The organism is Brevundimonas sp. NPDC055812 (genome assembly GCF_053616535.1).
On sequence record NZ_JBSHDX010000005.1, the window covers coordinates 55834 to 166890 of the forward strand.

Sequence of the window (111057 nt, forward strand, 5' to 3'; positions counted from 1 at the left end):
TGACCGACGCGCCTCTGGTCTTCGTCGGCTATGGCGTCGACGCGCCCGAGCGTGGGTGGGACGACTACAAGGGCGTCGACCTGACCGGCAAAATCATGCTGGTGCTGGTCAACGACCCCGACTTCGCCGCGCCCGAAGGCCATCCCGTCAACGGCAAGTTCGACGGTCAGGCCATGACCTTCTATGGCCGCTGGACCTATAAGTTCCAGGTGGCGGCGGCGCACGGCGCGGCGGGCGTCCTGGTCATCCACGATACGCCGGGCGCGGGCTATCCCTGGTCGACGCTGGAGAATTCCTCGACCGCGCCCAAGTTCGACATCGTCCGCGCCGACCCGAACAAGGAGCGCGTCGCGGCGCAGGGCTGGATTCAGGGCGCTGTAGCCGAACAGTTGTTCCGGGACGCAGGCCTCGACTTTGCCGCCCTGAAGGATCAGGCGCGCACGCCCGACTTCCAGCCCGTGGCGCTGGACGGCGTGACCATGTCCATCGACTTCGGCCAGAAGGCCGACCGGGTCGAGACGCGCAACGTCATCGGCCGCCTGCCCGGAACCAAATACCCGAACGAGACGGTGATGTTCGGCGCCCACTGGGACGCCTATGGCCGCGCCACGCCCAAGAACGGCGACGACATCTATAACGGCGCCGTCGACAATGCGACGGGCGTCGCCGGCGTCATGGAGATCGCCCGCCTGTTCGCAGAGGGGCCGCGCCCCGAACGCTCGACCGTCTTCATCAGCTGGGCGGCGGAAGAGACGGGCCTGCTGGGCGCCGAATACTATGCCGCCAATCCGGTCTGGCCGCTGGAGACGACCGTCGCCAACATCAATATGGACAGCCTCCTGCCGGGGACCGAGATCGATCCGAACATCGTCGTCATCGGCGCGGGCAAGAACGATCTGGACGACCGGCTGGCGGTGCTGGCCGCGCGCGAGGGTCGTCGCCTGATCCCCGACCCTGCGCCGCACGCGGGGGCCTTCTATCGCTCGGACCACTTCCCGCTGGCGAGGAAGGGCGTGCCCGCCCTGTTCGCCGCCGCGGGCTTCACCGGCCACAACGAAGCCAGCCGGGACTATGTCGCCAACCGCTATCATCAGCCGACAGACGAATGGACGCCGGAGTGGAAAATGGACGCCGCCGCCGCCGACGTTCAGCTGCTGTATGAAGTCGGCCGCGACCTGGCCAATTCGCGCGACTGGCCCGCATGGAAGCCGGGCGACGAGTTCGAAGGCGCGCGCAACGCCTCGGCGTCGGCGCGCCAGTAATCGGCCGCAAGTGACGTGAAGCCGTCAAGGCGCTAGACCGCATCCATGACCAGCCTCCCCGAACTCCACGGCGTCTGCCCGCCGCGTTTCAATGCGGTGAAGGACGCCTTCGCCGCCAACTTCACCGACGCGCCTGAAGGGCTGAACGAGCTGGCCGCGCGTTTCAGCGTGACCATCGACGGCGAGGTGGTCGCGGACCTGTGGGCCGGGTCAGCTGATCTGGCGGGGACCAAGCCGTTCGCCGAGGATACGCTGGTCCCGGTCTTCTCGACCGGCAAGGCGGTGATGGCCCTGATGATCGCGCGCTGCGTGGACAAGGGACTGTTGTCCTATGAGGACCGGGTCTGCGACCACTGGCCCGCCTTCGGCGCCGCGGGCAAGGATCAACTGACCGTCGGCCAGTTGATGAGCCACCAGTCCGGCCTGCCGGGCTTCGACGGCGGGGCCGAGCCCGAGATCTGGTTCGACCGTCAGGCGGTGCTGGACAAGCTGGCGGCCCAGACGCCGCTGTGGGAGCCGGGGACGGCGTCCGGCTATCACCCCATCACCATCGGCTATCTGGCGGGCGAACTGTTCCGCCTCGTCGACGGGCGGACGATGGGAACGGCCCTGCGCGAAGACTTCGCCCAGCCGTTCGATCTGGACCTGTGGATCGGCCTGCCCGAGGCCGAACATGACCGCGTGGCTCAACTGCGCAAGCCCGCCGCCGCTCCGGACCTCGGCCCCATCGACGCGATCAAGAAGGCCGCCTTCCTGGATCGCGGCTCGGCCCCCGGCGGGCGCGGCTCGGCTGAATGGCGGATGGCGGAGATTCCGTCGGCCAATCTGCACGCCACGGCCAAGGATCTGGCGCGAATCATGTCCATCGTCGCCACCGGCGGGACTCTGGACCACCTGGCCGTGCTGTCGGAAGAGACCCTGGCCCAGGCCACGCGCGAGCGCATCCACGGACCGGACCGGGTGCTGCCCTTCGACATGAGCTGGGCGGCGGGCTTCACCCGCAATCAGGGCCAGAACATCTTCGGCCCCAATCCCGAGGCGGTCGGCCACTGCGGCTGGGGCGGGTCGATGGTCTTCGCGGATCAGGCGGCGGGCGTCTCGGCCGCCTACGTCATGACGCGCCAGTCGCCGCACCTGATCGGCGATCCGCGCGCCTTGAGGTTGATCGACGCGCTTTACGAGGCGCTTTAGGCTTCCGGTCCCCAGGCCAGCTGATCGTGGACGATCAGCCAGCCGTCGGCCGTGCGACGCAGAATGCGGGTGAACAGGCCGCGATGGGTCTTGCCGTCGCGCGTCATCACCGCCCGCCCCGAGACCACCGCCGTATTGACGTCGAACTGCAGGGTTTCGAACCACTCATAGGACAGGGCGCCCAGGCCGCCGGGCTCGGCGGCGCGGGCGTCCAGGGCCGCGCGCACGCTGTCCGGCCCCTTCAGGGGCGTGTCGCCCAGGAAGACCAGCAACGGCTCGTCGTGGACATAGGTGGCCATGACCGCGTCCACCTGACCCGAGGTCCAGGCGGCGGCGGCGGCGTCCAGGGCGTCGCTGACCGCATCAAAGGTTTCGGCCGTGGTCGGCGGCGCGGCGACGGGCGCCGGCGCGCCCTCGACGGGAGCCGGGGCGGCGTCTCGCGAGGCGCCCACGCGCGCGGTGCGGATCACTTCATCGCCGCCGCCCATGACGCTGCTGCTTTGAGCGCAGGCCGAGGTCCCCCCCGCGATCAAGGCGGATACGGCGAGGGCGGAGAGCAGGCGGGAGCGGATCATCATCGCCTTCTCTTTAGGACGGGACGGCCTTCGACCTCAACGCGAAGTCGAAGGTTTCTCGCCGATGGCGTCCATTCGATCCTCGGCGGGATCGTCCAGCAGGCCTGGTTCGGGCGCGACGATGGTCTCGGCCGTATGCGCCGCGCGACGCACCTTGAGCACGGCGCCGACGGCGAAGACGGCCACGGCGACCCAGATGAAGACGAAGGAGGCGATGCGCAGCGGCCCCAGGGCCTCGCCCTGCAAGGCGCCGATGATGAAGACGATGGTCGGCGCCAGGAACTGCAGAAAGCCCATGCTCGACAGGGGCATCCGCCGCGCCGCCCAGGCGAACAGAGCCAGGGGAATGACCGTGGCCGGTCCGGCGAACAACAGCCACAGCGTCGCCGAGGACGAGGCGGTGAAATGGCCCGCGCCCGTGCTTTCGATGTGGATCAGCCAGATCAGGCCCGGCAGGGCCAGCAGCAGACACTCCAGGAACAGCCCCGTCTGGGCGTCGACCGAGACGCGCTTCCTGATGATGCCGTAGGCCGCAAAGGTCAGGGCCAGGATGATCGAGACCCAGGGCGCGTGTCCGAGGGCTATGGTCTGCAGCAGCACTCCGACCGCCGCCAGCGCCATGGCGATCTTTCCGGCCCAGTCGATCTTCTCACGGAACAGCCACGCCCCCGCCGCCATGTTAAGCAGCGGATTGAGGTAGTAGCCGAGCGAGGCGTCGAGGGTCCGCCCGTCGTTCACGGCGATGATGTAGGTGGTCCAGTTCCCCGCGATCAACACCGCGGACAGGGCCAGCCAGCCCAGCACCCTGGGCTGGCGCAGCACGGCCATGACCTGCGTCCACTGGCGCGACAGCATGACCAGCAGCGCGGCCCAGACCAAGCCCCAGACGGCCCGGTGCCCCATGATCTCCCAGGCGTCCGCCCCCTGATGGCCCATCTGCTGGAACACCAGGGGCACGAACCCCCAGATCAGGTAGCAGAACACGCCCGCCGCCAGGGCGGCGCGGGCTTCGGAGGCGGGAGCAGGGGAGGCGCTCACTCTGGTACCTTTCGACCCCCGCCCGCATCGCCGACGCGGCGGAGGTTCAACACATATGACGCCCCTCAAGCAGCCGCGCGCCGCGCGCGAGGCGTGAGGGACCTCTTCTTACACAGTCAAAGTGCGATAGCCGCTCTTGGGCGAGATGACGCCGGTCTCGTCCAGCAGCTGGGCGATCTGCACGGCGTTCAGGGCCGCGCCCTTGCGCAGGTTGTCCGACACCACCCAGAAGGACAGACCGTGCTCGACCGTCGGGTCCTTGCGGATGCGGCTGACATAGACGGCGTGCTCGCCCGCGGCGTCGACCGGGGTGATGTAGCCGTCGTGTTCCTGCTTATCGACGACCAGGATCCCCGGCGCCTCGCGCAGGATTTCGCGCGCCTCGTCCGGGGCGATAGGGCGATCGAACTCGACCGTCACGGCTTCGGAGTGGCCGACGAAGACCGGCACGCGCACGCAGGTGACGGTCAGCTTGATCGACGGGTCGATCATCTTGTGCGTCTCGTCCCACATCTTGGCTTCTTCGTCGGTGTAGCCGTCCTCGTTGAAGGCGCCGATGTAGGGGATGACGTTGAAGGCGATCTGCTTGGGGAATTTCTTCGGCGTGGCGTCGCCCAGGCCGTAGATGGCCTTGGTCTGGTTCCACAGCTCGTCCATGCCTTCCTTCCCGGCGCCCGAGACGGACTGATAGGTCGAGACGACGACGCGCTTGATCTTGGCCGCGTCATGCAGCGGCTTCAGCGCCACCACCAGCTGGGCGGTCGAGCAATTGGGGTTGGCGACGATGTTCTTCCTGGTCGCCAGCTTGGCGGCGTCCGGGTTCACCTCCGGCACGATCAGCGGCACGTCCGGGTCCATGCGGAAGGCCGAGGAGTTGTCGATGACGATCGGACCGGCCTTGCCGATCTTCTCGGACCATTCGCGCGACACCCCGCCGCCGGCGCTCATCAGCACCAGGTCGACGCTCGAGAAGTCGAACTGCTCGATGTCCTCGCACTTGATGGTGCTGTCGCCGAAGGAGACCTCGACGCCTTTGGATTTTCGAGAGGCGATCGCGTGCATTTTCTCGACGGGGAAGTTCACTTCCTCGAGGATGGCCAGGATTTCCCGGCCGACATTGCCTGTGGCGCCTACGACGGCGACGCGATAGCCCATGATGAAATCATCCTTTGTTCGGGGGCGTTTGGGAGAAACGCTTCTGCATTTGGGTCCTTCGCAGCCGCGAAGCAACCAGAATCCTCCAATTCGGCGCCGGAATCCGCGAACGCCTTCCCCCGGCCCCATCGGGGAGCTATCTGCTGGCCATGACCTCCCGCATCCGCAACGCCTACGACATCCGCGTGGAAGAGGGCGTGATCACGCCCGAACCGGCCCAGGCCGCCCTGATCGGCGCGCTTGAGCGGCTTGAGACCGATCTGGCCAAAAAGGGCCTGTTCGGCGCCCAGCCCGCCGTGCGCGGCATCTACATCTGGGGCCCGCCCGGACGCGGCAAGTCCATGCTGATGGACCTCTTCTATTCCTCGACGCCCGAGCAGAGGAAGGTCCGCGCCCACTTCCACGCCTTCATGGCGCGTATCCACGACCTGGTGAAACAGTGGCGCGACGGAACCCCGCGCAGCCGCAAGGCCGTGTTCGGAACCGCCAAGGGGGACGATCCCATCCCGCCGATCGCCGCCCTGATCGCCTCTGAGGCGCGTCTGCTGTGCTTCGACGAGCTGCAGGTGACGGACATCGCCGACGCCATGATCCTGGGTCGACTGTTCGAGGCCCTGTTCGAAAAGAAGGTGGTGCTGGCCGTCACCTCGAACCGCGCGCCCGAAGACCTCTACAAGAACGGCATCAACCGCCAGCTCTTCCTGCCCTTCATCGACATCATCCGCCAACGTTGCGACGTGGTCGAGACGGCGGGCGCCCGGGACTTCCGCCTGGACCGCATGGCCGGGGCCAGGGTCTGGTTTTCGCCGCTGGACGCCGAGGCGCGGCAGGGCTTCGAGACCCTGTGGTCCGACCTCAAGGGCGGCGAGCCGGAGGAGCCCATCGCCCTGCCGGTGCTGGGCCGTGAGGTGAAGCTGGAGCGCACGGTCGGCGCCATGGCGCGCGCGACCTTCAACGAGCTGTGCGGCCGTCCGCTGGGACCGCAGGACTATCTCGCCGTCGCGCGGCGCTTCCACACCCTGTTCCTGGCCGACGTGCCCCTGCTCAGCCCGGCCAACCACCACGAGGCGCGCCGCCTTGTGACGCTGGTCGACGCGCTTTACGAGGCGAAGACCCGCCTGGTCGTCCTGGCTGAGGCCGCGCCCGAGGCGCTCTACACCGAGGGCGTCGGCGCCTTCGAGTTCGAGCGGACGGTGTCGCGCTTCAACGAGATGCAGAGCGAAGCCTGGCTGGAGCAGCGCGAGGAAGCCGAGGCGGCCTGAGCCTTTCCACCCACAAGGTCATCCCAGCCGTAGCGCCGCCCCACCCTCCGTCATCCTCGGGAGGGCCCGCGTCTGTCCCGGCGCCCTCCCGCCCGCTGACCGCTCTATCCTCGGGTCAAGCCCGAGGATGACGGCGAAAGAGAGAGACGCCACGAAAAAGGGCCGCACCCGAAGATGCGGCCCTTTCCAATTTTAGACGCCTGAGCGCTCAAGCAGCGCAGCTCCGCGAGCCGCGCGTTAGCGCCCGCTGGCCTTAGGCCAGCGAGGGTTCAATGTCCTTACAGGCCTGAATCAGGCCCTGGACCGAGGCGACCGACTTGGCGAACATCGCCTTTTCATCGTCGTTGGTGGTGAACTCGATGACCTTCTCGACACCGGCGGCGCCGATCAGGGCCGGGACGCCGACGTAGAGGTCCGACAGGCCGTATTCGCCCGACAGCCACACGGCGCACGGCAGGACGCGCTTCTGGTCCAGCAGGTAGGACTTGGCCATCGCAATCGCGCTCTCAGCCGGGGCGTAGAAGGCCGAGCCGGTCTTCAGCAGGGCCACGATCTCGCCGCCGCCCTTGCGGGTGCGCTCGACGATGGCGTCCAGATCGGCCTGCGACAGGAAGCCCGCGGCGACCGCGTCCGGCAGCGGCAGGCCGCCGACGGTCGAGTGGCGCACCATCGGCACCATGTCGTCGCCGTGACCGCCCAGGGTCCAGGCGTGGATGTCCTGCACCGACACGCCGGTCTTTTCAGCCAGGAAGTAGGCGAAGCGGGCCGAGTCCAGCACGCCGGCCATGCCGATGACCTTCTCCTTGGGCAGGCCCGAGAATTTCTGCAGGGCCCAGACCATGGCGTCGAGCGGGTTGGTGATGCAGATGACGAAGGCGTTGGGGGCGTGCTGCTTGATGCCCTCGCCGACGGCCTTCATGACTTTGAGGTTGATGCCGATCAGGTCGTCGCGGCTCATGCCCGGCTTGCGCGGCACGCCGGCGGTGACGATGCAGACGTCGGCGCCCGCGATGTCGGCGTAGTCGTTGGCGCCCTTCAGGGCCACGTCCTGACCGAAGACGGCCGAGGCTTCGGCGATGTCCAGAGCCTTGCCCTGGGGGGTGCCTTCGGCGATGTCGAACAGGATGACGTCGCCCAGCGCTTCGCGCGCGGCCACGTGGGCCAGGGTTCCGCCGATCATTCCGGCGCCGATGAGGGCGATCTTCGCGCGAGCCATTCAGGTCTCTCCAGTCGATATTGCGTGTGCGAAACGGTAGTCGCTGGAACGGCGGTCTAGACCTGTCGGCGGATCGCGGCAAGCGTTCCGCGTTGCGCCTTTCGTCGGGGCCTGCGAGGCTGCGGCCATGGCCAAACCCACGGACGCTCCCCCGATGACGGACGCCGCCTATGAGGCGCGCGCCCTGGCCGAGGCCCTGGCCTGGCGCGACCGCCAGCTGAAACGGCCCGGCCTGTGGGACAAGACCACCCGCGCGACCCAGGACCGCATCAACCGCGTCATTCCCGAGCGCGTGCACGAGATCGTGACCGGCGCCGTGCAGCAGATGACGCGCGGCCTGCTGGCCGGATCGGAGTGGACCACCGCCCGCCCCCTGACCGAAGGCGCCCTGCAGGAGCGCGAGGCCAGGGTTCGCACGCGCGTCGAGCTGTATCGCACCACCGCCAGCGTCGAGGGCGGGGTGGCGGGCGCCGGGGGCTTCCTGATGGCGGCGGCGGACTTTCCCGCCCTGATGGCGATCAAGGTCAAGATGCTGTTCGAGATCGCCGCCCTGTACGGCTATTCCGGCCGCGACCTGAAGGAGCGGGTGATCGTCCTGCGCATCTTCCAGCTGGCCTTCTCCAGCGCCCGGCATCGCCCCGAGGCCCTGGCTGCGCTGGAGGCCGCCATGCGCGCGCCGAATGATCCCGACGCCCTGAAGGCCTTCGACTGGCGCAAGTTCCAGCTGGAGTACCGCGACTACATCGACGTGGCGAAGCTGGCCCAGCTGCTGCCCCTGGTCGGCGCGCCGATTGGGGCCGTGGTCAACTGGCGCCTGACCCAGCGTCTGGCCGACACGGCGATGAACGCCTATCGCCTGCGCCTTCTCGCCGATCAGGACGCCGCATGAGCTTCACCGCCGATCCCGCCTTCGAGGCCGCCTCCGTCTTCGCCGCCGACTGGCCCCTGTGCCAGGTGCGGTTCCAGGACGACGCCCGCTTTCCCTGGCTGATCCTGCTGCCCCGCGTCCCCGGCGCGGTCGAGCTGGAAGACCTGTCGCCCGAGCAGCGCGCCCTTCTGAGCGAGGAGATCGTCCGCGCCGGCGCCCTGGTGCGCGAACTGGGCGCCCTGCGCGAGGCTCCCGTCGACAAGCTGAACGTCGCCGCCCTGGGCAATGTCACAGCCCAGCTTCATATCCATGTCGTCGGCCGTCGGCGCGACGACCCCCTGTGGCCGGACCCCGTCTGGGGGCGTACTGGGGCGGTTCCTTGCACAACCGAAACGCGCGATCCCGCCCTGGCGCACATCGCGGCCTTTTGACTCAAGGACGGAGGGCCGACTTTCGTCGGAATCGGCCCCCTTCGTTGACACCCCCCCGTCTGCGTCACTAAAGCCTGTTGCACTGCAATCCGGCCCTGAAATTCCTCGGGTTTTTTGAGAATCATTCGCATGTCGAACACTCCCACGGCTGCGGGCGAAACTGGCGACCGGACGGGCCGCTACGTCCGTCACCCCAACGGGCACGTCGCACCGATGTCGCCCTTCACCGATATCTGGCGCTGGCACATGACCATGGTCGCGTCGATCCTGTTCCGCGTCACCATCGGCGCGGCCAGCGTGGGCGCGATCCTGCTGCTGGGCTGGGTCGCCGCCACGGCTTCCGGCCCGGACGCCTTCGCCTCGGTCGCCGCCTTCTCGGGCTCGCCGTTCGGCCTGTTCATCTGGTTCGGCCTGACCTGGGTGCTGTTCTCCTTCCTGCTGAACGGCGCGCGCCACCTGATCAACGACACCGGTCGTGGGCTGACCATCAAGTCGGCCAATCTGCTGGCGCAGATCGCCGTCTGGGGCCCGATCGTCCTGGCCGTCCTGTTCTGGGTCGTGCTGTTCGCTGCTGGAAAGGTTTCGCTGTGAGCGCCGCGCCGAAGTTCAAGAACAATGTGAAAATCTCCGAGCGTCACGGCGCCGGGGAATGGAAACTCGAGAAGCTGGCCCTTCTGGCCCTGATGCCGCTGGGCCTGTGGGTCCTGTCGTCGGGCTTCACCCTGGCCGGCGCCGACTACGGCGCGGTCATCGCCTGGTTCGGCAGCACGCTGAACGCCGGCCTTCTGGCCGTGACGGCGGTGGTCTTCTGCCTGTTCGCCAGCCTGGCCTGGAAGGTGATCATCGAGGACTACGTCCCCGCCTCTTCCCGCTCTGGACTGGTTCTGGTCTCGAACCTGGTCTTCCTCGTGCTGGCGGCCGCCAGCGTCTTCTTCATCGTGCGTCTGGCGCTGGGCTCGGCCCCGCTGCCGGCCGGAGTCTGACCCCGCCATGGCTGCATACGAGCTTATCGATCACGAATACGACGTCGTCGTCGTCGGCGCCGGCGGTTCGGGCCTGCGCGCCGCCCTCGGCGCCGCCCAGCAGGGCCTGAAGGTCGCCTGCGTCACCAAGGTCTTCCCGACCCGCTCCCACACCGTGGCGGCGCAAGGCGGCATCTCCGCCTCGCTAGGCAACATGGGCGAGGACTCCTGGCAGTGGCACATGTACGACACCGTCAAGGGGTCGGACTGGCTGGGCGACCAAGACGCCATCGAATACCTGGTGCGCAACGCGCCGCAGGCCGTCTATGAGCTGGAACACTGGGGCGTGCCCTTCAGCCGCACCGATGAAGGCAAGATCTATCAGCGCGCCTTCGGCGGCATGACCCGCAATTTCGGCGAAGGCCCGGTGCAGCGCACCTGCGCCGCCGCCGACCGCACCGGCCACGCTATCCTGCACACCCTGTACGGCCAGTCGGTCCGTCGCGAGGTGAAGTTCTTCGTCGAATATTTCGCCCTGGACCTGATCATGCAGGACGGCGCCTGCACGGGCGTCACCGCGCTGCAGCTCGACACCGGCCAACTTCACCAGTTCCGCGCCAAGATGGTGGTGCTGGCCACCGGCGGTTACGGCCGCGCCTATTTCTCGGCCACCTCGGCCCACACCTGCACCGGCGACGGCAACGCCATGGTGCTGCGCGCCGGCCTGCCGCTGCAGGACATGGAGTTCGTGCAGTTCCACCCGACCGGCATCTACGGCGCCGGCTGCCTGATCACTGAAGGCGCCCGCGGTGAAGGCGGCTACCTGACCAACTCCGAAGGCGAGCGCTTCATGGAGCGCTATGCGCCGACCGTGAAGGATCTGGCTCCGCGCGACATGGTCTCGCGCTCCATGACCATCGAAATCCGCGAAGGCCGCGGCGTGGGTCCGAACAAGGACCACATCTTCCTGCACCTGGATCACCTCGATCCGGCCGTGCTGCACGCGCGCCTGCCGGGCATCTCGGAAAGCGCCAAGATCTTCGCCGGCGTCGATGTGACCAAGGAGCCGATCCCAGTCATTCCGACCGTCCACTACAACATGGGCGGCATCCCGACGAACTATCACGGCGAGGTCCTGACCCTGCGCGACGGCAACCCCGACAGCGTGGTGCCGGGCCTGATGGCCGTGGGCGAGGCGGGCTGCGTCTCGGTGCACGGCGCCAACCGTCTGGGCTCCAACTCCCTGACCGACCTGGTGGTGTTCGGCCGCGCCGTCGGCCTGCGCTGCGGCGAGGTCGTGGACAAGAACTCGGCCGTCCCGTCGGCTTCCAAGGCCCAGACCGACGAACACATCGCCCGCCTGGACCGCTTCCGCAACGCCTCGGGTTCGACGCCCACGGCGCACCTGCGTCTGGACATGCAGCGCGCCATGCAGGCTGACGCCGCCGTGTTCCGCACCGGCAAGACCCTTGAAGAGGGCGTGCAGAAGCTGCGCTCGATCGAGGCCGCCGGCGCCGACATCAAGACCACGGATCGCGGCCTGATCTGGAACACCGACCTGGTCGAGACGCTGGAATACGACAACCTGATCTCGCAGGCCCTGGTCACTATCGAAGGCGCGCTCAACCGCACGGAATCGCGCGGCGCCCACGCCCGCGAGGACTTCCCCGACCGCGACGACGAGAACTGGATGAAGCACACCCTGGCGTGGAAGCGTCCGGGCGAAGGCGTCCAGATCGATTACCGCCCGGTGCACAAATACACGATGACCGACGAGGTCTCCTACATCGAGCCCCGGGCTCGGGTGTACTAAGGAGGATTGCAGATGGTTCAGCTCAACCTCCCGCGCGGCTCCAAGCCGACCACCGGCAAGGTGCACAAGGCCCCGGCCGGCGCGCAGAACGTCAAGACCTACAAGGTCTATCGCTATGACCCCGAAGTGGACGCCGATCCGCGCTGGGACGTCTATGAGGTCTCGACCGACGATCACGGCCCGATGCTTCTGGACGCCCTGCTCCACATCAAGAACGAGATCGACCCCACCCTGTCGTTCCGTCGCTCGTGCCGCGAAGGCATCTGCGGCTCGTGCTCGATGAACATCGACGGCCGCAACGCCCTGGCCTGCACCAAGGGCTGGGCCGAGTGCTCGTCGCACAACATCACCATCGCCCCCCTGCCGCACCAGCCGGTGGTCAAGGACCTGGTGACGGACCTGTCGCTGTTCTACGCCCAGTACGACTCCATCCAGCCCTACCTCCAGTCCGACCTGCCGGACCCGGAGAAGGAGCGCCTGCAGTCACCGGAAGACCGCGAAAAGCTGGACGGCCTGTACGAGTGCATCCTGTGCGCCTGCTGCTCGACCTCGTGCCCGAGCTACTGGTGGAACCAGGAAGAATATCTCGGCCCGGCGGCCCTGCTGCAGTCCTACCGCTGGATCGCCGACAGCCGCGACGACGCCACCCAGAAGCGTCTCGACGACCTTGAAGACCCGTTCAAGCTGTATCGCTGCCACACGATCATGAACTGCGCCCAGGTCTGCCCCAAGGGGCTGAACCCGGCCAAGGCGATCGCCGAGACCAAGAAGCTGATGGTCTCGCCGTCGCGCAAGAAGACGGCCGCCTGATCCAACCGATCAGGACGAAAAGAAGGGCCCCCGGAACCGCTTGGTTCCGGGGGTTTTCCTTGGCCGTCGCGTAGCAAGGCTTGCCAAGCCTGCATCCAGAGTTAAGACCGCTTCCATGCCCAAGATCACCTACATTGAACACGACGGAACCGAGCACACGGTCGAGGTCAAGAAAGGCCTGTCCGTCATGGAAGGCGCGATCCGCAACAATGTACCGGGCATCGACGCCGATTGCGGCGGCGCCTGCGCCTGCGCCACCTGCCATGTCTATGTCGACGAGAACTTCGCCGCCGAGACGGGCCGCGCCTCGGCCATGGAGGAGTCCATGCTGGACTTCGCCGAGAACGTCGAGCCGAACAGCCGCCTGTCCTGCCAGATCCGCGTCACCGACGACCTGGACGGCCTGATCGTGCGCCTGCCGGAAAGCCAGCACTGAGATGATCGACGCCCGGCTGCTGGACGCGGTCGGGTCCCTGGCGGCGGCCGAGGGTTCAAGTCAGCATCGACCTCGTGGACGCCGACCGACGCCTCAGTCCGCCGGCATCCGGCCGTAGTTGACGGCGATGCGGCCGATCAGGCCCTTGACGATCAAGTCGACGGGCGAGCCTTCACGATAGTCGCCCGCCGCGACGAAGTTGACCCGGTCCTCCGAGATCAGGCGGTGGATCTTGTCGTGGTCGCGCGGGGTGCTGTCGGGGTCGTAGACGGCGATGGAGAAGCCGCCCTTGGTGTGCATCATCTTCATGGTCGGCACGTCGGTGTCGCCGTCGCCCAGGAAGATCATGCGGTCGAAGGGGATGGGGCGCTCCTCGTCCGGGATGAAGCGGTTGATGCGCTCATCCTCCCAGTGGTTGTGCACCCCCTTGTTGATGCGGAACAGATACTGGGTCTTGGTCGTGTAGTTGACGCCCACGGCGGGCCAGACCGCCACGTCCTCATCGTCATAAGCGTATTTCGAGGCGAAGACGTGGGTGAAGGCCTCGGCGATGGGGCAGCCCTCGATCATCTCGGTCAGGCCCGCCGAGATGATGTAGTGCTCGATCTCCAGCCCGAACTGGGCGCCGAAGGCGTTCATCCGGTCGAACCAGGAGCGGTCGCGCAGGCCCTCGAACAGGGCCACGTCGCGGCCGTGATCGCGCAGCGTCTGGCGCGTAACCGGCGCGCCCTGTTCGCGCGCGGCCAGCAGCATCATCTGCATGTACATCAGGATGCCGTCGCCGTCCGAGGCGATGGTCCGTGGACGGACGGTCTCGTTCCAGAACTGGGCCGGCGTCATCCCGATCGAGGGGATGAAGCTGACCTCCTGCATGTTTCCCCGAGCCAGGGTGCCGTCGAAATCATAGATGACGGCGGTCTTGAGCAGGGGGCGGGTCGTGTCGGCCATGAGGACGTCCTGGAAGGCTTGGACACGCCCTCTAGCACGACTGGACGGCCAAGATCAGCCCAGCAGCAGTTCCGGCGCAGCCGTCGGCGCCGTCGCCTCGACCGGCAGGTGCAGGATGAAGGCCGCGCCCTTGCCCGGCTCCGACTGAACCTCGGCCCAGCCGCCGTGCAGTTCGACCAGCGCCTTGACCAGGGCCAGGGCCACGCCCGGCCCGCCGCGCTCGCGCCGCACGAAGCGGTCGAAGACGTGGGCCTGCAGGTGATAGGGGATGCCCCGGCCGGTGTCCTCTACGCGGATGCGGACCTCGCCCGGCCCGGCCTCGGCGATCAGGCTGACCGCGCCGCCTTCGGACACGGCGCGGCAGGCGTTCTCCAGCAGGTGATCGACCGCCTGGGCGATGCGGCGGGCGTCGGCGCGGATCGGCTTCAGCCCGGTCGGGCAGGCCAGGTGCAGCGTGGCGCCGCGGCCCTCGACCTTGGCCCTGATCTTTTCCGCCGCCTCGTCCAGCAGGTCGCAGACCCGCACGTCGCCCAGGGTCAGCTCCATCTCGCCTGCGTCGATCTGGGCCATGTCCAGCACGTCGTCGATGGAGCGGGCCAGATGGCTGGCCGCCACACGGATGGCGCCCGCGTGCTGGCGGCTGCGTTCGGGCAGGTCGCCCATCGCCTCCAGCAGCTCAGAATAGCCGACGATGGTCGTCAGAGGCGTGCGCAGTTCATAGGAGACGCTGCCGACGAACTCGCGCTTCAGGGCCTGACTCTCGGCCAGGGCGGCCTCCTTGGCGGCCAGGGCCTGCTCCAGTTCACGGCGGGCCGTCACGTCGAAGAAGGCGACCAGGGTGGCGCCGTCGGGCAGGGGGCGGGTCTGCCAGGCGGCGATGCGGCCGTCCTCGGTGCGGCCCTCGCCGGAGATGGCCACGCGGCTTTCCGGATCGGGGTCGGCCACCCGCGCCTTCAGCCCCAGCCACAGGGCGGCGTCGGGCAGGACCGGACGGCACAAGGCGGCCACGGCGTCGAAGTCGCCCGCCTCCATCAGTCGCTCGCCGGGAACGCCCCAGAAACTCTCGAAGGCTTCGTTGTGCAGCCGCAGCCGCCCGTCCGAGCCGAACACGGCCACGGCGTCGTTCAGCTTGTCCAGCGTCGCGCGCTGGACCTGAATCTGGGCGTTGTAGCGGCTGCGAAGCTGCAGCTCGCCGGTGATGTCCGAGAAGATCAGCAGGATGCCGCCCAGCGGGTGCGGCTGGCGCACCACCCGCAGCGTCCGCCCGTCGGGCAGGGACCAGCTGTCGTCCGGCGAGGCCTGGGCGGCGCCGTAGAAGTCCAGCTCCTCGGCCTTCCAGGCGGCGTAGTCGACGACCTCGGGCAGCAGGCGCTTCTGGCGCAGCCGATCCAGCAGTTCGGCGTGGGTCGGGCGCTCGTCCAGCCAAGCCGGATCGACCCCGAACAGCGACTGGAAGGCGGTGTTGTGGAAAGCCAGCCGCTTGGACGGGCCGAAGATGGCCACGGCGTCCGCCAGGTGGTTCAGCGTCTCGTCATGGGCCTCGACGTGACGGCGCAGAGTGTCGCGCGTCTCCTCGGCCTCGGTCATCTCGATGGCGAAGGCGATGACGGCGCCGCGCCCGCCGGCCAGCGGCTCGGCCAGGATCTTCCACGCCCGGCGCCGCCCGCCCGCCGTGGTCCAGCGGAAGCCTTCCTGACGCGCGTTCAGGCGCAGGGCCTCGGCCACCACGGCGTCGGCGCCCCGGTCGAAGCTGAGGGTCCGGCTGCGCGCCTCATCCAGCGTCTCGGCGCCCGTCTCCAACAGCCAGGCGCTGTTGGCCCAGATCAGATGGCCCGCCCCGTCCACCACCCAGGTCGGGGCCGGGGACTGCTCGGCCAGGGCGCCGGGTCCGGCCTCTCCGCCCTTGTCCGGTCCGCCCAGGCGCGACAGCCGCAACCAGGTCCCGCCGCCGTGCGCCCGCCCTTCGACGGCCCAGGCGCCGTCCGGGGTCTCCAGCAGGGTCTCGAACGCCTCGCCCGCGTTGACGAGCGCCTCCATGCGGCCGGTGTGGGATTGCCTCAGGGTCGACAGGACAGCGTCGGCGGCCCCCGCCGCATCCCGGCCCGGCGCCAGGGCCGTCAGCATGTCCGGAGCGCCGAAGACGCTCTCTATCTCGCCGTCCGGGTCGAGGCCCAGGCGCACGTCGTCAAACGCCATCAACGCCGTGGCGCCCGTGGTCGCCTGGACCTGGGCGCTGGCGAGGCTCTCCTCGACCTCCATCTCGCGCGCGACCAGCCGGGCGCGCAGGCGCCAGGCCCAGACGCTGACCGCCAGCGCCAGCCCCGCCGCCCCCGCCGTGGCCGCAAAGGCGATGTCGGCCGCGAGATCCGCCTCGGCCATGCCTTCCCCAGAAATTCCGATCCAAGCGTCAGCCGCCCGTCAGGACAGGCCGATTCGGCGTTTACCATACTCTGATTGGGCGAATTGCGATGCGGCCCATGCACGCGCGGCTCCGTCCCTGATTGCGACCGGCCCCGACGCGGGCGATATCCCTTGCCATGACCACGCCCTGGACCGACCAACTCGCCCCCTCGCTCGACGATTTCGCCCGCCTGGCCGAGGAGGCCTTCGCCGGATTGCCCGACCTGTTTCGCCAGGCGGCCGGGGAGGTCGTCATCCGCATCGACGACTTCGCCGACGAGGAGACCCTGCGCGATCTGGAGATCGAGGACCCGTTCGAACTGACCGGCCTCTATTCAGGCGTCCACATCGGCGAACGTGACGCCATGGGTCCGGCGCCGGAGCCGTCGCGCGTCTTCCTCTATCGCCGTCCGATCCTCGACGAATGGTGCGAGCGCGGCGACGTCGGCCTGGCCGAGATCATCGCCCACGTCCTGATCCACGAGATCGGCCACCACCTCGGCCTGGACGACGACCAGATTCACGCCATCGAAGATGACGATGACTGAAGCGGCCGAGACCTCCATCCCGCCGCTGCTGCACATCGAGAACGCCAGCGTCGTGCGCGCCGAGCGCCGCATTCTGGACGACGTCAGCCTGACCCTCGCGGCGGGCGAACACACGGCCATTCTGGGCCGCAACGGCTCGGGCAAGTCGACGCTGGTCAAGTTGATCCTGCACCAGCTCTATCCGGTGCATGGCGCGCGGGTCGAGGTGTTCGGCCAGAGCCCCTGGGACGTCTTTTCCCTGCGCCGCCGCCTCGGCTTCGTCTCGCCCGCCGCCCAGGCGGACCTGACCGGCGAGGATGCGCTGGAGGTGATGGACGCGGTCGTCTCAGGCTTCTTCGCCTCGCGCGGGGTCTGGCGGCGCGAAACGATCACGCCGGCCATGCGCGACGCCGCCGCCGAGGCCCTGCACCGCATGGGGGTCGAGCATCTGGTCGGCCGCTCCATGGCCACCCTGTCGTCCGGCGAGGCGCGGCGTGTGCTGATCGCCCGCGCCCTGGCCCACCGGCCGGACGCCGTCCTGCTGGACGAACCGTGCGGCGGGCTGGACCCGGCGACGCGCCGCCTGTTTCTGGACAGCCTCAGGCCGCTGGCGCAGGGCGGCGCCACCCTGATCCTGGTGACGCACCACATCGAAGAGATCCTGCCCGAGATCGACCGCGTCATCATGATGAAGGACGGCCGCGTCGCCCGCGACGGCGCCAAGGCCGACATGCTGACCGACGCCGCCCTGACCGACCTGTTCGGCCTGCCGATGACGGTCTCGGACCGCGACGGCTGGTTCGGTCTTCAGCTCAGCTAGGCGATCCGTTCCAGCTTCGCCGCGAAGAAGCCGTCCAGACCGCCCTTTTCCGCCCATTGCGACGGCAGGATGCGCAGCCAGCCTTCGGGGGTCAGGGCCTCTTCCGGGGCGCCGACCTCGGCGGGAACGGCGGCGACGGTGCGGAAGGCCGGGTTGCGACGCAGGAAGGCGATCACCTGCGTCTCGCCCTCTTCGCGCTCCAGCGAGCAGACGCAATAGACCAGACGGCCGCCCGGCTTCACCTTCTCGGCGGCGGCGTCCAGCAGGCGGTGCTGCACGTCGGCCAGCTTGGCGACATCGGCGGGGCGGGTGGCGCGCAGAACCTCGGGATTGCGGCGATAGGTGCCGGTGGCCGTGCAGGGCGCGTCCAGCAGGACGGCGTCAAAGGCGCGGTCGTCTTCCCAGTCTTCGGCCGGGACGGCGACGACCTCGGCCTTGAGGTTCATGCGCTCGAAATTCTGGCGCAGGCGCTTAAGGCGCGCCTCGGAACGGTCCAGCGCTGTCACCTCGGCTCCGGCGGCGGCCAGTTGCAGCGTTTTGCCGCCCGGCGCGGCGCACAGGTCCAGCGCCGTCTCGCCCGCCTTGACCGCCAGCAGGCGCGCCGGGACGGCGGCCGCTGCGTCCTGCACCCACCAGTCGCCCGCCTCGAAGCCGGGCCAGGATGCGACGTCGCCCCGCTTGCCGGTGCGGACCGTGCCGCCGGGCAGGGCCTCCCCCTCGACCGACGCCGCCAGTTCGGCCGGGTCCACGCCGGGCTTGGCCGTCAGGTCGGTGGCGGGCTCCTCGCGCGTGGCCAGGGCCAGGCCGATCAGGGCCGCCTCGCCATAGGTGGCCTTCCAGCGCTGGGCCAGCCAGTCGGGCAGATTGGCTTCCGCCGTCGTCAGGCCCGGACCGTCGCGGCCGACGCCGCGCAGCACGGCGTTGACCAGATTCTTGTAGGGGCGCGTCTTTGGATCGCGCTCGGCCAGCTTCACCGCCGTCGACACCGCGGCGAAGGCGGGCGTCTCCAGCACCAGGGTCTGGGCCAGGGCGATGCGCAATATGGTCATCACCGCCAGCGGCGGCGCCTTCTGCAGGCGACGCTCGAGGATCTGGTCGATCTCGCCCAGACGGCGCAGGGCCGCCATCGCCACGGCGCGGGCGAAGGCCCGGTCCTGCGGCGGCAGATCGCGCGCGGGCGACTGCGACAGGGCCTCGTCCAGACCCGTGCGCTTCTCCAGCGCCGCGTTCAGCAGCAGGCCGGCGACCAGGCGCGCTTCGACGCCGATGTCGGCGTGGGGGTCGTCAGCAACCGGACGCGGCGCGGGTTCACGACGCGGACCGCGCGCCTTTTCGGCGATGCGACGGCCGCGCGCAGCGGAGCTCTTGCCCTTGGGCGTTCCCCCGCTCACACCGACACCTGAGTGCCAAGCTCGACCACGCGGCCGGGCGGAATGCGGAAGAAGTCGGTCGGGTTGGCGGCGTTACGCATCAGGAAGATAAACAGCTTGTCCTGCCAAAGAGGCATGCCCTGGCGGGCGGTGGGAACGACGGAGCGGCGTCCGAGGAAGAAGCTGGTCGACATGATGTCGAACTTCAGCCCCTGCTTGCGACACAGGCCAAGCGCGCGCGGCACGTTCGGCGTCTCCATATAGCCGAAGGTCAGCGTCAGGCGCTTGAAATCATCGCTGATCGGTTCGACCGCCACCCTTTGCAGGTCCGGCACGCGCGGCCGGTCGGACGTATGCACCGTCAGGATGATGTTCTTCTCGTGCAGCACCTTGTTGTGCTTGAGGTTGTGCATCAGGGCCACCGGCGCGACATCGGCGTCCGAGGTCAGGAAGATGGCCGTGCCCGGCGCGCGGTGCGGCGGACGGGCGCGCAACATCTCGATCAGATCGGTCAGCGGCAGACTGTCCTTGCGCGTCTTGTCGGTCAGGATCTGCGTGCCGCGCACCCAGGTCCACATCAGCATGACCAGACCGCCGCCCAGCACCAGCGGCATCCACGCCCCGGCGGGAATCTTCAGCAGGTTCGACGTCAGGAAGACCGCGTCGATGAAGCCGAACGGCACCAGGGTCAGCAGCACGGCCCACATCGGCCACTTCCACTTGTGCCGCACCACGGTGAAGGACATCAGGGTGTTGACCATCATGGTGCCGGTCACCGCCACCCCATAGGCCGCCGTCAGATTGTGCGAGGACTGGAAGGTCACCAGCACGAACAGCACCCCGACCATCAGCAGGCTGTTGATCGCAGGCACATAGATCTGGCCCGCCTGGGTCTCGGACGTGTTGCGGATGTCCAGTCGCGGCAGAAGGCCGAGCTGGACCGCCTGCTGCGTCACCGAGAAGGCCCCTGTGATGACCGCCTGGCTGGCGATCACCGTGGCCGCCGTGGCCAAGATCAGCATGGGCCAATAGACCAGCTGCGGCACCATGTTCCAGAAGGGGTTGTCAGCCGCGCCGGGGTGCGACAGCAGGAAGGCGCCCTGACCCAGGTAGTTCAGGGTCAGACAGGGCAGGACGATGAACAGCCAGCCCTGGCGGATCGGCGACTTGCCGAAATGGCCCATGTCCGCATACAGCGCCTCGGCGCCGGTGACGGCCAGGAAGACGCTGCCCAGGATGACGAAGCCGAGGAAGCCGTCGGCGATCAGAAGCTTGATGCCGTAATAGGGCGACAGGGCCTTCAGGATCGACAGGTCGTCGAAGATGTGCGCCACCCCCATCAGGCCCAGAGACAGGAACCAGACCAGGGTGATGGGGCCGAAGAACCTGGCCAATCCGGCCGTGCCGCGCGACTGCACCAGGAATAGGGCGATGAGAATGCCCGCCGCCAGAGGCACGATGAAGGGGTCGAGGCGTCCGTTCAGGCCCGGCGCCTCCTGCAGGCCCTCGATGGCCGACAGCACGGAAATGGCCGGGGTGATGACGCCGTCGCTGTAGAAGAGGGCCGCGCCGCAGACGCCCAGGATGAACAGCCAGGCGCTGCGTCGCCCGATGGCGTGCTGGGCCAGGGCCATCAGCGACAGGGTGCCGCCTTCGCCCTTGTTGTCGGCCCGCATCAGGAACATGACGTATTTGAACGTCACCACCACCATCAGCGCCCAGAAGGCCAGCGACACCACGCCGATAATGGCCAGGTCGCCCTCGACGCCCTTCTGGGCGTGGCCGATGGCCTCGCGCAGGGCGTAGATGGGGCTGGTGCCGATGTCGCCGAACACCACGCCGATGGCGCCCAGGATCAGGGCGCGACGGCCGGCCTTGCCGCCCTGACCCCGGGATCCGCCGTCAGGCGGAATCTGGGCGTTCGCGGGAGAGGAGGCGTTGGCGGTTGGCGCGGCGTCGCCGCGGGGCGTGTCCCCGACCATGCAATGTTTTCTCCGGGTCGCGCGAGGAGGCGCGCGCCCATCAAGAGCGGCGGGCCTTTAGACCTTTTCCGTCAGCGGTTCAATCGCGCCCCGGTTCCGGGCGAGCGGCGGACGACAGGATGCGACGGTCGTCCTTGGCCTGAAGCAGCACCACCACCCCTTCATCGATCCCCGTGTCCTGAGGCAGGGGGAACAGCACCGGTCGCCCATTCCAGTCGCCCAGACGGCGCACCTCGCGCACCACATTGACGTGGGTCACGGCTCGGCCGCGATTGTCGCCGCCCTTGACCTCGACCGTCTGCTGCCCCGGTTGATAGACGACGGCGACGACCTCGGCGCCGCCTTCCGGCGGACGCCCCGAACCCACGCCGACGCGATCGCCCGTCTCGCGGAATTCGATCTCGGGCGGCCAGCCCCGGTCACGCGCCTCGGCCTCGACAGCGGCCTTCAACTCGGGCGGACGGGCGCCGGAGACATGACGCCGCCCGTCGATCACCACCTGAGGCGTCGAGACGTTCCGCAGCTTCAACGCCTGGCGATAGGCGCGCTGGCGCTCGGCGAACTCGGGCCGGGCGAAGGTGTCGGACCAGCCCAGATAGTCCCAGTAGTCGACGCCGTAGGTCAGGACGATCACGCCCGGATTCTCGGCCACCGTCTCGACCGTGCGGTTGGCGTCGGGACAGCCGGCGCAGCCCTGGGCGGTGAACAGTTCGACCACGACCGGCTGGACCGGAGCGTCGCGCTCGCGCGACGGCGCGGCGGCGGCGGCCAGCAAGCCCAAGCCTGCGGCCGCCGCCGTCATCCCGTACCTGAACAGGCCCCGTGCCATCATGGCGGCGATCCTATCCCTTCGACCCGATAACGCCGCTCATAAATGCGTGAGCGGCGCGTCGGGCGCGACGAGCGCTGCTTCAGTCCATCAACTGCTGGCTGAGGTAGACGTAGTGGCGGGCCCAGCGGCGGGCGTTGGCGACCGGATCGGCGTCATTGGAATGACCGCCCGCCGTGTCCTCGAAATAGAGGTGGTCGTGGCCCTGGTCGCCCAGACGCGCCGCGAACTTGCGGGCGTGGCCGGGGTGGACCCGGTCGTCGCGCGTGTTCGTCGTGATGTAGACGCGCGGGTATTTCACCTCGGGCCTCAACTGCTGATAGGCCGAGTAGCGGGCGATGAATTCGGCGTCGCCCGGAATGCGCGGATCGCCGTATTCGCCCATCCACGATGCGCCCGCCGGCAGCTCCTGATAACGCAGCATGTCGATCAGGGGGCTCTCGATGACCGCCGCGTTGAACAGTTCCGGATGCTGGGTGATGGACACCGAGGTCAGCACCCCACCGTTGGAGCGGCCGTAGATGCCCAGATGGCGCGGGCTGGTGATGCGCCGCTGCTCCAGGTCACGGGCCACGGCGGCGAAGTCGTCGAAGGCGCGCTGGCGGTTCTCGCGCAGGGCCGCCTGGTGCCACTGCGGACCGAATTCGCCGCCGCCGCGGATGTTGGCCTGGACGAAGACGCCGCCGTTCTCGAGCCACAGCTTGCCCATCTCGGGCTTGTAGGCGGGCGGGAAGCTGGCCTGGAAGCCGCCGTAGCCGAACAGGATGGTCGGGCCGGTCCCGTCCATCGCCAGGTCCTTCGGCCGGGTGACGAAATAGGGGATCTTGGTCCCGTCGGTCGAGGTCGCCTCGAACTGCTCGACCACATGGGTCGAGGCGTCGAACTTGGCCGGGGCCGACTTCAGCTCGGTCAGGGCGGCGGTCGAGACGTCCGCCAGGCTGAGAGTCGGCGGGGTCAGGAAGCCCTGGGTCGAAACGAAGACCTGACCTTTGGCCTTGGAGCTGTCGCCCAGACCCACGGCGCTGTTGGCCGGCACCGCGAGTTCGGTCGCAGTCCAGCCCTCGGCGGTCGGGGCGAAGCGCTTCAGCGTGCCGACGACGTTATCGGCGATCACGGCGACGATGCTGTCTTCGAACACGCGGACGTTTTGTAGCGACTGACGCGGGCCGGGCGCGAAGATGGTCGCGGACTTCGCGTCGATGCGGATGCTCTGGCGTACGTCGCCCAGCACGCCCAGCGGCAGGGCGACCAACGAACCGGCGGCGTAATCCTGACCGTCGAAGCTCCAGGCCTGTTCCGGCGAGAAGACCAGTTTCCCGCCCAGGACGCCCTGGACGCCCACGCGCTCGGGCAGGTTCAACCTATACGGCTTGCCGTCGGCTCCGAGGGCCCAGATTTCCGAACGGAAAGTATCCAGCGGGCGGCTGAACAGCACGGCCTCGACCGCGCCCGCCTTGTCGCGGAAGACCATGGGCGAGACGCCGTAGCCGCCGTCGCCCTGCTGGCCGCGATAGACTTCGGTCGCGTGCTCCAGCGGATGGCCGCGCGTCAGGGATTTGACGATGTAGGGATAGCCCGACTCCGTCAGGCTGCCGGGACCGAAGTCGGTGGCGATCAACAGGGTGTCGCGATCCAGCCAGCTGATGCGATGCTTGCCCTCGGGAATGACGAAGCCGCCGTCCACGAAGGTCTTGGTGGTCAGGTCGAACTCGCGCACCGTCACGGCGTCCATGCCGCCGTCCGACAGGTTGATCAGGCAGCGGGTCTCGTCCGGCGCCAGGCAGTCAGCGCCCTTGAACACCCAGTCCTTGCCCTCGGCCTTGGCCAGGGCGTCGATGTCCAGCAGGGTCTCCCACTGCGGCTGGGCGGTGCGATAGGAGTCCAGCGTCGTGCGACGCCAGACGCCCTTCGGATTGGCGGCGTCCTGCCAGAAATTGCCGAGGCCTTCGCCCAGGAAGCTGACGCCGGGGATGCGGTCGGTGGCCGTCAGAATGGCTTCGGCCTGCTGACGGAACGGCTCATAGCGGCGGTCGCCGGTCAGGACGGCCAGCGACTTTTCATTCTCAGCGGCGACGAAGGCGCGCGCCTCGGCGCCGTCCACCTCTTCCAGCGCCAGATGGTCGTCGGCGGCCTTGACCCCCTCGGGCGACAGGTCGCGCGGGAAGTGCGGCGGCGGGGTGGTCGCGGACGCGGCGACCGGATCGGCCGCCGCCCCCTCGGCCAGGGCGGGCGCGGCGGCCAGCACCAGGGCGGGCAGGGCGACGGACAAGAACAGGGACTTCATCATGCTCTCAGGCTCCATGCGATCAGGGCTGCGCCGGCTGATCCATCAGCCGCCGGGTCAGATAGGTGTATTCCAGCGCGATGCGTCGGGCCGTCTCGCGCAGGTTGGCGCCGGCCGCGTGGCCGCCGTCGGTGTTTTCATAGAAGAGCACCGGATAGCCCAGTTCCTCCATCCGCGCGGCCGCCTTGCGGGCGTGGCCGGGGTGCACGCGGTCGTCCTTGGTCGAGGTGTGGATGAAGACCTCGGGGTAGGGCTGGCCCGCCGCCAGACGCTGATAGGGTGAATACTGCTCGATCCAGGCGCGCTGTTCGGGGATGTCCGGGTCGCCGTATTCGCCCATCCAGCTGGCGCCGGCCAGCAACTTGTGGAAGCGCAGCATGTCGAACAGCGGCACCTGGATGACCGCCGCGTTGATCAGGTCCGGGCGCTGGGTCAGCATGGCCCCCATGAACAGTCCGCCCTGCGAGCCGCCCATGATCCCCAGGTGAGGCTGCGAGGTGATCCCGCGCGTGATCAGGTCCTGGGCCACGGCCTGGAAGTCTTCATGCGCGCGCTGGCGGTTCTCCTGCTGGGCCGCCTGGTGCCATTTCGGTCCGAACTCGCCGCCGCCGCGGGTGTTGGCGATGACATAGACGCCGCCCCGCTCCAGCCACAGCTTGCCCACCGTCGGCGAATAGCCGGGCAGCAGCGACGACTGGAAACCGCCGTAGCCGTACAGAAGAGTCGGGTTCGAGCCGTCCATCGCCATGGCGTCCTTGTGGACGACGAAATAGGGGATCATCGTCCCGTCGGCGCTGCGCGCCTCGAACTGATCGACGCGCATGCCGCTGGCGTCGAACTTGTCCGGCAGGGCCTTGGTCAGGGCGACCGCGCCGGTCGCCGCATCGGCCAGATAGAGGCTGGACGGATTCAGATAGCCGGTGACGCTGACGAAGACCTTGTCGTCCTGTTCCGAGGCCGAGCCGACGCCGACCGAAACGTTCTGCGGCAGGTCCAGGCGCGTGCGGCTCCAGTCGGCCGGGTCATAGACATAGACCGAGCCGCGCACGTTCTCGTAAAGGGCCACGACCAGCTTGTTGCGGGTGGCGTTGAGCCCCTCGATGGCTTCGCGCTCGCCGGGGCGGATCACCTGTTGGGCCGGGGTCTTCGGATCAGCCAGCCAGGCCTGCAGCGGCCAAGCGATGACGTCGCCGGTCTTGAATTCCTGACCCGAGGGCGCGGTCCAGTCCTGATCCGTCGTCACCACCAGCTGGCCGGCGACCAGGGCGTTGATGTTGGACTTGAGCGGCAGCTCCAGCTTCGTCGTCGAACCGTCGGCGTTCAGGCGCCAGGTCTCGCTTTCGTAGAAGTTGATCCCCCGGTTCAGCAGCACCGCCTGAACCACGCCGTCGGCGTCGCGCAGCGTGTAGCCCGAAACCGAGACGTCCGTCTGTTGACCGGCGAAGACCTCGACCGCCTGATCGACGCTCTGGCCGCGCTTCATCAGGCGCACGGTGCGCGGATAGCCCGAGTCCGTCAGCGACCCTTCGCCGAAGTCGCGCGAGATCAGCAGCGTATCCTTGTCGATCCAGCTGGCGCCGCCCTTGGATTCCGGCAGCGAAATCCCGCCTTCGACGAAGGTTTTCGTGACGCTGTCGAACTCGCGGATCGTCACCGCATCCTTGCCGCCGTTCGACAGGGAGATCAGGCAGTAACGCTCCTCCGGCGCCAGGCAGGTCGCGCCCTTGTAGACCCAGTTGGCGTCCTCGGCCGCCGACAGGGCGTCGATGTCCAGGATGGTCTCCCACTGCGGCGCATCGGCGCGATAGGACGCCAGCGTCGTGCGCCGCCAGATGCCGCGCACATGGTCGGCGTCCTGCCAGAAGTTGTCGACGTGGCCGTCGTGAGTGAAACCGGGCGAGGGGATGCGGTCGCGCGACTGCACCAGGTCCAGCGCCTGCTGGTGCAGGGTCTCATAGCGTGGGTCGCCCTGCAGCGTTCCCAGGGAGGTCTCGTTGTGCGCCTTGACCCATTCCATGGCGCGGTCGCCCTCGACCTCCTCCAGCCACAGATAGGGGTCGGTCGCATCGCTGGTCGCGAAGCCCGGAGCCGTCGAGGCGGCGCTTGTGGAAACGGTGGTCTGGGCCATGGCGACGGGTGCGGCTCCGGCGGCGAGAAGAAGGGCGGCGACGGACGCCAACGAGCGGATGGTCATGGATGTCCCCCAACGGACGAATGTTTCGCGCGGCACCTTGGCGAGGGCGGCGGCGAGGGGCAAGCGCCTGTAATCTTACGGGCTTGTAATCTTTCGCCGCAGGCTGCGGCTCAATCGCCATCGTCCGGGATGCACAGAATCTGGCCGCAGGCCTTGCAGTGCACGGCGTCGGGGTCGTGCTTCTGCAGCCCGCAGGTGGGACAGGGGAACTTCACCTTGTGCGGCCGGATCAGCGTCTGGGCCAGGCGGATGAAAAGGGTGATGCCCACCAGCATGACGACGATGGAGATGACCCTCCCCCAGTTGCCCGGCAGGGTGATGTCCCCGAAGCCCGTCGTCGTCAGGGTGGCGACAGTGAAGTACAGGGCGTCCAGATAGCCGTTGATGTGCTCGGCCTTGCCCCGGAAATAGGCGTAGACGAAGCCGGTCGTCACAAAGACGAAGGTGACCAGGGCGGCCAAGGCGCGGGTGATCTCCTCGACGCGGGTGTCGTCGAACCGGCGACCGATGGTGCGCCAGAACAGGTCGCTGTTCAGCAGGCTCCAGAACCGCAGCAGCCGCAGGAAGCCGAAATTCGCCAGCCAGGCCGGGAACAGCAGGGTCGCCAGCACGAACAGGTCGACCCAGACGATGGGCTTCTTCAGCCAGTCGCGGACGTCGGAATAGGCATAGGCCCGCGCCGCCAGGTCCAGGCCCAGAATGGCGGCGATGAAGTAGTCGGCGACATAGAAGACCCAGCCCGCCTCCTTCAGGATCGGCGCGGCCAGGAAGAAGCCGATGATGATCAGGTCGACGATGATGACCATCAGGCGGAACTTCACCGCCGCCGGCTGGGCGCCGTGATAGAGGTAGCGCAGGCGCGCCCTCAGCCGCAGCCCGTCGGGTTTGGCGGTTTCGCTATGATCAGACGTCATCGTCGTCAGCGATACATGAACCGGCGAAAAATCCTATATGAAGGGCGTCATGAGCCAACCCGCCCGACCCTACATCCGCATGAACGGCGCCGGAAACGCCTTCATCGTCGTCCAGGCCTTCGAAGAGCCCTTTCACCCGACCGCGGACCAGGTGCGCGCCCTGGCCGATCCGGCGGCGGGCCTGGGCGGCTTCGACCAGTTGATCGGCATCGAGCCGTCCGAAACGGCCGACGCCTTCATGCGGGTATGGAACGCCGACGGCTCCATGGTCGAGACCTGCGGCAACGCCCTGCGCTGCGTCGGCTGGCTGATGCTGGAGGCGACCGACAAGGAAGAGGTGGTCATCGACACCCTCGGCGGCCCCACCACCGCGCGCCGCGCCTCACCCTCTGTTCCAGGCCGCGCCGGGTCGGGAGATCCCGAAGGGTCGACGACCGCGGCCATCCACGAAGTGACGGTCGATATGGGGGCGCCGCGTCTCGACTGGTCCGAAGTGCCGCTGGCCGAAGCGATGGACACGCGCGGGATCGAGCTTCAGGTCGGACCGATCGACGCGCCCGTGCTGCATACGCCGGGCGCGGTGTCGATGGGCAACCCCCACGTCGTCTTCTTCACCGACCAGCAGGACGACGCCTTCGTGCGCGGCTCCGGCTCCCTGGTCGAACGCCACCCTCTGTTCCCCGAGGGGGTCAACGTCGGCTTCGCCGACGTCCTGGATCGTGACCGCATCCGGTTGCGGGTGTGGGAGCGCGGGGCGGGCCTGACCCTGGCGTGCGGCACCGGCGCCTGCGCCGCCCTGGTGGCCACGGCGCGGCGCGGACTGACCGATCGCCGAGCGACGGTGATCGTCGACGGCGGCGAACTGACCATCAACTGGGACGAAGCGTCGAACCACGTCTTCATGACGGGTCCTGTCGAGATCGAAGGAACCGGATTCCTGCCCGTGGCGTGACGGAGAAACCACGCAATCGCCCTTGACCCGGCGTCAGCGGTTGTCGGCGAAGGTCCCACGATCTAGGAACGAAATGCGCCTGCCTCTTCCCGAGATCGAAATGCCCGAATTGACCGATAAACAGACCTTCTCCGACGACGACGCTCTGGAGTTCCACAGCGATCCGACTCCGGGCAAGATCTCCATGGCCCCGACCAAGCCGATGGCGACCCAGCGCGATCTGTCGCTGGCCTATTCGCCGGGCGTGGCCGTGCCGGTCCTGGCCATCGCGGAGGACCCGGACAAGGCCTACGACTACACCTCCAAGGGGAACATGGTCGCCGTCATCTCGAACGGCACCGCCATCCTGGGCCTGGGTCACCTGGGCCACATGGCCTCCAAGCCGGTGATGGAAGGCAAGTCGGTCCTGTTCAAGCGCTTCGCCGACGTCGACAGCTTCGACGTCGAGGTGAAGACCATCGACCCGGACGAGTTCGTCACCGTGGTCAAGAACATCGGCGACACCTGGGGCGGCATCAACCTGGAGGACATCAAGTCCCCTGAATGCTTCGAGATCGAAGCCCAGCTGCAGGACCTGCTGGACATTCCCGTCTTCCATGACGACCAGCACGGCACGGCCATCATCTCGACCGCCGGCCTGATCAACGCGGCCCACATCGTCGGCAAGAAGCTGGAAGACCTCAAGGTCGTCCTGTCGGGCGCCGGGGCGGCGGGCCTGTCGTCCATCGCCCTGATGAAGGCCGCCGGCGTCAAGGCCGAGAACACGGTCATCTGCGATCGCCAGGGCGTCATCTACAAGGGCCGCGACAACGTCTCCCAATGGCAGGCCGCGCACGCCACCGACACGCCTCTGCGCACCCTGGCCGAGGCCATGGTCGGCGCCGACGTCGTGCTGGGCCTGTCGGCCAAGGGCGCGATCACCAAGGAGATGGTCGCCTCCATGGCGCCCAATCCGATCATCTTCGCCATGGCCAACCCCGACCCGGAAATCACCCCGGAAGACGTCAAGTCGGTCCGTTCGGACGCCATCATGGCGACGGGCCGCTCGGACTATGTGAACCAGATCAACAACGTCCTGGCCTTCCCCTATCTGTTCCGGGGCGCGCTGGACGTGCGCGCACGCCAGATCAACCACGAGATGAAGATCGCCTGCGCCCACGCCCTGGCGGCGCTGGCCCGCGAGGACGTGCCGGACGAGGTCGCCGCCGCCTATCGCGGCCGCAAGCTGAAGTTCGGCCCGGAATACATCATTCCGACCCCGTTCGACCCGCGCCTGATCTGGTACATCCCGCCCTTCATCGCCCAGACGGCGATGGAGACCGGCGTGGCGCGCAAGCCGATCGAGGACATGGACGCCTATCGCATCAGCCTGCGCCAGCGGGTCGATCCGTCGGCCGCCCTGATGCAGAAGATCCAGGCCAGCGTGCGCTCGGGTCCGAAACAGCGCGTCGTCTTCGCCGAGGGCGAGGAGCAGTCGGTCATCCGCGCCGCCTGGGCCTTCAAGCAGGCCGATCTCGGCACGCCCATCCTGGTCGGCCGCGAGGAGCTGATCCGCCAGAACGCCGCCGAGGCCGGTCTGAGCTTCGATGAGCTGGGAATCCAGATCATGAACGCCCGCGTGTCGGACCGAAACGCCGAATACGTCGACTGGCTCTACGCCCGCCTGCAGCGTCGCGGCTATCTGCGTCGCGACGTCCAGCGCATGATCAATCAGGACCGCAACTATTTCGCCGCCGCCATGGTCGCGCGCGGCGAGGCGGACTGCATGGTCACCGGCGTGACCCGCAACTTCAACATGGCCCTGAAGGAAGTCCGCCGAGTCCTCGACGTCACGGACCGCATGATCGGCCTGTCGATCCTGCTGGCCAAGGGGCGCACCCTGTTCGTGGCCGACACCTCGATCCACGAACTGCCCGACGCGGCCGAACTGGCCGAGATCGCGGTCAAGGCCGCCGCCACGGTCAAGACCCTGGGCCGCAAGCCGCGCGTCGCCTTCCTCAGCTATTCGACCTTCGGCGATCCGCCGGGCAACCGCGGCGAGAAGGTGCGCGAAGCCATCCGCATCCTCGACGGCATGGATCTCGATTTCGAATATGAAGGCGAGATGCCGCCGGCCCTGGCGCTCAACTCCGACGCTCGCGCCAACTACCCCTTCATGCGCCTGACCGGCGACGCCAACGTCCTGGTCATGCCGGCCATCCACTCCGCCGCCATCTCGACCCGACTGGTCCAGGCTCTTGGCGGCGCCACGGTGATCGGTCCGCTGCTGGTGGGTCTGGAGAAGTCGGTCCAGATCGTGCCCCTGGGCGCCTCGGTCAGCGAGATCATGACGGCGGCCACCTTCGCCGCCTACGCCGAAGGGGTGGAGGTCGAGGACTGACCACCGACCCATCGCAACAACGTCGAGAGGCGGCCTTCGGGCCGCCTCTTTGCGTTTCGGCCTCTAGACCTCGAGCCCGAGACGCCGGCGCTCCATCACCTGACGCACCCATTCCATCGCGCAGAAGACCACCGCCACCACGCCGAGCCAGGCGGCGATGACGAACATGGCCGCATAGCCCTGACGCTCAATCAGTTCGCCCAAGGCGCCACGCCCCAAGGTGCCGATCAGCAGCGCTAGGGAGGTGAAGACGGCGAACTGCACCGCACCGAACATCTTGTTCGACAGCGCCGACAGATAGGCCACGAAGGCCGCGCCCGCGAAGCCGCCGGCGATGTTCTCGCCCGCGATCGCCAGCATCAGTCGCGCCAGAGGTTCGCTCACCCCGAAGGCGCCGAACAGCTTGTACAGGCCGGTCGCGCTCATGAAGCCGCCGATCACCGGCGCGCCGAGCGCCAGGTCCATCATCAACAGATTGGTCGCGGCAGACAGGGCCGCGCCCAGTAGAAGACTGGCCATCCGGCCGATGACCAGCAATGCCCATCCGCCCAGGGCGATGCCGATGATAGTCATCACCACGCCGAAGGTCTTGGACGCCAGAGCGATCTCGGTCTTGGAGTGGCCCAGCGCCCCGCCTGTGTCCCCCATGTAGAAGGGGAAGGCGAACGGACCCCAGACGCCGTCGGTAATGCGATAGGTCAGGATCAGCCCCAGCACGATCACCGCACCCCAGCCCAAACGGCCCATCAGTTCGACCAGAGGCGCCAGGATGGCGTCGTAGAGGGTATCAGCGAAACCCGTCTCCCTGGCCCCCGAAGATGTCGACGATGAGGGAGCCGCCTTGCCGCCCCGCCAAACGATGATCCCCGCAAGGACGGCGGGCAGGATCACCGCCATGCCGACGATCCACGGCCCCCAGACGGCGGTGAACTCTCCGGCGCTGGGCGCGGGCTTGACGGTCAAAGCCGTGACCATGAAGCGCACCAGCATGAAGGCGGCCCAGGCCCAGGCAGCCAGGGTGACGGCCAAGGCGGTCATCCGCAGGCGCGGTGACCCGATGCGTTCGCGTGCGATGGCGGCGCGCGGCGCGGCCTTGGGTTCGGGCGCGATCAGCGTGCCCAGAACGCCCAGCCCCATCAGCCCGGCGCCGATGACGAAGGTCGCCGACCAACCCAGCTGATCAGCCAGCACGAGGGCGCCCGCCCCACCGACGAGGGCCGCCGTGCGGAAGCCTAGTTGATAGACGGTCGACAACAGATCTACCGGCGTCCTCTCGTCAGCCACCTCGATGCGCCAGGTGTCGATGACGATGTCCTGCGTCGCCGAAGCGAAGGCGCCCAGGGCGGCGGCGCCCGCCAACACCACGATCGCCCCCGTGCCCGGATGCGACAGGGCGATGGCCAGAAGCGCGCCCGCCAGCACGATCTGGCACAAGATCAGCCATGACCGACGCCGGCCCATCCGGCCGACAACAGGCGGTGTCAGCCCGACCGCAGGCGACCACAGAAACTTGAATGCGCCGAACAGTCCAACCCAGGACAGCACGCCGATCGTCGCCACCGACACGCCCGCATCTGACAACCACGCGTTCAGCGTGCCGAACAGCATGGCGAAGGGCAGGCCCGCCGAGAAGCCGAGCAGCAGCATGGCCAGGGTGCGCCGTTCGCGAAACGCCGCCTTGAGCACGCCCAGTCCCTTAGGAGACGGCTGCAACGCCGCGACCTCGGAAGCGGGCGTCTTGGAATCAGTCATGCATGGCTCCGGCGGAGGCGCCGCCGGGCGTTACGGACGACGGACTACTGGCGGTTAGGACACCGCGACCTTGGCGCGGTTGGCGGCGTTCGTCCAGCGCGCCAAGGCGACGCGCAGGGCGTCCGCCTCCAGCGGCTTGGCCAGGTGATCGTCCATCCCGGCCTCGAGACAGGCCGCGCGGTCCTCCGCGAAGGCGTTGGCGGTCAGGGCGATGATCGGCGTCTGGTCCCCGCGCGCCCGCAGCGCGCGCGCCGCGCTCGGCCCGTCCAGGCGCGGCATCCGCATGTCCATGAAAACCAGGTCGAAGCGCGCCGCCTTCAGGGCGTCCAGCGCCTCCTGGCCGTCGGCGGCGGTCTGGACCACGCAACCCTCGCGCCGCAGCAGCGTCCTCGCCAGAAGGGCGCCGACCGGATTGTCCTCGACCAACAGGACGCGCACGCCCTTGAAGGCCACATGGGCCACCCGGTCGTCGTCGCCCGGCCGGACCGGCGGCGCGGGCAGGCCCCGGCGCGGCGCGGCCGCCGCCAGGGCGCGCTCCGCCAGGGACGCCCGGCGCAGCGGCTTGATCAGATAGCCGCAGAAACCCGCCGCCCGATAGCGGCTGATAAGATCCCGTTCAGACGGGCGCAGCAGGATGATGGCCTGACCCTGGCTGGGCCGGACCGCCAGCGCCCCGTCTTCGGCGCCCGCATGATCGATGAGGGTCACCCCGGCCTGGCGCGCGACCCGACCGCCCGACGCCTCGATCTGATCGGCGGCCGCACGACGCACGAAGGGATCTGGCGTGCGGATGGCCACGGCCAGCCCCGCCAGGGGCCGCGCACGCGCTTCAGCCTCGTCCGCCACGGGAAACTCGGCCTCGAAACGGAAGCGGGCGCCGGCGCCGTCCGGGCGATCCTCGACCACCGCGGTTCCGCCCATGGCGCGCGCCAGCCGCCGCACGACCGCCAGGCCCAGTCCGGCGCCGTCGAACCGGGCGGCGTCGGAGGCGTCGGCGTGGCCGAACTCCTCGAAGATGCGCCCCCGCGCCTCCTCCGGCACGCCGGGGCCGGTGTCGTCGACGATGAAGGCCAGACGCGTGCGCGATCCAAGGCGTTCGCCGATGGGCTCGACCGCCAGGCGGACCCCGCCCCGGTCGGTGAATTTCACGGCGTTTCCCGCCAGATTGAACAGGATCTGGCGCAGACGGCCCTCGTCGGCGATGATGTCCGGAGCCTCGGCCGCCACCGACCAGACGATCTCCAATCCCTTGTCGTGGGCGCGCGGGCTCAGCAGTTCGGCCACGCCCCGCACCAGCCCCTCCAGGTCGACAGGGGCCGGGTCGAACTCCAGCGTCTCGGCTTCGAGCCGGGCGTAATCCAGCAGATCATTGACCAGGCCCAGCAGATGCTCCGCCGACTTCTGCGCCGCCTCGGCATAGGCGCGCTGTGCCCCATCCAGACGCGTTCGCGACAGCAGGCCCAACATGCCGATCACCCCGTTCAGGGGCGTGCGCATCTCGTGACTCATCAGCCGCAGGAACTGCTGTTCGGGCGAGCTTCCATCCACGGCGGCGACGGGCGCGGCCGGGAAAAGCTCGGTCTGCGACGAAGGTCTGCGGCGCGTCTGTCCCATAGCGGCAGCCTAGGGCCGAGGTGTTAATTCCAAACGAACGGCGTTTGTCCCGGCCCTGTCTCGCGAACAGGAAACAGAATCCGCCGGCTGGCCTGACGGTCGAAATCCTCATGGGCACCGACCGTGCTGCGCCGGTACATCAAGGCTTCGGCCACATGGCGGCGCAGCACGCCGTCGGCCCCGTCCAGATCGGCGATGGTGCGGGCCAGACGCAGGGTCCGCGTCCAGCCGCGGGCGGTCAGGTCCCCAGCCTCTCCGGCCTTCATCAGCAGGGCGCGCCCCGCCTGATCGGGCGCGGCGAACCGCTCCAGCGCCTCGCCCGAGGCGCGGGCGTTGAGCGCCTGCATTCCCGTCAACCCGGCCTCTGCCATGCGATTCTCCTGCATCTGCATGGCGGCGGCCACGCGGGCGGCGGCCTCGGCCGTGCCTTCGGCCGGAGCGGGCAGGATCATGTCGGCTGCCGTCACCGCCGGCGTCTCCACCGTCAGGTCGATGCGATCGAACATCGGGCCGGAGATGCGGTTCTGATAATCCTTCTGGCAGCGGGGAGCCTTGCCGCAGGCGCCGCGCCCCGGCCCGCCCACGCCGCAACGGCAGGGATTCATCGCCGCCACCAGCTGGAACCGCGCCGGATAGCGCACATGGGCGTTGGCGCGCGCCACCACGATCTCGCCCGTCTCCAGCGGCTGGCGCAGGCTGTCCAGCGCCTGGGGCGAGTATTCGGGCAGTTCATCAAGGAAGAGGACGCCGTTGTGCGCCAGAGAGGCCTCGCCCGGCTTGGCCTTCAGTCCGCCGCCCGTCAGGGCGGCCATGGAGGCTGAATGATGGGGCGCTCGAAACGGCCGCTCGCGCGTCAGGGCCCCGCGCTCGATCAATCCGGCCACCGACCAGACCATCGACGTCTCAAGCCGCTCCATCGGCGTCAGCGGCGGCAGCAGGCCCGGCAGGCGCGCCGCCATCATCGACTTGCCCGAGCCGGGCGGGCCGACGAACAACAGATTGTGGCCCCCGGCGGCGGCGATCTCCAGCGCCCGCTTGGCGCCCTCCTGTCCCTTGACCTCGCGCAGGTCGGGCACGGCGCGCCCTTCCAGCACCGGCCCCGGCTGGGGTGGGCGCAGCACCTGGGTTCCGCGAAAATGGTTGATCAGGCCGATCAGGGAGCGCGGCGCCAGCAGTCGCGCCTCGCCCGCCCAGGCCGCCTCGGGCCCGTTGGCCTCGGGGCAGATCAGACCCAGCCCCATGGCGTTCACCGCCATGGCGGCGGGCAGGGTTCCGCCGACCGCCGCGATCTGTCCGTCCAAACCCAGTTCGCCCACCGCCGCCCAGCCGTCCAGGGCGTCCGGCCCGATCACCCCCATGGAGGCCAGCAGGGCCAGGGCGATGGGCAGGTCGAAATGACTGCCTTCCTTGGGCAGATCGGCGGGGGCCAGGTTGGCGATCACCTTCTTGGCCGGCAGCGCCAGGCCGATGCCCGCAAAGGCGCCGCGCACCCGTTCACGGCTTTCGGCCACCGCCTTGTCCGGCAGGCCGACGATGGCGAAGGCGCCGGCGGGCGAACCGACCTGCTGCACCTCCACATCGACCCGACGCGCATCGACGCCGTCGAAAGCCACCGTCACCACTCGCGCGACCATGCCGTTCCCTCCCGCATTTGAGAGAACAAATCACGAACTCACAGCAACTACAAGAGCGCCGTTCGGTCAGCTCGTCGGCAGGTCGGCTTCCGGCGCGATCGTATGAATCACCTGACCCTCGGCGTTCAGGAACTGGATGGCGCCGAAGCCTTCCTCGGTGACGGTCAGGCGCACGCGCGGCTTGTCGTTCTTGTCGGACAGGGCGACAGCAGGCGTGCCGTCGGGCGCCACTGACAGACGCATACGCGTCGGCGTCTCCACGCCGGGCACCAGGGCCCCGCCCAGCTTCGGTTCGCGCACCGGCGGCGGCGCCTGGTTGATGATGAAGCTGACCTCGCCGTCCGGCGCCACGCGCCAACCGATCGCATCCATGGCGGGATGGTCCAGCGCCAGGATGGCCATGCCGCCCTCGACGTCCGCCGTGCCGAAGCCGCCGCGCTCGCTGCCCTTGTCATCATAGAGGATGAGCCCGGCCACGTTGATGGAGCGTCGATACTCGACGCCGTCTATGATCGCCGAAGGGTTGTCGCCCGCCAGGGTCATGCGGATAACGCCATCAGCATCGACGATGTCGATACGGCGTGCGCTTATGCGCTCGTGGTCAGGCGCTTCAACGCGCGTTTCCGGCGTTCGGCTCGTGATAAGCCGCTCCAGCGCTTCGATGGGCGGCCCTTTGGGCGTCTCCTCGGCGACAGTCGGACAGGCGAAAGCCATAGCCAGAGCGGCCAGCGCCCCGGTCCGGATGATGGTCGTCATGATTTTCCCTCCCTTAGAGATCGGCCAGGATCAGGCCGCTGCGGTCTTTCTTTGCTCGATGACTTCCCACATGCGCTCGGTCGCATCGATCCCGGCGAACTTCAGCAGCTGCTGGGCGCCGGTCGGGGAGGTGACGTTGATCTCGGTCAGATAGTCGCCGATCACGTCAATGCCGACGAAGATCAGGCCGCGTTCCTTCAGATAGGGGCCGATGGCGGCGCAGATCTCCAGATCGCGCGGGGTCAGTTCGACCGGCGCCGCCGTGCCGCCGACGCGCAGGTTGGAGCGCACCTGATCCTTGGCGGGGATGCGGTTGATGGCGCCCACCGGCTCGCCATCGACCAGGATGATGCGCTTGTCGCCCGCCGAGACCGCCGGGATGAATTTCTGGATCACCAGAGGATCGCGCGAGGCCTCGGCGTGAATCTCGATCAGGGCCTCCAGGTTGGGATCGTCGGCCTTCAGCCGCACCACGCCCGAACCGGCCGCGCCGTGCAGGGGCTTGAGCACCACATCGCCGTGGCGGCGATGGAAATCGACCAGGGCCTCGGGGTCGGACGACACCAGGGTCGGCGGCTGCAGACCGGGGAAGAGGGTGGCGATCAGCTTCTCCGGCGCCGAGCGCACCTCGGCCGGGTTGTTGACCACCAGGGTCTGCGGATGCACCCGCTCCAGCAGATAGGTGGCGGTGACATAGGCCATGTCGAAGGGCGGGTCCTGACGCATCAGGATGACGTCGACGTCCTCGGCCAGGTCCAGGCGCTGCTCGGGACCGAAGTCGGCGTGGTCGCCTTGCTTGCGCTGCACCGTCACCGGGCGGGCGCGGCAGAACAAGCGGCCGTCCTCCAGCGCAAGGGTGCGGAAATCATAGACCCACAGCTTGTGGCCGCGCGCCTGTCCGGTCAGGGCCATCAGGAAGGTGGTGTCCGACTCGACGTTGACCGCCTCGAGCGGATCCATCTGGATGGCGACCTTGAGCATGGGGAGTCCTTCTTTTGTGGCGCTATCGCTCGCGCCGCGGGCGCTCGCTGCTTGAGCTGGTTTTAGTGGCGCTGACGCTCGCCGCGCATGCGCGTGCTGCTTGAACGCCGAAGCGCCGTCAGTGCCTACTTGAGGCTCGGACCTGCCCGCCGCAAGGCCGCGCTTCAGTTCAACCGCATCCGCACCCGGTCCAGGCGGGCGTCGCAGGCGGCGATCGGCTCGCCCAGGGTGCGGGCGCGCGACAGGGCCTGCATGGCGCCGGTCAGGGCGCCCTGCTTCTCGCGGGCGGCGGCGACGTCCAGCCACGGGCGGTGATCCTCGGGGTCCAGCAGGGCGCGGCGCAGGGCCGAACGTTCGGCCCCCTCATAGTCGCGGGCCTGAAGAGCCCGGGTGAACAGGATGTTCTGCAGGCGGATCAAGGTCTGGCGCTCGCTGACCGGGGCCATCAACAGGTCGAGCCGGTCGGCCACGTGCGGCGTCAGCCCGGCCAGCAGGGCTCGGCGCGTCAGCTCCGACGGCAGGACCAGCCGCCCCTGGCTGAACGGGTCCAGCGCCACCGGCCCCTCGGGCGTCTCGACCCGCAGCAGGACGTGGCCCGGAAAATCAACCGGCGCCGCCGTCAGCCCGGCTCGCCGCGCCGCATCCAGATAGAAGATGACCAGAACCGCCGACAGGCCGCGCCGCCGTTCGGCCACGTCGATGACGTCGGTGTTGGCCGGATGGTCGTAGTTCAGCAGGTCGCCGTTCAACCGCAGGTCGCCGGCCAGGGCCTCGGTCAGGGCGTCGTCGGGGCTTTCATTGGCCGCGCGCTCCTTGAGCCGTTGGGCGGCGTGATCGGCCAGAATGCGCACGCCGTCGGCGTCGCGGAACGGATAGTCGTGGATGGCGCAGGCGATGGCGCAATCCAGCAAGGGAAAGGCCTCGTCCGGCCCCTGTCCCGCCTGCGCCAGCACCGCTTCTGCTTCCTCGCGCGTCAAGACCGGTCCGCTCCCGTGGAGATCACGCCGCGAAGATGACGCGGAAAGCGTCCGGGGGCCAGCGCCACCATGTCGATTCTCAGGTCCAGACCCGCCAGGGCCGGCCGTCCGCGCGCCGCCGCCTCGGCCGCGCGGATCAGGCGCTGGTGCTGATCCGCCCCCAGGGCCAGCGTCGCGGCCTCGAGCGTCGCACGGCGCTTGACCTCAACAGCGGCCAGAACGCGCCCGCGCCGCGCCAGGATGTCGATCTCGCCGCCCCGACCTCTCAGGCGGAAGGCCAGCACCTGATAGCCCTTGAGCATCAGCCACAGGGCCGCGATCCATTCGGCGTCATGCCCCTGGCGATGCGACCGTCCGCCCAGCTGTCGGCGCCAGCCGGCCTTGGGCTTCCTCGGCGGCGGAGGCGGCCGCAGGGCCGGGCTCACCGCCCCTTCAGCTCCAGCGCGCGCTTGTAGAGCGGCTTCCTGGGCAGGTTCAGCGCCTTGGACACCTCGGCCGCCGCCTCGCCGGGCGGCAGGCGGGTCAGAGCCTCGGACAGGGCGGCGTCGGCGTCGGCGGCGCTGGCCGTCTCGGCCTCGCCGGGGCCGACCACCACCACGATCTCGCCCTTGGGCGCGTCCAGGCGCGGATCGGCGGCGAGCTCCGCCAGCGTGCCCCGCACGCATTCCTCATAGAGCTTGGTCAGTTCACGGGCGACGGCGGCCGGGCGCGGCCCCAGCACCTCGGCCATGTCGGTCAGGCTATCGCGCAGGCGCGGCCCGCTCTCAAAGAAGACCAGGGTCTGACGACCGGGCCGCAGCTCCTCCAGCGCCGTGCGGCGCGCCGCCGACCTGGGCGGCAGGAAGCCCGCGAACAGCACCCGGTCGGCAGGCAGCCCGGCGATGCATAGCGCCGCCAGCAGACTGGACGGGCCGGGCACGGGATGGATCGGCAGGCCCTCGGCCGCCGCCGCGCGCGCCACCACATAGCCGGGATCGGACACCAGGGGCGTGCCCGCGTCGGACACCAGGGCCACCACCTCGCCCGCCTTCAGCCGTTCGAGCGCGATCTCGGCCGCGCGGGCCGAGGCGTGGTCGTCGCAGCGCTCAAGCCTGGCCTTCAGCCCATAGGCGGTCAGCAGCTTGGCCGTCACCCGCGTGTCCTCCGCCAGGACCAGATCGGCCGCCGCCAGCACGTCCAGCGCCCTCAGCGTCATGTCACGCAGATTTCCGATCGGCGTCGCCACCAGATAGAGGCCCGGCGAAACGAGGCGCGCGGGCGGGGCGGTCGGCGGAAAAAGCGGGGCGTCTGACATCGACCGAACCCTGCCAGTCCGGCGCGGCGCGGTCTAGGTCAGCAGGGTCTTGAGCACGGCGTCCAGCAGCGGTCGCCCCGTCGCCGTGGCGGCGATGCGGTCGTCCTTCAGACTGACGAAGCCGTCCGCCAGCAGATCGGCCAACCTTCCAGCATCCGCCGACAGGCCCAGCCGCTGCAGCAGGGTCAGGGGCACGCCCTCGACGGTGCGCAGGCCCAGAAGAACGCGCTCCTCGTCAGCGTCGCGCGGGTCGAGAACCTCGCGCTCGGCCCAAGGCGATCCAGCGGCGACGCCCTGCACATAGTCCCCGATACGACGCTTGGCGACGGTGGCGACCCGACCCTCGGCCAGGGTCATCCGGCCGTGGGCGCCGGGGCCGAGGCCGAGGTAATCCCCGCCGCGCCAGACATGCAGATTGTGGCTGGAACGCGCGGCGAGGTCCCGGGCGTGGTTGGACACTTCATAGGCCTCGAACCCGGCCGCCTCGAGCGTCGCCTGCGTCGCTTCATAGAGTTCGGCGGCCAGGTCCTCGTCGGGCGGCGACCAGGCCCCGCGCGCCACGGCCCGCCCGAACGCCGTCGTCCCCTCTATCGTCAGCTGATAGGGGGAGACGTGCTCGAACCCCAGGTCGAGGGCGGTCGCCAGTTCGGCGGTCCAGTCGGCTACGCTCTGACCCGGCCGGGCGTAGATCAGGTCGATCGACAGGCGCGGAAAGACGCGGCCCGCCAGGCCGATGGCGCGTCGCGCCTCGGCGGCCGAATGATCGCGGCCGAGGAATTCGAGCGCCGCGTCGTCGAACGACTGCACGCCCATGGACAGGCGGTTGATCCCGGCCTGGGCCAGGGCGGCGTAGCGCCCGGCCTCGGCGTCGGTCGGATTGGCCTCCAGACTGATCTCGATATCGCCCGTCGGCGGGAACAGGGCGCGCGCGCACTCGACCACCGCCGCCACGGCCTCGGGCGGCATCAGGGAGGGCGTGCCGCCGCCGAAGAAGATGGAGGCCAGGGCGCGCGGCCCGACCAGGGCCGCCTGGGCCTCCAGGTCGTTCAGGATCGCCCGCGCCAGCCCGGCCTGTTCCTCGACCCGGCCCCGGTCCCGCACGACGTTGAAGTCGCAATAGGGGCAGATGCGCGCGCAATAGGGCCAGTGGACATAGAGGGCGATGGCGCCCTTCTCCCCTCGGGGGAGAAGCTGGGCGGCGGAGCCGCTCGGATGAGGGGGCGGGTTGAGCATGGGGGCCTTCGTAGAATCTGGAGCCGACAGCCCCCTCATCCGTCTGCCTTCGGCAGCCGCCTTCTCCCACAAGGGGGAGAAGGACCACGATCAATCCATCAGCGCCGCCTTGAGTTTGTCGAAGGCCCGGCCGCGATGGCTGACGGCGTCCTTTTCGGCGGCGTCCATCTCGGCGAAGGTCTTGTCCGAGCCCTCGGGTTGGAAGACGGGATCGTAACCGTGACCGCCGTCGCCGCGCGGCGGGAAGACCAGCTGGCCGTCCACCCGACCCTCGACCACCACGCAGGGACCGTCCGGCCAGGCCACCGCCAGGGCCGAGGTGAACCAGGCCGACCGATCGCGCGAACCGGTTTCCTCCAGCCGCTCCTCGACCTTCTTCATGGCCAGGGCGAAATCCTTGTCCGGGCCCGCCCAGCGCGCGGAATAGATCCCCGGCGCCCCGTCCAGCGCGGCTGCCGACAGACCGGAATCGTCGGCCAGGGCGACCTCTCCCGAAACCTGGGCCGCATGGCGCGCCTTCAGCATGGCGTTGCCGGCGAAGGTGCTCTCCGTTTCCTCCGGCTCGGGCAGATTCAGCTCTCCCGCCGTGACGATCCGGTAATGTCCATCCAGCAGCGCTTCGATCTCGCGCGCCTTGCCCGGATTGTGGGTGGCGGCGACGAGCCGCATCCCCTTGATCAGCTTGAGATTCATGACGCGACCTTACTCCCGTCGGATCCATTGCGAAATGGTAACATCGTTAAACGATATGTAAGTTGGCTTTCTGCAGGGCATGACCTATCTTCATTCTCAAGAACGGAGGCCGCACCGTTCAAGCGGGAGAAACATCCCGCAACAATGACCCAGCGGTACAACAAATATGCACAAAAAACGTGCATTGACGGAGAGACTGATATGCAAGCCATGCGAAAGACCAACCTTATGGACCGTCTGGCCCACAGCCTGGGCAACGCCTTCCTGCTGGCCGCCCTGCCGGTCGCGGCGATCGCCCTGATCATCCAGGGTTTCTGATCCTGCGGGATCGGAGGGGGACTTTGACGATCGCCATGAACGCCGCAAAGAATAGAGCCGCGCGCGGGTCGGCCGGACCCGCCGCGGCGACGGCGCCTCCCTTCCCGGCCTGAGACGCCCGATGACGCGCTTGCGGAAACCGAACCGGCTGCCCGCCCAGACCCCGCTTCGCGCCTCCTCCCTGCGGACGCCGAACCTGAGAACCATCGGTCCCGGCTCCGTCGCCAGCCTGCTGAAGATCGCGCTGGACGCCGCCTATGTGGTGATGATCCTCGTCACCGGCCTGCTGCTTCTTCTTTGGGTCGCCTCCATCTTCATCCCGATCGACAATCTGAACGTGACCGTCTCGGACGGCGCCGACGGCCGCGAGATGCCTCTGACGCGTCCGCTGCTGCTGTTCGCCCTGGGCGCCCTGACCGCCTATTTCGGCGGCTTCCTGATCATCCTGCGCCATCTGCGCAAGATCTTCCGCACCTTGACCCTGGGCGATCCGTTCCAGCCCGACAACGTGCGCCGCCTGCGCCATGTGGGCCTGATCCTGGCCGTCGTGACCGGGGGCGTCTGGGTGGTGCAGGGGCTGGTCGCCTCGCGTCTGGCGCCGGGCGTCATGGAGCCGCAGGGGATCAGCGACCTGCTCACCCCCGTCTTTTCCGTCCTGGTCGTCTTCGTCCTGGCCGAGGTCTTCCGCGAAGGCGCGCGCCTTCGCCGCGAATCCGAACTGACGATCTGAACGAGAAACGCTAAAGCTCAACCCATGGCCATCCGCGTCCAGCTCGACCGCATCCTCGCCCAGCGCCGCATGTCGCTGACGGAACTCGCCGACCGCGTCGGCGTGACCGTCGCCAACCTGTCCATCCTCAAGACGGGCAAGGCGCGCGCCGTGCGCTTCACCACCCTGGACGCCCTGTGTCGCGAGCTGGACTGCCAGCCCGGCGATCTGCTGGCCCATGAGCCCGGCCCGTCGGCCGCCTTCGACGACGAGGACTGAGCGTGGCCCGCCCCCCTTCCGGAAAGGGGCCGAAAGCCGCATCAGCGACAACCGATGACGACAGGCGCATCTGGGGCAGGGTGACCGCCACGGTGACGCCGCCCGCCCATCGCAAGGCCGCCCGCGTGACGCCCGGCGCCGTTCTGCCCCAAGCCGATGAGGCGCTCGCTCTCACGGCGCCGCCTCAACGCGGCGCGGCGGGCAAGAAACGCGCGACGGCCCTGACCCCCGCCTCGGCCGGGCGCGTCGCCGCATCGCCCCCGCTCTCGCCAAAGACTGTCGCGCCCCGTCCTCGCCCCGCGCCGGAAGAATTGGAGCCGCGCCGCCAGCGCCGCCTGTCGCGCGAGCGCGATCCCATCGAGGCGCGCATCGACCTGCACGGCTTCGGCCGCTTCGAGGCCGAGGATCAGTTGCGCGGCTTCCTGATCGGCTGCCAGATGCGCGGCCTGCGCTCGGTGCTGGTCATCACCGGACAGGGCCGGCGAGGCGGCGGCGTCATCCGCGCCTCGGTCCACGAATGGCTGACCGGACCGCATCTGCGCGGCGTGGTCTCGGGCTTCGCCCCCGCCCACCGCCGTCACGGCGGGGACGGCGCGCTGTATGTGACGCTGAAGGGGCGCTAACCCTGCGCGTTCCTGACGGCCGCAGCCCCGGCTACGGGCGCGATCACCAGGGCGAACAGGACATAGGCGCCCAGCAGGGCCAGGGCCGAGGCCGGGCTCTGGCCAGCGGCGGCGCGGGTCAGGGCGCCGGCGCCGAACACCACCGGCGGAATGAACAGCGGCAGCACGACCACGGCGATCAGCAGGCCGCCGCGCCGAGCGCCCAGGGCCAGGGCGGCGCCCAGGGCTCCGGTAAGGGCGAAGCCCAGACCGCCCAGCGCCGCCGAGGCGCCCGTCAGGCCGATCAGCTCCGGCGGCTGACCCAGCGCCAAAGCCGCGACCGGCGCGGCGACCGCCAGCGGCAGCCCCGTCGCCAGCCACTGCGCCAGGGCCTTGATCCCGACCACCGCCTCCAGCGGCAGGGGACCGGTCGCCAGCAGATCCAGCGCTCCGTCCTCCAGATCGCGCTCGAACATCCGCTCCAGCGACAGCAGCGAAGCCAGCGCCAGCGCCATCCAGCTGGCCCCCGAAGCCGCGGGGGCGAGGACGCGCGGGTCGCCGCCCGCCGCCAGCGGCAGGATGGCCGTCAGGCACAACAGGAAGCCGCAGGCCAGCAACGGCCCGCCGCCGCCGCCCCAGGCCAGGGACAGCTCGCGCGCGAACAGGACGCGGACACCCCTCATCGCGCGTCTCCCAAATCCAGCGACCGCGCCGGGACGGGCAGAGGGTCATGCACCGCCGCCAGGATCATGCCGCCGCCCGCCAGATGTTCCGCCATCAGCTCGGCGGCGACGCTGCGCCAGGCCTCGTCGAGCGGCGCCAGCGGTTCGTCCAGCAGCCACAGGGCGCGCGGGGCCGCAACCAGACGCGCCAGCGACAGACGCCGCCTCTGCCCCGCCGACAGCTTGCGCGTCTCCAGGTCCAGCAGGGGCGCCAGCTTCAACCGGGCGACCGCCGCATCGAGGGCGGCGGTCGAACCGCCCAGCCATTCGACCTGAAAGCCCAGCTCCTGTCGCGCGGTGCGCTGCGGCTTCAAACCCTCGTGATGGCCCAGCAGATGCAGCGCCGAGCGGCGCGCCGTCTCCGCCTCGACCCGGCCGGTCGCGTCGTGAAAAACCACCGCCCCGACGTCCGGCCGGATGAAGCCCGCCACGGCGCGCAGCAGGCTGGTCTTGCCCGCCCCGTTGGCCCCTGTCAGGGCCGCCGCCTCGCCCGCCGCCAGGGCGAAGGACAGGCCGGCGAACAGCCGCCGCTCGCCGCGCGACAGGGTCAGGCCCTCGATGTCAAGCCGGGTCAGCACTTGCGAGTCTCTCTCAATGTCCACGTCACGGGTGTGGATACATGGACGGCCCTCGCGCGCGGGACTATATGCGCAAGCGCCGCAGCAGGCTTTCGCCGCGCGCGCCGGGGACCTGTGCGCCCCGACGTCCAGCGCGCGAAGGCGCAACCGAATTGTCGGGCGGCGTTTGTCAGAGGACTCTTCTCCATGCCGTCGATTGACAGCCTCAAGACCCGCCAGGACCTCGCGGTCGGGCGCAAGAAATACGCCTATTACAGCCTTCCCGCCGCCGAGGAAGCCGGTCTGGCCGGGATTTCCCGCCTGCCGCGCTCGATGAAGGTGCTGCTGGAGAACCTGCTGCGCAACGAAGACGGGGTTTCCGTCACCGAGGACGACCTGAAGGCCGTCGCCGCCTGGATCGAGAACAAGGGCGCCGTCGAGCACGAGATCGCCTTCCGTCCGGCCCGCGTGCTGATGCAGGATTTCACCGGCGTTCCGGCCGTGGTCGACCTGGCCGCCATGCGCGACGCCATGGACAAGCTCGGCGCCGACGCCAAGAAGATCAACCCGCTGGTCCCGGTCGACCTGGTCATCGACCACTCGGTCATGGTCGACCACTTCGGCAACGCCGCCGCCTTCGGCCAGAACGTCGAGCGCGAGTATGAGCGCAACATCGAGCGCTACAACTTCCTGCGCTGGGGCTCGTCGGCCTTCAACAACTTCCGCGTCGTGCCGCCCGGCACCGGCATCTGCCACCAGGTCAACCTGGAGCACCTGGCCCAGACCGTCTGGACCGCCGAGGAAGGCCGCAAGACCGTCGTCTATCCCGACACCGTCGTCGGCACCGACAGCCACACCACCATGATCAACGGCCTGGCCGTCCTGGGCTGGGGCGTCGGCGGCATCGAGGCCGAGGCCGCCATGCTGGGCCAGCCGATCCCGATGCTGATCCCCGAAGTCGTCGGCTTCAAGCTGACCGGCAAGCTGCCGGAAGGCGCTACGGCCACCGACCTGGTGCTGACCGTCACCCAGATGCTGCGCAAGAAGGGCGTGGTCGGCAAGTTCGTGGAATTCTTCGGCGACGCCATCGCCGGCATGACCATCGAGGACCAGGCCACCATCGCCAACATGGCCCCGGAATACGGCGCCACCTGCGGCTTCTTCCCGGTGTCTCAGGCCACCATCGACTATCTGACCGCCACCGGCCGTGAAAAGCCGCGCGTCGCCCTGGTCGAAGCCTATGCCAAGGCGCAAGGGTTGTGGATCGACGAAACCTCGGAAGATCCGATCTTCACCGACGTCCTGGAGCTGGACATCTCGACGGTCGTGCCGTCGCTGGCCGGTCCCAAGCGCCCGCAGGACCGCGTCGAGCTGACCACCGCCGCCCCGGCCTTCGAGACCGCCCTGGCCGACGTCTTCTCGCGCCCGACCGACGCCGCCCGCGTCGCCGTCGAGGGTGAGAAATTCGACCTAGGCGACGGCGACGTCGTCATCGCCGCCATCACCTCGTGCACCAACACCTCCAACCCGAGCGTGCTGATCGCCGCCGGCCTGGTGGCGCGCAAGGCCCACGCCCTCGGCCTGAAGCCCAAGCCGTGGGTCAAGACCTCCCTGGCCCCCGGTTCGCAGGTCGTCACCGACTATCTGACCGACGCCGGCTTGCAGAAGGACCTGGACGCCCTGGGCTTCAACCTGGTCGGCTACGGCTGCACCACCTGCATCGGCAACTCGGGCCCGCTGGACCCGGCGGTCTCCAAGTCGATCAACGACAACGGAATCGTCGCCGCCTCGGTCCTGTCGGGCAACCGCAACTTCGAAGGGCGCGTGAACCCCGACGTCCAGGCCAACTACCTGGCCTCGCCGCCGCTGGTGGTCGCCTACGCCCTGGCCGGTTCGATGCGCATCGACATCACCAAGGAGCCGATCGGCCAGGACAAGAAGGGCAATGACGTCTTCCTGAAGGACGTGTGGCCGACCTCGCAGGAGATCGCCGCCATCCAGAAGAAGTCGGTCACGCCCAAGATGTTCGCCAAGCGCTACGCCGACGTCTTCAAGGGCGACGAGCACTGGCAGGCGATCGCCGTCACCGGCGGTCAGACCTATGAGTGGGAAGACACCTCGACCTACGTCCAGAACCCGCCCTACTTCGAGGGCCTGACCATGGAGCCCGCTCCGGTCACGGACATCGTCGAGGCGCGCATCCTGGGCATCTTCGGCGACTCGATCACCACCGACCACATCAGCCCGGCCGGTTCGATCAAGAAGGCCTCGCCTGCCGGTCAGTACCTGACCAACCACGGCGTCGACGCCCTGGACTTCAACAGCTACGGCGCCCGCCGCGGCAACCACGAAGTCATGATGCGCGGCACCTTCGCCAACATCCGCATCCGCAACCGCATCACCCCCGACATCGAGGGCGGCGTCACCAAGCACTTCCCCTCGGAAGAGACGATGTCGATCTACGACGCGGCCATGCGTTACCAGTCGGAAGGCCGTCCGCTGGTCGTCTTCGCGGGCAAGGAATACGGCACCGGCTCGTCGCGCGACTGGGCGGCCAAGGGCACCCGCCTGCTGGGCGTGCGCGCCGTCATCGCCGAGAGCTATGAGCGCATCCACCGCTCGAACCTGGTCGGCATGGGCGTCGTCCCGCTACAGTTCAAGGAAGACGGCTGGCAGAAGCTGGGCCTGACGGGCGAAGAGATCGTCACCATCCGCGGCCTGACCGACGCCAACATCGGCAAGCTGAAGCCGCGTCAGGACCTGTGGGTCGAGCTGTTCCGCCCGTCGGACGGCAAGATGGCCCGCTTCCCGGTCCGCTGCCGCATCGATAACCAGACCGAGCTGGACTACTTCAAGGCCGGCGGCGTCATGCCCTACGTCCTGCGCAACCTGGCGCGCGGCGACGAGAAGTAAGAGGTCTCAAGCAGCGCGAAAGCGCGTTAGACCAACTAGAATGAAGGCCGGCGGAGCGATCCGCCGGCCTTTTTTCTTGGAGGCCGAGATGAGCGGGAGGCGAAGCTCTTGCCGCCTCGCCGTTTGACGCCCATATTGCCGTCATATGACGAAAGCCGCCGCCATGACCGCCCTCGACCTCTACGCCTCGCCCGAGACCCTGCCCGCCAGCGACGCGGCGCGGATCGGCAAGCTGCTGGGCCTGAACGACAATGAGGCGCTGGACGACGTGGCCCTGGCCGAGCGGGTGTCCCAAGGGCTGAAGCCCGCCGCCGCCGCCGCCCTGGGCCAGGTCATCGGCATGCCGCGCGTGGTCGGCCAGATCATTCCGGAGGCCACGCTGCGGCGCGCCCGCACCAGCCGCAAGCCCCTGTCGCGCGAGATGAGCGAGCGTCTGTACGAGGTCGGCCGCGTGGTCGACGCCGTAGGCCGCGCCTATCGCGGCGACAGCGCCGCCGTGGTCCGCTTCCTGAACCGCCCGCACCAGCTGCTGAACGGCCGCACCCCCCTGGCCATGGCCCAGTCCAGTTCAGCGGGAGCCGAGGCGGTGATCAATCTGGTGCGCCGCGCCGACGCCGGCTTCGCGGTCTAGGTCCGGCATGCACCGTCGGCTGGACGACGCGCTCAAGGGATTCCGCATCGGCGATCCGCGCGGGGAGCACCCTATCTGGAGCGACGGCGGCTCGCGCCTGGCCTCGGGCCGGTGGCACGAGGCGGGTCAGAGGGTGATTTACGCCGCCGAACACTATTCGACCGCCATGCTGGAGAAGCTGGTCCACTTCGGCGGCGAACTGCCGCTGGGCCAGCATCATGTGGAGATCCACATTCCGGCGGGCGTCTCCTACGAGGTCGTCAACCCGGACCTGGTTCCCGGCTGGGCCGAGCCGGGCGGGGCGGTGGCCCGCGCCTTCGGCCGCGCCTGGCACGCGGAAGGCCGCTCAGCCCTGTTGATCACGCCCTCAGTCGTGGCGCGGATGGAGCGCAACTTCGTCTTCAACACCGCTCACCCTGACTTCGCCCGCATCAAGCCGGGGCTGGAGACGCCGGTCTGGTGGGACAGCCGCCTGTTCGGCTGATCCGGCTCGCTCAGTCCAGCTTCAACGCCTCTGCCAGCAGGCGCGCCTCGGCGGCGCGGCTGGATCCCGCGCGCCAGGCGACGACGATCTCGCGGCGCGGGGCGTCTTCGGAAATAGGCCGCACCACCACCCCGGGATGATCGGCCAGACCCGCCCGCACCGCCATCTGCGGCAGGAAGCTGACCCCAAGGCCCGAGGAGACCATCTGCACCAGAGTCGGCAGGGTGGTGGCGGCGAAGACATCCTCGCCGCGCGGCGCGTCGATCTTGACTGCGGCCAGGGCCTGATCGCGCAGGCAGTGGCCGTCTTCGAGCAGGATCAGGTCCTCAGCCTTCAGAGCCCCTTCGGGAATCGGCCCGGACCCCGCCAGGGCGTGACCGGCCGGCGCCGCCGCCAGAATCTCATCGTCGCCGATGCGGGCGTGATCGATGCCCGGCGCGTCATAGGGCAGGGCGATGACGGCGGCGTCCAGCTGACCCGCCTTCAGCCCGGCGATCAGGCGCGGCGTCAGATCCTCGCGCAGGAACAGCCGCAGGCCGGGATAGAGGTCCCGTACGCCCGGCAGGGCCTGGGGCAGCAGGAACGGGGCCACCGTGGGAATGATGCCCAGGCGGAACCGGCCCGACAGGGGCTTGCCCGCGTTCTGGGCGGCCTCGACCAGATCCTCGGCGCGGGCCAGAACATCCTCGGCCCGCCGCACCGCCTCGGCGCCGACGGCCGTCAGGATCACCGCCCCGCGCGTCCGCTCGACCACGGCGGCGCCCAGCACCCGTTCCAGCTCCTGCACCCCGGACGACAGGGCGGGCTGGCTGACGTGAGCAGCCTCGGCCGCTCGGCTGAAGGAGCCGTGCTCGGCCAGAAGTTTCAGATACTGGAGCTGACGCAGGGTCGGCAGAACGGACATGTTTCGCGCATTCGAGAGAGGAGGCGACATAGGCGCCGCCTATGTCTGATGCAGACGCTATCGGCCGTTCTTATAACTCGCCCAGCACGATAAGTTAAATCTATTTGTGAAAGCAAAATGATCGATTTGACTTAAGCAGCGCCAAGGCCCATCTCATGGCCTCGACGGTTCGCACTCCCCGCGTTCCGGCGGTCCATTTTTTCTGCATCTAGGAGAAGCGCGATGCTCGGCGTCGGTCAAAAACTGCCTGATTTCAAAATTATCGGCGTGAAGCCGGGCTTCAACAGCCACGAGGAAAACGGCGCCTCGGCCTTCGAGCCGGTCACGCAGGACAGCTTCGAGGGCAAGTGGAAGGTCATCTTCTTCTACCCGAAGGACTTCACCTTCGTCTGCCCGACCGAAATCGCCGCCTTCGCCAAGCTGGGCAAGGACTTCGAGGACCGCGACACCGTGGTTCTGGGCGGTTCGACCGACAACGAGTTCACTAAGCTGGCCTGGCGTCGTGACCACGCCGACCTGAACAAGCTGCCGATCTGGCAGTTCGCCGACAACGGCGGCAAGCTGGCCCGCGCCCTGGGCGTGCTGGACGAAGAAGAAGGCGTGGCCCTGCGCGCGACCTTCGTCGTCGACCCGCACAACGTCATCCAGCACGTCTACGTCACCAACCTGAACGTCGGCCGTTCGCCGGAAGACACCCTGCGTGTCGTCGACGCTCTGCAGACCGACGAGCTGTGCGCTTGCAACCGCCCGGTCGGCGGCGACACTCTGGCCGCGTAAGTATTGGCCCAGACAGGCCCGGACCGCGTGAGTAGGGTCCGGGCCGCCCCTCGAAAGAGGCGGCGGCGGGCGACTGTCGCCGCCTTTTTCATGCCTGATGATTTTATTTGGGCGCTATGCTCGGCTCGCGGAGCCTCGCGGCTTGAGCGTCCATCACGCAATGCGGCTCAAGAAGTAAGCGACCGCGTCGCGAACGATAGCCGCTTCTTTGAAGCGTCGCTTCCTGAAAGGAACACGAAAATGTCCATCGACGCCCTTCGCGATCTGATCCCGGCCTATGGCAAGGACATCTCGCTGAACCTGTCCTCGCTCGCCAATGAGACCGTGCTGAACGATCAGCAGAAGTGGGGCTGCTTCCTGGCCTCGGCCCACGCCATCGGCGTCGCCGCCGTGGTCAAGCTGATCGAGGCCCAGGCCGCGACGGTCCTGTCGCCCGAAGCGATGACCGCCGCCAAGGCCGCCGCCTCCATCATGGGCATGAACAACATCTACTACCGCTCGCTGCACCTGATGAAGAACCCGGAGTACACGACGCTGCCGGCCAAGCTGCGGATGAACATCATCGCCAATCCGGGCGTCGAGAAGCTGGACTTCGAGCTGTGGTCCACCGCCGTCTCGGCCATCAACGGCTGCGGCGCCTGCCTGGACGCCCACGAGGGCGAACTGCGCAAGCACGCCGTCCCGGCCCTGCAGATCCAGGCCGCCCTGCGCATCGGCGCCGTGGTCCACGCCGCCAGCCGCATCGTCGCTTCGGAGACGGCGCTGACCGCCTGATCTCGAACGAGCTCCAAGACAGGAAAAGGCGCGGAGCGATCCGCGCCTTTTTCTTTGTCCCGGTTTCGTCAGCCTCGGCTCAGGCGGCGGGTTCGGCTTCGCCTTCCTCAACCAGTTCTCGCATCAGGTCGACCACCAGCTTCTGCTGGCGTGACGACAGGCGCGGCGCCAGGCGGCCGATCTCGATGGTCTGGCGGGTGGCGGGGAAGTCGTGAACGAAGGGCTCGGCCTCGCCCTCGGCCATGCCGGGCTGCGCCGTCCCGGTCAGACCCTCGAAGAAGTAGCCGATGTCGACGCGGAAGAAGCGGGCGATGTCCCACAGCTTGGACGCGGAGATCCGGTTGGCGCCCTTCTCGTACTTCTGCACCTGCTGGAAGGTGACTCCCAGCGCCTGGCCCAGATCGGTCTGGTTGTAGCCCAGGGCGATGCGTTTCTCGCACACGCGCCGCCCCACATGTCGATCCACCAGATGGGGACCTTCTGTCCCGGAACCCCTGACCATGTCCTGCCCTCTTCCCCGTTTTTCTTGTCGACATGCCGCCGTCGCCGGGCCGATGTCATGTCAATTCGCGTCTCAGGGGCGCCGCGGGAACGACGCCCCCCGATAGGCTTAACGACCCAGCCTCGCTTTTCCAGCGCGGCCTCGCCCCGCGATCAGCATTATAACCAACAGGACGGCGAACCCCAGATCGCCCCAGCGGCCGTAAACGGTCGGCGGAGCCGGTTGCGGCAGACGCACGTCGATGACGCCCGCCTGGCCGGGGTCCAGCCGCTTGCCCTCGACGATGCGGCCCCACGGATCGATCATGGCCGAGACGCCCGTAGGCGTCGCCCGCGCCACCGGCAGGCCCGTCTCCAGCGCGCGATAGGAGGCCAGGTTCAGATGCTGGCGCGGACCTGACGTCCGGCCGAACCAGGCGTCGTTGGAGACGTTGACGACCCACGCCGGGCGCGTTGCCGCCGTCGCGGGCGTGAAGCCGGGATAGAGGGCTTCGTAGCAGATCAGCGGCTGCACCGGCGGAGCGTTGACCAGGCTGATCGGCGCAGGGGTCGGTCCGGCGCTGAAGTCGGCGGGGACGTGCACCAGGCTGCGCACGCCGATCCGACTCATCAGGTCGCCCATCGGCAGGTATTCGCCGAACGGCACCAGCCGGTGCTTGTCGTAGATCTGACCGATACGCAGGCCCGCCGCGCCTTCATCATGCAGGGCGAACAGGCTGTTGTAATAGCGGGCGCCCGTCTCGGCGCTCGGGTCCGGCTTGCCACGGCTCAATCCCGCGAGCAGGGTCTGGCCCGTCTGCAGGGCCCCCGCCACCGCCTGGGCGTCCGAGGAGGCGAACAGGTCGTTGGCCGTCGTCGGCAGGGCGCCTTCAGGCCAGATCACCACGTCAGGCAGAGCATCGCCCGGACGCGCCGTCAGCTCCAGATAGCGGCCCAGAATGGCCTGATAGGCCTCGGGGCTCCATTTGTAGTCCTGCGGGATATCGGCCTGGACCAGGCGCACCAGGGTCGGCGTCTCCACCAGCCGCGCCGAGGACAGACGCGCCGTCCCGAAGGCGAACAGACCGGCCAGCGCCAGCGTCCCCAGCCCCGCCGCGATCAGGCGCGGGCGTCGCGGCCCGGCATCGGCCAGAGGCGCGAAGGCGCTGACCGCCGCCACCGTGATCAGGCCCAGCCCATAGACCCCGACGACCGAGGCGAACTGCGACATGGCCGATCCGGCCGCCCAGCCTGCGCCCGCCGGATTCCACGGAAAGCCGGTCAGCACATGGCCGCGCGTCCACTCCAGCAAGGCGAACAGGGCGGCGAACAGCAGGACGCGCCGCGCGCCGGTCGGCCGGAGCCAGCGATAGGCCATGGTCGCCAGCCCCCAGAACAGCCCCATGCCCGCCGGCAGCAGACTGGCCGCAAACGGCGCCATCCACGCCTGAGCCGGATTGACCAGAAAGGCCTCGGCCACCCACCAGCAGCCGATGAAAAAATAGGCGAAGCCCGCCAGCCAGCCGACCCAGAAACCACCCTTCAGCGTCCCTGCGCGATCCGCCAGCAACAGCAGCAACGGATAGCCCAGCAGTCCCGGCAGGAAGCCGAACGGCGGATGGACCAGGGCGGCGCCCGCCCCGGCCAGCAGCGCCAAGCCGATCCGGCCCCAGCGATGGTTCAGCAGGCCCGGGAAACGGGCGGCGAGCGCCCCGCTCACGCGGCGCCCTCATGCTCGGCTGCATAGGGATCGGCGACACCCAATTCGCCCAGGATCTCGCGCTCCTCGGCCTCCATCTCCTCGGCCTCGGCGTCGTCCTCGTGGTCGCGGCCCAGCAGGTGCAGGACGCCGTGGACGACCAGATGGCTCAGATGATCCGACAGGGTCTTGCCCTGCGCCTGCGCCTCCGCCGCGCAATAGGCGTAGCCCAGCACCACGTCCCCCAGATGCGGAAAGGCGCTCTCGGCGGCCGGAAAGGACAGCACGTTCGTCGGCCGGTCCTTGTCGCGGAAACGCGCGTTCAGGTCCTGCACCGCCGCGTCGTCAGCCAACAGCACGACCACATCGCCCTCGACCGTTCCCAGGGCCGCGAGGGCGGCGCGCTCGGCGATCGCCGCCGCCTCGGGCAGGGCCTCAGTCCAGGCCTCGCTGTCGATCTCGACCTCGATCATCAGGCGTCGTCCTCAAGGTCGGGGAAGGGGCGGCTGCGCGCGGCGTCGCTGTCATAGGCGCGCACGATGCGCTCGACCATGGCGTGCCGCACGACGTCCTCGGACTTGAACTGCTGCACGCCGACGCCCTCCACGTCCTTGAGGATGCGCAGGGCGTGGGCTAGGCCGGAATCGCGCGGGTTCAGCAGATCGACCTGCGACGGGTCGCCCGTCACCACCATACGCGCGCCCTCGCCCAGACGGGTCAGCACCATCTTCATCTGCATCCGCGAGGTGTTCTGCGCCTCATCGACGATGATGAAGGCGTGGCTGAGGGTGCGGCCGCGCATGAAGGCGATGGGGGCGGCCTCGATCTCGCCCTTCTCGCGGCGGCGGCGCACGTCGTCGACGCCGAGGATGTCGTTCAGCGACTCCCAGATCGGCGCCAGATAGGGGTCGACCTTCTCGTTCAGGTCGCCGGGCAGGAAGCCCAGCTTCTCGCCCGCCTCGACGGCCGGGCGGGTGATGACCAGCCGATCCACCTGCCCCCGCTTCAGCAGGGAGGCGCCGTAGGCCGCCGCCAGGAAGGTCTTGCCCGTGCCCGCCGGGCCGACGCCGAAGGTCAGTTCGCAGCGGCCCAGCATTTCCAGATAGCGCGCCTGCGACGCCGTCTTGGGCGCGATGGCGCCGCGACGGCCGACGGGCAGGGCGGCGCCCTCCGGCACGCTGCGGCCCGTGGTGCGACCTGCGGGCTCAGCGCGCGGCTGGGTGACGGCGGCGCCCAGGGCGGTGCGGACGTCGGCCTCGGTGATCTCGGCGCCCGCCTCGGCCCGGTTCGACAGGGCCTCGATGACGCGGCGCGCCTGCGCCCGATCCCGCGTGGAGCCGTTGATCGACACCCCGCCGCCCGGCGTCTCGACCAGCACCTTGAAGGCGTCCTCGATCAGGGCCAGGTGACGGCTCTGCGGCCCGATGACCGCGCGCAACGCCGCATCGCTGAGGGACAGGAACTCGGACTCTCGCGCCATGAGGTCTCCTTGTTGGTCCCCTAACGCCTCGCGCGCGGCGCGAGGCTGCTTGAGGGGGATTGTAAGCATTCCTGGCCTCACGCACGGCGCGTGGCGGAACAGGCGTCAGTTCGTCTGGATCAGGCGGCCGGTCAGGCTGTTCTGCTGGCCGCTGATGATCTCGACCGGAACGATCCGGCCGATCAGTTGATCCGCGTCCTCGACGTGGACCGATTGCAGATAGGGGGAGCGGCCGATGGCCTGGGCGCCGTGGCGGCCCTTCTTCTCGAACAGCACCGGCAGGACGCGCCCGGCCAGAGACTGGTTGAAGGCGACCTGGTGCTCGGTCAGCAGGGCCTGAAGGGCATGCAGGCGCGCCTTGGCGATTTCGTCCGGCACCTGAGCCGCCATCGTCGCCGCAGGCGTGCCGGGGCGCGGCGAATACATGAAGGAGAAGGCGCTGGCGTAATTCACCTGCCGCACCAGATCCATCGTGTCCTCGAAATCGCGATCGGTCTCGCCAGGGAAGCCGACGATGAAGTCGCCAGACAGCGCCATGTCCGGCCGCGCCGCGCGGATGCGGTCGATCAGGTCGAAATACTTCTGACGCCCGTGCTTGCGGTTCATCAGCCGCAGGACGCGATCCGAGCCCGACTGAACCGGCAGGTGCAGATAGGGCATCAGGGCGTCCAGATCGCCGTGCGCCGAAATCAGGTCGTCCGACATGTCGTTCGGGTGGCTGGTCGTATAGCGGATGCGCTCGATGCCGGGGATGTCGGCCAGGGCGTAGGCCAGCTTCGCCAGGGTGAAGGGCTTTCCGTCCGGCCCCTCGCCGTCATAGGCGTTGACGTTCTGGCCCAGCAAGGTGACCTCGCGCACGCCCCGGTCGGCCAGGGCGCGGGCCTCGTCCAGCACCGCCGCGACCGGGCGCGACCACTCGGCGCCGCGCGTATAGGGCACGACGCAGAAGGTGCAGAACTTGTCGCAGCCTTCCTGCACCGTCAGGAAGGCGGTGACGCCCTCGGTCCCGCGCGTGGCGGGCAGGGCGTCGAACTTCTCATTGGGGGCGAAGTCGGCGCCGATGCGCTCGCCGCGCGCCCGCGCGGTGCGGGTCAGCAACTCCGGCAGCTGGTGATAGGCCTGTGGCCCGACCACCAGATCGACCGCCGGCTGGCGCTTCATGATCTCCTCGCCCTCGGCCTGGGCGACGCAGCCGGCCACGGCGATGGTCATGCCGCCATCGCCCGCCGCTGCTTTTTCTTCCTTCATCTGCCGCAGCTTGCCGAGTTCGGAATAGACCTTCTCGGCCGCCTTCTCGCGGATATGGCAGGTGTTCAGAATGACGAAGTCGGCGCCTTCGGGCGTGTCCGTCGGCGCATAGCCCAGCGGCCGCAGGACGTCGGCCATGCGTTCGGAATCGTAGACGTTCATCTGGCACCCGTAGGTCTTGATGAACAGGCGCTTGGGCGTCGCCTCGCCTTCGGGCGCGACGCCGTGGCCCAGGACAGGGGCCGGGACAGGCTTTTCGAGCGTATCGGTCATGTCCGGCTTATGATCGCCGAAACCGACGACGGCAAGCGTCGGCAGGGTCTGGGGCCGACGGCCGAGGTCAGTCTTCGGCCTCTTCGCGGGGGCGGCGCTTGTAGATCAGCCCCTCCCGCTCCACCGGCTCGGCGCCGGGGATGACGTGACCGTACAGCTCCAGCTTGTGACCGACCAGCTCATAGCCGAGCTTGCGGGCGATCTCAGTCTTGAGGCGCTCGATCTCAGCGTCGAAGAATTCGATGACTTCGCCCGTCTTGGTGTCGATCAGGTGGTCGTGGTGGTCGTCGCCGGCCTCTTCATAACGGCTGCGGCCGTCGCCGAAGTCGTGCTTCTCGACCACGCCCGCCTCTTCGAACAGGCGCACGGTGCGATAGACGGTGGCGATGGAGATGTGCGGATCGATCGCCGAAGCGCGGCGATACAGCTCCTCCACATCGGGGTGGTCCTCGGCATTCGACAGGACGCGGGCGATCACCCGACGTTGCTCGGTCATGCGCATGCCGCGCTCGGCGCAGAGTTTTTCGATCCGGTCCATGGCGGCGAAGATAGGATGGACCGTCGCCTTATGGAAGCTATCGAGAAAAGTTCAGGACCAACGTCAGCGCATCCTCTCGGCGTCCGTCCGCATGCGAATAATAGCCGCGTCGCCGCCCCATCTCGACGAAGCCGCTTCGGGCGTACAGGGCGCGGGCGGCGCCGTTGCCCTCGGCGACTTCCAGGAACATCCGTTCGGCGCCCAGGGCGGCGGCGCGCACCACCGCCGCCTCGACCAGTCGCGCGCCCAGCCCCGCGCGCTGCGCCGAGGGCCGCACCGCCAGGGTCAGAATCTCGGCTTCGTCGACCACGACGCGGATCAGGATGAAGCCGCCCTCCTCGGCCACGGCGAATACGCCCGGCGAGGCCAGGAGTTCGGCCAGCACCGCCCGGTCCCAGGCCGCCGCGAACGCCTCGGCGTGGATCGCGGCGAGGCGAGCAGGATCGACCGCCGGGAAGATCGGGTCGCTCACGCGGCGGGCTGACGCGGCTGGCCCGGCAGACGGCTGGGCGGCGTGGCGTCGGGCGCGCGCAGATAGAGCGGCTGCGGCGGGGCGGTCGTCGGATCGGCGGCCAGGGCGACGGCCGCCAGCGCCTCGGGCGCGGGAGCGGGCAGGGGATGTAGGGCGGCGCTCGCCAGTTCAGGGAAGGCCTCGGCCAGCACCTCGGTCCCGCTTCCGACCAGGACCGGCCGCGCGTCCCCGGTTTCAGCCTGAATGCGGTCGCGCGCCGCCTCGAGGGACAGCGCCTCCGCTTCGCCGAGCGCCACGCCGTCGCGGAACAGACGCGCATAGACCTGTCCCCGGCGGGCGTCGATGACAGCGGCGACCAGGCCCTCGGACGGGACCGAGGCCGCCAGGGCGTCCAGGGTGGAGATTCCGACCACCGGCCGATCCAGCGCCGCGCCCAGCCCCAGGGCGAAGGCCAGGCCGACACGCAGGCCGGTGAAGGAGCCCGGCCCCACCGTCACCCCGATGCGCGCCATCCCGTCGAAACCGCCCGCCTCCGCCGCCGCATCGCGCGCCAGTCCGCCCAGTCGCTCCTGATGGCCCTTGGTCATCAGCTCGGCGCGCAGGCCCAGGGGCCGGGGCTGGGGCTGGGGCTGGAGCAGGGCGTCGCCGGCTTCGCCCTCGAACACTCCGACGGCGCAGGCGCCCAGCGCCGTGTCGATGACCATGATCTTCATGGCCCTGTCCCTAATGCGAAACCGGCGCGGATGCGACCGCTTCAACGCCGAAGACCGTCAGGCCGCCGCCATGGCCTGGGCGACGCGGGTCAGGGCGCGACGCGCGCCGGCGTCGGGAATCCGCGCGAAGGCCTCGGCCAGACCTCGCCCTTCGGCGCTGGTCAGAACCGGGTGCAGCAGCTCCGCCTCGCCCTCGGTCTCAGGTCGCGCTGGGAAGAAGTCGCCCACCGAACAGCCCATGGCCATCGCCGCCTGATGCAGACGCGAGGCGGAGACGCGATTGACGCCGGTCTCATACTTCTGGACCTGCTGGAAGCTGACTCCCAGTTCTCGCGCCAGGACGGACTGGGACCAGCCGAGGGCGGAGCGCCGGGCGGCGATGCGCAGGCCGACGGCCTGATCGATATGATGGCTGCGACGCGACATGATCCCTCCGCTTTCAACCAGAGAGTTTCATGAACGACCGCATCATGCAACTATTTTGTTTCATTCGTCGTCAAAGCGGCCGGTCACAGCCGACATCGACTGGATGCGTGAACGCGCGATCCGCTCCGTGCGGTCCAGACCGCCTGCGCCGAGAACCACGACTTCGGCGTCGTCGGCGCGATCATAGAGGCGAACCCTCTGGGCGCCGTCGTCGATCTGGATGACGCAGCCCTGGCCCCGCCGGGGCCAACGCCCCGGCACATACTCCAGCACCGTTCCGGCCGACGCCCAGGGCGCCAGCTCGTCCGTCTCCAGCCGCAGCCGACGGGTCTGAACGGGCGCGCCGTCGAAGACGCGGCCGCGGGCTGAAAGTCCAGTGGCGGGAAGGGCTTCAGTCGAAGCCGGCTCGCCGCCCATCTGCAGGACCAGCGCCTCGGGCGTTGCATCCAGAGCGCCGGTCAGGCGGCGCTGGACGTCGGGACGGAACAGGCTGGAGCGTTTGCCCGCCTCATACAGGCCCCAGCCCTGGCTGGTCATGCCGATCCTTGCGCCCGCCTCGGCCTGGCTCAACCCGCGTTCACGCCGCAGCGTCGCCAGGGCCTCGCCCAGGGCGCGAGCCTGGGATGTCTCGTCCGAACCGCTCATGACGCCATCATGCCCGAGGGCGCGCCGTCCGACGAGTGTTTCATGTGAAACAGGGCGGCGCTTACAGCACCTGTTCGACGCTGGTCACTTCGGGAACGTAATGGCGCATCATCTGCTCGACCCCGGCCTTCAGGGTCGCGGAGGAGGAGGGGCAGCCCGCGCAGGCGCCGCGCATCCGCAGACGCAGCACGCCGGTTTCCTCGTCGAAATGGTCGAACAGGATGTCGCCGCCGTCCTGGGCCACCGCCGGACGGATGCGGCTGTCGAGCAGGCCCTTGATCTCCGCGACGATCTCCGTGTCCTCGCCGGCGTCCTCGCTCACGGCTTCACCGGCTCGAACCAGGGGCGCGCCAGAGACGAAATGATCCATGATGACCGACAGGATCGGCGCCTTCATCTCGCTCCAGTCGGGTCCCTGCGCCGCGCGGGTGACCGAGACGTAGTCGGCGCCGAAGAAGACCCCCTCGACCCCTTCCAGTTCGAAAAGGGCCTCGGCCAGAGGCGAGGCGGCCGCCTCGTCGATGGTGCGATACTCCAACACGGCCTGCGGGGCGACGTCGCGGCCCGGCAGGAATTTGAGCGCGTTGGGATTGGGCGTGGCTTCGGTCTGGATGAACATGAGCCTCAGATGCGCCCTGCCGCGGCCCGGTTCAAGTGGGCGCTCAAGCAGCGAGCCGCCGCGCGGCGAGCGATAGCGCCCCTTGGATCAAGCCAGATCCAGAATCTCGTCCTCGGTCAGTTCGCCGGGAACGATGGTGACGGGCAGCTTGCGGCCGGTCAGGGCGGCGCCCTGTTTCAACACCGCCGACACCAGGGGGCCCGGGCCGCGTCCGTTGGCTCCGGCCGCCAGGATCAGGATCTTGATGTCGGGATCGTCGCCCACGGCCTTGCGGATAGCGGCCTGGGGGTCGCCTTCCTCGATCAGATAGACGGGCGGCGCGCCCGAGGTCTCGGCGACCTTCTCGCCCAGCCGGGCCAGCAGGCCTTCCGCCTCCTCGCGCTGCTGGCGGCGGATTTCGTCGCGAACGCCGGACCAGTGCTCGTCCGATCCGCCGGGCAGGGCGCGCAACAGGACCACATGGCCTCCGGTCGAACGGGCGCGGCGCGAGGCGTAAGCCAGGGCGGCGCCCAGCTCGGGACTGTCGTCGACGACGACGAGGAACTTCCTGGGCATGGGCCCTCCGGTTCACTGAACAGCAGGCGCCACCTAAACCGACCCCGCCCCAAACGCCAAGGCCCGCCCGCCTCGCCAGACGACGAAACGGACGGGCCCTGATCCTCTCGCGACGAATGATCGCGCTCCAAGAAGCGCTCAAGCAGCGAGCGACGGCGTCGCGAGCGTAACGCGTGACGCCGGGCTCTCGTCCGGCGTCACCTCGCTTAGGAAGCTGAAGCCAGCACCTCGCGGATCGCGCCGTTGGCGATGGTCAGCTTGGCGAAGGTCCAGCCGGAGCCCGAGGTCTCGATCTCGTCGACCGAGCCGCGCAGGGCCTCCACCTGATCCATGCGGGCGCCGATCCAGGCGTCGACCGCCTGTTCCGCACTGTCCTCGCCGGCGCCGGCCGCCTCGGCCGAGGCCTTGGCCACGGCGCGGGTCAGCTGCTGCTGCTCGGTCATCAGGTCCTGGATCAGGCGACGCACGGCCAGGCGGTCGAAGTGATCGCCCGACGGCACCGACCCGGCCGCCACGCGCAGGCGGTCGAAGTCGAAGGCGGCGCCGACCTGGTGATAGACGCGGGCCATGGCCGGAGCGTCCCAGCCCAGTTCGCCGGCCAGGTCGCCGATGTCGGCCGTGGCCACCATCGGACGCAGCATGGCGATGTCGCGCGCCAATTCTTCCGGCGCGCCCAGACCGATGAAGGTCTGGACCCGGCCTTCGTAGCGGGCGTGCTCATAACGCGACAGCACCTGCGGACCGGCGGCGCGCAGGGCGTCGGCGGCGGGCTGGTAGGCGGCGATCATGCCGCCGACTGTCGTCTCGGTGCGAGCCGCGCGACGCGCCAGCCAGAAGGTCTGGCGACGCAGGACCAGGGCGATCTCCTGATACAGGGCCGTCTGGGCCTCGGCCGGGATCTTCAGGTCCAGGGCCGACACCGCCTTCCAGGCCTCGTCGAGGCGGAAGACGTGACGCGCGGTCTCGAAGGCCGTGACCATGGCGGCGGTGTCGCACTCGGCCGCCGCGCGCAGGCGGTCGGCGAAGGTCGGTCCGGCCATGTTGACGATCTCGTTCGACAGCACGGTGGCGATGATGTCGCGACGCAGGCGGTGCCCCTTCATGTCGCTCTCGAACTGGGCGAGCGGCGTCGGGAAGTAGTCGACCAGCATCCGCTCGAAGAAGGCGTCGTCCGGCGCGGCCGAGGCGACGATCTCGTCGAACAGTTCGAGCTTGGAATAGGCGGTCAGCACCGCCAGCTCCGGCCGCGACAGGGCCTGGCCCTGCAGCTTCATCTCGGCCATGCGGGCGTCGTCGGGCAGGTATTCGACCGCCCGGTTCAGCTTACCGATCGAAACCAGGTGCTGCATGAAGGCCTGCTGGGCGTCCAGGGCGTTCGCCCCTTCGGCCTGTTGCAGGGTCAGGGCCAGCGTCTGGTCGTAGTTGTGACGCAGGACGTTATGCGCCACCTCGTCCGTCATCGACTTCAGCAGGGCGTTGCGATCCTCGGCCTTCAGATGGCCCGAGGCGATGGCGCCGCCCAGCAGGATCTTGATGTTCACCTCCTGGTCGGAGGAGTCCACGCCGGCCGAGTTGTCGATGGCGTCGGTGTTCAGCCGCACGCCGACGCGCGCCGCCTCGATGCGGCCCAGCTGGGTCATGCCCAGGTTGGCGCCTTCGCCGATGATCTGGGCGCGAACCTCGCCGCCGTTGATGCGGATGGCGTCGTTGGCCTTGTCGCCGACCTGCAGGTTGGTCTCGCCCGAACCCTTGATGTAGGTGCCGATGCCGCCGAAGTAGAGCAGTTCGGCGCGGGCCTTGAGGATGGCCTGCATCAGGGTGACCGGGTCGACGCTGTCGGCCTCGATGTCCAGCAGTTTCTTGATCTGGGGCGTCAGGGCGATCGACTTGGCTGAGCGCGAGAAGACGCCGCCGCCTTCCGAGATCAGGCTCTTGTCATAGTCCTGCCAGCTGGTGCGCGGCGTCTCGAACAGGCGCTTGCGCTCGGCCCACGACTTCGCCACGTCCGGGTTCGGGTCGATGAAGATGTCGCGGTGATCGAAGGCGGCCACCACCTTGGTCGCCTGCGACAGCAGCATGCCGTTGCCGAAGACGTCGCCGGACATGTCGCCGACGCCGACCACGGTGAAGGGCTCCGTCTGGATGTCCTTGCCGACTTCGCGGAAGTGGCGCTTGACCGCCTCCCAGGCGCCGCGCGCGGTGATGCCCATCTCCTTGTGGTCGTAACCGGCCGAACCGCCCGAGGCGAAGGCGTCGTCCAGCCAGAAGCCGTAGGACTGGCTCACGCCGTTGGCGATGTCCGAGAAGGTCGCCGTACCCTTGTCGGCGGCCACGACCAGATAGGGGTCGTCGCCCTCCCAGGCCACGACATTCGCCGGACGCACCGGCGCGCCGTCGCCGACGATGTTGTCGGTGATGTCCAGCATCCCGGACAGGAAGGTCTTGTAGGCGCGGATGGCCTCGGCCTGCGTCTCCTCGCGCGTGCCGCCGACCGGCAGTTGCTTGGGATAGAAGCCGCCCTTGGAGCCGACCGGCACGATGACCGAGTTCTTGACCTGCTGGGCCTTCACCAGACCCAGGACCTCGGTGCGGAAATCGTCACGACGGTCCGACCAGCGCAGACCGCCGCGCGCCACCGGGCCGAAGCGCAGGTGCGTGCCTTCGACATACGGCGCCCAGACGAAGATTTCGCGGAAGGGCTTGGGCAGGGGCAGATCGGCCAGTTCCTGGGCCGCGATCTTGATCGAGATGTGGGCCTTCGGATTCCCCTCGGCGTCGACCTGATAGAAGTTGGTGCGCTTGATCCCGTCGATCAGGGCCGAGATCCGGCGCAGGGCTCGGTCGTGATCCAGGCTCTTCACGTCCTGCAGCAGGGTTTCGATCTTCGCGTCCAGTTCAGCCACGGCCGCTTCGCGCTCGGCGACCGAACCGCCATGGGCCGGGTCGAACTTGGCCTTGAACAGGGCCAGGATGGCGCGTGCTGCGTCAGGGTATTCGCGCAGGGCCGCTTCCTGAACCGACTGGGAGGGGTCCAGACCCGTCTGCTGGCGGTAACGCGCCAGGGTGCGGATCAGGGCCGCTTCGCGCCAGTCGACGCCCAGTTCCAGCACCAGGCGGTTGAAGCCGTCGCTCTCGGTACGGCCGTTCCACACGGCCTTGAAAGCCTCCTCGAACGGGGTCTTGAGGTCGGCGAAGACCAGGTCGGCGCCGCGCGGGTCTTCCAGCAGGAAGTCGTGGATGTAGATCGGCTCCTGGCCGATCGTCCGCACGACGTGGTCGGATTCCTCGAGCGTCTTCAGACCCATGTCGGCCAGGATCGGCAGCACGTCGGACAGCGGCACGGCCGACCCGCGGCGATACAGCTTGAAGCGGAACTGCAGGTTGGTCTCGTCGGCCGTGCGGAAGGCGCGCACCGCCACCGGCTCGGCATGGACGCCGTCGGCCGCCGAGCCGTCGTTCAGGCGATCGAACTGCTCCAGGTCAGCCACTGCCTCGGCCGCGTCGTAACGGTCGCGGAAGGCGACGCCGAAACCCTCGGCCCAGCGGGCGCTGGTCGGGCCGACGGCGGCTTCGTCCACCCCGGCCAGGCGCAGGGCGCGCTCGAAGCGGTCGATCCAGCTGCGTCCGGCCTCGGCCACCTCGGCCTCCAGGGCCTTCAGGTCGGGCACGGGGTGCTCGCCCGGCGTCACGCCGATGATGTAGTGGACGCGCGTCAGCGGCTGGTCGCTCAGCTGCGGATACCAGGCCGAGACGCGGCCGCCCCAGGCCTTGGCCAGAATGCCGCCGATGCGCTGGCGCAGGCCCGCGTCGAAACGCTCGCGCGGGATGAAGCACAGCACAGAGACGAAGCGGTCGAACGGATCGCGGCGCGTGAACAGGCGGATGCGCGGACGATCATACAGGTGCAGGACGCCCAGCGCCGTATCCAGCAGCTCGTCCTCGCCGATCTGGAACAGCTCGTCGCGGGGGTAGTTCTCGAGAATGTTCTTCAGGCGTTTGTGATTATGGCTGCCCGGCGTCTTGCCCGCGCGTTCCAGCGCATTGGCCACCTTACGCCGGACCAGCGGCACCTCCTTGGCCATCTTGTCATAGGCCTCGGCGGTGAACAGGCCGACGAAGCGCGTCTCTCCGGTCGGCTTGCCGTCGGCGTCGTAGCGTTTGACCCCGACATAATCCATGTAGGCCCGCCGGTGGACCCGCGAGCGCATATTGGCCTTGGCCACGGTGACCGGATCGCTCTCGTCCAGCTGGCGCTGCATGGCGGCGGTCAGGACGGCCGGTTCGGAGGCGCGGCGCAGCACGCGGCGTTCGGGATCACTGAGAACGCCCAGACCGTCGCTGGACTGGTTCAGCGGCGCCTCGGCCTCATACGAACCGGACGCGTCGCGCGGATAGTCGTAGTCGCGGGCGCCCAGGAAGACGAAATGGTCGCTCTTGGCCCAGCGCAGGAACTCGAGATTCTCCTTCAGCACCTCGGGGTCCACGCCCTTCGGCGGCGCGGCCTCCAGACGCTGGACGGCCTCGCGCATGGCCTGAACCATGGCGCCGTGATCGCGCACGGCGGCGCGGACATCGGCCATGGCGGTCGCCAGACCCTCGCCCAGGGCGTCACGACGCTCCTGCGGCAGGGGATCGATGACGACGATGATCAGGGAGTCGCGACGGCCCGCCTCGATCTCGACGATCGGGTGGAACAGGGCCCGAACGGTGACCCCCGCCTCGGCCAGGGCGACCAGGACGCTGTCGACCAGGAACGGCCCGTCGTCCTGCAGGATCAGGATCTGGTCGTAGCCGGTGTTGACGCCGGCGGCGTCGGCCAGCGGGCCGACGGTGATGCGGGCGGGCTCGCCCGCCTTGCGCGCCTCCGCGCCGCGCCAGGCGCCGGCCAGCAGGACGGCCAGGTCGTCGCCGCCGAGTTCAGGCGTCTCATCGGCGGAATAGTCGTCGAAGGCCTGAGCCAGCAGAGTCTTCTCCGCCGCGCCCGGCGGCGCCGCAATCCGCGCATAGGCCGCCTCCAGCGCTCCCAGGTCGGCGGGAACGGCGGGAACGATGCGCGAAGCAGCGGACATGACTCAGGTCTCGAACGGCGCGGTGGAAAACCGCTGGGGAAAACAGCCGCACCTTAGCGCTCCCGGCGAGAACGGCTAGGCCGTCGAGGCCCTGAAACACAGGGAATTTCGGTGTGCAGCGCACCATGTTGCGCCAGAGGCCCAGTTGTGGACGGTTTTGGCCCTGGTCGCCGTCGAACAGAGAAACAAAAGCCCCAATTCCGCCGTGATCGGACAGAAGCGGCTTAAGCTTCAATCCGAAAACAGGCTCTGAAACGAACAAGGCCGTCGAACGGAGTCCGACGGCCTGCTCGGTCCGGCGCTCAGGAGGGGGAGGGGAAGCGCCGGCCTGGGACGTCGCGGTCCGGGAGGGGGAGGGGAGGACCGCGTCGTCGTGTGAGGGTGAAATAGGCGTCGATTGCGGCAGTTCAAGGACAAGAAGAGAAAATTTTCGAGTTCTATGTCTGCGGCGGGACGTCGCGGCCCCGGATACGGCGAAGCCAGGATGATCGTCCCCAGACGGAACGTTTCTGGGCGGCGTCTTCTTCCGTCCCCTTGTCCTTGACCTTGCCCGGCCGCTTGGCGGCGTAGGGTTCGCCGTCGCCCGACAGCAGGACCGCGATCCAGCGCGACCCTTTGAACTCGGCCAGGATGGCCATGGCCATCACCGCCAGCGGCGTCGACAGGAACATCCCCGCCACGCCCCACAGCTTGCCCCAGAAGGCCAGGGCCAACAGCACCACGATGGGGTCGATGTTCTGATTGTCGCCCTGCATCCGCGGCTGGACCAGGTTGCCGACCAGGAACAGCAGGGTCTGAAGGCCCACGAACAGGATCAGGGCGGGCCAGTAGCTCTCGAACTGGACCAGGGCGAACAGGGGCGGGGCGCAACCGGCCACGGCCCCGCCGAGCACTGGGATGAAGCCGACGATGAAGATGACGAAGGTCCAGAACTCAGCGTTCTGAAGCCCCACCGCCCGCATCAGCACCCAGGCCACGGCGCAGATCATGGCCCCGGTCACAGCCTGGACCCACAGATAGCCCTCGACCCCGCCGCGCACGCGCTCGAACACCTCCAGCGCCTCCTGGCGCGGGCCGCGCTCAGGGAACATGCCGACCATCTTCTTACGGAAGCCCGCCTGGGAGGCCAGCAGGAAGCCCAGGTAGATCATGACGAAGAAGGCGCCGGTGGCGGCCCCCTGCACCTGGAAGGCCGTCGTGGTCAGCCAGCCGCGCACGTCGATGCCGGCGATCATGTCCTGCAGGGTGGGCGGGTCGCTGACCCCGACCAGGGCCGAGACGTCCCGGCTGATCTGGTCGATGCGCGGGCCGATGCTGCCCGCCACGCCCGAGGCGTCGGTGAAGAAGCCCGCCGCCCCGTCGACGATGATCCAGATCGACAGCAGGAAGCCCAGCACCACCACGATCAGGGCGGCCGCCCCCGCGAAACGCGGCGGAACGGGGGTGCGACGCTCGATGGCGCGCTTCACCCCGTCGATCATGATCATCAGGAACAGGGCCATGGCCAGAGGCGTCAGGATGTCCCTGAGCCAATAGAGGGCGGCCCCCGCCGCCACGACGGCGATCAGCACCACCGCATTCGTGGCCGGGGAGGAATGACTGACGGTGATCGGAAGCTTCATGGCGGAACTGTCGTCGTGGCCGGGAACCGCGTCAATCGCTGTAAACCGCCGAGGTTCCGCCTTGCGGCGACGGCGTGGTGGATTAAGCATGGCGGGGCACGCAGGAGACCCGCTTCATGACCGACGCCCCCGCCCTGTTTCTCGGCCAGTCCTTCGAGGGCGCGCCCGAGCGCCTCTTGCTGAACCGCGCCAATCGCCACGGCGTCGTCGCCGGCGCCACCGGAACGGGCAAGACCGTGACCCTTCAGATCATGGCCCAGGGCTTTTCCGAGGCGGGCGTCCCCGTCTTCTGCGCCGATGTGAAGGGCGACCTGTCCGGCATCAGTCAGGATGGCGGCGTCGAGAAGTTCGCCGAGCGCGCGGGCAAGATGGGCCTGACCCTGAACGGCAAGTCGGCGCCCGTCGTCTTCTGGGACCTGTACGGCCAGAAGGGGCACCCGATCCGGGCCACGGTCTCCGATGTCGGTCCGGTCCTGCTGGCCCGGATGCTGGAGTTGAACGACGTGCAGGAAGGGGTGCTGACCGTCGCCTTCCACGTCGCCGACAAGGAAGGCCTGCTGCTGCTGGACCTGGAGGATCTGCGCGCCCTGCTGGCCTATGTCGGCGAGAACGCCCAGACCATCGGCCGCGAGGTCGGCAACGTCTCGCCCACCTCCATCGCCGCCATCCAGCGGGCCCTGCTTCAGCTGGAGCAGCAGGGCGGCAAGGCCTTCTTCGGCGAACCGGCCCTGCGTCTGGAGGACATGATGCGCACCGCCCTGGACGGCCGGGGCCAGGTAAACGTGCTGGACGCCACGCGACTGATGAACAGCCCGCGGCTCTACGCCGCCTTCCTGCTGTGGCTGCTGTCCGAGCTGTTCGAGCAACTGCCCGAGATCGGCGACCCGGAGAAGCCGCGCCTGGTCTTCTTCTTCGACGAGGCCCACCTGCTGTTCAACGACGCGCCCAGGGGCCTGCTGGAGAAGGTCGAGCAGGTGGTGCGCCTGATCCGCTCCAAGGGCGTCGGCGTCTATTTCGTCACCCAGAACCCGGCCGACATTCCCGACAGCGTCCTGGCCCAGCTGGGCAATCGGGTGCAGCACGCGCTGCGCGCCTACACCCCCGCCGAGCAGAAAGGATTGCGCGCCGCCGCCCAGAGTTTCCGCGCCAATCCCGCCTTCGACACGGCCGAGGCCATCCAGGCCCTGGGCGTGGGCGAGGCCCTGGTGTCGACCCTGGACGAGAAGGGCGCGCCGACCGTGGTGGCCCAGACCAAGATCCGTCCGCCCGACTCGCGCCTCGGCCCGGCCACCGAGGCCGAACGCGCCGCCACCATGGCCGCCAGCCCGGTGCGCGGAGTCTATGACACGGCGGTCAACCGCGAGTCGGCCGAAGAGGTGCTGAAGGCCCGCCGCGCCCAGGCCGACCGCATCGAAGCCGAGACCGCCACGGCGGCGGCTGAGGCCAAGGCGGCGGAAAAGGCCGCCCGTTCGACCGCTGCGTCCCGCGCGCCGGCCGCGCCGCGCCCGCGCGCCTCGTCCAACCGGCAGACGCCGATTGAGGCTCTGACCAAGTCGGTGCTGCGAACCGCCGGCTCGACCATCACCCGCGAACTGCTGCGCGGCGTGCTGGGCAGTCTGAAAAAACGATAGGCCGGGCGCCATCAGGTCCAGCCTCCGGGAACCCGGTCAAGCTTCAGCGCATTTGAGCTCGGCCTTCAACCTGACCGTCTGGATTCCCGCCCATGCTGATTTCGCCTGTCGCCTCCATCGTCGTTACGGCTCTCGCCTTCCTGCCGACCCAGATCGGCGCGGTAGACATCGGTCCTGAGCTCATAGAGGTCGCGGGCATGGGCCACATCCGGACCATCCCCTGCGAAGGTCGACGCGTCGAGGTTCAGGGCACGGGCCACGCCCTGACCTTCACCGGCGTCTGTTCGGGTCTGGAACTGTCCGGCGCGAACAACTTCGTCACCATCACCCTGTCGCCGAACGCCGTGCTGGACGTCTCGGGCAGCGGTCAGGCCGTGCGCTGGCGTTCGTCCGGCGAGCCCCGCCAGAGCCTGAGCGGCGCCAACAACAGCGTCGTCCGCGTCCGAGACTGATCAGTCAGCCGCGCGGGACAAGGCGCCACATCCGCAAGGGGTGGCGCACCGCCCCCGCCTCATGCCCCGCTGCGTCGCCTCGGCCGATGTAGAGATCGGCGCGCACGGGGCCGCGGATCGCCGAGCCGGTGTCGAGCGTCATGACCAGACCGCGATAGCTGGCGCGTGCGCCGCGCAGATTGCCGCCGTCCGCCTCGATCCAGGCCGCCTCGCCGTAGGTCCAGCGCGACGGGTCCACCGCGACCGACCGGCGCGCAGGCAGAGGCACCCCCGCCGCCCCCGTCGCCTCGTTTCCGTCGTCGGCGCTGGTGGTGAAGAAGATGTAGCGGGGGTTCAGCGCCATCACCCGACGCGCCTCGGCCCCGCGATGGGCGGACAGCCAGCCGCGGATGGCCTCGCCCGAGGTCCCGTCGCGCGGCAGCAGACCCTGTTCCGCCATCGGCCGGGCGATGCCGACGAATTTGGCGCCGTTGTCGGCGGCGTAGGCGGCCCTCAGACGGGCGCCGTCCGGGAAGGTCAGGGTTCCCGAACCTTGAATCTGCAGGAAGAAGAGGTCCTCGGCCTTCATCCAGGCCAGAACGGAGGACTGAGCCGAGCCCGCCTCGATGGCGGCGCGATCGCCGACGTCGGCCAGATTGGCCGGGCGGCTGAGGACCGGGGCGTCGAACTCCGCGTCCGGAACGCGACGGGCCGGATACTCGGGCGCGAAATAGGCGGTCAGCAGGCCGCGCCCGCCGTCGTCGGTGCGGACTTCGGTCGCAGTGAAACGGCTTTCAAGGAAGGCGCGCGCATCGCTGGGATTGGCCCGGGCGGCCAGGGCGCGCGCGTCGCGACAGGTTTCGACGGCGATGCGCGACGGGCCGCAGCCGGCGGCGTAGGCGCGCAGGGCGGCCAGGTGATCCTCTTCGGACCAGCCGGGCAGGGCGGCTAGGCTGAGCTCGCCGACTGCGGGCGGAGATACAGGCGGGGACACCGGCGGCGGGAGGGTCGGCGCAGGTCCGGGGCCCGGCGTGGGAACCGGGCGCGGGGTCGAGGCGCAGGCCGCAGCCAGCAGGGAGAGGGCCAGGACGCCGGACAGACCGCCCAGTCGTCCAAGCGGAGCCGTAAGGAGACGGGCCGCGCCCGTCTGATCGAGGGGCGCGGACCGAGCCGTCATCAGGCGGTCGCCGGCTCGACGCGGGCCAGGGCCCAGTTGGGGTCGGACGCGCCCAGACGGCGCTCGAAGGTCCAGATCTCGGCGGTGCGCCGCTCCTCGGTCACCGTCTCGCCGCCCGAAGGCGTGAGCGAGCCGCGCACCTCGGCCAGGAAGCGCACCTTGGCCAGGGCGCGGTCGCCCTCGGCCGTCGCCGACTCAAGATCGGCGCGCGGCGGATGGACCAATTCGGCGCCCTCCGTGTCGCCCCGGGCTTCGCGCGCCGCGATCCCGGCCTCGAACGAGCCCATGACCTTGTCGGTCAACAAGGGGCGCAAGGCGTCGCGGTCGCCCTTGGCGTAGGCGCGCACGATGGTCTCATAGGCCTGGCGCGCGCCCTCCAGGAAGCGGTGCGGGTCGAAGTTCGGCTCGCGCGCCTTCAGCCCGGCGATCGCCGCCGTCAGGGCGGGATCGACGACAGGTCCGCGCGGGGCCTCGGGCGCCCCTGCCGGAGCGGCCGGAACCGGAGCGGGCTTGGGGTTGTCCTCGGGCTGACGGCCGACCTTCTTGCCCAGCACATTATAGAGCTGGAACAGCAGCACCGCCGCGATGACGGCGAAGATCACGATCTGAAAGGTCACCGGCACGGTGGGTTCCTCGGCTAGTCAGGCCTCATCTTCCCGGACGGGAAGCGCCTCAGGGTTCCCCCGTGAGGCGAAAAGGCAGGTCGTACAACGTGATTAGGGGTCGATCCGGGCGGACGCAAGGCGAAGCGAGGGACGAACGCCGGTCTCGACGTTGCGACACAGGGTCCCGCCATGCTACCGCCGCCCTTCACGCCCGCCTCCGGAGGGAGCGGGACGCCTCCATTTCTGCAAGACGGTTTCCAGACTCATGACCGACGCCACGCCGCCCGCCGACGCCAACGGCCAGACGCCCGACCAAGCCCAGCCGCAAGGCCCCGGCTTCCGTATCCTGGCCCAGTACGTCCGCGACCTGTCGTTCGAGAACCCCAAGGCGCCGGACAGCCTGCGCATCGACGGCAAGCCGGCCATCGACATGGGCGTCGAAATGAACGCCCAGGGCCGCCCCGACGGTCTGTTCGAAGTCGATCTGAAGCTGTCGATCAAGGCCACGGCCGACGACAAGACTCCGGTGTTTCACGTGGAACTGCTCTACGGCGGCCTCTTCGCCCTGCAGGGCGTCCAGCCTCAGGACATCGAGCCCCTGCTGCTGATCGAATGCCCGCGCTACCTCTTCCCCTTCGCGCGCCAGATCATCGCCCAGGCCACCGCCGACGGCGGCTTCTACCCGCCCTTCATGGTCGACCCGATCGACTTCGCCGCCATCTACGTCGCCCGTCAGCAGCAGATCGCGGGCGCCCCGGCCGAGACCGGCCAGGCATAAAAAAGGGTCGCTAACGCGAGGCGCGCGGCGCCTCGCTGCTTGAGCGACTATCTATGAGAGAGGGGCGTCTAGTCGGACGCCCCTTTTTCTTGCGCTGGAGGGTCCGTGCTCAAGGTCATCGCCGAGGACTTCATCAAGCCCGAACATGTCGAGACGGTGCGGCCTCTCTACGCCGAACTGGTGCGGCTGACGCGGCGGGAACCGCTGTGCCGCGCCTATGATCTGTTCGAGGATCACAAACAGCCCGGCCATTTCATCTTCATCGAGGAATGGCCCGACCAGGCGGCGCTCGACGCCCATTGCGCCAGCGAGCACTTCCGGCGCCTGGTCCCCCAGATCGACGCCCATCAAGCCAGGGCGGGGACCTATATCCTGATGAAGCCCGTCCTGGCGGGCCCCGCCGATCAGGCGGCTTCTTCAGCCTCGATCTCGACCGTCACCCCATAGCCCGCCCACAGGCTGAAGTCCTTGAGCGTCGCCTTGAGGAAGGCCAGGTGCGCAGCCTCTTCCTCTGCCGTGACCAGGGCGGGGAGGGGGCGGGGCCGGGCGCCGTAGGCCGCGCGCTCCGCCGTCTCCGTCGCACCGCTGCGCGTCGAGGTCAGGTCCAGCGCCCGCTCCTTGCCGCCGCGCAGCTCCAGATAGACTTCGGCCAGCAGACGGGCGTCGATCAGGGCGCCGTGCAGGGTGCGCTCGACCAGGCTGATCTTGTAGCGTTTGCACAGGGCGTCCAGCGAGTTGGCCATGCCCGGAAACCGCTTCTGGGCCAGGGCCAGGGTGTCGATCCAGCGGTCCTGCGGCGGCGGCTTGCGGCCGATGCGGCCGATCTCGAAGTCGATGAAGTTGCGGTCGAAGTTGGCGTTGTGCGCGATCAGGGGCGCGTCCCCCAGGAACTCCATCAGGTCATCGACGACCTCATGGAATTTGGGCGCGTCCTTCACCTTGTCGTCGGTGATGCCGTGCACTTTGATCGCGTCCGGGGGGATCAGCCGCTCGGGGTTGATGAAGCGATGGAAGGTCCGCCCCGTCGGCAGCAGGTCCTCGATCTCGATGCAGCCCACCTCGATCAGCCGGTCGCCGGTCTTGGGATCGAAGCCGGTGGTTTCAGTGTCGAGAACGATTTCGCGGGCCATGTCCCTTAATGCCGGGGTTCGGCCCTGAACGAAAGCCTCAGACCTCCAAGGTCCGACGGATGGCCTGAGCGACCTCCAGACTGCGCGCCGCCTCCTCGCGGTTCTCATCCTCCAGATGCCAGGCGGCGGAGAGGCAGGCGTGACAGAATCCCCAGGCCAGGATCGCCTGTGCCGGCCGTCCGACCGCCGGCGCCAGGGTCCGGGCCAGACGCTGCGCCCGCTCGGGATCGGTTCGAAGATCCTGCCGCTCCACAGGATTGTAGAGCAGATTGGCCGCATCATAGGCCGGATCGCCCAGGACACCGTGCGGATCGATCGCCAGCCAGCCGCGTGGGCCGTGCAGGATGTTGTCGTGATGAAGATCGCCGTGCAGCGGCCGGATCGACACGCCTTCCGACATCAGGCTCGCTGTCAGGCCTGCGGCCTCGCTGAACAAGCCGCCCTGATTGTCGGCCTCAAGCCTCAACGCCGCGAAACGGTCCTCCATGGTCTGGAGGCCCCCGGCCGGGCGATCCGAAGGCGCGTGAAGCGCGCCCAGCACATCGGCGGCGATTCGGGTCGCGGCGGCGTCGCCCTCGACGTCCAGCACCGAGGTCAGGGTGCGGCGGCCGGCGTCCTCAAGCCATTGCCAATCCCCCTCCGCGCCCAGAAGGCGGATCGCGCCGGCTCCGTCACGCCAACGCAGCCAGGCCAGAGCCTGCGGCGCGTCCGACGCCGCCTGCGGGCTCAGACGTTTGACCACGCTCGTGCGGCCTTCGCTGTCCACGGCTCGCCAGACCGAGCCGCCAATCCCCTCGGCCAGGAGGGTCAGCTTCGTCAGCTTCCAGACGGAAGGGACCGCGGGCGGCGTCATGCTCCGGCGGCGCTCGTTGGCGATCGCCAGTCCGGCGCCAGAACGGTCTTCACGACCGCGCGCACCTGATCGCGCGCGACGTCCAGCCCGTGACCCGTGTCGATCAGAAAATCGGCGCGCGCGCGCTTTTCGGCGTCCGGCGTCTGGCGCGCCAGGATGGCTTCGAACCGTTCGCGCGTCATGCCGGGACGGGCCAGGACGCGCTGCGCCTGAACCTCGACGTCCGCCGTGACCACGACCACGGCGTCGACGAAAGCCTCGCCGCCGGTCTCGAACAACAGGGGGATGTCCACGACCGCCAGCCGGGCGCCCTGCGCGGCCGCCGTCTTCAAGGTCTCGGCCCGGTCAGCCGCGACCAGCGGATGGACGATGGCCTCCAGCCGCTCGAAGGCGGCCTCGTCGCGCCCCAGGGCTTCGGCCAGACGCGACCGATCCACAGCGCCGTCCACGACCACGCCGGAAAAGGCCTGCGCCAACGGGGCGACCGCCGCGCCGCCGGGAGCGTAGAGGCGATGAACGGCGGCGTCGGCGTCCCACACCACGGCGCCTTCGTCAGCGAACATTCGCGCCGTGGTCGACTTGCCCATGCCGATGGAGCCGGTCAGGCCGAGGACGATCAAACCGCTTCTCCGAGATGCGCCAGAAGCAGGGCGCGCAGGTCCAGCGGCGGCGGCGGGCGGCGGAAGATGGCCTCGAACGATGGCGTCGCCTGGCCGATCAGCATGGCCAGACCGTCCACGGCGGTCAGGCCGCGCGCCCGCGCCGCCGCCAGCAGGGGCGTGACGACGGGCTTGTAGGTCATGTCCATGACCACCGCCGACGGCTTGAGCGTTTCCAGCGCGATGTCCGGCGCCACGCTCAAGGCGTTGATGACCAGATCGGCGTCTTTCAGGACGCCGGCGTCCGGGGCGACCGAAACGGCCGGGCCCAGGTCGACGGCCAGGGCCTCGGCCCGCTCGCGCGTGCGGTTCAGGATGGAAAGGGCGGCGCCCGCCTCGATCAGGGCGCCCGCGCCCGCGCGCGCCGCGCCGCCCGCGCCCAGGATGACGACCGAGGCGCCGTTCAACGTCAGCCCCGGCGCCTGTTCCGCCAGGGCGTAGAGCACGCCCGCGCCGTCGGCGCTCTCGGCCCGCACCCGGCCCTCTTCGAAGACCAGGATGTTGGCCGAGCCGGTCAGGCGCGCCGCCGCCCCAGCTTCATCGGCCAGGGCGAAGGCCTGTTCCTTGAACGGCGCCGTGACGTTGACGCCGGCGATCAGCCCCGCGCGGCCCGCCGCCACCAAAGCCTCGAACCCCGCCGCATCCCGGGGCGCGAAAGCGGCGTAGGCGGCGTCGATTCCGCCCGCCTCCAGCCAGGCGTTGTGGATCACCGGGCTGAGCGAATGGCTGACCGGATATCCGACGATGCCGCCCAGCAGGGCGGCGCCGGTGATGCGGCTGACAGGCTTGCCGTTCATGATGCGATCACCCCCGCGCGACGCAGTTCGGCCAGGATCGGCCACAGCGGCAGGCCCAGGACTGTGAAATAGTCGCCTTCCACCGCCTCGAACAGCTGCGCGCCCAGCCCCTCGAGCCGGTAGGAGCCGACGCAGGACAGCAGCCCCTCTCCCTCCGCCGCCAGATAGGCGTCGAGGAAGGCGTCGGAGAAGTCGCGCATCTTCATCTCGACCGTATCGACCCCGGACCAGACGACCTGGCCGTTGCGGGCCAGGGCGGCGCCCGAATGAAGCTGATGCGTGCGGCCGCGCATGGCCGACAACCGTTCGCGCGCGGCGTCCAGCGTCGCCGCCTTGGACACCAGACCGCCGTCGAAGGCCAGGGTCTGGTCGGCGCCCAACACCCAGGCGTCGACGTCATGGCGCGATACGGCCAGGGCCTTGGCCCGCGCCAGCTCGACCGCCAGCTCGACCGGATCGACGCCCGGCGTCTTCAGCGCGTCCTCGTCCACGTCGGCGACCTGGACGACGAAGGGCACGCCCGCATCGCTCAGCATGGCGCGACGCGCGGCGCTCTTGGAGGCCAGGATCAGGCGTTCGCCGTCGGTCGTCGTCACATCGGGGCTCCCAGCTTGCGGCTGCGCCGCTCGCTCAACAGGTTGATGATGGCGGCCGCCGTCTCTTCGACCGAGCGACGCGTCACATCGATGGTCGGCCAGCCCCGCCGCTCGAAGGCGCGTCGGGCCTTGATGGTCTCTTCGCGCACGGCGTCATGATCGACATAGGCCGAGGCATGGCCCGCATTGAGCCCGTCCAGCCGGTTGCGGCGGATCTGCACCAGACGGTCGGGCGACACGGTCAGGCCGACGACGAGGGGATTCTTCAGTCCGGTCAGCCGCTCGCCGTCCTCCTGGCCGGGCACCAGGGGCACATTGGCCGCGCGAATGCCTCGATGCGCCAGATAGATGCAGGTCGGCGTCTTGGAGGTGCGGCTGACGCCGCACAGCACCACGTCCGCCGCCTCCAGCTGCTCCAGCGTGCCCTGGCCGTCGTCATGGGCGATAGCGTAGTCGAGCGCGCTCATGCGGTTGAAATAGCCCGTATCCAGGGCGTGCTGCGCCCCGACCCGGGCCGAAACGTCCGCCCCCAGATAACGCGACAAGGCCCCCACCAGCGGGTCCAGCGCCCCGATCTGCGGCATCTGCAGCCGACGGCAGCCTTCCTCCAGCTGCTCGCGCAGGTCCCGATCGACGAGGGTGTGCAGCACCACGCCGGGGGCTGCGGCCACCTCTTCAAGCACGCGATCCATCTGCTTGGTCGACCGCACCAGGGCGTAGATGTGCTCGATCGGAATGACGCCATCGAAGCGGGCGATCACCGCCTTGGCCATGGCGTTCAGCGTCTCGCCGGTCGAGTCCGACACCAGGTGGACGTGAAAATAGGTGGCCAGGCGCGAGGCGCCGGGAGGGCGGGCGGGGCTCATGAGGACGGCGTCTCCTTCTCCGAACCGGTCAGACCATCCCCGCGCCCTGTTGAAAAGCCGGGGCGCCGTTCGTGAAAGACCGGGCGCCGAATCCTCTAGCAAGCCCCGACGCCGGTCGCGAGCGGGGATCGCGGGCGCCGTCGCCCCGATCGGCGCCGGAGTCGTCCGCCTGGGCGCCGGAGATTCATCCCGTTCTGGGGGTCGGACAATTTGTCCAACAACGGCGCCCGTGGATTCACCCACAACGGCGCCCAGAGAGGAAGCCGAGTCCCGCGGGTGTTTCACGGCTTATCCCCACGACTCACACCCCGCCTTGTAAACGCCCGGATTTCTCCGTCGCCGACAGGGGACAAAAGGGAGTCGAACCGGGACTGTCGACACTTATCCCCGCGCTCCCCGGCTCTGCTTCCAACCTCTAATTCTTTCAATTCTTAAATCTGAATAGGGATTGAGGCTTGAGGGTGTGCATCCTAAAGGCCGAGACATGAGCACGCCCCTTCTGATCCAGGCTCTCCAGGGCCGAACCCTTTCTCGCCCGCCCGTGTGGTTCATGCGTCAGGCCGGGCGCTACCTGCCGGAATACCGCGAGCTGCGAGCCAAGGCGCCGGACTTCATCGCCTTCTGTCTGAACCCTGAGATGGCGGCCGAGGCGACGCTGCAGCCGATGCGCCGTTTCGGCTTCGACGCCGCCATCGTCTTCGCCGACATCCTGCTGATCCCCGGCGCCCTGGGCCAGAAGGTGTGGTTCGAGGCGGGGGAGGGGCCGCGCCTGGGCGCTCTGCCGTCCGTGCAGTCGATGGCCGACAAGGCTCAGCAGGCTGGAGAAGCGCTCAAGGCCGTGGGCCAGACGCTCAGCCTGGTGCGCGCGGAACTCGAGCCGGAACGGGCCCTGATCGGTTTCGCCGGGGCGCCGTGGACCGTGGCCACCTATATGCTGGACGGCGAACACCGCACCATGGGCAAGGGCGAGCGCGGTCTGGCGCGCACCTACGCCTACACCCAGCCCGAGATCGTCTACGGCCTGCTGGACGTGCTGGTGGAAGCCACTGCCCGCTATCTGAAGATGCAGCAGGACGCCGGCGCCCAGGTCCTGAAGATCTTCGAGAGCTGGGCCGAGGGCCTGCCCGACGATCTGTTCGAGACCCTGGTGCTGAAGCCGCATCAGAAGCTGGTCGCCCGCGCCCGCGAACTGGGGGTCACCGTGCCTCTGATCGGCTTCCCGAGGGGCTCGGCGGCCCTGGCTGAACGCTATGCGCGCGAATGCGACGTGCAGGGCGTGGCGCTGGACACCGCCTGTCCCCTGGAGGTCGGCCAGCGCGTCCAGGCGATCAAGCCCATCCAGGGCGCGCTGGACCCCCTGCTGCTGCGCGCGGGCGGCGACGCCTTGGACCGCCGCGTCGACCAACTGATGGAGGCCTGGGGCCAGGGGCCGTGGATCTTCAACCTGGGCCACGGCATCCTGCCGGACGTGCCGATCGCCCATGTCGAACAGGTGCTGAAGCGGATCAGCGCCCAATGAACAAGGCCGCCACAAACCCCGAGGGACGACCCAACCGGCGCGTGGCGGTTGTTCTGACCAATCTGGGCGGTCCTGATCGCCCCGAAGCGGTCAAACCCTTCCTGTTCAACCTGTTCAACGACCCGGCCATCATCGGCTTGCCGGGGATCGTGCGTACGCCGCTGGCGAAGCTGATCTCCAGCCGTCGCGAGACCTCGGCCCAGGCCAACTACGCCCTGATGGGCGGCGGCTCTCCCCTGCTGCCCGAGACGCAGAAGCAGGCTGAAGCTCTGTCGCGCGCCCTGGCCGACGCCGCGCCGGGCGACGACAGCCGCGTCTTCATCGCCATGCGGTACTGGCATCCGCTGACGGAAGAGGCGGCGGCGGCGGTCAAGGCTTTCCAGCCGGACAAGATCGTCCTTCTGCCCCTCTATCCGCAGTTCTCGACCACCACGACGGCCTCCTCGCTGAAGAAGTGGACCGAGTGCTACGACGGCCCCGGCGAGACCCACGTCGTCTGCTGCTATCCGGACGCTGAGGGGCTGATCGAGGCCCAGGCGCGTCTGATAAGGCAAACACTTGATAAGGCCGAAGGAAAGCCGGTTCGGGTACTGTTCTCGGCCCACGGCATCCCTGAGAAGCTGGTCGCCGCCGGCGATCCTTATCAGGCTCAGGTCGAGGCCACCGTGGCCGCCGTGGTCGAGCACATGAGCCTGACCGATTGGGCCATCTGCTATCAGAGCCGGGTCGGGCCGCTGAAATGGCTGGGACCGGCCACGCCGGACGCCATCGAGCAGGCGGGCCGGGACGGCGTGGGCGCCGTCGTCGTGCCCATCGCCTTCGTCTCAGAACACATCGAGACCCTGGTCGAACTGGACATGGAATACGGCGAACTGGCGCACAAGGTCGGTTGCGCCCCTTATTTACGCGCCCCGACGGTCAGCGCGGACCCGGTCTTCATCACCGCCCTGGCCCAAGCGGTCGAGCGGGCGCTGGAGACGCCGGGGATCGCGCCGCAGGGGGCTTCTCAGGGCGGACCATGCGCCCACTTGAAAGCCTGTCCGTCTGGCTGTTCAAAGGTCTCCAGGGCGGCCTGAGGGGAGCGACATGGACTATTACAACCTGGCCCGCGGGCTGCACATTCTGGCGGTGATCGCCTGGATGGCCGGAATGCTCTTCCTCCCGCGTCTGTTCGCCTATGACGCCGAGCAGAACGCCAAGCCCGAACCCCTGCGCGGCGAGATGCAGGCCCTGTTGCGGGTCTGGCAGACGCGTCTGCTGCGCATCATCATCAATCCGGCGATGATCCTGGCCTTCGTCTTCGGCGGCTGGCTGCTGTGGCTGCGCAGCGGCGACGGCGCCGACTGGTCCTTCGCCCATCAGCCGTGGATGGTGACCAAGCTGATCGGCGTCTTCTTGTTGGCGGCTTGGCACGGCTTCCTGGCTGGGCAGCGCAAGAAGATCGCGGCCGGCACGTCGAAATATTCGGGGCGTTTCTGGCGGATGACCAATGAGATTCCCTTCGTCCTGGCCATCATCATGGTGTTGTCGGTGACGATGGAGTGGACATTCTAGAAGTCCTGACGCGAGCGACGGGGGCGCGCGCTGCTTGAGGGCCCTTGACCCGCGCGGGTCTTTCGTGGTTCCGCTACGGTGAACCGTGCGGCCGATCCGTGCAGTGCGGTCCCTCTCTTTTCGCGACGCCTGCCGGTTCGAACCTGCGGGAGACCGTCGCCCTCCCTCGCAGCCCCTGCGGCTGAAGCCATCGACGACCTTCTGCTCCTGGGCGCCCTGCGGCGTTCGGGTGCGCGAACGAGCACGCCATCATGACCGATACGCCTGAGACGCCGGAAACCGAAGTCCCTGAAAATACGGCGGAAACGCCTGTCGAGCGGCCGCGCCGCACCCTGAGCCTAGGCGGCAGCCGCGCTGCTGCGCCGGTCGAGGAAGCCGCGCCGGAAGAAACCGTCGTCGCGCCCGTCGCTGAAGACGACGATCACGGCGTCGACACCACGGCCGAGGACGACGATGAGGACGACGACGGTGAACCCATCGTCCCCAACGGCCGCATCACGCTTCAGGAACTGAACGAGAAGACGCCGGAAGACCTGGTCGCCTTCGCCGAGGGTCTGGACATCGAGAACGCCGGCAATCTGCGCAAGCAGGACCTGCTGTTCGCCATCCTGAAGACCCTGGCTGACGAAGAGGTCGAGATCATCGCCTCCGGCGTGCTGGAGATCCTGCCGGACGGCTTCGGCTTCCTGCGCAGCCCCGACGCCAACTATCTGCCGGGTCCGGACGACGTCTATGTCTCGCCGTCGCAGATCCGCCGCTTCGGCCTGCGCTCGGGCGACACGGTGCACGGCGCCGTGCGCGGCCCGCGTGAGGGCGAGCGCTATTTCGCCCTGCTCAAGGTCGACACGATCAACTTCGAAGATCCGGAGATGGTCAAGACCAAGGTCCTGTTCGACAACCTGACGCCGCTCTATCCCGAAGAGCGCCTGCACATGGAAATCCAGGACCCGACGCTGAAGGACCGCTCGGGTCGGGTCATCGACATCGTCGCCCCGCTCGGCAAGGGCCAGCGCTGCCTGATCGTCGCCCCGCCGCGCGTCGGTAAGACGGTCATGCTGCAGAACATCGCCAAGTCGATCGAGCGCAACCACCCGGAAGTCTTCCTGATCGTCCTGCTGATCGACGAACGCCCCGAAGAAGTCACCGACATGCAGCGCACGGTGAAGGGCGAGGTCGTCGCCTCGACCTTCGACGAGCCCGCCTCGCGCCACGTCGCCGTCGCCGAAATGGTGATTGAAAAGGCCAAGCGCCTGGTCGAGCACAAGAAGGACGTGGTGATCCTGCTGGACTCCATCACCCGCCTGGGCCGCGCCTACAACGCCACCGTTCCGTCGTCGGGCAAGGTGCTGACCGGCGGCGTCGACGCCAACGCCCTGCAACGGCCCAAGCGCTTCTTCGGCGCGGCGCGCAACGTGGAGCAGGGCGGCTCGCTGACCATTATCGCCACGGCCCTGATCGACACCGGCAGCCGCATGGACGAGGTGATCTTCGAAGAGTTCAAGGGCACCGGCAACTCGGAAATCGTGCTGGACCGCAAGGTCGCCGACAAGCGCATCTTCCCGGCCATCGACGTGCTCAAGTCGGGCACCCGCAAGGAAGACCTCATCACGCCGAAGGATCAATTGGCCAAGACCTATGTCCTGCGCCGCATCCTCAACCCGATGGGTCCGCAGGACGCGATCGAGTTCCTGCTCGACAAGCTGCGCCAGTCGAAGAACAACGGCGATTTCTTCCAGTCGATGAACACATAATTCCTGCCCTAGCGCCGCCCGCCGGGCGGGCGGCTGCTTGAGGGCGTGTTTCACGTGAAACAAGTGAGGGCGTTATGAAGCTGAACATCGAGATCGATTGCACCCCGGCAGAGGCCCGCGCCTTTCTGGGCCTGCCGGACGTGACGCCGCTCAACGATCATCTGGTCGCTGAGATGCAGAAGCGGATGGACGCCAACATGGCCGCCATGCAGCCCGACGAACTGATGAAGACCTGGAGCAGCTTCGGCGTTCAGGCCCAGGACCAGTTCCGCCGCCTGATGGAAGCCGCCGTCACGGGCGCGGCCAAGCCCTGAATCTGACGATGTGGGCCTGACGACGTGAGCGACACCATCTTCGCCCTCGCCACCCCGCCGGGGCGGGGAGCCATCGCGGTGCTGCGCCTGTCCGGGCCGGCCACGGAGACGGCGCTGACGGCGCTGGGGGCAGGGGGGCTGACCCCGCGCCTGGCCTCGGTGCGCAGCCTGCGCCACGAAGGCCGTCTGATCGACGAGGCCCTGGTGCTGCGCTTCGTCGCCCCGCGCTCCTACACGGGCGAGGATTCGGCCGAACTGCATCTGCATGGCGGTCGCGCCGTGGTGGAGGCGGCCAGCACCGCCCTGATCGCTCTGGGTCTGCGTCCGGCCGAGCCCGGCGAGTTCACCCGACGGGCCTTCCAGAACGGCCGCATGGACCTGGCCCAGGCCGAGGCCGTCGCCGATCTGATCGACGCCGAAACGGAAGCCCAGAAGTCTCAAGCCCTGGGTCAGCTCGACGGCGCCCTGTCCGCCGCCTACGCCGGATTTCGTCGCGACCTGCTGAAGGCCCTGTCCCTGGTCGAGGCCGAGATCGACTTTCCCGACGAGGAGGTGCCCGACAATCTGGGGCGCACCGCCGGGCCGGTGCTGGACGCTCTAGCCGGAGACCTGCGCGCGGCCCTGGCCGATTCCGATCGCGGGCGACGTGTGCGCGAAGGCTATCGCATCGTCCTGATTGGCGAGACGAATGCGGGCAAGTCTTCCCTGTTCAACGCCTTGGTCGCGCGTGAAGCCGCCATCGTCACGCCGATCGCAGGGACGACGCGCGACGTGTTGGACGCCGACATCATGATCGGCGGCTACGCCGTCACCTTGTCGGACACGGCGGGCCTGCGCGACAGCGACGATCCGGTCGAAGCCGAGGGCATTCGCCGCGCCCGCCTGCGCGCGGAGGGCGCAGACCTGCGCCTGTGGGTCCGCTCCCCTTCGACCGAGGGGGCTGAGGACCCGGCCTCTGTCTTCGTCCGCCCGTCCGATCTTCAGGTGCTGAACAAGGCCGACCTCGGCGCCGTGGCGGGCGCGCCCGCTCTCGAGGCCTTGAGGGTCAGCACGACGACAGGGCAGGGGCTGGCCGAACTGCACGACTGGATCGCGGCCCGCCTGGCGCGCGACCTGTCGGGCGCCGACTTCCCGGCTGTGACGCGCGAGCGGCATCGTCGTCGCCTGGCAGAGGCATTGGCTGCTGTCGAGGCGGGACGCCGCGCGCTCGATCTGGCGCCGGAGATGGCGGGCGACGACCTGCGCCGCGCCGCCGACGCCCTGGCCCGCGTCACCGGAGCCATCGGGGTGGAGGACATTCTGGGCGAGGTCTTCTCTTCCTTCTGCATCGGCAAATAGGCCCGGCTTTCGCCCGTTTCACGTGAAACAACCGTTCTGGGGCCGGTGGCGATTCCGGCTCGAATGGACTATGTGGACGCCATGAGTTTGACCCCCGACCACACCTTCGACGTCGTCGTCATCGGCGGCGGTCACGCCGGTTGCGAGGCGGCGACCGCCGCAGCGCGCGCAGGCGCGCGCACCCTGCTTCTGACCCAGAAGCTGGAGACCATCGGCGAGATGAGCTGCAACCCGGCCATCGGCGGCCTGGGCAAGGGGCATCTTGTGCGCGAGATCGACGCGCTCGATGGCCTCATGGGCCGGCTGGCGGATGTGTCGGGCATCCAATTCCGCATGTTGAACCGCTCCAAGGGCGCCGCCGTGCGCGGCCCGCGCAGCCAGATCGACCGGCGCCTGTATCGCGAGGCCATGCAGGCCGAACTGGCGGACTATGCCAACCTGACCCTGATGGCGGGCACGGCCGAGGGCTTGATCCTCAACGGCGACCGCGTGGTCGGCGTGGCGACAGGGGCAGGGGAGACGATCCGCGCGGGCGCCGTGGTGCTGACGACCGGCACCTTCCTTAACGGGGTCATCCATCGCGGCGATCTGCGGATTCCGGCGGGGCGCTATGGCGAAGACCCTTCGACCGGACTGGCCGGCGATCTGCACGCCGCCGACCTGATGATGGGCCGGCTGAAGACCGGCACGCCCGCCCGTCTGGACGGACGCACCATCGCCTGGGAGCGGCTAGAGATGCAGGCGGCGGACGACCAGCCCGTACCCTTCAGCTTCCTGACCGATCGCATCGACGTGCCGCAAATCGCCTGCGGCGTCACCCACACGACGGAAGAGACGCACCGCATCATCGCCGACAACCTCGGCGAAAGCGCTGTCTATGGCGGACGGCTGTCGGGCCGGGGGCCGCGCTATTGCCCCTCAATCGAGGACAAGGTGGTGCGCTTCGCCGACAAGACCAGCCACCAGGTCTTCCTGGAGCCGGAAGGTTTGGATGATCCTAGCGTCTATCCGAACGGCATCTCGACCTCGGTATCCGACGCCACCCAGATGGCCTTCCTCAAGACCATGCCGGGGCTGGAAGCGGTCGAGGTGTTCCGCTTCGGCTACGCCATCGAGTACGACTATGTCGACCCGCGCGAACTGACACCCGCGCTGGAGGTCAAGAAACGGCCCGGTCTGTACTTGGCGGGCCAGATCAACGGCACGACCGGCTATGAAGAGGCCGGGGCGCAAGGCCTGATTGCAGGGCTCAACGCCGCCCGCGCGGCGGCGGGGTCGGACCCGCTGATCTTCGGCAGGGATCAGGCCTATATCGGGGTGATGATCGATGATCTGGTGACGCGGGGCGTTACCGAACCCTATCGCATGTTCACCAGCCGGGCCGAGTATCGGCTGACCCTGCGCGCCGACAATGCGGATCAGCGCCTGACGCCCATCGGCATCGAGGCGGGCATCGTGGGCGCAGACCGCGCCAAGGTATGGCTGGACAAGGCCGATCGGTTGGACCGGGCGAACCGTGTTTCACGTGAAACACAGTTCACGCCCAAGGAGGCGGGGGCGCTCGGCATTACCGTCAACGCTGACGGGCAGCGTCGTTCGATCCGCGACCTGCTCGCCTTCCCCGATGTCTCCTTGGATCACTTCGTCGCCATCCGCCCCGAGATCGTCGACTGGCCGGCCGCCGTGCGCGAACAGGTCGAGATCGACGCCGTCTACGCCGGCTATCTGGACCGCCAGGCCCAGGACGCGGAGGCCCTGCGCCGGGAGGAGGGGCTGGCCTTGCCGGCTGACCTCGACTACGCGGCCATCGGCGCCCTGTCGAACGAGGTGCGCGAGAAGCTGGCCATGATCCGCCCGCTGACTCTGGGCCAGGCGGGGCGGATTGAAGGCATGACGCCGGGCGCCCTGACGGCGCTTCTGGCGCATGTGAAGAAGGTCAAGGGCGTGGCGGCCGACCTGTCGGCGGTCGTCGCCTGATGTCGGACGCCATTCAGACTTTCCGCGCCCAGACCGGCGCCAACGACGCCAACATCGCCGACCTGAAGACCTTTCTGGCCACGCTGACCGAGGCCAATGCGGTGATGAACCTGGTCGGTCCCGACACGCTTTCAGATTTCTGGAATCGTCATGCCTGGGACAGCGCCCAGTTGCTGGACCTTGCGCCGGAGGCGAAGACCTGGGCCGATCTGGGGGCTGGGGCGGGGTTTCCCGGCGTCGTTCTGGCTATCCTTCTGAAGGGCCGGCCCGGCGCCCATGTCTGGCTGGTCGACAGCCTGGGCAAGCGCTGCCGTTTTCTTCAGACCATCGTCGATGCGCTGGATCTGCCCGCCACGGTCGTCAATGGGCGGGCCGAGGAGCAGGCGATCACGGTCGATATCGTCACGGCGCGTGCGGTAGCGGCGATGGAGAAGCTTCTGGGTTATGCACAGCCCTACTTCCAACGCGGTGCAAAAGGCCTGTTCCTCAAGGGAGAGAAGGCCGAGGCTGAGTTGAAAGAGGCCCGTCGGGTCTGGCAGTTTGAGGCCGAGCTTACGGTCTCGCGCAGCGATCCGCGCGGCCGCATCGTTTCACTGGGGAGCCTTCGCCGTGTCCGTTGAGTCCGTAAAGCCGCCCCGCGCCCATGAAACCCGCGTCCTGGCGGTCTCGAACCAGAAGGGCGGCGTGGGCAAGACCACGACCGCCATCAACCTGGGCACGGCCCTGGCGGCGATCGGCGAAAAGGTGCTGATCGTCGATATGGACCCGCAGGGCAACGCCTCCACGGGGCTGGGTGTTCCACGTGAAACACGGCGGGTGACCATCTATGACGTCATCGTCGACGGCCGCCCGGTAGACGAGGCGGCGATCGAGACCGCCGTGCCCGGCCTGTTTATCGTGGCCGCCGATCCTGACATGTCAGGGGTCGAGATTGAGCTGAGCCAGTCGGATCGCCGTTCCTATCGTCTGCGCGACGCCCTGGCGAAGCAGGGCGGCAACGGTCATTCCCGGTATGACTATGTGCTGATCGACTGCCCGCCGTCGCTGAACCTGCTGACGCTGAACGCCATGGCGGCGGCGGACGCGGTTCTGGTGCCGCTGCAGTGCGAATTCTTCGCCCTGGAAGGCCTGACCCAGCTGATGCGGACGATCGAGATGGTGCGCCAGAGCCTGAATCCGGCGCTGGATATTCAGGGCCTGGTGCTGACCATGTACGACCGTCGCAACGCCCTGTCGGGCCAGGTGGCGGCCGACGTGCGGGCCCACTTCGGGGACAAGGTCTATGACAGCGTCATCCCCCGGAATGTGCGTGTGTCCGAGGCGCCGTCATTCGGCAAGCCGGCCCTGATTTATGATCTGAAATGTGCGGGCAGCCAGGCCTATCTGAAGCTGGCCCGGGAACTGGTGGCGCGCGAGCGCCAGCGTCGTCAGGCCCTGGCCGCCTGATCCAACTTGTAAAGCAGCGGAAACAGCATCTTGTCTGAACGTCAGCGTGGTCTGGGCCGGGGTCTCTCGGCGCTTCTGGGAGAAAACGCGCAGGATCCCGTCGCTGTCGATGCGACCGGTCCCGCGCCGGCCGGCGTTCAGCGCGCCCCGATCGAGGCGCTGAAGCCCAATCCGGACCAGCCGCGCAAGATCTTCGCCCAGACCGATCTGGACGAACTGACGGCGTCGATCCGCGACAAGGGGGTGCTGCAGCCCATTCTGGTCCGCACCCAGCCGGGCCAGCCGGGGCAATGGCAGATCATCGCCGGCGAGCGTCGCTGGCGCGCGGCCCAGGCGGCCCGCCTGACCCAGGTGCCGATCGTCGTGCGCGAGATGGACGACATCGAGGTGCTGGAGGTCGGCGTCATTGAGAACGTCCAGCGCGCCGACCTGAATCCGATGGAAGAGGCCAACGCCTACGCCGTCCTGATGGAGCGCTTCGGCCGCACCCAGGACGCCCTGGCCGGGGTGGTGGGCAAGAGCCGCAGCCATGTCGCCAACACCCTTCGCCTGCTGCAACTGCCCGAGGCGGTACGCGAGCATGTGGTGCGCGGCGAATTGTCGGCAGGTCATGCCCGCGCCCTGATCACAGCGCCGAATGCCGAGCAGTTGGCGCAGGAGGTGATCTCAAAGGGCCTGAACGTACGTCAGACCGAGGCTCTGGCCCGTCGCGCCGCCGAGGGACCGAAGGCGCCCAGGGTTAGGGCAGGAGCGGGGGGCGAAGGCGCTGCCGACATCGCCGCTCTGGAGCAGGACCTGTCGGACGCCTTGGGCTTGAAAGTGTCGCTGGCCGACAAGGGCGGAAAGGGCGAGATCACCGTTCGATACGGCACGCTGGAGCAACTCGACGACCTGTGCCGCCGCCTGATGAGGGGCTGAAACGAAAAAGCCCGTCCAGGACCGAACCGGGACGGGCAAGTCGGGGATGAGAGCGGGGCCGACGCGCCAGCAGGTGGGAGCGCGCCGGACGACCCGATCGATGATCGAGGACCGATCCTCGCCATAGAAAACCTCTATATACGTTTCTGTCAATACTGCGTGTTTGGCGTGATCGTCAGCCCATACGGACCCCAGAGGCGACGGACTGATCCAGGCGTTTGAGGCCCCTTTCCTGGCGCTTCCTGCTAGGATGCGGCCCATGACCGAGAAATCTGAGAAGGCGAGCGCGTCTGAAGCGCTCAAGCGCGCCCTGGCGGCGAAGCAGGCGAAGAGCTCGAACGGCGCCGGGTTCGGCGGCGCCGTCGGAGGACGTACGACCGAAACCTCGATGCAGCGTCAGGCCGCCGCCCTGAACAAGCCTGCCTTTCGTCGCGCATCCAAGCGGGGATGAGCGTAGGCGAGCGGCCGCGTCAAAGCCCCATCCGTTTGGCGCGGGCGGCGATCTCCAGCAGCAGGCGTTCGGCGATCAGGGCCTCGGGCATGCCCGTGGTCTTGGTCATGACGTCGGCGGTGTTGACGCTGTCCTGCACCTCGTCGAGCAGCTCCAGCCGCCACCCGCGCGCCTGACGCAGCATTTCGACCTCCTGCTTCCAGAAGACGCCGGCGGCCTTGGCGGCCTCCTTGGCGCCCGCGCCATTGGCCTGCAGGACATTGATTCGGCGCAGCTTTCCAAGGTGAAGTGAGGCCATGCGGACCGCCATGACGGCGCTCTCGCCCTCGGCCAGGGCGCGGCGCAGGCCCGCCTGAGCGGGGCCGGGGCGGCCGCCGAACGCCTGTAGCGCGGCGTCGGACAGGGAGGCGTCGGGCTCGACTCCCAGATGGGCGTCCAGTTCCTCGACGTCGATGGTTCGGCCGGATCCGGGGCCGATGTAGAGGATCAGCCGCTCGATCTCCTGACGCATCAGGCCGCGTTCGCGGGGCAGGCGGGCGACGAACCGGTCCAGGGCGTCCGAGCTCAGGCCCACCTTGTCGGCGCCCAGGGCCTCGCGCGTCATGCGGGCGACGTCGCCGACCTCATCCTCATAGCAGGCGATGGCGACCGCGCCCTGGGCCTTTTCCGCAGCCTTGCGCAGGGCGGATTCACGGCCGAGCGCCCCGGCCTCGACGACCAGCATGGCGTCGGGGTTGTAGGCGCCCTCGGCGTGCGCCGTCAGGGCGGCGGCCACGGTCTTGTCCACGCCTGCCTTGCCGTCTGACATCCGGATGCGCACCAGGCGTCGCCCGCCGATCATGCTGAGCGCCGTCAAAGCCTCTTCCAGCCGCACGGCGTCGCCGTCGATGTCGGCTTCGGTCAGCAGGGTGACGTTGAAGGGATCGTTCAGGTCCGGCGTGATCGTTCGGCACAGCGTCAGGGCGCGCTCGGTCACGCCAGAACGGTCCTTGCCGTGGATGACGGCGGCGCGGACGGCGGGGTCCGGCGCCTTCAGGAAGCGGTCGACGTCGGGCCGCTTGGACAGGATCATGCGGCGGCCTTCAGCGTCCCGCCAGGACGCGCATCATGTCCAGGCGGATCAGGCGGGCCAGGTCGGCGGCGGCGCGGTCCTCGCCGTCCTGCTGGGCGGCGATGGCGGCGTAGGGCTGGTCCGCAGAGGCGTAGGTCACCGTGGTCGTCTGGACGCCCTTGAGGGGTTCGCCGCCCGCCACCGGGGTCAGCGACCAGGCGGCCCTGACCGTCAGCTCATAGCGGCTGGCCGTGTCGTCGATTCGGCGGCCCAGGGGGCGGCGCTTGTGCTCGACTTCGGTCGTCAGGCGATAGAGCGGCGCCTGCGCGCCGTCGCGGCCGAAGGCGTCCTCGAGCTGCTCGCGCAGGCGATAGCCGAGGCGATCGTCGGGCGTCGTCACGGCGATGCGCGACAGGCCGCTGCTGACCCCGCTGTCGCCATACATGGGCGTGAAGCCGCAGGCGGACAGCAGGCTTGCGCCCGCCAGGACGCCGAGCAGGGCCAGCCGACGCATCAGCCGGCCACCAGATTGACGATACGGTCGGGCACCACGATCACCTTGCGGATGCTGAGGTTGTTGGCGGCAAGGTAGGCCTGAACCGTCGGATTGGCGAGGGCGGCGGCCTCGACCGTCGCATTGTCCGACCCGCGCGGCAGGACGACCTCGCCGCGACGCTTGCCGCCGATCTGGACGGGCAGGGTGACCTGGTCGTCGGCGGCCAGGGCGGCGTCAAAGACGGGCCAGGGCGCATCCAGCACCATTCCGGCCTCGCCCAGTTGGGTCCAGCATTCCTCGGCCAGGTGCGGGGTGAAGGGCGCCATCAGCCGCGCCAGGGCGGCCAGGGCGGTCTTCTTCGCCTCGGCGCCCGCCTTGTCGTGCTGACGGATGGTCGCCAGGAAGGCGTAGAGCTTGGCCACGGCCGAGTTGAAGCGGAAATGCTCGACGCCCTCGCTGACCGCCTTGATGGCCTTGTGCGTCTCGCGGATCAGGGCGGCGTCGGCATCGGCGTTGGCGGGCGCGGCGGCGTCGAAGGCGGCGTATTCGCCCCAGACGCGCTGGACGAAGCGGGCGGCGCCCTCGACCCCGCCGGTCGACCACTGAATGTCACGCTCGGGCGGGCTGTCGGACAGGATGAACAGGCGTCCGGCGTCCACGCCATAGGCGGCGATGATGTCCTGGGGCGCGACCACGTTCTTCTTGGACTTGGACATCTTTTCGATGTCGCCGATCGTGACGGCGGCGCCGGTGGACAGGCGGGTGGCGACGCGCTGGCCGTTCACGGTCTCGATGCGCACGTCGGACGGTTCGACCCAGCGGGGCTTACCGCTGTCTTCATGGCCGTCGAAATAGGTCTCATGGACCACCATGCCTTGGGTGAACAGGCCCGCGAAGGGCTCCTTCACGTCCATCAGGCCGGCGTCCGACAGGGCGCGGGTGATGAAGCGGGCGTAGAGCAGGTGCAGGACCGCGTGCTCGACGCCGCCGATATACTGATCGACCGGCAGCCATTTGGCGGCGGCGGCCTTGTTGATCGGCTCGGCGGCCTTGGGGTCGGCGAAGCGGGCGAAATACCAGCTGGAGTCGACGAAGGTGTCGAGCGTGTCCGTCTCGCGTCGGGCGGCGGCGCCGCACGACGGGCAGTTGACGTGCTTCCAGGTCGGGTGCCGATCCAGCGGGTTGCCGGGGACGTCGAAGGTCACGTCCTTGGGCAGTTCGACCGGCAGCTGGTCGGCCGGGACCGGAACGACGCCGCAGGCCTCGCAGTGGATGACCGGGATGGGGCAGCCCCAGTAGCGCTGACGGCTGACGCCCCAGTCACGCAGACGATAGATGGTCGCGCCTTCGCCCGTTCCGGCGGCCTCGATGCGGCGGATGGCCTCGGCCTTGGCGGTCTCGATGTCCAGACCGTTCAGGAAGTCGGAATGGAAGATGGAGCCGGGGCCGGTATAGGCCTCGTCCGTCACGGCGAAGTCGTCGCCTGCGCCTTCGGGGCGGACGACCGGGATCACCGGCAGATCGTATTTGCGGGCGAAGTCCAGATCGCGCTGGTCATGCGCGGGGCAGGCGAAGATGGCGCCCGTTCCGTAGTCGGACAGGATGAAGTTGGCGATCCACACCGAAACCTCGGCGCCGGTGAAGGGGTGGATGACCTTCAGGCCCGTGTCCCAGCCGATCTTCTCGGCCTGTTCGATGTCGGCCTGGCTGGCGCCGCCCTTGCGGCATTCGGCGACGAAGGCGGCGACCTTGGGGTCAGCCTCGGCCAGTTGCTTCGAGATCGGATGATCGGGGGCCAGACCCATGAAGCTGGCGCCGAACAGGGTGTCCGGGCGGGTGGTGTAGATCTCCAGCCCGTCATTGAAACCAGCCGGGGCGGCGGCCGCCCAGGCCCATTTCATCTGCAGACCCTTGGACCGGCCGATCCAGTTTTCCTGCATCAGGCGGACCTTCTCGGGCCAGCGGCCTTCCAGCTCGGCCAGGCCGTCGATCAGATCGTCGGCATACTGAGTAATGCGCAGGAACCACTGGTTCAGCTTGCGCTTCTCGACCACGGCGCCCGAGCGCCAGCCGCGCCCGTCGATAACCTGCTCATTGGCCAGGACGGTGTTGTCGACCGGGTCCCAGTTGACCACGCCGTCCTTGCGATAGACCAGGCCGCGCTTGAACAGCTCCAGGAACCAAGCTTGCTGCTTGCCATAGTATTCGGGGTCGCAGGTGGCGAACTCGCGGCTCCAGTCCAGCGACAGGCCCAGCAGCTTCAGCTGGTCGCGCATCGTCGCGATGTTGGACCAGGTCCAGTCGCCGGGATGGACGCCGCGCTCCATGGCCGCGTTCTCGGCGGGCATGCCGAAGGCGTCCCAGCCCATCGGGTGCAGGACGTCGAATCCCTGCGCCCGTTTCCAGCGCGCCACCACGTCGCCCATCACATAGTTGCGGGCGTGGCCCATGTGGATGTTGCCCGATGGATAGGGGAACATCTCCAGGACGTAGTATTTCGGGCGGCCGGTGTCGGCGTTGGACACCGAAAAGGCGTCGGCCGCGGCCCATCGGGCCTGCTGGCGGGGTTCGGCGGTCTTAGGCTCGTAACGGGCCACGGCGTATCCTGAGGCGGCGCCTCAGGCGCGAAGCTTGAGGCGGGCCTGAGGACGCATTGAGACGAAAGAGGTTAGGCGGCCGGTCTTAGCGGCTTTGTCTTAGCGACGGGCCGCGTTGGCGAGGTTGAGCTGGCGCGCCTTGGTCAGGATGGCGTTCTCCAGATCGGTTTCGGTCTGGGCCGCGACCGGAGCGGAAACCCAGGCGCCGGCGGCGTCCTTGACTTCCTTGGTGATGGCGACGTTCAGGGCGTCGGCGCGCAGACGGCGGTCCAGGATGAAGACGGTCGCCTTGAAGCGCTCGTTCGGCGCCTGCGGATTGACGTACCAGTCATAGTTCACCACGCCGCCCCAGGGGTCGGCGCTGTCCAGGGGCATGAAGGACAGGGTGTCCAAGGTGGCGCGCCACAGATAGGCGTTCACGCCGATGCCCAGCTGGGCCTCCATGGTGGGCGCCTTGGCCTTCGACCCGCCGAACGGAAGGCTGGAACAGCCCCCGAGCAGCAGGCCCGAGGCGATCAGGGCGAACGCAGCGCCGCGAACAAGAGCCATTCCGTGATCTCCGTAAAGGGTTTGACGAACGTAGGAGAGGACGTCGCCTGACGACGCCCACGCTCGCACGCGTCAGCAACGCTCTATAACACGGCGAAAAGGGGCGATGACAAGGCGATCCCGCATGAGAGGCGACCGATAAGGGCCTCTGTCTCGCCCTTTGGCGTGACAAGGGCGCCACAGCCCGGGCCGGAGTCGCCTGGAACCTCTGCCATAGGGCTACGTTGCGTTGACCGTAGGAATGCAGTCCATATCTTATCCCCAGATCAGACGCGGCTCGTTCAGGCGCGCTCTGAGGTCGTCAACAAGGATCGCCGCAGAAGACGAGCGGTCCATAGGGTGGGTGAAATGCGTTTCGTCGCCGTCATCGCTGCAAGCGTGGGCGCCCTGGCCTTGGCCGGGATGACGACTGATGCCGCCGCCCAGACGCGCGGCCGCGCTCCCGCCGTCAGCCTGACCGACGTCGCCGCCCAGTCGCCCAGCACCCCGGCGGCCGGCCAGCGTCGCGGCCTGCGTTGGAACGAGAACGGCCGTTGGGGGCTGAACTTCAACCTGAACCAGCCCGTCGGCCGCGAAGCCGACTGGGGCGATGTCGAGGCTGGGGCCTACTACCGCCTCAGCCCGCGCCTGCGGGTCGGCGCCGCCGCCAATCTGGCTTCTCCTGAAGTCGACCCGGCCCGCGCCCCCGAGAGCGCCGCCGATCGCCGCGCCGCCCCGCGCGTGCGTCTCGAGACCATCTTCAAATTCTGATCCCGCTCGCCTCTCTCAGCGAGAGGTGAACGCCGTCTGGATCGCCTCCACGCCGGCCAGGCCGCACGCGCCTGATTCGCCGAGGGCTTGGGCGTTGCGCGCCGTAACGCCGCCCAGGGCGTAGACCGGGCAGGGGGCCATGGCCGCCAAGGTGGAGAAGGCCTTCACCCCCAGCGCGGGTTTGGCCGCCGAGGCGCCGCCTGCGGGAAAGACCGGCGACAGCACCTGGGCGTGCAGGTCGCGCGCGCCGCGCACAGCCGCTTCCGAATGGGCCGCGCCCGTCAGCAGCCAGTCCGGGCGCCGTCCCGACAGGGCGTAGGCCGACGACAGGGCGCGCTCCGGCAGGTGCACGCCGTCAGCCCCCACCTGTTCAGCCAAGGCGGCGTCCAGTCCGACCAGCAGCAGGACGCCCGCCGCCCGCGTCGCCTCGCGCAGTCGAAGCCCGGTCTCGACCGCATCGGCGGCGCCGAAGGCGCGATAGACCACCCCCGCGCCGGCCGGCAGCCGCGCCGCCGTCTCCCACGGGCGGGGCGTCCGCGCCGGATCGGTGAAGAACAGCAGGGGCGGCAGGGGGCGCGGGCTGACAGGCGCCGCCGTGAAGGCTACAGACTGGGACAGGGCCTGAGCGGCGTCCCACAGCGTGCGCGCGTCCTCGGCCATGAGTTCGGACAGGATCATGACCGCCACTACGCCCGCTTTCGCCGTTTCGTCCATCGCCGACCGCTTCGCCGAGGTGCGTCGCCGCATCCATGATGCAGCCCTGACGGCGGGCCGCGACCCTGCTTCGGTGGTGCTGACGGCGGTGTCCAAGACGCAAGGCGACGCCGCTCTGGAAGCCGCCCTCGCGACCGGCCAGCGGGTGTTCGGCGAGAACCGGGTGCAGGAGGCGAGGGCTCACTGGGAAGACCGCCGCGCCGCCCTGTCGGACCTGGAGCTGCGCCTGATCGGCCCCCTGCAGACCAATAAGGCGCAGGAGGCGGTCGAACTGTTCGACGTCATCGAGACGCTGGACCGCGAACGTCTGGCGGCCGCCCTCGCCGCCGCCGTGCGCAGGACGGGGCGCCGCCCCCGCCTGCTGGTTCAGGTCAATACGGGCGCCGAGCCGCAGAAGGCGGGCGTTTCGCCGGAAAACGCCGACGCCCTGATCGCCGCCGCGCGCGACGTCCACGGCCTGACGGTCGAGGGGTTGATGTGCATTCCCCCGGCCGATGAAGATCCGGCACCGCACTTCGCCTTGCTGGCCGCAATCGCCGCACGCAACGGGTTGAGCGTCCTGTCGATGGGCATGAGCGGCGACTATCTGACGGCGATCGAGGCGGGCGCGACCCATGTTCGGGTCGGTTCAGCGCTGTTCGGGGAACGAAATATGGTCCCTGCGACCTCTTAGGACGCAATATCGCGCCCGGCGCCCTTGGCGTTCGGCCCAAGCCTCGCCATTCTAAAGAAACCATGCGCACGCCCAAGACCATTCTGATCATCGATGACGACGACGACCTGCGGGAGGCCTTGGCCGAGCAGTTGGCGCTTCACGAGGAATTCCGTCCGGCCCAGGCCGCGACGGCGACCGACGGCGTTCGTCAGGCCAAGGAGGCGCGGGCCGACCTCATCCTTCTGGACGTCGACCTGCCCGACATGGACGGCCGCGAGGCCTGTCGCCTGATCCGCAAGGCGGGCGTGTCCACCCCGGTCATCATGCTGACGGCGCAGTCGTCGGATTCGGACGCCATTCTCGGCCTCGACTCCGGCGCCAACGATTACGTCACCAAGCCCTTCCGCTTCGCGGTCCTGCTGGCGCGCATCCGCGCCCATCTGCGCAGCCACGAGCAGTCCGAGGACGCCGTCTTCCAGGTCGGCCCCTATGAGTTCCGCCCGGCCTCCAAGCTGATGGTCGACGACAAGGGCAAGAAGGTCCGGCTGACCGAGAAGGAAACCAACATCCTGAAGTATCTCTATCGCGCCGGGGCCAAGCCGGTCTCGCGCGAGGAGCTGCTGACCGAGGTCTGGGGCTACAACGCCGGGGTCACCACCCACACGCTCGAGACCCACATCTACCGCCTGCGTCAGAAGATCGAGGCCGAGCCGGGCCAGGCGCGGCTGCTGCTGACCGACGCCGGCGGCTACCGACTCCAGCCCTGACCCCGGATGAGCGAGCGTCGCCCGACCCCGCCGCTGGTGGCGCTTCGGGCGTTCGACGCAGCGGCTCGCCTCAGCAGCTTCCGCGAGGCGGCCGAGGAGCTCGGCGTCACCCCCGGCGCCGTCAGCCGCCATGTGAAGGCGCTGGAGATGCGGTTGGGCCTGCGCCTGTTCGACCGTTTCAACCGCTCGGTGCGGCTGACCGCCGACGGCAAGCGCCTAGCCCAGGGCGTCGCCGACGCCTTCGAACGGCTGGAAAGCGCGTTGGAGGCCGTCCGCCCCGGACGCTCGCGCCAGCTGCGGATCACCGCCCTGCCGTCCCTCGCCAGCAAGTGGCTGTCGCCGCGTCTGCATCGCTTCAGCGAGGAGAACCCCGATCTCGACCTGATCGTCTTCGCCGAGGATCGCCTCGCCGACCTGTCGAACGGCGAGGCGGACGTGGCGCTGCGTTACGGCGAAGGTCCTTATCCGGGCCAGACGGCGCGGCGGTTGATCAATGAGCGGCTGATCCCGGTCTGCGCCCCGTCCTTCGCCGCCGCCCGGCGGTTGAACCAGCCGTCCGATCTGCTGGACGTGGTGCTGATCCACGAGACCTGGCACGACATGCCCTACGCCGACCGCATGGGCTGGAAGGCCTGGTTCGAGAGCGCCGGCGTCGATGATCCGCGCGTGAACCACCTGCGCGGTCCGCACTTCAGCCACAGCCACCTGGCGCTGGAGGCGGCCCTGTCGGGGCGCGGCGTGGCCCTCACCTCGGCGCCCCTGGCGGCGGACGACCTGCGCGAAGGGCGCCTGATCCAGCCGGTCGACCACGCCCTGACCAACAACCTGGCCTATTGGGCGGTGGTTCTGCCGGAACGGGCGGACGAACCCAAGCTGCGTCGCTTCCTCAACTGGATCGTGGCCGAATCGCGGCCGGATCGGGACACAGAAGCGGATCAGTTGACCTGAGGTCACTCGACGCGGCCTAACCGTGGTTTGTTTCCAGCGGCTGCGCTTCCTATCTTGAGACCGTTCGGAACTCCCTAGCCGAAAGGAAGCAAGTCATGAAACTCGTGCATCCCCGCGCCTCGAGCTTCTCGTTCGAAGGCATCGTGGTCTTCACCGGCAGCGTCACCCTGATCCTGCTGGGCGTGCTGGCCGGCGCCAAGCTGCTGGGCGCGGCCTGAGCTTAAGTCAACGCGGGCGCCATTCGCTGAGAAGGGCGCCCGTGGCCCCATCCTCGAAGGCCAGTCGGTCCAGCCGCAGCGCGGCGACGCAGACCGGACGGCTTTCGGCGTCCTTCTGGACGCAATGGACGGCCTTGCCGTCCGCGAAGGCGGTCAGCCGACCTTCCAGCCGCAGGGCGTAGCCGCCCGGCGCCGGCGTCGGAGCGACGCCCTTCTCTCCCCGAATGACATGGACATAGGCCTGGCCCTGACGGCGGCCCAAGCGAGAGCCGCCCGTTTCGAACACGGCGGCCAGACCGGCGCTACGCTCCGGCTGGACGACTGGCGGCGACGCGACGGTCTCAACAGTCTTGGCCTCCAACGCCTTGCCCTCGGCGGGCGTCTTGTCCGCAGTTTGAGCCGGCGAAGGCGCGGGATCAGGCGCGGGGGCGGGCTGAGCCGCTGACGTCGGGCAGACGTCCAGGCTGCTCCATGGCCGGGCGATCCAGAAGCCCTCGACCGCCTCCCACTTGTCGACCGCCCCTTCGCGGGTCGCGGGGACCAGCGCCGACGCGCTCAGATCTTCCGGCGTGACCGTCAAGGTCAGGCTGCCGTCTTCATTGCGGGCGAGGCGGGGCAGGCCGCCCGCCTCTCCGACGACGTTCGTCTCGCCGCCGCAGCCGAAGGGCAAGCGCACCGACACGGTGCGGCCGGTCAGGGCCGCATCGCGCGTCTGTCCATCGGCCAAGGCCGTTCCAGCCTCGGTCAGCGCGGCCAGAAGGGCGGCTCGGTTCAAGGTGGAATCCAGCACGACCGTCGGCGGCGGGGCCGGATTCGCAGGCGCGGCAGGCTCCGGCGGCCGCTGACACCACGTCAGAAACGGCAGGGCCGCCGCCAGGGCGAGCGGCGCGGCGAGACGGGTCGTTGTGATCGACATGGAACCAGCCTAACACGGGAAACGCTGGTTGACGCCCCGACCCGTGATCTGACCCGTGATCGCGGTCGAGGCTGGGCTGAAAAAGGGGGTCTTGCGCGGGTGACGCTGGACCAGATCATCGCTCTCATCGTCCTGGTCGCCGTGGTCGGGGTGATGATCCACGGCCGGATGCGTTCCGACGTGGTCGCGCTCAGCGGCGCGGCGGCCTTGCTGCTGTTCGGCGTGGTGCGCCCCGTCGAGGTTCAGAGCGCCTTCGCCAGTCCGGCCGTCATCGCCCTGGCCGGGTTGTTCGTCATCGCCTACGCCATCGAACTGTCGGGCCTGCTGGGCCTGATGATCCGCAAGGCGACGGGGCTGTGTCGGCGTTTCGGCGCGACGGGCATCTGGGTGGTGATCGGCCTGTGCGGCTCGGTCGGCGGCTTCCTGAACAATACGCCGGTGGTGGTGCTGGCCGCCCCGGTGGTGCGCGACATGGCCCGGTCGCTGAAGCTCTCGCCCAAACGGTTCCTGATGCCGCTCAGCCATGTGACGGTCATGGGGGGCCTGCTGACCCTGATCGGCACCTCGACCAACCTTCTGGTCAATGACATGGCGCGCAACGCCGGTCAGCCGGTGTTCAGTCTGTTCGAGATCACGCCTGTGGGCCTGGTCATCGCCCTGGTCGGCGGTCTGTGGCTCTATTTCGTCGGCGCCCGGCAGCTGGGCCGCGCCGCCTGCGCCGAGGAAGAGGCCGAGGCCGAACGCGAACGTCTCGAGGCGGAAGCTCAGGCGGCGAAGACGTCGCGCCGGTGGCGTCTGCCCTTCTCCCTGCCGTCCCTCGCCCAGTTGGGCGAAAGCCGCAGCCAGCGTGACGGCACGGGCGACGCCCATCTGGGCGACGTGGACCTCTACGCCTCGGCCGACCGTCCCCTGCAGTGGAAGCGGGCGCTGATCGCCCTGGCGGTCTTCGTCCTGGTGGTGGCGGCGGCGGGTCTGGGGATCGCCCCGATCGCGGCGGCGGCCTTCGCCGGGGCGGTGGCCCTGATCCTGCTGGGCGTGCTGACGCCGGAAGAGGCCTATTCGGGCCTGAAGCCGGACATCCTGCTGTTGATCGCGGGCATGGTGGTGGTCGGCACGGCCATCGAGGTGACGGGGCTGGCGGCGCAGGGCGCGGGCCTGTTGATCGAAGTGATCCGCCCGTTCGGGCCGCTGGGCGCCCTGATCGTGCTCTACGGCGTGACCCTTTTCGCGACCGAGCTTCTGTCCAACGCCACGGTGGCGGTGCTGGTGACGCCGATCGCCGTCGCCCTGGCCGAGAGCCTGGGCGTCGATCCGCGGCCTTTCCTGGTGGCGGTGATGATGGCCGCCTCGGCCGCCTTCGCCACGCCCTTCGGCTATCAGACCAACGTCCTCGTCTATCAGATGGCCGGTTACAGCTACATGGACTTCGTCCGCGTCGGCACGCCGCTGAACCTGATCACCTGGGCGGCGGCCATGGTGGCCATCCCGATCTTCTTCCCGTTCTGACGCCGCGTCAGACGTCCAGATCCATCACGACCGGGGCGTGGTCGCTGGGTCGCTCCCATTCGCGCACCGTGTCCAGAATTCGGGCGCTGCCCCTGACCACGGCGGGCGTCAGGCCGGGCGAGGTCCACAGGTGGTCCAGGCGCAGGCCCCGGTTCGACTTGCGGAAGTCCTTGGCGCGATAGCTCCACCAGCTGGCCAGCTTGGTCGGATCGGGGATCTGGTCGCGCACCACATCAGTGAAACCGCCGGCGTCCTGGAGCCGATACAGGGTCTCGACCTCGCCGGGGGTGTGGCTGACCACCTTGGACATGAAGCGGTGGTTCCAGACGTCGTTCTCGCCGGGCGCGATGTTGAAGTCGCCGGCCAGGACCAGGGGCCTCTGACGGTCGCGGGTCTTCATCTCGGCGGTCAGCCGTTCATAGAAGTCCATCTTGTGGTCGAACTTGGGGTTCAGTTCGCGGTCGGGCAGGTCGCCGCCCGCCGGGATGTAGAAGTTCTGAACCTCCACCCCCTCGACCACGGCCGAGACGCAGCGGGCGTGGCCCTCGCGACAGACGTCCAGCCTGGGGCTGTCAACGATGGGCAGGCGGCTGGCGATCGCCACCCCGTGCCAGCCCTTCTGGCCGCCGACGCGCAAGTGGGGCAGGCCCATGTCGATGAAGGCCTGACGCGGGAACTGGTCCTCGGTGCATTTGATCTCCTGCAGGCACAGGACGTCCGGGGCGTGTTCGGCGACGAAACGGGCGACCTGATCGATGCGCAGGCGGACCGAGTTGATGTTCCAGGTGACGATGCGAAGGCTCATGCGACCGGGCTTAGCAGCTTGCCGTCGCGGGGTCTAAGCCGACGGCCGTGCAAGGTCTTCGGCTCAATAAAAAGGCGCCCGGAGCGAGGTCCGGGCGCATGAAGTTCGTCTCTCTCGCCGCCAGGCGGGGATGAATCCGTGGCGGGCGGGACGGCCGCCGCCGTCCTGTGCCCAAAGTGTCACGGGCAACAAAAAAGGTCAAACTGTCATATTTGTAATTATGAGCGGCGGTCGAGGCGCCGCCGGGATCAGTTGCGTCGGTTGCGCCGGGTCGGATCGCGCAGCTGGAACAGGCTGGCGGCCAGGCCGGGCGCGGGCTCCAGCGTGGTCAGTTGCACCCGGGTGCGCGAGCCCTGCGCATCGGTGATGGTCCATTCCTGCAGCCGCACGGGCGAGCCGGCGAAGGCCAGGATGACCGAGCCCTCGTTCGGACGGCGCGCGTCGCGGGCGGTGATGGCGAAGGCGCCGGAGTCCATGCGCGTCACGCGGTCGATCTTCACGCCCTGGTCCAGACGGACCTCGCGCGCCAGGAAGGTCGACAGCGGCGTCTGGCCCAGCGGGGCCTGGCGGAAGACGTTCAGCCGGGGATCCCAGCGGCTGACGTTATTGCCGTCGGCCACCACCAGCAGGCCTGCCGGTTCGGTGTATTCGAATCGCATCTTGCCGGGGCGCTGCAGATAATAGCGGCCGGTGCGGCGCTGATTGTTCGGCCCGGTCTCGACGAAGGTCCCCTGGGCCGTGGTCATGGCCGTCAGATAGGTCTGGGCCTGACGCAGCACGGCCTGATCCTCGGCGGACAGCCCGGCTTGCGCCAGGACGGCGGCGGGGGCGGCGGCGAGCGCCACCAGGGCGGCGGAGCCGAGGCCGAAGGCGCGGCGGGAAATGCTCATGTCTTTTCTTCTCCCGTTCTGAACGGTTTTCGACCCGGCCAGGGTGACGACGTCATCCGGCGGGCTGATGACGCCAGCCTGACCATATTCCGGCGCTCCGATGAAGCGGCGTTCATTGTTTAGTGTCCTAGCGTTCGCGACGCGGTCGCTCGCTGCTTGAGGACGTGAGGCGTTTAAGTGTCGGCCGAGGCGTGTTGTTCCCCGTCGCGCGCGATTGGCGCTGAAGCAGCGAGCCGCCGCGCGGCGAGCGATAGCGCCCGGCGGCAAAGCCGCCGCCTCGGCGCAGCCGAGATTACATAGGCGGCGGTCCGGCCAGCACTTCGCGCTTGCCGGCGTGGTTGGCCGGGCTGACGACGCCTTCCTGCTCCATGCGTTCGATCAGGGTGGCGGCGCGGTTGTAGCCGATCTGCAGGCGGCGCTGGACGTAGGAGGTCGAGGCCTTGCGGTCGCGCGTGACCACGGCCACGGCGCGGTCATACAGGTCGTCCCCGGTGCCGCTGCCTTCATCGCCCATGGCGCCGTCGCCGTCTCCATCAGGTTCGTCGGTGATCAGGTCGAGGTATTCCGGCTCGGCCTGGGCGCGCAGATGCTTGCAGACCTCCTCGACCTCCTGGTCGCCGACGAAGGGGCCGTGCAGGCGGGTGATGCGTCCGCCGCCCGCCATATAGAGCATGTCGCCCTGACCCAGCAGCTGCTCGCCGCCCTGTTCGCCCAGGATGGTGCGGCTGTCGATCTTCGACGTGACCTGGAAGGAGATCCGGGTCGGGAAGTTGGCCTTGATGGTGCCGGTGATGACGTCCACCGACGGGCGCTGGGTGGCCATGATCAGGTGGATGCCCGCCGCGCGCGCCATCTGGGCCAGACGCTGGACGGCGCCTTCGACGTCCTTGCCCGCCACCAGCATCAAATCGGCCATCTCGTCCATGACCACGACCAGATAGGGCATGGGCTCGGGCCGGATCTTCTCGCTCTCGTAGACGGGGCGGCCCTGTTCGTCGAAGCCGGTCTGGACGGTGCGCTCGAAATGCTCGCCCTTTTCCTGCGCCTCGCGGGCGCGCTCATTGTAGCTGGCGACGTTGCGGACGCCGAGCTTGGACATCCGGCGATAGCGGTCCTCCATCTCGCGCACGGTCCACTTCAGGGCCACGACCGCCTTCTTGGGATCGGTCACGACCGGCGCCAGCAGGTGCGGAATGCCGTCATAGACCGACAGCTCCAGCATCTTGGGGTCGATCATGATGAAGCGGCACTCGGCGGGCGAATGGCGATACAGGATCGACAAGATCATGGCGTTGACCCCGACCGACTTGCCCGAGCCGGTGGTGCCCGCGATCAGCAGGTGGGGCATCCGCGCCAGATCGGCGACGTAAGGTTCGCCGCCGATGGTTTCGCCCAGCGCCAGCGGCAGAAGATGGCTCTTCTTGTCGTATTCGCCGGACGCCAGCAGGTCGCGCAGGAAGACCGTCTCGCGCTTGGCGTTGGGCAGTTCGATGCCGATGGCGTTGCGGCCCTGAACCACGCTGATGCGGCAGGCGCGGGCGGACATGGATCGGGCGATGTCGTCGGCCAGCGCCACGACGCGACCGTGCTTTACGCCGGGCGCGGGCACCAGTTCATACAGGGTGACGACGGGGCCGGGGCGGATCTGGTCGATCTGGCCGCGCACGCCGAATTCCTGAAGCACGCCCTCCAGCATCTTGGCGTTGGCCTTCAGCGATTCCTCGTCGACGGCGCCGCCGCGCTGGGCGGGCTTGGCCAGTATGCCCAGCGGCGGGATTTCGAAGCCGCCTTCGCCTGCGAAATCGAAGGCTTGCTGATCGGCGTCGCTGCGGACGGGCTTTGGCGCCTTGACCGCCGCGACCTTGGGCTCGGCCGGTCGGCTGGGGCGGGCCGAGGGCGGGGCGATGGGGGCGGGAGTCGCGTCCTCCCACGGCGGGGTGTAGGCGTCGGGCGCGTCAGCGTCCGCATCGTCATAGGCGTCGACGGCGGGAGCCGGAGCGGCCTGGGCGGTTGAGGCGAGCGGGCCGTCGGCCTCCATGTCGTCGGCCTCGGGCAGGCGATGACGCGGCTTGCGGGCCGGGGCGGCGGCCTCGTCGACGGCGCGCGGGGCCTTGCCCGGTTTGGCGGCCTTGGCCGGTCGGGCGGCGCGGGCCTCGGCGCCCTTCTGGGCGGCCCAGCCGGCGGTGTCGGTGAAGTCGCGCAGGCGCAGGCCCACGGTGTAGGCCAGGCTCCACAGCGCCAGCGCCAGGAACAGCAGGCCCAGGATGATGCGCGCGCCGGGGACCTTCAGCGCGCCCAGGCCGTCGGCGGCCTGGCCGGTGACGGCGTCGCCCCACAGCCCGCCCAGGCCCGCCGCCAGCGGCCATCTGGCAGGCGCCGCCGGGGCCGACAGGGCCGCCGACAGCAGCAGCACGCCCGCGACGGCGCAGAAGATCTTGAACGGCGTCGGCTGCAGCCGGTGCTGCAGGGCGTCGCCGATCGCCACCGCCAATCCGAAGGCGATCAGCAGCAGGACGGCGGGCCAGGCCGCCAGCCCCAGCGACTGCATGATCAGATCGGCGAAGGTCGCGCCCGCCCCGCCCAGCCAGTTGGTCGGCGCCTGCGCCGATGCGGCGTTCCAGCTGGGATCCGCCGGATTCCACGAGATCAGGGCCACCAGCAGAAGGGCGGCCAGCATGGCCTGCAGCACCCCCCTGAACCGCACGGCGAAGGGCGCCGCCCAGACGATGCGGACGGTGCTCCAGACGCGTTGGCCGAGCGCGAGGGCGACGGACATGAAGGCGGACCCCCAGAAATGGGACTGAAAGCGAGACTCCGCCCCTTAGTGCCTCGCATAAGGTTAAAGCGGCATTTACCAGCCCGGTCTTTGCGAGCGGGGATGAGCCCTTATGTCCCATCAGGCAGGCGGGCTTGTGGTGGCGTGACGCGCGATAGGGGCCTAGAACGACAGCATGAGCGGATCGGACGACTACGACATCATCATCGCCGGCGCTGGGCTGGTCGGGGCGACCTTTGCGCTCGCGGCGGCGCAGGGCGGCCTGCGCCCCGTCATGGTGGACCCCCAGCCGTTCACCGCCCAGCTGGCGCCGACCTTCGACGGGCGGGCGACGGCCGTCTCCTACGCCAACTTCCGCATGTTGAAGGCTCTGGGACTGGGCGAGGCGCTGGAGCCGCACGCCTGCCGCATGGACCGCATTCTGGTGACGGACGGCCGCCGCCCCGGCGCCGCCAGCCGCAAGCCGTCGGCATCCTATATCCGTTTCGATGCGGACGAGATCGGCGATCGCAACGGCGGCGAACCGCTGGGCTATATGGTCGAGAACCGCCGCCTGCGCGCGGCCCTGGCCGAGCTGGTCAACGCTCAGGGACTGGAGGTCCGCGCCCCCGCCGCCGTGGCCGATGTGGCCGTCGGGCCGGGTCGGGCGACGGTGACGCTGAAGGACGGATCGACCCTGTCGGCGCCGCTTGTGATCGGGGCCGAGGGCCGCAACTCGACCGTGCGCCGCGCGGCGGGCATCGACGTCTTCGGCTGGACCTATCAGCAGAGCGGCGTGGTCTGCACGGTCCGCATGGAGAAGCCGCACGGCAACGTCGCCCATGAGTATTTCCTGCCGGACGGCCCGTTCGCCATCCTGCCGCTGACGGAGAACCGGGCCAATCTGGTCTGGACCGAAAGCACCCGTCGGGGCGAGGCCCTGCGCTCGGCCTCGGACGAGGCTTTCCACGCCCATCTGACGCGGCGGTTCGGCGACTTCCTGGGCGAGCTGACGATCGAGGGGCCGCGCTTCGTCTATCCCCTGTCGCTGCAGTTGGCCGAGGGGCTGACGGCCCCACGCATGGCCATCATCGGCGACGCCGCCCACGGGGTGCACCCGGTGGCGGGGCAGGGGCTGAACATGGGGCTGAAGGACGTCGCCGCCCTGTCCGAGGTGCTGACCGAGGCCGCCCGCATCGGCGAGGACATCGGCTCGGAGCTGGTGCTGGAGCGTTACGCCCGCTGGCGCCGGTTCGACACGGCGGCGCTGGCGGCGGGCTTCGACGGCTTCGTGCGCCTGTTCTCCAACGACATCGCCCCGGTGCGTCTGGCCCGCGATCTGGGCATGGCGGCGGTCAATCGCATCGCCCCCCTGCGCCGGGCCTTCATGCACGAGGCGGGCGGGGCGACCGGGGATCTGCCGAGGCTGCTGCGCGGCGAGGCGCTTTAAAGAGGCCCTATCGCTCGCCGCGCGGCGGCGGCTCAGTCCAGCGGGCGGGCGTCTTCGGCCAGCATGATCGGCACGCCGTCGCGGATGGGGAAGGCCAACTTGGCGCCCGCCGAAACGAGTTCGTTGCGCTCGCGGTCATAGGTCAGGCGGCCGCGCGTGACCGGGCAGACCAGAACCTCCAGCAGGCGGGGATCGACCGAGACGGGGGTGTTGAAGGCGTCGCTCATGATTTTTAGTTTCCTATCGTTCGCGCCGCGGGCGCTCACTGCTTGAGGAAGTTAGGGCCCTATAGCTCGCCGCGCGGCGGCTCGCTGCTTGAGGGCGCCGGGCGCCCCCTTCTGTTAGCCGTGTGTTTATCGCGTCGAGCTTGCTGAGACTACTGCATCGCCGGGCCGGGCTCGTCGTCGTCGGGGGCGACGGCCTCGATGCGGAGAAGGGCGGTCAGGGCGGCCTCGCGGTCGGTCAGGCTGAGGGCCTCCAGCAGGGCCTGTTTCTCGGGCGGCTCGAAGGGCAGGGCCATGGCCAGGCTGTTGACCAGGGCCTCCTGCGGGGCCGCGCGGGCCGTGTCCCAGTCGATGTCCAGCCCGCGCCCGGCCAGATAGGGCGCCAGGGCCGACAGGAAGGGCTCGCGGTCGAAGGCCTCGTCGGGGTCGGGCGCGCGCAGATCGGCCTCATAGGGCAGGAAGTCGGCCCGCACCTGGCGATAGGGGGTGCGCACCTGCATCTCAGCGGCCACGGCGAAGCGGCACACCCCGGTCAGGGTGATCAGATAGCGGCCGTCCGAGGTCTCGGCGAAGCTGGTGATCCGCCCGGCGCAGCCGACGCGGGTGAGGGGCGGGTTCACCCCGGCGGGGCCGACCGGCTGGATCAGGCCGATCATCCGGTCGCCCGCCATGGCGTCGTCCACCATGTTCAGATAGCGGGGCTCGAACACGTTCAGCGGCAGCTGGCCCCGGGCCAGGAGGATGGACCCCGGCAAGGGGAACACCGGGATCACCTGGGGAAGTTCGCTGGCCTTGACGTAGCCCTGAGCCATGATCGCGCCGTCAGGAAAACAGGAGGGAGGACAGGCACCGTCGGCCGTCGCGGGCGACTTCGCTGGCGGGGCCGGCGGCCTCGAACACGGTCAGAAGCTGCTTGCGGGCGGCCTGTTCGTTCCACTCGCGGTCGGCCTGGACGATGGTGAGCAGGTGGTCGACGGCTCCCTTCAGGTCGCCCGCCGAGGCCAGGGCCTGGGCCAGGTCGAAGCGGGCTTCGTGGTCGTTCTTGTTCGCGGCCAGCCGGGCTTCGAGTTCGGCGGTCGCGCCGGCAGGCGCGGCCGAGGCAAGGGACAGCTGGGCGCGCACGGCCTGAACCGTCGGCTCGGTCGAGTCGGCCGGGGCCATGGCGATGGTCTGGGCCGCCTGTTCGGCGTCGCCCTCGGCCAGATAGACGCGGGCCATGCCGGCGATGGCCTTCTGGTTGTCCGGCTCCATCGTCAGGACGTGGGCGAAGGCCTGGGCGGCGCCGCCCAGGTCGTTGAGACTCAGGGATTCCTCGCCCAGAGACAGCAGTTGCTCGACATCGGTGTTGACCCCTTCGCCGCCGGTCAGCTTGTCGATGAAGGCCTTGATCTGGCTCTCGGGCACCGCGCCCTGGAAGCCGTCGACCGGCTGGCCGTTGACGAAGGCGTAGATGGTCGGGATCGACTGCACCCGTAGCTGGCCCGCATAGGCCGGGTTGGCGTCGACGTCGATCTTGACCATCTTCACCGCCCCCTTGGCGGCGCGCACGGCCTTCTCCAGCGCTGGGCCCAGCGTACGGCACGGCCCGCACCAGGTGGCCCAGAAGTCCACGATGACCGGTTGATGTTTCGAGGCCTCGACCACGTCCTGCATGAAGGTGGCGTCCGTCCCGTCCTTGATCAGGTCGGGCGGGGTGGTCAGGGACGGGTCGGCGAAGGTCATGGTCGGGTCCGCATGGGGGTCGAAGGAAGGTAACGGATCAGATGGCGTCGGGATGCCTCGCCATCAAGCCGAAAGCGCGCCTTGCCGCAGGCGAAAGCGGGCGAAGCGGAAAAAACAGAGTCCAATTCGTCTGAATCGTCTGAAATCTCCTCCTTCGGTAGGAGTGGATGGCGCTCCAGCATCCTTCTCCCCTTGTGGGAGAAGGTGGCTCGCGGAGCGAGACGGATGAGGGGTTTCTGACGTTCTGCCTCATCGCTTTCATCGGCTGGCGCAAGACCCCTCATCCGGCCCTGACGGGCCACCTTCTCCCGCAAGGGGAGAAGGAAGACGAGGGCGGCTTCGTCATGCCATAGGGGGGCGGTGCGTCAGAACAGGGCGTAGCGCCCCTACAGCCGGTCCATCCGCAGCCAGCGAGCGTCGCCCAGCCAGGCGGTCCTGAGGGCCTGGTCGGCGGCGGCGGCTTCGGCGGCGCGGCCCTGGGCGGCCTCGGCGCGGGCCAGGCCGTAGAGGGCCCAGCCGTTGTTCGGCGTCTGGGCCAGGGCCAGGCGGAAGGCGTCGGCGGCCAGATCCGGGCGGCCGGCCTGATACAGGGCCGCGCCCAGCGACTGATGCACCGGATAGTACCAGAAGGCGGGCTCCATATAGGGCAGGGCGGCCTCCAGATCGGCGGCGCGGCGATAATGCTCCGCCGCCTGGGCGGGGCGGCCGCGCGCCATGGCCATGCGTCCGTGCGCCACGGCCTCGGCCAGGGCCAGAAGATCGGGGGCGGGCACGCCCTGGGCGACCATGTCGGCGAAGGCGGGAGAGGTCTTCAGCGCGTTCAGGGCGGCCAGTTCATGGTCGAAACCCCGCTGGTCGCGCAGCTGGGCGTAGGCGACGGCGCGGGCGTAGTGGCGCATGGCGGCGGCGTAGGGCAGGCGGGCGTCGGGCGCGGGCGCGGCCAGGACGGCGCGAGGCTCGGCGAACTGGGCCAGGGCCTGATAGGGGGCGGCGTCGATGACCTGGACCCAGGCGATGCGGGCCGAGGTCTCGAGGTCCAGCACGGTGCGCAGACGCCGCGCTTCGCGCAGAGCCGTGTCCATATCGCCGGCCATCTGGGCCGAGGCGACGATGAAGTGGATGTTGTGCGGATAATAGCCGTAGCGGACGAGACTCTCGTCGTTCGTGTCGCGGATGAAGGCCTCATCCGCCCGCGCCGCTGCGACGTTCAGGCGGATGGAATCGGCGTAGCGCCCGCGCCGCACGTAGATGTGGCCGGGCATATGCACCAGATGGCCGGCGCTGGCGGGGCGGGAGGCGGCCATGCGGTCGGCCGCCGCCTCGGCCCGCGCCGGATCGGCGGCCTCCATCAGGTGGATGTAGAGGTGGGCCGCCTGCGGGTGGGCGGGACTGCGGTCCAGGACCGTCTCGATCAGGCGGATCGCCTCGCCGATGCGGCCGATCGGCGTGCGCTGGTCGGCCTCCCAATAGTTCCAGGGCGTGGTGTCCATCGCCGCCTCAGCGGCCAGGACGGCGATGTCGTCGTTGTCGGGAAAGCGACGCGCGGCGACCAGCATGGCGTCGGCGTAGGCGGCGTCCAAGGCGGCGCGGTCGGCCGTCGGATCGTCGGAGTAGCGTAGGCCGAGCGCGTCGATCAGCGCCTGCTCGTGCGGCGCGGCCCCGGCGCTCAGGACCAGGGCGCGGTTCAAGGCCTTGAGCGCCGCCGCCCGGTCGCGCTCGTCCATCGGCGCGTTGATGTTGGGGCCCAGGGCCATGGCCTCGCCCCACCAGCAGGCGGCGCATTCGGGATCACGGCTCTGCGCCTCTCGGAAGGAGCGCACGGCCCCGGCGTGGTTGAAGCCGTAGGCCAGCGTCAGCCCCTGACTGAAGTAGGCCTGGGCGACGGCGTCGTCGGTGCCGGCCTTGAACGGCGAGGTCGTCAGGTCGCGATAGAGGGGGATGGGTTGCGCCCGGCTGGCGGGCGCGGCGACGGCCGAGGCGACCAGCAGGTTGCGGGCCAGGGCGCCGCCGCCGGAACCCGGCCCGCAGACGCCGCCGAACAGACGCTCAAGGCGCAGCGCCGTTGCGGCGTCTGACGCGGGGAGGGCGGTCATCGGCCCGGCCAGCACCAGGCCCGCTCCGCCAACGGCGAAGGCTTTCCAGAACCGTCTCATGCACCGTCCCCTTCCAGGGCCTGACGCGATGGAACCGCCTTGTACGCGGCGTGTGATCGAACGTTGATCTTACGCCTCGCCGCTCCCGAGAAACAGTGCGGAAACAGAGCTTTCCGTGTCGAGCGCAGGTTAGGCGGCCAGGCGTCGCTCGTCGGGGCGAAGGGTCAGGACGCGGACGCCGTCGTGGGTGACGGCGACGGTGTGTTCGAACTGGGCCGACAGCTTGCCGTCGGCCGTGACCACGGTCCAGCCGTCGTCCTCGGTGCGGATGGTGCGGCGGCCCTGGTTCAGCATCGGCTCTATGGTGAAGACCATGCCTTCGCGCAGGGTCAGGCCCGCGCCGGGGCGGCCGAAGTGCAGCACCTGCGGCGCCTCGTGCATCTCGCGGCCGATGCCGTGGCCGCAGAAGTCGCGCACGATGGAATAGCCGCGCCGCGTCGCATGACGTTCGATGGCGTGGCCGACGTCGCCTAGGGTGGCGCCGGGGCGCACGACGCGGATGCCCTTCCACATGGCCTCATAGGTCGTCTGGACCAGGCGGCGGGCGGGACCGGCGACCGGGCCGATCAGATAGGTCTTGCTGGAGTCGGCGATGAAGCCGTTCTTCTCCAGCGTGATGTCCAGGTTGACGATGTCGCCGTCCTTCAGCACGTCGTCGCGCGAGGGCACGCCGTGGCAGACGACATGGTTGGGCGAGACGTTCAGCACGAAGCCGTAGCCGTACTGCCCCTTGCTGGCGGGACGCGCCGCCAGGTCGTCGACGATGAAGGCCTCGACCCGGTCGTTGATCTCCAGGGTGTTCATGCCCGCCATCGGCAGGCCGTCCAGCCAGGTGAAGACCGAGGCCAGCAGGCGGCCGGATTCGGCCATCAGTTCGATCTCGGCCGGGGACTTGGTCACGCGGCGGCCTGATCAGAGGCGAAGTCGGGCGCGGAGACGCCCGCCGCCTTCAGCTCGCGCGCGGCCAGCTCCTGAAAGGTCAGGCCGGGGTTCAGCTCCCCCAGCATGCCGATCCTGATCCAGAAGACGGCCTGGGCGTTGATCGAGCGGCACGAGACCTTGCTGGCGCGGCGCAGCTGTTCGTGCAGTTCGTCCTCGATGTTGACGATGCCCATGTGGGGCTACTCCATATACGATTCGTATATGGTTCATATCGTTCCGGGGAAGATCAGTCCAGAGCGTCGAAGTCCACCACGATCGGCTCCCGGTCCAGCAACGCCAGCACGCGACGGAAGCCCGCCTGATCCAGGGCGGTGGTGGCGGTGTTGGCCAGGGGGTGGAAGTTGACGACAGCCGCCTCCCACAGGCGGCGGTCCAGGACGAAGGTCACGCGGCGCTCCTGGTCGTTGATCAGGCCCAGGGCCGTGACCGAGCCGGGACGGACGCCCAGGGTCTCCCACAACAGGGTCTCATTGCCGAAGGACAGGCGGTCCGAGCCCATGGCGCGGTGGGCGCGCTTCAGGTCGATGACCGTGTCCTGGGCGGCCGAGATCAGCCATAGCCGACCCTTCTTGTCCTTGAGGAAGAGGTTCTTGGTGTGCAGGCCCGGCAGGGCGGCCTTGAGGTCCAGTCCCTCCTCGACGCGGAAGACGGCGGGGTGGTCGTGGGTGGTCTGGGCGACGCCGTGCTCGGCCATCCAGGCCAGCAGGCGGGCGCGGTCGTAAGCGGGACCGGGCGAGGGCGAAGTCGGGGTTTCGGCGGCGGCGGCGATTTTGGAGGGCATCTCGGTCTTGTCGGGCGGGCGGCGGGGGCGATAGGGGAGGGACAGACCCTCGTCATCACCCCTCTGTTCGTCAAGCTTGGGAGCCGCGTCTTGGAACTGGAATGCTATCCGATGAATGCGCGTCCGTGCGACCTGGTGCCGGGGCGCCAGTCGCGCAACTGGATGGACGCCTTCGCCAGCCGCCACCCCTATCGCTGCCTGCCGCTGACCATGGCCAACACCACGGGGTGGGAGATCCTGTGCCCGTTCGGCTTCACGGCCGAGTGGAACGGCGGGCCGTCGCAGCACGACATCAAGATCACGCCGGACCGGCAC

The 111057-nt window shown here is 68.9% G+C and carries 108 protein-coding genes (2 of these 108 cut by a window edge); 45 read left to right on the top strand and 63 right to left on the bottom strand.

Annotated elements, in window-relative coordinates; all coding sequences use genetic code 11:
* Window positions 1-1262, top strand: the 3' portion of a protein-coding gene (locus tag ACWGL1_RS09780; RefSeq protein ID WP_452111882.1) for a M28 family metallopeptidase. Its footprint begins 379 nt before the window's first position; only the last 1262 of its 1641 coding nucleotides appear in the window; its start codon lies beyond the left edge, outside the window; it ends in the stop codon at window positions 1260-1262.
* Window positions 1263-1307: 45 nt separating this feature from the next.
* Window positions 1308-2453 carry a serine hydrolase domain-containing protein gene (locus tag ACWGL1_RS09785; protein ID WP_452111883.1) on the top strand — a complete coding sequence of 382 codons (1146 nt, stop codon included), beginning with the start codon at window positions 1308-1310 and terminating at the stop codon, window positions 2451-2453.
* Here ACWGL1_RS09785 and ACWGL1_RS09790 read toward each other — a convergent pair.
* The 3 genes from ACWGL1_RS09790 to ACWGL1_RS09800 all read right to left on the bottom strand — a co-directional run bounded on the left by ACWGL1_RS09790 (window position 2450) and on the right by ACWGL1_RS09800 (window position 5221).
* Window positions 2450-3031: a YybH family protein gene (locus ACWGL1_RS09790; RefSeq protein ID WP_452111884.1), complete on the bottom strand. Its 582-nt coding sequence runs from the start codon at window positions 3029-3031 to the stop codon at window positions 2450-2452. The genes ACWGL1_RS09785 and ACWGL1_RS09790 overlap by 4 nt on opposite strands.
* 33 nt (window positions 3032-3064) lie before the next feature.
* Window positions 3065-4066, bottom strand: coding sequence for an EamA family transporter RarD (rarD, locus tag ACWGL1_RS09795; RefSeq protein ID WP_452111885.1), 1002 nt, complete (start codon window positions 4064-4066; stop codon window positions 3065-3067).
* 108 nt (window positions 4067-4174) lie between these two features.
* Complete coding sequence (locus ACWGL1_RS09800) at window positions 4175-5221, bottom strand: aspartate-semialdehyde dehydrogenase (RefSeq protein WP_452111886.1); 1047 nt, start codon at window positions 5219-5221, stop codon at window positions 4175-4177.
* Window positions 5222-5370: 149 nt separating this feature from the next.
* On the opposite strand from ACWGL1_RS09800, the gene zapE reads away from it, so the two are divergent.
* Window positions 5371-6483: a cell division protein ZapE gene (gene zapE / locus ACWGL1_RS09805; protein ID WP_452111887.1), complete on the top strand. Its 1113-nt coding sequence runs from the start codon at window positions 5371-5373 to the stop codon at window positions 6481-6483.
* A 253-nt stretch (window positions 6484-6736) separates the two neighbouring features.
* Here zapE and mdh read toward each other — a convergent pair whose 3' ends face one another.
* A complete protein-coding gene (gene mdh, locus ACWGL1_RS09810; protein WP_087141327.1) occupies window positions 6737-7699 on the bottom strand; it encodes a malate dehydrogenase in 963 nt (320 codons plus the stop codon).
* Window positions 7700-7826: 127 nt separating this feature from the next.
* Between mdh and ACWGL1_RS09815 the strand changes: the two genes are divergently transcribed.
* From ACWGL1_RS09815 to ACWGL1_RS09845, 7 genes are all read left to right on the top strand, one after another.
* The gene (locus tag ACWGL1_RS09815) at window positions 7827-8588 is read left to right on the top strand and encodes an EcsC family protein (protein WP_452111888.1); all 762 of its coding nucleotides are present in this window, start codon (window positions 7827-7829) and stop codon (window positions 8586-8588) included.
* Entirely contained in the window at window positions 8585-8998 is a 414-nt protein-coding gene (locus ACWGL1_RS09820; protein WP_452111889.1) for an HIT domain-containing protein, read from the top strand. The genes ACWGL1_RS09815 and ACWGL1_RS09820 overlap by 4 nt, the downstream gene beginning before the upstream one ends.
* A 129-nt stretch (window positions 8999-9127) precedes the next feature.
* A complete protein-coding gene (gene sdhC, locus ACWGL1_RS09825) occupies window positions 9128-9589 on the top strand; it encodes a succinate dehydrogenase, cytochrome b556 subunit (protein WP_409450055.1) in 462 nt (153 codons plus the stop codon).
* Entirely contained in the window at window positions 9586-9981 is a 396-nt protein-coding gene (locus ACWGL1_RS09830) for a succinate dehydrogenase, hydrophobic membrane anchor protein (RefSeq protein ID WP_291780615.1), read from the top strand. The genes sdhC and ACWGL1_RS09830 overlap by 4 nt, the downstream gene beginning before the upstream one ends.
* A 7-nt stretch (window positions 9982-9988) precedes the next feature.
* Window positions 9989-11773 (top strand): succinate dehydrogenase flavoprotein subunit, encoded by a 1785-nt coding sequence (gene sdhA, locus ACWGL1_RS09835; RefSeq protein WP_338577429.1) that lies wholly within the window; start codon window positions 9989-9991, stop codon window positions 11771-11773.
* A gap of 12 nt (window positions 11774-11785) precedes the next feature.
* Window positions 11786-12583, top strand: coding sequence for a succinate dehydrogenase iron-sulfur subunit (locus ACWGL1_RS09840; RefSeq protein ID WP_291780609.1), 798 nt, complete (start codon window positions 11786-11788; stop codon window positions 12581-12583).
* 115 nt (window positions 12584-12698) lie between these two features.
* On the top strand, window positions 12699-13019 hold the full coding sequence (locus tag ACWGL1_RS09845) for a 2Fe-2S iron-sulfur cluster-binding protein (RefSeq protein ID WP_291780606.1): 321 nt from the start codon (window positions 12699-12701) through the stop codon (window positions 13017-13019).
* 93 nt (window positions 13020-13112) lie between these two features.
* On the opposite strand, the gene ACWGL1_RS09850 is transcribed toward ACWGL1_RS09845, so the two are convergent.
* Together ACWGL1_RS09850 and ACWGL1_RS09855 are read right to left on the bottom strand one after the other, a co-directional pair.
* Entirely contained in the window at window positions 13113-13967 is an 855-nt protein-coding gene (locus tag ACWGL1_RS09850; protein WP_087141411.1) for an HAD family hydrolase, read from the bottom strand.
* 54 nt (window positions 13968-14021) lie between these two features.
* Window positions 14022-16346, bottom strand: coding sequence for an ATP-binding protein (locus ACWGL1_RS09855; protein ID WP_452111890.1), 2325 nt, complete (start codon window positions 16344-16346; stop codon window positions 14022-14024).
* Window positions 16347-16504: 158 nt separating this feature from the next.
* Here ACWGL1_RS09855 and ACWGL1_RS09860 point away from each other — a divergent pair, with 158 nt between their 5' ends.
* Together ACWGL1_RS09860 and ACWGL1_RS09865 are read left to right on the top strand one after the other, a co-directional pair.
* The gene (locus tag ACWGL1_RS09860) at window positions 16505-16915 is read left to right on the top strand and encodes a metallopeptidase family protein (protein ID WP_312221047.1); all 411 of its coding nucleotides are present in this window, start codon (window positions 16505-16507) and stop codon (window positions 16913-16915) included.
* Window positions 16902-17714 carry an ABC transporter ATP-binding protein gene (locus ACWGL1_RS09865; protein ID WP_452111891.1) on the top strand — a complete coding sequence of 271 codons (813 nt, stop codon included), beginning with the start codon at window positions 16902-16904 and terminating at the stop codon, window positions 17712-17714. The genes ACWGL1_RS09860 and ACWGL1_RS09865 overlap by 14 nt, the downstream gene beginning before the upstream one ends.
* Here ACWGL1_RS09865 and ACWGL1_RS09870 read toward each other — a convergent pair.
* From ACWGL1_RS09870 to ACWGL1_RS09895, 6 genes are all read right to left on the bottom strand, one after another.
* Window positions 17711-19105 (bottom strand): RsmB/NOP family class I SAM-dependent RNA methyltransferase, encoded by a 1395-nt coding sequence (locus ACWGL1_RS09870; protein ID WP_452111892.1) that lies wholly within the window; start codon window positions 19103-19105, stop codon window positions 17711-17713. The genes ACWGL1_RS09865 and ACWGL1_RS09870 overlap by 4 nt on opposite strands.
* Window positions 19102-21066 (bottom strand): potassium transporter Kup, encoded by a 1965-nt coding sequence (locus tag ACWGL1_RS09875; RefSeq protein WP_452111893.1) that lies wholly within the window; start codon window positions 21064-21066, stop codon window positions 19102-19104. Before ACWGL1_RS09875 ends, ACWGL1_RS09870 begins: the two co-directional genes overlap by 4 nt.
* A 79-nt stretch (window positions 21067-21145) precedes the next feature.
* A complete protein-coding gene (locus ACWGL1_RS09880) occupies window positions 21146-21898 on the bottom strand; it encodes a DUF1223 domain-containing protein (protein ID WP_452111894.1) in 753 nt (250 codons plus the stop codon).
* A gap of 79 nt (window positions 21899-21977) precedes the next feature.
* Complete coding sequence (locus ACWGL1_RS09885) at window positions 21978-24182, bottom strand: prolyl oligopeptidase family serine peptidase (protein WP_452111895.1); 2205 nt, start codon at window positions 24180-24182, stop codon at window positions 21978-21980.
* 19 nt (window positions 24183-24201) lie between these two features.
* The gene (locus tag ACWGL1_RS09890) at window positions 24202-26373 is read right to left on the bottom strand and encodes a prolyl oligopeptidase family serine peptidase (protein ID WP_452111896.1); all 2172 of its coding nucleotides are present in this window, start codon (window positions 26371-26373) and stop codon (window positions 24202-24204) included.
* A 110-nt stretch (window positions 26374-26483) separates the two neighbouring features.
* The gene (locus tag ACWGL1_RS09895; protein ID WP_452111897.1) at window positions 26484-27287 is read right to left on the bottom strand and encodes a potassium channel family protein; all 804 of its coding nucleotides are present in this window, start codon (window positions 27285-27287) and stop codon (window positions 26484-26486) included.
* A gap of 49 nt (window positions 27288-27336) precedes the next feature.
* Between ACWGL1_RS09895 and dapF the strand changes: the two genes are divergently transcribed.
* A complete protein-coding gene (dapF, locus tag ACWGL1_RS09900; RefSeq protein ID WP_452111898.1) occupies window positions 27337-28239 on the top strand; it encodes a diaminopimelate epimerase in 903 nt (300 codons plus the stop codon).
* Between the two features lie 100 nt (window positions 28240-28339).
* On the top strand, window positions 28340-30619 hold the full coding sequence (locus ACWGL1_RS09905; protein ID WP_312219667.1) for an NADP-dependent malic enzyme: 2280 nt from the start codon (window positions 28340-28342) through the stop codon (window positions 30617-30619).
* A gap of 63 nt (window positions 30620-30682) precedes the next feature.
* Here ACWGL1_RS09905 and ACWGL1_RS09910 read toward each other — a convergent pair whose 3' ends face one another.
* The 10 genes from ACWGL1_RS09910 to rdgB form a co-directional block, all read right to left on the bottom strand.
* Window positions 30683-32371, bottom strand: a complete 1689-nt coding sequence (locus ACWGL1_RS09910) for an AmpG family muropeptide MFS transporter (RefSeq protein WP_291780569.1) — start codon at window positions 32369-32371, stop codon at window positions 30683-30685.
* A 54-nt stretch (window positions 32372-32425) separates the two neighbouring features.
* Window positions 32426-33985 (bottom strand): response regulator, encoded by a 1560-nt coding sequence (locus ACWGL1_RS09915; protein WP_291780566.1) that lies wholly within the window; start codon window positions 33983-33985, stop codon window positions 32426-32428.
* A 23-nt stretch (window positions 33986-34008) separates the two neighbouring features.
* Entirely contained in the window at window positions 34009-35619 is a 1611-nt protein-coding gene (locus ACWGL1_RS09920) for a YifB family Mg chelatase-like AAA ATPase (protein WP_338577450.1), read from the bottom strand.
* Between the two features lie 66 nt (window positions 35620-35685).
* Window positions 35686-36375, bottom strand: a complete 690-nt coding sequence (locus tag ACWGL1_RS09925) for a hypothetical protein (RefSeq protein WP_338577452.1) — start codon at window positions 36373-36375, stop codon at window positions 35686-35688.
* Between the two features lie 30 nt (window positions 36376-36405).
* Window positions 36406-37356 (bottom strand): glutathione synthase, encoded by a 951-nt coding sequence (gene gshB / locus ACWGL1_RS09930; RefSeq protein ID WP_338577453.1) that lies wholly within the window; start codon window positions 37354-37356, stop codon window positions 36406-36408.
* 164 nt (window positions 37357-37520) lie between these two features.
* Window positions 37521-38333, bottom strand: a complete 813-nt coding sequence (locus ACWGL1_RS09935) for a SirB1 family protein (RefSeq protein ID WP_338577455.1) — start codon at window positions 38331-38333, stop codon at window positions 37521-37523.
* A complete protein-coding gene (locus ACWGL1_RS09940; protein WP_422388301.1) occupies window positions 38330-38758 on the bottom strand; it encodes a YraN family protein in 429 nt (142 codons plus the stop codon). The genes ACWGL1_RS09935 and ACWGL1_RS09940 overlap by 4 nt, the downstream gene beginning before the upstream one ends.
* Window positions 38755-39627, bottom strand: a complete 873-nt coding sequence (gene rsmI, locus ACWGL1_RS09945; RefSeq protein ID WP_452111899.1) for a 16S rRNA (cytidine(1402)-2'-O)-methyltransferase — start codon at window positions 39625-39627, stop codon at window positions 38755-38757. The genes ACWGL1_RS09940 and rsmI overlap by 4 nt, the downstream gene beginning before the upstream one ends.
* A 33-nt stretch (window positions 39628-39660) precedes the next feature.
* Window positions 39661-40860: a radical SAM family heme chaperone HemW gene (hemW, locus tag ACWGL1_RS09950; RefSeq protein ID WP_452111900.1), complete on the bottom strand. Its 1200-nt coding sequence runs from the start codon at window positions 40858-40860 to the stop codon at window positions 39661-39663.
* Between the two features lie 90 nt (window positions 40861-40950).
* Window positions 40951-41553, bottom strand: a complete 603-nt coding sequence (rdgB, locus tag ACWGL1_RS09955; RefSeq protein ID WP_312219960.1) for an RdgB/HAM1 family non-canonical purine NTP pyrophosphatase — start codon at window positions 41551-41553, stop codon at window positions 40951-40953.
* 439 nt (window positions 41554-41992) lie between these two features.
* On the opposite strand from rdgB, the gene ACWGL1_RS09960 reads away from it, so the two are divergent.
* From ACWGL1_RS09960 to ACWGL1_RS09970, 3 genes are all read left to right on the top strand, one after another.
* The gene (locus ACWGL1_RS09960; RefSeq protein ID WP_291780543.1) at window positions 41993-42601 is read left to right on the top strand and encodes a DUF2975 domain-containing protein; all 609 of its coding nucleotides are present in this window, start codon (window positions 41993-41995) and stop codon (window positions 42599-42601) included.
* A gap of 24 nt (window positions 42602-42625) precedes the next feature.
* The gene (locus tag ACWGL1_RS09965) at window positions 42626-42859 is read left to right on the top strand and encodes a helix-turn-helix domain-containing protein (protein WP_291780541.1); all 234 of its coding nucleotides are present in this window, start codon (window positions 42626-42628) and stop codon (window positions 42857-42859) included.
* 80 nt (window positions 42860-42939) lie between these two features.
* The gene (locus ACWGL1_RS09970) at window positions 42940-43482 is read left to right on the top strand and encodes a Smr/MutS family protein (protein ID WP_312219962.1); all 543 of its coding nucleotides are present in this window, start codon (window positions 42940-42942) and stop codon (window positions 43480-43482) included.
* On the opposite strand, the gene ccmB is transcribed toward ACWGL1_RS09970, so the two are convergent.
* Window positions 43479-44144, bottom strand: coding sequence for a heme exporter protein CcmB (gene ccmB / locus ACWGL1_RS09975; protein WP_452111901.1), 666 nt, complete (start codon window positions 44142-44144; stop codon window positions 43479-43481). The two genes, ACWGL1_RS09970 and ccmB, sit on opposite strands and share 4 nt — an antisense overlap.
* Window positions 44141-44761, bottom strand: coding sequence for a heme ABC exporter ATP-binding protein CcmA (gene ccmA, locus ACWGL1_RS09980; protein ID WP_452111902.1), 621 nt, complete (start codon window positions 44759-44761; stop codon window positions 44141-44143). The genes ccmB and ccmA overlap by 4 nt, the downstream gene beginning before the upstream one ends.
* A 186-nt stretch (window positions 44762-44947) precedes the next feature.
* Between ccmA and acnA the strand changes: the two genes are divergently transcribed.
* From acnA to ACWGL1_RS09995, 3 genes are all read left to right on the top strand, one after another.
* Window positions 44948-47653, top strand: a complete 2706-nt coding sequence (acnA, locus tag ACWGL1_RS09985; protein WP_452111903.1) for an aconitate hydratase AcnA — start codon at window positions 44948-44950, stop codon at window positions 47651-47653.
* A gap of 163 nt (window positions 47654-47816) precedes the next feature.
* On the top strand, window positions 47817-48284 hold the full coding sequence (locus ACWGL1_RS09990) for an antitoxin Xre/MbcA/ParS toxin-binding domain-containing protein (protein ID WP_291780527.1): 468 nt from the start codon (window positions 47817-47819) through the stop codon (window positions 48282-48284).
* A 7-nt stretch (window positions 48285-48291) separates the two neighbouring features.
* A complete protein-coding gene (locus ACWGL1_RS09995) occupies window positions 48292-48768 on the top strand; it encodes an RES family NAD+ phosphorylase (RefSeq protein WP_452111904.1) in 477 nt (158 codons plus the stop codon).
* Between the two features lie 10 nt (window positions 48769-48778).
* Here ACWGL1_RS09995 and ACWGL1_RS10000 read toward each other — a convergent pair whose 3' ends face one another.
* Complete coding sequence (locus tag ACWGL1_RS10000) at window positions 48779-49672, bottom strand: hydrogen peroxide-inducible genes activator (protein ID WP_269296483.1); 894 nt, start codon at window positions 49670-49672, stop codon at window positions 48779-48781.
* A gap of 222 nt (window positions 49673-49894) precedes the next feature.
* Between ACWGL1_RS10000 and ACWGL1_RS10005 the strand changes: the two genes are divergently transcribed.
* Window positions 49895-50449, top strand: a complete 555-nt coding sequence (locus ACWGL1_RS10005; protein WP_291780521.1) for a peroxiredoxin — start codon at window positions 49895-49897, stop codon at window positions 50447-50449.
* A gap of 240 nt (window positions 50450-50689) precedes the next feature.
* Window positions 50690-51223, top strand: a complete 534-nt coding sequence (locus tag ACWGL1_RS10010) for a carboxymuconolactone decarboxylase family protein (RefSeq protein ID WP_452111905.1) — start codon at window positions 50690-50692, stop codon at window positions 51221-51223.
* 79 nt (window positions 51224-51302) lie between these two features.
* Here ACWGL1_RS10010 and ACWGL1_RS10015 read toward each other — a convergent pair whose 3' ends face one another.
* From ACWGL1_RS10015 to ACWGL1_RS10080, 14 genes are all read right to left on the bottom strand, one after another.
* Window positions 51303-51725, bottom strand: a complete 423-nt coding sequence (locus tag ACWGL1_RS10015; protein ID WP_291780517.1) for a helix-turn-helix domain-containing protein — start codon at window positions 51723-51725, stop codon at window positions 51303-51305.
* Window positions 51726-51833: 108 nt separating this feature from the next.
* Window positions 51834-53423 carry an apolipoprotein N-acyltransferase gene (gene lnt / locus ACWGL1_RS10020; RefSeq protein WP_452111906.1) on the bottom strand — a complete coding sequence of 530 codons (1590 nt, stop codon included), beginning with the start codon at window positions 53421-53423 and terminating at the stop codon, window positions 51834-51836.
* The gene (gene ybeY, locus ACWGL1_RS10025) at window positions 53420-53875 is read right to left on the bottom strand and encodes an rRNA maturation RNase YbeY (protein WP_338577477.1); all 456 of its coding nucleotides are present in this window, start codon (window positions 53873-53875) and stop codon (window positions 53420-53422) included. Before ybeY ends, lnt begins: the two co-directional genes overlap by 4 nt.
* Window positions 53875-54882, bottom strand: coding sequence for a PhoH family protein (locus tag ACWGL1_RS10030; protein ID WP_291780513.1), 1008 nt, complete (start codon window positions 54880-54882; stop codon window positions 53875-53877). Before ACWGL1_RS10030 ends, ybeY begins: the two co-directional genes overlap by 1 nt.
* Window positions 54883-54987: 105 nt before the next feature.
* Entirely contained in the window at window positions 54988-56403 is a 1416-nt protein-coding gene (miaB, locus tag ACWGL1_RS10035; protein WP_452111907.1) for a tRNA (N6-isopentenyl adenosine(37)-C2)-methylthiotransferase MiaB, read from the bottom strand.
* Window positions 56404-56470: 67 nt separating this feature from the next.
* Window positions 56471-56941: a Fur family transcriptional regulator gene (locus ACWGL1_RS10040; RefSeq protein WP_291780508.1), complete on the bottom strand. Its 471-nt coding sequence runs from the start codon at window positions 56939-56941 to the stop codon at window positions 56471-56473.
* A gap of 37 nt (window positions 56942-56978) precedes the next feature.
* Complete coding sequence (gene rimI, locus ACWGL1_RS10045) at window positions 56979-57413, bottom strand: ribosomal protein S18-alanine N-acetyltransferase (RefSeq protein WP_338577481.1); 435 nt, start codon at window positions 57411-57413, stop codon at window positions 56979-56981.
* Window positions 57410-58126, bottom strand: a complete 717-nt coding sequence (gene tsaB, locus ACWGL1_RS10050; RefSeq protein ID WP_452111908.1) for a tRNA (adenosine(37)-N6)-threonylcarbamoyltransferase complex dimerization subunit type 1 TsaB — start codon at window positions 58124-58126, stop codon at window positions 57410-57412. The genes rimI and tsaB overlap by 4 nt, the downstream gene beginning before the upstream one ends.
* Window positions 58127-58183: 57 nt before the next feature.
* The gene (locus ACWGL1_RS10055) at window positions 58184-58552 is read right to left on the bottom strand and encodes a helix-turn-helix domain-containing protein (RefSeq protein WP_338577484.1); all 369 of its coding nucleotides are present in this window, start codon (window positions 58550-58552) and stop codon (window positions 58184-58186) included.
* Between the two features lie 60 nt (window positions 58553-58612).
* Window positions 58613-59197, bottom strand: coding sequence for a helix-turn-helix domain-containing protein (locus ACWGL1_RS10060; RefSeq protein WP_452111909.1), 585 nt, complete (start codon window positions 59195-59197; stop codon window positions 58613-58615).
* Between the two features lie 61 nt (window positions 59198-59258).
* A complete protein-coding gene (locus ACWGL1_RS10065; protein WP_312220217.1) occupies window positions 59259-59816 on the bottom strand; it encodes a NifU family protein in 558 nt (185 codons plus the stop codon).
* 87 nt (window positions 59817-59903) lie between these two features.
* A complete protein-coding gene (locus ACWGL1_RS10070; RefSeq protein WP_312220218.1) occupies window positions 59904-60371 on the bottom strand; it encodes a universal stress protein in 468 nt (155 codons plus the stop codon).
* Window positions 60372-60577: 206 nt separating this feature from the next.
* Window positions 60578-65440, bottom strand: coding sequence for an NAD-glutamate dehydrogenase (locus ACWGL1_RS10075; protein WP_452111910.1), 4863 nt, complete (start codon window positions 65438-65440; stop codon window positions 60578-60580).
* 437 nt (window positions 65441-65877) lie between these two features.
* Complete coding sequence (locus ACWGL1_RS10080) at window positions 65878-67062, bottom strand: AI-2E family transporter (RefSeq protein ID WP_452111911.1); 1185 nt, start codon at window positions 67060-67062, stop codon at window positions 65878-65880.
* 116 nt (window positions 67063-67178) lie between these two features.
* On the opposite strand from ACWGL1_RS10080, the gene ACWGL1_RS10085 reads away from it, so the two are divergent.
* Window positions 67179-68693 (top strand): helicase HerA-like domain-containing protein, encoded by a 1515-nt coding sequence (locus ACWGL1_RS10085; RefSeq protein WP_452111912.1) that lies wholly within the window; start codon window positions 67179-67181, stop codon window positions 68691-68693.
* 92 nt (window positions 68694-68785) lie between these two features.
* Entirely contained in the window at window positions 68786-69145 is a 360-nt protein-coding gene (locus ACWGL1_RS10090) for a DUF3060 domain-containing protein (RefSeq protein ID WP_452111913.1), read from the top strand.
* Window positions 69146-69149: 4 nt separating this feature from the next.
* Here ACWGL1_RS10090 and ACWGL1_RS10095 read toward each other — a convergent pair whose 3' ends face one another.
* Both ACWGL1_RS10095 and timA read right to left on the bottom strand, forming a co-directional pair.
* Complete coding sequence (locus ACWGL1_RS10095; protein ID WP_452111914.1) at window positions 69150-70301, bottom strand: MltA domain-containing protein; 1152 nt, start codon at window positions 70299-70301, stop codon at window positions 69150-69152.
* The gene (gene timA / locus ACWGL1_RS10100; RefSeq protein WP_291781205.1) at window positions 70301-70918 is read right to left on the bottom strand and encodes a TIM44-related membrane protein TimA; all 618 of its coding nucleotides are present in this window, start codon (window positions 70916-70918) and stop codon (window positions 70301-70303) included. Before timA ends, ACWGL1_RS10095 begins: the two co-directional genes overlap by 1 nt.
* Before the next feature lie 253 nt (window positions 70919-71171).
* Here timA and secB point away from each other — a divergent pair, with 253 nt between their 5' ends.
* Together secB and ACWGL1_RS10110 are read left to right on the top strand one after the other, a co-directional pair.
* On the top strand, window positions 71172-71684 hold the full coding sequence (secB, locus tag ACWGL1_RS10105) for a protein-export chaperone SecB (RefSeq protein ID WP_291780472.1): 513 nt from the start codon (window positions 71172-71174) through the stop codon (window positions 71682-71684).
* Between the two features lie 105 nt (window positions 71685-71789).
* Window positions 71790-72131, top strand: a complete 342-nt coding sequence (locus ACWGL1_RS10110) for a putative quinol monooxygenase (protein ID WP_291780469.1) — start codon at window positions 71790-71792, stop codon at window positions 72129-72131.
* On the opposite strand, the gene dnaQ is transcribed toward ACWGL1_RS10110, so the two are convergent.
* The 6 genes from dnaQ to ACWGL1_RS10140 are packed head-to-tail and all read right to left on the bottom strand — an operon-like array spanning window position 72089 to window position 76585.
* Window positions 72089-72814, bottom strand: a complete 726-nt coding sequence (dnaQ, locus tag ACWGL1_RS10115) for a DNA polymerase III subunit epsilon (RefSeq protein ID WP_291780466.1) — start codon at window positions 72812-72814, stop codon at window positions 72089-72091. The genes ACWGL1_RS10110 and dnaQ overlap by 43 nt on opposite strands.
* Before the next feature lie 37 nt (window positions 72815-72851).
* The gene (locus tag ACWGL1_RS10120; protein WP_452111915.1) at window positions 72852-73667 is read right to left on the bottom strand and encodes an aminoglycoside phosphotransferase family protein; all 816 of its coding nucleotides are present in this window, start codon (window positions 73665-73667) and stop codon (window positions 72852-72854) included.
* The gene (gene coaE, locus ACWGL1_RS10125) at window positions 73664-74287 is read right to left on the bottom strand and encodes a dephospho-CoA kinase (RefSeq protein ID WP_452111916.1); all 624 of its coding nucleotides are present in this window, start codon (window positions 74285-74287) and stop codon (window positions 73664-73666) included. The genes ACWGL1_RS10120 and coaE overlap by 4 nt, the downstream gene beginning before the upstream one ends.
* Window positions 74284-75123, bottom strand: coding sequence for a shikimate dehydrogenase family protein (locus ACWGL1_RS10130; protein WP_452111917.1), 840 nt, complete (start codon window positions 75121-75123; stop codon window positions 74284-74286). The genes coaE and ACWGL1_RS10130 overlap by 4 nt, the downstream gene beginning before the upstream one ends.
* Window positions 75120-75719, bottom strand: coding sequence for a Maf family protein (locus tag ACWGL1_RS10135; protein ID WP_452111918.1), 600 nt, complete (start codon window positions 75717-75719; stop codon window positions 75120-75122). Before ACWGL1_RS10135 ends, ACWGL1_RS10130 begins: the two co-directional genes overlap by 4 nt.
* The gene (locus ACWGL1_RS10140; RefSeq protein ID WP_291780450.1) at window positions 75716-76585 is read right to left on the bottom strand and encodes a pyruvate, water dikinase regulatory protein; all 870 of its coding nucleotides are present in this window, start codon (window positions 76583-76585) and stop codon (window positions 75716-75718) included. The genes ACWGL1_RS10135 and ACWGL1_RS10140 overlap by 4 nt, the downstream gene beginning before the upstream one ends.
* Before the next feature lie 484 nt (window positions 76586-77069).
* Here ACWGL1_RS10140 and hemE point away from each other — a divergent pair, with 484 nt between their 5' ends.
* From hemE to ACWGL1_RS10195, 11 genes are all read left to right on the top strand, one after another.
* Window positions 77070-78104 carry a uroporphyrinogen decarboxylase gene (gene hemE / locus ACWGL1_RS10145; protein ID WP_452111919.1) on the top strand — a complete coding sequence of 345 codons (1035 nt, stop codon included), beginning with the start codon at window positions 77070-77072 and terminating at the stop codon, window positions 78102-78104.
* Window positions 78101-79180 carry a ferrochelatase gene (hemH, locus tag ACWGL1_RS10150; RefSeq protein ID WP_452111920.1) on the top strand — a complete coding sequence of 360 codons (1080 nt, stop codon included), beginning with the start codon at window positions 78101-78103 and terminating at the stop codon, window positions 79178-79180. Before hemE ends, hemH begins: the two co-directional genes overlap by 4 nt.
* A 10-nt stretch (window positions 79181-79190) precedes the next feature.
* Window positions 79191-79658, top strand: a complete 468-nt coding sequence (locus ACWGL1_RS10155) for a CopD family protein (protein WP_291780444.1) — start codon at window positions 79191-79193, stop codon at window positions 79656-79658.
* 251 nt (window positions 79659-79909) lie between these two features.
* Entirely contained in the window at window positions 79910-81409 is a 1500-nt protein-coding gene (rho, locus tag ACWGL1_RS10160) for a transcription termination factor Rho (protein WP_338577514.1), read from the top strand.
* A 74-nt stretch (window positions 81410-81483) separates the two neighbouring features.
* Window positions 81484-81723 carry a DUF6489 family protein gene (locus tag ACWGL1_RS10165; RefSeq protein WP_452111921.1) on the top strand — a complete coding sequence of 80 codons (240 nt, stop codon included), beginning with the start codon at window positions 81484-81486 and terminating at the stop codon, window positions 81721-81723.
* 24 nt (window positions 81724-81747) lie between these two features.
* Window positions 81748-83061 (top strand): tRNA uridine-5-carboxymethylaminomethyl(34) synthesis GTPase MnmE, encoded by a 1314-nt coding sequence (gene mnmE, locus ACWGL1_RS10170; protein ID WP_452111922.1) that lies wholly within the window; start codon window positions 81748-81750, stop codon window positions 83059-83061.
* Between the two features lie 63 nt (window positions 83062-83124).
* A complete protein-coding gene (mnmG, locus tag ACWGL1_RS10175) occupies window positions 83125-85038 on the top strand; it encodes a tRNA uridine-5-carboxymethylaminomethyl(34) synthesis enzyme MnmG (protein WP_452111923.1) in 1914 nt (637 codons plus the stop codon).
* A complete protein-coding gene (gene rsmG / locus ACWGL1_RS10180; RefSeq protein ID WP_452111924.1) occupies window positions 85038-85658 on the top strand; it encodes a 16S rRNA (guanine(527)-N(7))-methyltransferase RsmG in 621 nt (206 codons plus the stop codon). The genes mnmG and rsmG overlap by 1 nt, the downstream gene beginning before the upstream one ends.
* Window positions 85648-86484 carry a ParA family protein gene (locus ACWGL1_RS10185; protein ID WP_291780431.1) on the top strand — a complete coding sequence of 279 codons (837 nt, stop codon included), beginning with the start codon at window positions 85648-85650 and terminating at the stop codon, window positions 86482-86484. Before rsmG ends, ACWGL1_RS10185 begins: the two co-directional genes overlap by 11 nt.
* Window positions 86485-86559: 75 nt before the next feature.
* Window positions 86560-87402: a ParB/RepB/Spo0J family partition protein gene (locus tag ACWGL1_RS10190; RefSeq protein ID WP_452112012.1), complete on the top strand. Its 843-nt coding sequence runs from the start codon at window positions 86560-86562 to the stop codon at window positions 87400-87402.
* A gap of 259 nt (window positions 87403-87661) precedes the next feature.
* Complete coding sequence (locus ACWGL1_RS10195) at window positions 87662-87853, top strand: hypothetical protein (protein WP_291780425.1); 192 nt, start codon at window positions 87662-87664, stop codon at window positions 87851-87853.
* 19 nt (window positions 87854-87872) lie between these two features.
* Here ACWGL1_RS10195 and holA read toward each other — a convergent pair whose 3' ends face one another.
* The 4 genes from holA to ACWGL1_RS10215 form a co-directional block, all read right to left on the bottom strand.
* The gene (holA, locus tag ACWGL1_RS10200; protein WP_452111925.1) at window positions 87873-88925 is read right to left on the bottom strand and encodes a DNA polymerase III subunit delta; all 1053 of its coding nucleotides are present in this window, start codon (window positions 88923-88925) and stop codon (window positions 87873-87875) included.
* Window positions 88926-88935: 10 nt separating this feature from the next.
* Window positions 88936-89418 carry an LPS assembly lipoprotein LptE gene (gene lptE, locus ACWGL1_RS10205; protein WP_312219991.1) on the bottom strand — a complete coding sequence of 161 codons (483 nt, stop codon included), beginning with the start codon at window positions 89416-89418 and terminating at the stop codon, window positions 88936-88938.
* Entirely contained in the window at window positions 89418-91997 is a 2580-nt protein-coding gene (gene leuS / locus ACWGL1_RS10210; protein WP_452111926.1) for a leucine--tRNA ligase, read from the bottom strand. Before leuS ends, lptE begins: the two co-directional genes overlap by 1 nt.
* Window positions 91998-92096: 99 nt before the next feature.
* Window positions 92097-92546 (bottom strand): DUF3576 domain-containing protein, encoded by a 450-nt coding sequence (locus ACWGL1_RS10215; RefSeq protein ID WP_088410782.1) that lies wholly within the window; start codon window positions 92544-92546, stop codon window positions 92097-92099.
* A gap of 348 nt (window positions 92547-92894) precedes the next feature.
* Between ACWGL1_RS10215 and ACWGL1_RS10220 the strand changes: the two genes are divergently transcribed.
* A complete protein-coding gene (locus tag ACWGL1_RS10220) occupies window positions 92895-93296 on the top strand; it encodes an NtrZ family periplasmic regulatory protein (protein WP_088410783.1) in 402 nt (133 codons plus the stop codon).
* 15 nt (window positions 93297-93311) lie between these two features.
* On the opposite strand, the gene ACWGL1_RS10225 is transcribed toward ACWGL1_RS10220, so the two are convergent.
* Entirely contained in the window at window positions 93312-93974 is a 663-nt protein-coding gene (locus ACWGL1_RS10225; RefSeq protein WP_452112013.1) for a thiamine phosphate synthase, read from the bottom strand.
* Between ACWGL1_RS10225 and ACWGL1_RS10230 the strand changes: the two genes are divergently transcribed.
* The 4 genes from ACWGL1_RS10230 to ACWGL1_RS10245 all read left to right on the top strand — a co-directional run bounded on the left by ACWGL1_RS10230 (window position 93973) and on the right by ACWGL1_RS10245 (window position 96598).
* Window positions 93973-94683, top strand: coding sequence for a YggS family pyridoxal phosphate-dependent enzyme (locus tag ACWGL1_RS10230; RefSeq protein ID WP_452111927.1), 711 nt, complete (start codon window positions 93973-93975; stop codon window positions 94681-94683). The two genes, ACWGL1_RS10225 and ACWGL1_RS10230, sit on opposite strands and share 2 nt — an antisense overlap.
* Window positions 94684-94745: 62 nt before the next feature.
* Window positions 94746-95432, top strand: coding sequence for a response regulator transcription factor (locus tag ACWGL1_RS10235; RefSeq protein WP_121481813.1), 687 nt, complete (start codon window positions 94746-94748; stop codon window positions 95430-95432).
* A gap of 6 nt (window positions 95433-95438) precedes the next feature.
* Window positions 95439-96380: a transcriptional regulator GcvA gene (gene gcvA, locus ACWGL1_RS10240; RefSeq protein WP_452111928.1), complete on the top strand. Its 942-nt coding sequence runs from the start codon at window positions 95439-95441 to the stop codon at window positions 96378-96380.
* 95 nt (window positions 96381-96475) lie between these two features.
* Window positions 96476-96598 (top strand): hypothetical protein, encoded by a 123-nt coding sequence (locus ACWGL1_RS10245; RefSeq protein ID WP_256375772.1) that lies wholly within the window; start codon window positions 96476-96478, stop codon window positions 96596-96598.
* Between the two features lie 7 nt (window positions 96599-96605).
* On the opposite strand, the gene ACWGL1_RS10250 is transcribed toward ACWGL1_RS10245, so the two are convergent.
* Complete coding sequence (locus ACWGL1_RS10250) at window positions 96606-97514, bottom strand: hypothetical protein (protein WP_452111929.1); 909 nt, start codon at window positions 97512-97514, stop codon at window positions 96606-96608.
* A gap of 99 nt (window positions 97515-97613) precedes the next feature.
* On the opposite strand from ACWGL1_RS10250, the gene ACWGL1_RS10255 reads away from it, so the two are divergent.
* On the top strand, window positions 97614-99020 hold the full coding sequence (locus ACWGL1_RS10255; RefSeq protein WP_291780386.1) for an SLC13 family permease: 1407 nt from the start codon (window positions 97614-97616) through the stop codon (window positions 99018-99020).
* Window positions 99021-99027: 7 nt separating this feature from the next.
* Here the strand turns inward: ACWGL1_RS10255 and xth are convergent, their stop codons facing one another.
* From xth to ACWGL1_RS10270, 3 genes are all read right to left on the bottom strand, one after another.
* Window positions 99028-99825 (bottom strand): exodeoxyribonuclease III, encoded by a 798-nt coding sequence (gene xth / locus ACWGL1_RS10260; protein ID WP_291780383.1) that lies wholly within the window; start codon window positions 99823-99825, stop codon window positions 99028-99030.
* A 248-nt stretch (window positions 99826-100073) separates the two neighbouring features.
* Window positions 100074-100715, bottom strand: coding sequence for a LolA family protein (locus ACWGL1_RS10265; protein ID WP_291780380.1), 642 nt, complete (start codon window positions 100713-100715; stop codon window positions 100074-100076).
* Between the two features lie 292 nt (window positions 100716-101007).
* Window positions 101008-103491 (bottom strand): DNA translocase FtsK 4TM domain-containing protein, encoded by a 2484-nt coding sequence (locus tag ACWGL1_RS10270; RefSeq protein WP_452111930.1) that lies wholly within the window; start codon window positions 103489-103491, stop codon window positions 101008-101010.
* A 175-nt stretch (window positions 103492-103666) separates the two neighbouring features.
* On the opposite strand from ACWGL1_RS10270, the gene ACWGL1_RS10275 reads away from it, so the two are divergent.
* Window positions 103667-104920, top strand: coding sequence for a UbiH/UbiF/VisC/COQ6 family ubiquinone biosynthesis hydroxylase (locus ACWGL1_RS10275; protein ID WP_452111931.1), 1254 nt, complete (start codon window positions 103667-103669; stop codon window positions 104918-104920).
* Window positions 104921-104952: 32 nt separating this feature from the next.
* Here the strand turns inward: ACWGL1_RS10275 and ACWGL1_RS10280 are convergent, their stop codons facing one another.
* From ACWGL1_RS10280 to ACWGL1_RS10310, 7 genes are all read right to left on the bottom strand, one after another.
* A complete protein-coding gene (locus tag ACWGL1_RS10280; RefSeq protein WP_003166576.1) occupies window positions 104953-105147 on the bottom strand; it encodes a Trm112 family protein in 195 nt (64 codons plus the stop codon).
* A 149-nt stretch (window positions 105148-105296) separates the two neighbouring features.
* Window positions 105297-105956 (bottom strand): LON peptidase substrate-binding domain-containing protein, encoded by a 660-nt coding sequence (locus ACWGL1_RS10285; protein WP_291780372.1) that lies wholly within the window; start codon window positions 105954-105956, stop codon window positions 105297-105299.
* 10 nt (window positions 105957-105966) lie between these two features.
* Window positions 105967-106866, bottom strand: a complete 900-nt coding sequence (gene trxA / locus ACWGL1_RS10290) for a thioredoxin (protein WP_452111932.1) — start codon at window positions 106864-106866, stop codon at window positions 105967-105969.
* Between the two features lie 386 nt (window positions 106867-107252).
* On the bottom strand, window positions 107253-109019 hold the full coding sequence (locus ACWGL1_RS10295) for a hypothetical protein (protein ID WP_452111933.1): 1767 nt from the start codon (window positions 109017-109019) through the stop codon (window positions 107253-107255).
* Between the two features lie 129 nt (window positions 109020-109148).
* Entirely contained in the window at window positions 109149-109919 is a 771-nt protein-coding gene (gene map, locus ACWGL1_RS10300; RefSeq protein ID WP_452111934.1) for a type I methionyl aminopeptidase, read from the bottom strand.
* Window positions 109916-110134, bottom strand: coding sequence for a ParD-like family protein (locus ACWGL1_RS10305; RefSeq protein ID WP_452111935.1), 219 nt, complete (start codon window positions 110132-110134; stop codon window positions 109916-109918). Before ACWGL1_RS10305 ends, map begins: the two co-directional genes overlap by 4 nt.
* Window positions 110135-110187: 53 nt before the next feature.
* Entirely contained in the window at window positions 110188-110742 is a 555-nt protein-coding gene (locus tag ACWGL1_RS10310) for a prolyl-tRNA synthetase associated domain-containing protein (RefSeq protein ID WP_291780355.1), read from the bottom strand.
* Window positions 110743-110832: 90 nt separating this feature from the next.
* Here ACWGL1_RS10310 and ACWGL1_RS10315 point away from each other — a divergent pair, with 90 nt between their 5' ends.
* Window positions 110833-111057, top strand: the beginning of a protein-coding gene (locus ACWGL1_RS10315; protein ID WP_343829983.1) for a DUF6065 family protein. 516 nt of this gene lie beyond the right edge of the window; the window shows 225 of its 741 coding nt (coding positions 1-225); its start codon is at window positions 110833-110835; its stop codon lies off the right edge, out of view.

What these genes read in the sequence shown, in the direction of transcription:
- ACWGL1_RS09785 (WP_452111883.1), top strand. Translation starts at nt 1,308, where the DNA reads ATGACCAGCCTCCCCGAACTCCACGGCGTCTGCCCGCCGCGTTTCAAT.
- ACWGL1_RS09790 (WP_452111884.1), bottom strand. Translation starts at nt 3,031, where the DNA reads ATGATGATCCGCTCCCGCCTGCTCTCCGCCCTCGCCGTATCCGCCTTG.
- ACWGL1_RS09800 (WP_452111886.1), bottom strand. Translation starts at nt 5,221, where the DNA reads ATGGGCTATCGCGTCGCCGTCGTAGGCGCCACAGGCAATGTCGGCCGG.
- zapE (WP_452111887.1), top strand. Translation starts at nt 5,371, where the DNA reads ATGACCTCCCGCATCCGCAACGCCTACGACATCCGCGTGGAAGAGGGC.
- mdh (WP_087141327.1), bottom strand. Translation starts at nt 7,699, where the DNA reads ATGGCTCGCGCGAAGATCGCCCTCATCGGCGCCGGAATGATCGGCGGA.
- ACWGL1_RS09815 (WP_452111888.1), top strand. Translation starts at nt 7,827, where the DNA reads ATGGCCAAACCCACGGACGCTCCCCCGATGACGGACGCCGCCTATGAG.
- ACWGL1_RS09820 (WP_452111889.1), top strand. Translation starts at nt 8,585, where the DNA reads ATGAGCTTCACCGCCGATCCCGCCTTCGAGGCCGCCTCCGTCTTCGCC.
- sdhC (WP_409450055.1), top strand. Translation starts at nt 9,128, where the DNA reads ATGTCGAACACTCCCACGGCTGCGGGCGAAACTGGCGACCGGACGGGC.
- sdhA (WP_338577429.1), top strand. Translation starts at nt 9,989, where the DNA reads ATGGCTGCATACGAGCTTATCGATCACGAATACGACGTCGTCGTCGTC.
- ACWGL1_RS09840 (WP_291780609.1), top strand. Translation starts at nt 11,786, where the DNA reads ATGGTTCAGCTCAACCTCCCGCGCGGCTCCAAGCCGACCACCGGCAAG.
- ACWGL1_RS09845 (WP_291780606.1), top strand. Translation starts at nt 12,699, where the DNA reads ATGCCCAAGATCACCTACATTGAACACGACGGAACCGAGCACACGGTC.
- ACWGL1_RS09850 (WP_087141411.1), bottom strand. Translation starts at nt 13,967, where the DNA reads ATGGCCGACACGACCCGCCCCCTGCTCAAGACCGCCGTCATCTATGAT.
- ACWGL1_RS09855 (WP_452111890.1), bottom strand. Translation starts at nt 16,346, where the DNA reads ATGGCCGAGGCGGATCTCGCGGCCGACATCGCCTTTGCGGCCACGGCG.
- ACWGL1_RS09860 (WP_312221047.1), top strand. Translation starts at nt 16,505, where the DNA reads ATGACCACGCCCTGGACCGACCAACTCGCCCCCTCGCTCGACGATTTC.
- ACWGL1_RS09865 (WP_452111891.1), top strand. Translation starts at nt 16,902, where the DNA reads ATGACGATGACTGAAGCGGCCGAGACCTCCATCCCGCCGCTGCTGCAC.
- ACWGL1_RS09875 (WP_452111893.1), bottom strand. Translation starts at nt 21,066, where the DNA reads ATGGTCGGGGACACGCCCCGCGGCGACGCCGCGCCAACCGCCAACGCC.
- ACWGL1_RS09880 (WP_452111894.1), bottom strand. Translation starts at nt 21,898, where the DNA reads ATGATGGCACGGGGCCTGTTCAGGTACGGGATGACGGCGGCGGCCGCA.
- ACWGL1_RS09885 (WP_452111895.1), bottom strand. Translation starts at nt 24,182, where the DNA reads ATGATGAAGTCCCTGTTCTTGTCCGTCGCCCTGCCCGCCCTGGTGCTG.
- ACWGL1_RS09890 (WP_452111896.1), bottom strand. Translation starts at nt 26,373, where the DNA reads ATGACCATCCGCTCGTTGGCGTCCGTCGCCGCCCTTCTTCTCGCCGCC.
- ACWGL1_RS09895 (WP_452111897.1), bottom strand. Translation starts at nt 27,287, where the DNA reads ATGACGTCTGATCATAGCGAAACCGCCAAACCCGACGGGCTGCGGCTG.
- dapF (WP_452111898.1), top strand. Translation starts at nt 27,337, where the DNA reads ATGAGCCAACCCGCCCGACCCTACATCCGCATGAACGGCGCCGGAAAC.
- ACWGL1_RS09905 (WP_312219667.1), top strand. Translation starts at nt 28,340, where the DNA reads ATGCCCGAATTGACCGATAAACAGACCTTCTCCGACGACGACGCTCTG.
- ACWGL1_RS09910 (WP_291780569.1), bottom strand. Translation starts at nt 32,371, where the DNA reads ATGACTGATTCCAAGACGCCCGCTTCCGAGGTCGCGGCGTTGCAGCCG.
- ACWGL1_RS09915 (WP_291780566.1), bottom strand. Translation starts at nt 33,985, where the DNA reads ATGGGACAGACGCGCCGCAGACCTTCGTCGCAGACCGAGCTTTTCCCG.
- ACWGL1_RS09920 (WP_338577450.1), bottom strand. Translation starts at nt 35,619, where the DNA reads ATGGTCGCGCGAGTGGTGACGGTGGCTTTCGACGGCGTCGATGCGCGT.
- ACWGL1_RS09925 (WP_338577452.1), bottom strand. Translation starts at nt 36,375, where the DNA reads ATGACGACCATCATCCGGACCGGGGCGCTGGCCGCTCTGGCTATGGCT.
- gshB (WP_338577453.1), bottom strand. Translation starts at nt 37,356, where the DNA reads ATGCTCAAGGTCGCCATCCAGATGGATCCGCTCGAGGCGGTCAACGTC.
- rsmI (WP_452111899.1), bottom strand. Translation starts at nt 39,627, where the DNA reads ATGTCAGACGCCCCGCTTTTTCCGCCGACCGCCCCGCCCGCGCGCCTC.
- hemW (WP_452111900.1), bottom strand. Translation starts at nt 40,860, where the DNA reads ATGCTCAACCCGCCCCCTCATCCGAGCGGCTCCGCCGCCCAGCTTCTC.
- rdgB (WP_312219960.1), bottom strand. Translation starts at nt 41,553, where the DNA reads ATGAATCTCAAGCTGATCAAGGGGATGCGGCTCGTCGCCGCCACCCAC.
- ACWGL1_RS09960 (WP_291780543.1), top strand. Translation starts at nt 41,993, where the DNA reads ATGACGCGCTTGCGGAAACCGAACCGGCTGCCCGCCCAGACCCCGCTT.
- ACWGL1_RS09965 (WP_291780541.1), top strand. Translation starts at nt 42,626, where the DNA reads ATGGCCATCCGCGTCCAGCTCGACCGCATCCTCGCCCAGCGCCGCATG.
- ccmB (WP_452111901.1), bottom strand. Translation starts at nt 44,144, where the DNA reads ATGAGGGGTGTCCGCGTCCTGTTCGCGCGCGAGCTGTCCCTGGCCTGG.
- acnA (WP_452111903.1), top strand. Translation starts at nt 44,948, where the DNA reads ATGCCGTCGATTGACAGCCTCAAGACCCGCCAGGACCTCGCGGTCGGG.
- ACWGL1_RS09990 (WP_291780527.1), top strand. Translation starts at nt 47,817, where the DNA reads ATGACCGCCCTCGACCTCTACGCCTCGCCCGAGACCCTGCCCGCCAGC.
- ACWGL1_RS09995 (WP_452111904.1), top strand. Translation starts at nt 48,292, where the DNA reads ATGCACCGTCGGCTGGACGACGCGCTCAAGGGATTCCGCATCGGCGAT.
- ACWGL1_RS10000 (WP_269296483.1), bottom strand. Translation starts at nt 49,672, where the DNA reads ATGTCCGTTCTGCCGACCCTGCGTCAGCTCCAGTATCTGAAACTTCTG.
- ACWGL1_RS10005 (WP_291780521.1), top strand. Translation starts at nt 49,895, where the DNA reads ATGCTCGGCGTCGGTCAAAAACTGCCTGATTTCAAAATTATCGGCGTG.
- ACWGL1_RS10010 (WP_452111905.1), top strand. Translation starts at nt 50,690, where the DNA reads ATGTCCATCGACGCCCTTCGCGATCTGATCCCGGCCTATGGCAAGGAC.
- ACWGL1_RS10015 (WP_291780517.1), bottom strand. Translation starts at nt 51,725, where the DNA reads ATGGTCAGGGGTTCCGGGACAGAAGGTCCCCATCTGGTGGATCGACAT.
- ybeY (WP_338577477.1), bottom strand. Translation starts at nt 53,875, where the DNA reads ATGATCGAGGTCGAGATCGACAGCGAGGCCTGGACTGAGGCCCTGCCC.
- ACWGL1_RS10030 (WP_291780513.1), bottom strand. Translation starts at nt 54,882, where the DNA reads ATGGCGCGAGAGTCCGAGTTCCTGTCCCTCAGCGATGCGGCGTTGCGC.
- miaB (WP_452111907.1), bottom strand. Translation starts at nt 56,403, where the DNA reads ATGACCGATACGCTCGAAAAGCCTGTCCCGGCCCCTGTCCTGGGCCAC.
- ACWGL1_RS10040 (WP_291780508.1), bottom strand. Translation starts at nt 56,941, where the DNA reads ATGGACCGGATCGAAAAACTCTGCGCCGAGCGCGGCATGCGCATGACC.
- tsaB (WP_452111908.1), bottom strand. Translation starts at nt 58,126, where the DNA reads ATGAAGATCATGGTCATCGACACGGCGCTGGGCGCCTGCGCCGTCGGA.
- ACWGL1_RS10055 (WP_338577484.1), bottom strand. Translation starts at nt 58,552, where the DNA reads ATGTCGCGTCGCAGCCATCATATCGATCAGGCCGTCGGCCTGCGCATC.
- ACWGL1_RS10060 (WP_452111909.1), bottom strand. Translation starts at nt 59,197, where the DNA reads ATGAGCGGTTCGGACGAGACATCCCAGGCTCGCGCCCTGGGCGAGGCC.
- ACWGL1_RS10065 (WP_312220217.1), bottom strand. Translation starts at nt 59,816, where the DNA reads ATGTTCATCCAGACCGAAGCCACGCCCAATCCCAACGCGCTCAAATTC.
- ACWGL1_RS10070 (WP_312220218.1), bottom strand. Translation starts at nt 60,371, where the DNA reads ATGCCCAGGAAGTTCCTCGTCGTCGTCGACGACAGTCCCGAGCTGGGC.
- ACWGL1_RS10075 (WP_452111910.1), bottom strand. Translation starts at nt 65,440, where the DNA reads ATGTCCGCTGCTTCGCGCATCGTTCCCGCCGTTCCCGCCGACCTGGGA.
- ACWGL1_RS10080 (WP_452111911.1), bottom strand. Translation starts at nt 67,062, where the DNA reads ATGAAGCTTCCGATCACCGTCAGTCATTCCTCCCCGGCCACGAATGCG.
- ACWGL1_RS10085 (WP_452111912.1), top strand. Translation starts at nt 67,179, where the DNA reads ATGACCGACGCCCCCGCCCTGTTTCTCGGCCAGTCCTTCGAGGGCGCG.
- ACWGL1_RS10090 (WP_452111913.1), top strand. Translation starts at nt 68,786, where the DNA reads ATGCTGATTTCGCCTGTCGCCTCCATCGTCGTTACGGCTCTCGCCTTC.
- ACWGL1_RS10095 (WP_452111914.1), bottom strand. Translation starts at nt 70,301, where the DNA reads ATGACGGCTCGGTCCGCGCCCCTCGATCAGACGGGCGCGGCCCGTCTC.
- secB (WP_291780472.1), top strand. Translation starts at nt 71,172, where the DNA reads ATGACCGACGCCACGCCGCCCGCCGACGCCAACGGCCAGACGCCCGAC.
- dnaQ (WP_291780466.1), bottom strand. Translation starts at nt 72,814, where the DNA reads ATGGCCCGCGAAATCGTTCTCGACACTGAAACCACCGGCTTCGATCCC.
- ACWGL1_RS10120 (WP_452111915.1), bottom strand. Translation starts at nt 73,667, where the DNA reads ATGACGCCGCCCGCGGTCCCTTCCGTCTGGAAGCTGACGAAGCTGACC.
- ACWGL1_RS10130 (WP_452111917.1), bottom strand. Translation starts at nt 75,123, where the DNA reads ATGAACGGCAAGCCTGTCAGCCGCATCACCGGCGCCGCCCTGCTGGGC.
- ACWGL1_RS10140 (WP_291780450.1), bottom strand. Translation starts at nt 76,585, where the DNA reads ATGAGCCCCGCCCGCCCTCCCGGCGCCTCGCGCCTGGCCACCTATTTT.
- hemE (WP_452111919.1), top strand. Translation starts at nt 77,070, where the DNA reads ATGAGCACGCCCCTTCTGATCCAGGCTCTCCAGGGCCGAACCCTTTCT.
- hemH (WP_452111920.1), top strand. Translation starts at nt 78,101, where the DNA reads ATGAACAAGGCCGCCACAAACCCCGAGGGACGACCCAACCGGCGCGTG.
- ACWGL1_RS10155 (WP_291780444.1), top strand. Translation starts at nt 79,191, where the DNA reads ATGGACTATTACAACCTGGCCCGCGGGCTGCACATTCTGGCGGTGATC.
- rho (WP_338577514.1), top strand. Translation starts at nt 79,910, where the DNA reads ATGACCGATACGCCTGAGACGCCGGAAACCGAAGTCCCTGAAAATACG.
- ACWGL1_RS10165 (WP_452111921.1), top strand. Translation starts at nt 81,484, where the DNA reads ATGAAGCTGAACATCGAGATCGATTGCACCCCGGCAGAGGCCCGCGCC.
- mnmG (WP_452111923.1), top strand. Translation starts at nt 83,125, where the DNA reads ATGGACTATGTGGACGCCATGAGTTTGACCCCCGACCACACCTTCGAC.
- rsmG (WP_452111924.1), top strand. Translation starts at nt 85,038, where the DNA reads ATGTCGGACGCCATTCAGACTTTCCGCGCCCAGACCGGCGCCAACGAC.
- ACWGL1_RS10195 (WP_291780425.1), top strand. Translation starts at nt 87,662, where the DNA reads ATGACCGAGAAATCTGAGAAGGCGAGCGCGTCTGAAGCGCTCAAGCGC.
- holA (WP_452111925.1), bottom strand. Translation starts at nt 88,925, where the DNA reads ATGATCCTGTCCAAGCGGCCCGACGTCGACCGCTTCCTGAAGGCGCCG.
- lptE (WP_312219991.1), bottom strand. Translation starts at nt 89,418, where the DNA reads ATGCGTCGGCTGGCCCTGCTCGGCGTCCTGGCGGGCGCAAGCCTGCTG.
- ACWGL1_RS10215 (WP_088410782.1), bottom strand. Translation starts at nt 92,546, where the DNA reads ATGGCTCTTGTTCGCGGCGCTGCGTTCGCCCTGATCGCCTCGGGCCTG.
- ACWGL1_RS10220 (WP_088410783.1), top strand. Translation starts at nt 92,895, where the DNA reads ATGCGTTTCGTCGCCGTCATCGCTGCAAGCGTGGGCGCCCTGGCCTTG.
- ACWGL1_RS10230 (WP_452111927.1), top strand. Translation starts at nt 93,973, where the DNA reads ATGACCGCCACTACGCCCGCTTTCGCCGTTTCGTCCATCGCCGACCGC.
- ACWGL1_RS10225 (WP_452112013.1), bottom strand. Translation starts at nt 93,974, where the DNA reads ATGATCCTGTCCGAACTCATGGCCGAGGACGCGCGCACGCTGTGGGAC.
- ACWGL1_RS10235 (WP_121481813.1), top strand. Translation starts at nt 94,746, where the DNA reads ATGCGCACGCCCAAGACCATTCTGATCATCGATGACGACGACGACCTG.
- gcvA (WP_452111928.1), top strand. Translation starts at nt 95,439, where the DNA reads ATGAGCGAGCGTCGCCCGACCCCGCCGCTGGTGGCGCTTCGGGCGTTC.
- ACWGL1_RS10245 (WP_256375772.1), top strand. Translation starts at nt 96,476, where the DNA reads ATGAAACTCGTGCATCCCCGCGCCTCGAGCTTCTCGTTCGAAGGCATC.
- ACWGL1_RS10250 (WP_452111929.1), bottom strand. Translation starts at nt 97,514, where the DNA reads ATGTCGATCACAACGACCCGTCTCGCCGCGCCGCTCGCCCTGGCGGCG.
- xth (WP_291780383.1), bottom strand. Translation starts at nt 99,825, where the DNA reads ATGAGCCTTCGCATCGTCACCTGGAACATCAACTCGGTCCGCCTGCGC.
- ACWGL1_RS10265 (WP_291780380.1), bottom strand. Translation starts at nt 100,715, where the DNA reads ATGAGCATTTCCCGCCGCGCCTTCGGCCTCGGCTCCGCCGCCCTGGTG.
- ACWGL1_RS10270 (WP_452111930.1), bottom strand. Translation starts at nt 103,491, where the DNA reads ATGTCCGTCGCCCTCGCGCTCGGCCAACGCGTCTGGAGCACCGTCCGC.
- ACWGL1_RS10275 (WP_452111931.1), top strand. Translation starts at nt 103,667, where the DNA reads ATGAGCGGATCGGACGACTACGACATCATCATCGCCGGCGCTGGGCTG.
- ACWGL1_RS10280 (WP_003166576.1), bottom strand. Translation starts at nt 105,147, where the DNA reads ATGAGCGACGCCTTCAACACCCCCGTCTCGGTCGATCCCCGCCTGCTG.
- ACWGL1_RS10285 (WP_291780372.1), bottom strand. Translation starts at nt 105,956, where the DNA reads ATGGCTCAGGGCTACGTCAAGGCCAGCGAACTTCCCCAGGTGATCCCG.
- trxA (WP_452111932.1), bottom strand. Translation starts at nt 106,866, where the DNA reads ATGACCTTCGCCGACCCGTCCCTGACCACCCCGCCCGACCTGATCAAG.
- ACWGL1_RS10295 (WP_452111933.1), bottom strand. Translation starts at nt 109,019, where the DNA reads ATGAGACGGTTCTGGAAAGCCTTCGCCGTTGGCGGAGCGGGCCTGGTG.
- ACWGL1_RS10305 (WP_452111935.1), bottom strand. Translation starts at nt 110,134, where the DNA reads ATGGGCATCGTCAACATCGAGGACGAACTGCACGAACAGCTGCGCCGC.
- ACWGL1_RS10310 (WP_291780355.1), bottom strand. Translation starts at nt 110,742, where the DNA reads ATGCCCTCCAAAATCGCCGCCGCCGCCGAAACCCCGACTTCGCCCTCG.